Here is a 95,468-nt window from a genome sequence, read left to right on the forward strand (position 1 = left end):
GTTGCAGCCGCAGCTTCGGTGGTATGTTTAGCCCCGTTACATCTTCCGCGCAGGCCGACTCGACTAGTGAGCTATTACGCTTTCTTTAAAGGGTGGCTGCTTCTAAGCCAACCTCCTAGCTGTTTTAGCCTTCCCACATCGTTTCCCACTTAACATACACTTTGGGACCTTAGCTGGCGGTCTGGGTTGTTTCCCTCTCCACGATGGACGTTAGCACCCACCGTGTGTCTCCCGGATAGTACTCATTGGTATTCGGAGTTTGCATGGGGTTGGTAAGTCGGGATGACCCCCTAGCCCAAACAGTGCTCTACCCCCAATGGTATTCGTCCGAGGCTCTACCTAAATAGATTTCGGGGAGAACCAGCTATCTCCCGGTTTGATTAGCCTTTCACTCCAAGCCACAGGTCATCCCCTAACTTTTCAACGTTAGTGGGTTCGGTCCTCCAATTGATGTTACTCAATCTTCAACCTGCCCATGGCTAGATCACCGGGTTTCGGGTCTATACCTTGCAACTCAACGCGCAGTTAACGCTCGCTTTCACTACGGCTACCCTATGCGGTTAACCTCGCTACAAAATATAAGTCGCTGACCCATTATACAAAAGGTACGCAGTCACCCTCGAGGGGCTCCTACTGCTTGTACGTACACGGTTTCAGGTTCTATTTCACTCCCCTCACAGGGGTTCTTTTCGCCTTTCCCTCACGGTACTGGTTCACTATCGGTCAGTTGGGAGTATTTAGCCTTGGAGGATGGTCCCCCCATATTCAGTCAAAGTTTCACGTGCTCCGACCTACTCGATTTCACTTATTAGACATTGTCGTGTACGGGACTATCACCCTGTATCGTGGCACTTTCCAGAGCCTTCCACTAACATCAAATAAGCTTAAGGGCTGCTCCGATTTCGCTCGCCGCTACTTTCGGAATCTCGGTTGATTTCTTTTCCTACGGGTACTTAGATGTTTCAGTTCTCCGCGTTCGCCTCTTACACCTATGTATTCAGTGCAAGATACCTGCAAGCAGGTGGGTTTCCCCATTCGGAAATCCTGGCCTCAAGCGCTTTTTACTAGCTTGACCAGGCTTATCGCAAGTTAATACGTCCTTCATCGCCTCCAACTGCCAAGGCATCCACCGTGTACGCTTAGTCACTTAACCATACAACCCAAAGTAGTTTGAGAATCACTTTCGTGATTCAAAGTTTTTATCAGCTTTCCAAATTGTTAAAGAGCAAGAGAATAACTTCTCAGAGTTAAAAACTCTCAGCATTACCGCTTAGGTAAGAGTGTTTATCTATGAGAAGGGGTAGTAAAGTGGTGGAGCTAAGCAGGATCGAACTGCTGACCTCCTGCGTGCAAGGCAGGCGCTCTCCCAGCTGAGCTATAGCCCCACATTACTAGGATACATGAATTGTTTTTAACCGGTCTTTGCGTTGAGGCAAAGTGGTGGGTCTGAGTAGACTTGAACTACCGACCTCACGCTTATCAGGCGTGCGCTCTAACCAGCTGAGCTACAGACCCAAACAATCATGTTTGTTCTCTAATTTCTAATCAGCAATCATCTGTGTGGACACTGCGAACAAATCAGTTCTAAATCGTATAAGGAGGTGATCCAGCCCCAGGTTCCCCTAGGGCTACCTTGTTACGACTTCACCCCAGTCATGAATCACTCCGTGGTGATCGCCCCGATTCCGACTTCATGGAGTCGAGTTGCAGACTCCAATCCGGACTACGACGCACTTTAAGTGATTCGCTCACCTTCGCAGGCTCGCAGCACTCTGTATGCGCCATTGTAGCACGTGTGTAGCCCTACACGTAAGGGCCATGATGACTTGACGTCGTCCCCACCTTCCTCCGGTTTATCACCGGCAGTCTCCTTAGAGTTCCCGACCGAATCGCTGGCAACTAAGGATAGGGGTTGCGCTCGTTGCGGGACTTAACCCAACATCTCACAACACGAGCTGACGACAGCCATGCAGCACCTGTCTCAGAGTTCCCGAAGGCACCAATCTATCTCTAGAAAGTTCTCTGGATGTCAAGTGTAGGTAAGGTTCTTCGCGTTGCATCGAATTAAACCACATGCTCCACCGCTTGTGCGGGCCCCCGTCAATTCATTTGAGTTTTAACCTTGCGGCCGTACTCCCCAGGCGGTCTACTTAATGCGTTTGCTTTGGAAAACAGCTCCGAAAAGCCGAGCTCCTAGTAGACATCGTTTACGGCGTGGACTACCAGGGTATCTAATCCTGTTTGCTCCCCACGCTTTCGTACATGAGCGTCAGTGTTGACCCAGGTGGCTGCCTTCGCCATCGGTATTCCTTCAGATCTCTACGCATTTCACCGCTACACCTGAAATTCTACCACCCTCTATCACACTCTAGCCTGCCAGTTCGAAATGCAGTTCCCAGGTTAAGCCCGGGGCTTTCACATCTCGCTTAACAAACCGCCTGCGTACGCTTTACGCCCAGTAATTCCGATTAACGCTCGCACCCTCCGTATTACCGCGGCTGCTGGCACGGAGTTAGCCGGTGCTTCTTCTGCAAGTAACGTCACAGATGTAAGGTATTAACTTACACCCTTTCCTCCTTGCTGAAAGTGCTTTACAACCCGAAGGCCTTCTTCACACACGCGGCATGGCTGCATCAGGCTTGCGCCCATTGTGCAATATTCCCCACTGCTGCCTCCCGTAGGAGTCTGGGCCGTGTCTCAGTCCCAGTGTGGCTGATCATCCTCTCAAACCAGCTAGGGATCGTCGCCTTGGTGAGCCATTACCTCACCAACTAGCTAATCCCACTTGGGCCAATCTAAAGGCGAGAGCCGAAGCCCCCTTTGGTCCGTAGACATTATGCGGTATTAGCCGTCGTTTCCAACGGTTGTCCCCCACCTCAAGGCATGTTCCCAAGCATTACTCACCCGTCCGCCGCTCGACGCCAGAGGTGCAAGCACCTCTTCGTTTCCGCTCGACTTGCATGTGTTAGGCCTGCCGCCAGCGTTCAATCTGAGCCATGATCAAACTCTTCAATTAAAAGTTTTTTNNNGTTATTATTTTTACTTTTAAAAAAGTAAAATCAAAACAGCTCAAGGCTGAATCTTTTAATAACTTATGGTCACTCAGCTCAATTGAGACTCTAAATTTGCTTGCGTCATCTAGCTAACTAGAATCGGCTGTTAGAACTCAATCTGCACGAGTGCCCACACAGATGATTGCTTCATATTTTTAAAGAACGTTTTAGGCTTTCGCCTCGGAAGCTTTGCTCCCGTTCAGGGCTGCGCATTATACGATTTCCTGATTTTGTGTCAACACTTAATTTCAAGTTTTTTAATTCACTTTAAACTAAGTTTTATCTGACTCTCTAACACCGCGTTTAGCTCGTTATCCGTTGCTGTCTGCCGTGTCAGTGGGAGCGCATTATAGGGAGAAACAAAATCAACGCAACCCCTTTTTTACTAAAAACCGCAAAAAAACGTTAACCCAAGCTCAAGCGTTCAAAATACCAACAAAACAAAGGTAAACGAACATCGATTAGGCTGTTTTTTGTGCTCTTTCCTTAAGGCGGCCTATAAGTATCGAACAACTACACTAAAGATCAAGGTAAGGCTTATAAAAAAGTGCACCTAGCGTGCACTCCTTTATTTCGATTGCAGCGTATTCATTTCTTAATACAAGATACTATATAGTTTACGGCGGTATTGAGCTGCTAGGGCGTCGCCCTCAGGTAGGCTAGCAATGATATCAAGGTAGGACTTCTTCGCATCGCCAAAATTAAGATCTTTGTTAAGCACTTTAAACAGTGTCGCTAGCGCGTCTTCTTTTTTACCCGCTTCATTGAGTGCCACAGCCAAATTTACTTTTGCCTCAAGGTTTTCAGGTTCGTTATCGACGGTCTGTTGCAAAGCTTGGATCTCTGGTGAGTCCTGCGCTTGTTCAGCAAGCTCTAGCTTAGCTTTAATATTGTTATAATATGCATCCTGCTCGACTAGGCCTATGGTTTCCAATAACGCTTTGGCGTCATCAAGCTTATGTATTTGGATGCAAATATCAGCCAACACCAGTTTGATACGACTATTATTGCTGTCTATATCATACGCCTGTTTCGCCAGTTTAAAGGCCTCGTTATGATTTTGGACCATCAATGCATCTTTGGCTTGTTGCAGCAACATATCTTGTGGTTGTGGTAAGTGCTTTTGCAGTGCTTCTTTAATTTGCACCTCGCTTTGTGGCCCTGGGAGCATATCTACTGGTGCTCCTTCTTTTAATAACACCAAAGTAGGCAGCGCTTGTAAGCCAATTTGCTGCGCTAATTGACCCGCCAATGCTTGCTGTGTGTCACAATCTAAAGTTGCCACGACAAGATGCTGCTGATATTGCTGCGCTATGCCTTGTAAAATACTGGCCTGTTCCTGACATTCCGGGCTTTGGGCGGAGTAAAAGCTCAACGCCACCAACTTTTCTTGCGAAGTGTCGCCTAATACTTGCTGGATATTCTCTGCCGTCAATTGAATTTGATTCGTCATGCTTATGTTGCCATCTCACTATAATTACGCTTTGATATGGTGACTAACATAACAATTACAAGAGCAAGGATCACCCATGCAATTGCCCACTTCTTTCACCGCTCTCAGTGCTGCTTTACTACTTGCATGCACATCAACAGCAGCACACAGTATAGATGTTAAAGATAGACTCCCTGAGCTTGAAGCCTTCTATGTTGATTTACACCAATCACCAGAGCTGTCTTTACACGAACAGCAAACCGGTGAAAAACTGGCCAGCAAACTGCAAACTTTAGGGTTTGATGTGACCAAAGAAGTAGGTGGCTACGGCGTCGTTGGTCTATATAAAAATGGCTCTGGGCCGACCGTTATGATCCGCACCGACACCGACGGTTTGCCAATCGTCGAACAAACCGGTGTGAGCTACGCATCTAAAGTGACGGTGACAAAAGATGATGGCTCCAAAGTTGGAGTGATGCATGGCTGTGGTCACGATATTCATATGAGCAGTTTCATTGGCACTGCTGAACACCTCATGGCCCATAAAGATCAATGGCAAGGTACGCTGATGATGGTAGCTCAACCTGCTGAGGAAATTGGCGCGGGTGCCAAAGCAATGCTCAATGAGGGCTTATTTAGTCGCTTCGCTAAACCAGATCATGTTTTAGCCTTGCATGTCAGTGCCAGTGTGCCTGCGGGCAAGGTTGCCTTAAAGCCGGAATATACCATGGCCAGTGTAGACTCGGTGGACATCATTGTGAAAGGTAAAGGTGGACATGGTGCCTACCCGCACACCACCATCGACCCTGTGGTCATTGCCTCACGTTTGGTGTTGGCGCTACAAACGATCACCAGCCGTGAGCTCTCACCTTTAGAACCTTCCGTTGTGACTGTCGGGTCTATTCATGGCGGCAGCAAACATAATGTCATCTCTAACGAAGTGACTCTGCAACTCACGCTACGCAGCTATAACCCGCAGGTACGTAATCAACAAATTGCCGCCATTAAACGCATAAGCGCAGGTATTGCTGCCAGTGCGGGGTTAGAGCAAGCCCTTTACCCTGAAGTGATTGTCCACGAACAAGAATCGATTCCTTCTACTTACAACGATCCAACGCAAACTGCCTTAGTCACAAACGCCATTAAAAACGCAATCGGTGAGAATAATGTAGAATTAACCAAGCCGGTTATGGCCGGGGAAGATTTTGGCTTGTACGGACGCACCGACGACGACTTGCCTATTACCCTGTTTTGGCTCGGCGGAGTAAACCCAGAAACATATAACGCCGCTCAACAATCTGGGGCGCAACTGCCATCGCTGCACTCTAGTAAGTTTGCACCTGACTATAAAAAGGCCATTCCAACGGGTGTCAAAGCGATGACCCACGCGGCGCTCAAGCTATTCAATACACCTTAAGCTTGCGCTTTAGACGCGCCCTTAGCTTTATAACTGCGAGCGCGCTTTTTTTTACCACCTCTCAAGGCTCGCTTGGCGGGCCCTTTAATATTGCTAAATACACCAGCATCACAGTTCTTTGCTTGATTGACCAAATCGCTCAACTGTGTGGTTAATGGCTGCATGAAATCTTGATATTTGAGCTCTTGCTCGGCAATTCTTGCTAATGCCATTTCCCAGTGCGCCGTCATATCCGGTGTTGCTAATTGCTCGGGCAACGCGCTGATCAGAGCGCTTCCCGCCTCGCTAGCACAAATGGATTTGCCTTTACGAGTAAGAAAACCGCGTGAGAAAAGCAATTCGATGATGCTTGCTCTGGTTGCCTCAGTGCCTAAGCCATCGGTATCGCGCAGCACTTTACGTAGTTGTGTATCCTTGACGTAACGGCCAATGGATGTCATTGCGCTTAATAGTGTGGCATCACTAAAGTGCGCCGGGGGTGTGGTCTGCTTATCGTCAATACGTGCATCATCACACTGTAGCAGTTGCCCTAAGGTCAATGGTGGTAAACGTTGCTCATCTTGCTTCGCCTTTTTGCCCATGAGCTCTTTAAAACCCAGCTCAATGTCTTCTCGGGCTTTTGTTGTAAACTTGCCTCCGGCTATGGTCACCTCGACATCACTTTGGTAATAGCGATATGCAGGCATAAATTGAATGAGGTATTGGCGACAGATCAGTTCATACACTTTGCGCTCATTATCATTCAACTGCGCTGCGGTGTGCTTGGCTGTAGGTACGATGGCATGGTGCGCTGCCACTTTGCTATCGTTAAAGCAACGGCTCTTTTTATTGCTATCTACAGCTGTGAGCTGCTGGGCGGTGAAAACGCCATTATTAAGCACTGCGTTAATAATATTGCTGGCGTCAGCAAAATGCTCTTTAGGCAAATAGCGGTTATCTGAGCGTGGGTAGGTAATTAACCTATGCTTCTCATACAAGCTTTGACAACTATCTAATACCGCCTTCGCAGAGAGAGAAAAGCGCTTCGCTGCATCTATTTGCAGTGCCGATAGGTTATAAGGCAGAGGAGCTTGCTCTTGCTTTTGCTCTTTGCTTAAGTCGGTCACACTTGCCGGTTGGCCGACAATCCGCCCGACTACATTTTCTGCAAGCTTACGCAGCAATACTCGGCCCTGTTCATCTTGATAGGCCCGGCACGCTTCGCTTGGTTGCCACTTCAGCCAAAATGACTCGCCTTGTGCTGTCGTCACTTGCGCGTGCACTTCATAAAACGGCTTACTAACGAACTCGGCTATTTCTTTATCTCTTGCGACCACCAGACCCAGCACCGGAGTTTGTACCCTTCCCACTGAGAGCACCCCTCGATAACCGCTTTTTTGCCCCGCCAAGGTATAGGCTCGTGTTAGGTTCATGCCAAACAACCAATCGGCGCGCGAGCGGGCGAGTGCTGAAACACTCAAAGGCACAAACCGAGTATTGGGCTGGAGCTGGTTCAAGGCTTTTTTCACTGCAGGCAAGTTCAAATCACTGATCAGTAAACGCTCAACCGCTTGCTTTTTATGTTGCGACAAAGATACCTGATTAATCATTTCATCAACCAGCAACTGCCCTTCTCTATCGGGGTCGCCGGCATGCACTAAGGTGTGAGCTTGCTTTATCAGCTTCTTAACTAAAGTGAGTTGTTTACGAGTTTTGCTTTTCGCTTTTAGCTGCCACTGCTTCGGAATAATAGGCAAGTGTGCTAATTGCCACTTTTTAAAAGCGGGGTCGTAGTCATCGGGCTCAGCTTGCTCAAGCAAGTGACCGATACACCAGGTGACACAATCGCCATTGCCGACTTCTATATAGCCTTCTTTTTTTTGCTGAGGTTTGGGCAAGGCTGCGGCTATGGCACGGCCAAGAGAGGGTTTTTCGGCAATATAAAGCTTCATGATAAAAACTGGTTATTTATACAGTTATTACAGTGTAGAGTATAATTACGAGCTAGGAAAGAGTGCGCGCGGCTGTTTTGTTTCGTCTTGCCTGCAACCAAAACAGTATCGGTAAATAGCACAATATTAAAGTGGCGCTGTTTATGATTGGTAATAGGGTTTTATAAAGGTACGCGCTATTAAATGTTAAATCCCATAAATGGCGATCGGCGACACGCCAAAGCTGTAAAAAAGGCGCGGCCACAACAATAAGCTGACCAGCAATACTTTGCCACATATGCACTTTGCCACGAATGCCCCAGTAAGCAATTATTGCCATCCAGATAATATCGTTGCTTGCCCATACGACATAACGCCAAACTTTTTCGGTATCATGGTCGAGCAACATGTCGTGGATAAGAGTGCCGAAAAGAAAAAAGCCTGTGGTTAATAACGCGAACCGTAGAGCCTTGCGTTCTTTACTAAGCCAAAAAAACACAATGGCTGGCACCAAAACAGCTGCCGAACCATTGTTCATTAAAATTAAAAACTCTCCCAACCAAGAAGGCAAAATTTTTTCCTATTTCTTGATCTGTTGGAGCTTCTCGGTCTTGTCGTCGTCGCCATTGCCATTGCCTGGCATATCATTGAATTTATAAAGATATAACATATTCGTTCCCTGTCTATTCAGCTTTAATTCAGTTGCTAAATTACCGTATTTTTGGCACAAAGCCAATAGTTACTGCACAACTTCAATGGGGTCAGATTCTTTTGCTTTACCCTGCATGATTGAAATCTCGACGCGGCGATTACGCTTACGATCTTCATCAGTTTCATTGGGGACTAACGGCCGTGTGTCTGCGCGCCCCACCACGACCATTCTACTTTTATCAAAGTCATCAACCTTTTGCATTTCACTGGCAACCGCGACTGCGCGCATCGCACTCAGGTCCCAGTTGTTGGTATAGAGCTCATTGGAGACTTGGAAGTCATCGGTGTGCCCCGAGACGGTGATTTCCCCGGGTACATCTTTTAGTAATTCAGCAATATCTTGAATAATCGGCTTAAATTTTGGCTGTAAGAAAGCGCTGCCCGAGGGAAAAGAGCCGTTTTCACGAATGCGAATAATTATTTGCTGCCCTAAAGATTCCAGTTCTATGGCGCCGTCAATAATTTGCTGTTCTAGCTGTTGGGCAATTTTCTTCACCAGCTCATTGGTGCGCTCTTGGTCTGCTGCGGCGATAGCTTGCTGTTGTGACTGCTCATCGGCGGTACTGGCAGACTCCCCGCCGCGTTGGTCCCCACGTTGCTCTTTACGACCGCCTGCGGAGTCTTCTTCCCCAGCTTGGAACTCCAGCATTTGCTGTGTCATTTCAACAGTCTGCTGTTGAATTGTCTCAATGGGCGTGGGATCTGGGCGCCCCGGTTTAAATTCCATGGCGATGACACTAGTTCCTTTAGGTATGTCTTTTACTTCCAGTTTATTTTGCACACCAAAAGCAAACTTCATGGAACCAGCAATTTGCTTAAACTTGAGCACATCCATCTCGGAGAACGCTAATAGCAATACGAAGAAACACATCAGTAGCGACATCAAGTCTGCGAACGTGCCCATCCAAGCCGGTAATCCGGGAGGGGGGCATTTGCAGGGTTTTTCATCCGACATACTTACTCCTCGGTATCAACTTGGCGCTTGGACTCTGCCAGATAATTTTTCAGAATGCCTTCGATAACTTTGGGGTTTTGTCCGTCTTGAATACCTAAGATAGCGTCTAAGATCAGCCGTTGATTGAGCTCTTCTTCATCTTTTCGCAGTTCTAACTTGGATTGGATAGGAATAGCTATCACATTGGCGAGAAACGCACCGTACAATGTGGTTAGTAGCGCCACCGCCATCGCGGGGCCAATCGCTTTGGGGTCATCCATGTTAGAGAGCATCGCCACCAAACCGATCAAGGTCCCGATCATACCCATTGCTGGGGCTATATCACCCAAGGCCTTGAACAGTCCGGCGCCTTGCTCATGGCGAGCGGTGGTCAACAAAATATCTTTTTGCAAAGTAGCACGAACCACATCGGCGTCATGGCCATCAACCAGCATATCAATGCCTTTACGCATAAACTTGTTGTTAATCTCTGCCTCTTCTAGCGCTAAAAAGCCCCCTTTACGAGCAGAGTCTGCCAGCTCTACAGCCTTCTCAATAAGCTCATCGGGTGATTCAATTTTAAACATGAAGGCTTTGCCGGCTACTTTTCCTATGGTGAAAAATTGCCCCATGGTGTAGTTAGCAAGCACGATAAAAAGAGAACCACCAAATACAATTAGCACCGAAGGAGTGTTATAGAACATGCCCACATCACCACCAAGCACCATAGACATGACAACGAAACCAATCGCGCCGAGAATACCTATTATGGTTGCTAAATCCACATGTCCTCCACCCACTTTACTATTCAGCGCCTTCCCACTAAAGCCCTATATATGGCCAGGGAATATCAGACGTTATTATAATTACTCTTGAGATATCGGCAACTTGCTGAATTACTTGAATCATTTTTTTAAAATCGCGAAGCGACAATATTAAAACTAGCATGCCTACACAGCTTTGCCGTGAAAATCGCATCCATCTTTGACCTAGTCCACGATTCCCCCTAAAATTGGCGCTCTTATTAGGTGTAGTGAGTGACAAGGCCATGGCCCAAAAAAAACCAGAAAACCTAAGCTTTGAAGAAGCCATTAATGAATTAGGGCAAATTGTAACTGATATGGAGCAAGGTGAATTGTCTTTAGAGCAATCTTTAAAGCAATTTGAACGCGGTATTGGTCTGGCAAATGCATCGGCTCAAAAGCTTGATAACGCCCAGCAGAAAGTAAGCATGTTAATGAGCAACGACCTAAACGCTGAGCTCACCCCAATGGATGATCAAGAGTAGTCGCCCCTGTGAATTTAAAACATGCCTTAGCACAGGCACAACAGGATGTGCTACACACCCTACAGCGTTATTTTCAAACACAGCAACAAACACAGCCTCAATTATTGGCGGCAACGCAGTACTGTATCGAAAATGGTGGCAAGCGCTTGCGACCATTTTTAGTCTATGCTGTAGGTAATATGCTTGCAGCACATCAAGACGATCTTCACAAAGCCGCTGCAGCCATTGAGTGTATTCATAGTTACTCTCTGGTGCATGATGATTTACCGGCCATGGACGATGATGAATTACGGCGCGGTCGACCCACCTGCCATATCGCATTTGGCGAGGCCCACGCTATTTTAGCTGGCGATACCTTGCAAACCATTGCCTTTGAGCTGCTCAGTAGCACTGATTTTGATATCGGCGCTAGCCAACAGTTAGCACTGATACGAAGTTTAAGCCAAGCTTCAGGGCTATTGGGTATGGTAGGCGGCCAAGCGCTAGATATCGCAGCCACCGATAAAGCGATTTCCTTAAGTGAACTTGAGCATATTCATCGCCTAAAAACAGGGGCATTGCTAAGCTGCGCCATTGAGCTGGGCTATTTGTGCTCCCCGAACGTAGAAAACAGCACACGTGCTGCATTAGACGATTACGGCCGTGCCATCGGCCTGGCTTTTCAAGTGCAAGATGATATTTTGGATGTTGAAGGAGATACCGCCACGTTAGGAAAGCCGCAAGGCTCTGATGTGGCTGCAAATAAATCTACTTATCCTGCGCTTATGGGCCTTGATGGTGCCAAAGATAAGATGCAGCATTTGTATCAACAAGCTATTGATGCGGTGTGCCCGCTCCCATATGACACCCGTGTTCTCGAGCAACTCGCAGGCTATATCATCGCCAGAGATCATTAAAAATGACTACTGATGTGAAGGGCTGGTTTGATATACTTCAGCCATCGCAGTAAAGGATAAAACGACGCATGAATTTGGATAGTAGCAAGTATCCCTTATTACAACAGGTCAGCAAGCCTGAACAACTTCGCGAGCTACCGCAAGAGCGGTTAGGCGCGTTTAGCCACGAACTGCGGGACTACTTACTAAACTCCGTATCGCAAAGTAGCGGTCACTTTGCCTCCGGGCTCGGCACGGTTGAACTGACTGTTGCGCTGCACTATGTGTATAACACCCCGTTTGATCGCCTGATTTGGGATGTAGGCCACCAAGCCTATCCGCACAAACTGATCACCGGCCGCCGTGAGCAAATGCACACTATTCGCCAAAAAGATGGATTACATCCGTTCCCTTATCGCGGTGAGAGCGAGTACGACACCTTTAGTGTCGGTCATTCGAGTACCTCCATCTCTGCCGCTTTAGGTATGGCTATTGCTGCGCAAAAAGAAGGCCAAGGCCGTAAAACCGTGGCCGTCATCGGCGATGGTGCTATCACTGCGGGCATGGCCTTTGAGGCGATGAACCACGCTGGCGATATTAATTCCGACATGTTAGTCATTTTAAATGACAACGAGATGTCTATTTCAGAAAATGTCGGCGCGCTAAATAATCATTTTGCGCGTATTCTCTCCGGTAGCTTTTACGCCAATATTCGTGAGGGCAGCAAAAAGCTCTTATCAGGGTTACCGCCAGTGAAAGAACTGGCTAGCCGTATGGAAGAGCACCTTAAAGGCATGGTTATACCGGGCACCTTCTTCGAAGAGCTTGGCTTTAATTATATCGGCCCAATCGATGGCCATGATGTCAACATGCTGGTCGACACCCTGCGCAATATGCGCAACCTCAAGGGTCCTCAGCTACTGCATATAAAAACCCAAAAGGGCAAAGGTTATAAGCCTGCTGAAGCCGATCCTATTGGTTACCATGCGGTACCCAAGTTTGACCCGACCGTGACTAAATTACCCAAATCTAAGCCAGGCGCACCGACCTTTTCAAAAGTGTTCGGCGATTGGTTGTGTGATATGGCCAGCGTTGATGACAAACTGATGGCCATCACGCCGGCAATGCGCGAAGGCTCGGGCATGGTGCGCTTCTCTAAAGAGTATCCACAACAGTATTTTGATGTTGCCATTGCAGAGCAGCATGCGGTCACACTCGGTGCAGGGTTTGCGTGTGAAGGCCTGAATCCCGTAGTGGCAATTTATTCAACCTTCTTACAACGTGCCTACGATCAACTTATTCATGATGTAGCGTTACAGGAATTGCCTGTGCTCTTTGCCATTGATCGCGCTGGCGTGGTTGGCGCCGACGGGGAAACTCATCAGGGCACGTATGACTTAAGTTATTTACGCTGTATTCCTAATATGGTCATTATGGCGCCAGCTAACGCCAATGAATGCCGTAATATGCTTTATACCGGGCACCAACTTAATAAACCCGCCGCTGTGCGTTATCCACGTGGCAGTGCTGGCGACGGTGAGCTTGATAGCGAAATGCAACAATTACCCATTGGCAAGGGACGTGTTATTCGCAACGGCGAGAAAGTCGCAATACTGTCGTTTGGTACCTTGCTGGAGAATGCCCAACGAGCGGCAGAGCAGCTCAATGCCACCCTAGTTGATATGCGTTTTGTTAAACCTCTCGATCACCAGCTGATAGATAAGTTGGCAAGTGAACATAATGCGCTTGTCACCTTGGAGGACAATGTTATCGCCGGTGGTGCAGGCTCAGCAGTAAGCGAGTACTTAGCGCAAAGCAAGCAGCTTAAGCCAGTTTTGCACCTTGGCCTACCGGATGTATTTATTAAGCATGGCACGCAGCAAGAAATGCATGCTGAGCTTGGCCTTGACGGCGATGGTATCACTCGCCAGATAAGTACGTGGTTAGATTAACACGCTAGCGAGTTGGATATTCGGTAATAAAAAAGGAGCCAAAGGCTCCTTTTTTATTTATTCACTTTCTTAACGCATCCAAATTTTAATGTCTGCTAAGCCGGTGCTTTGTAAGGTGGCTATTTGCGCATCTAAGTTTTCACTTTGCTCAAACTCAAACGCATCCAACTGATCATCAAACTCAATATGCGCACAGCCATCGCCGCCGCGCTTTTTCACCTGATGAAGGGCGATATCCGCTAAGTTCACCGATGTTTCCCAGCCGATCACTTGGCCGCCGAGCAAGGGCATCGGATAACAAGACCAGCCCAGCGACGCGCTAAGATTAATCTTTTTACCATTGGGTAGTTGAAAACTTTTCTCTGCGATGGATTTGCATAACTGGCGCGCAAACTGATTGACCTGATCAAGCTCGAAATCGCGCAGCAGCAACAAGAACTCATCGCCGCTCCAGCGGGCCACATAGTCAGAGCCCTGGGTGCAGGAATTCAATAGAGTCGCCATTTGTTGTAAGCAACTATCGCCGCTCAACGGTCCGTAGGCATCATTAATACGCGAGAATTTGTCGATATTCACTATCAACAGCACCAGAGCCCTGCCCTGCTCTTGTAATGAAGACGAATTACGCTGGTAATGTTCAATATCTTTAGGCAGCTGATCGAATAAGAAACGCCGGCTACGCAGTCCTGTAAGCTCGTCAGAGTGACTCACTAACTTCAGCTGTGAGTTCACCTGGTTAAGCTTATCATTGGCATCACGCAGCTCCATCGTGCGCTCTTCTACCAAGCTCTCCAAGGCTGCTTGTTTGCGGCGTTCCTGGGCTCTAAACACCCACAGCAATAAATAGATAATAAAAAATAACCCGGAAACAATCAGCAACCGGAAATACACCGTTTCATCGAAGCGTTTCGGTACCTGAAACGCATAATACGTGCTTGTCGCCTCTTCCCAGCTGTCACTGGTGCGCTTGGCTTCAAGCTTAAAAGTAAATGGGCCAGGAGGTAAGTTAGTATAAATGGCTTCACGACGATTTTTAGCATAGCGCCAGTCGGTATCCAAGCCACTTAGCTGGTAACGAAACTCCACCTCAGCCGGGGCATAAAAGTCAATCGCCGTATAATTAATCGTTAAGTCGCGCTCATCGGTATCGAGCTCAGGGTTCACACCCAAGCCACCGGTATACAAAGTACGTCTGGGGGTGGCAATACTCTCCACTTGGGGCGCTAACTGGTCTTGGCCAAAGAGCTGCACATTTTTAGGGATTTCCACCACCCCTTGCAAACTCGGATACCAAATAGAGTCACCACTGTCAGCCACCGCGTCATGGCCTAAACCAGCACAACATTGACTGGCTTTACCATCGAGCTGGCGATCATACGAGGAAATCACTTGCTCTACTTGTAAGTTTCCAATTTCATCTGAGAATTGCTCCACCGGCATGCGGTAGACGCCTTTCATGGTGCTGACCCACACCCGCTGCAGGGCTTCATCATGATGCAGACTAAAAATGGAGCCATAGGGTAAGCCATTGGATACATCAAGCTGGTGCCAGCGCCCTTGGGTACTACGATAGAATAAGCCGTCATTTAACGAACCAACTAACGTCCCAACATCATCAATTTCTAAAATACTGGTGACGTAAGCGCTTTCCAGCGCTGTAGAGTCGCCGATGCGCTCAATGCCTTTATCTGAGAATAAGTAACCGCCTTGGCTGGTACCAATTAAGCCGTATTTGCCTTTGTCCAGCACGTAAGTAATAAACTTACTATCGAGTACAGCATTGTAGGTAAAGGGCGTTAACCCTCGATATCCCATGCGATACATACCCCGGCCAGTACCAAACCACAGTCCGCCAGCACTTGACTCACTGATAGCAAACACCGGGTTTTGCCGTAATTCTCGCGCATCGATGTTATATAGCTGCTCGTCTTCGAAGTACAACACACCGCGATCCGTGGCGATATACAACCGCTCACCAACAAAATGTAAATCGTGCACCGCACTGCGGCGTAATTTCGCTCGAGGCACGCGATTAATAAAATTATTATCTTGATCGAAATAACCAACGCCACTGCGATTAGCCACCCATAGCTGACCACTCGGTGATAAGGTAATGGCCATCACCGCTTCGGTCATACTCGAGAGCGCATTATGGCGCTCAACCCGACCGGCGTGGGCAAGCCAAAGGCCCTCGCTGAAGCTCGCCAACCAAATATTGTTTTGTTCATCGCGGTAAATATCAGAAAACCAGATGCTTTGATCCAGTGCTGCTGGCTCAACCCATTGCCACTCCTTAGAATTGTCGCGATACAATAATCGCCCATAGGTTGAGATCCACAATGCGCCATCGGAGTCACTCATAAACTTATACACCGCCGCATTACTGGCGTTGGGTAAAGTAAATGGCCGTAGCTCATCATCTATGTCTAAAAAGTAAGCCCCTAACTCTGAGGCCAGGTATAAAGTGCCTTCTAGCCAGGCTAAGTCGTGGATAATGGTTTGTGCTAAACGATCAGGCAGGGTCACCCGCGCAGTTATTTTCAAACGCAAGCGCGATGACGACGATGACATATTGGTTAAGCGCAGTAAGTAGTTTTCACTGACTAACCACACGCCTTGCGGTGCCAGTGCCATTTTACTGACCGAAATTTGGTTGATGGCAGTCAGGCGTCCCTGAATACGACCGCTGCGTCGACGCTCGCTCTCGGGCAAATGAAAAGCGACCTGATTGCGCTCGATATAAAACAGTTCGTTGGCTGCCACCCAAATATTGCCTTTATCATCTTGCAATATATCGCGCACCGGGCCGCCAATACCAAACTCAAAGTAGTTCATTGAATCAGGGTCAAGTACGGAAATACCGCGCTTGGTGCCTATCCACAATAATCCTTCTTTATCAATCAATAACTTATTAATTGCATTACTATTGAGGAAGTTACTATTTTGCTGGGTGAAGTTAGTGAAGTGGTCGCCATCAAAGCGACTTAAACCAAATTGAGTGCCTACCCAAATATAGCCTTTGTTATCTTGGGTGACACTTTTGAGAGATTGTGAAGGCAGACCATTTCGGGTATTCCATTGCTTAACCACATAATCCGTGATTGATGCCGACGCCAAGTGCGAAGCAAAAACTGCCCACACCAATACTAGTGACTGAAAAAACCGCTGCAATGTCACACCCAGACTCAAATCTTATATTCCTGGCAAATAACCTACTTTAATTAACGCTTGGAGGCAAATTAGCGAGCATATGCCGGCAAGAATATCATCTGCCATAATCCCAAGCCCACCATGCAGACGTTTATCAAGCAGACGGATTGGTCCAGGCTTGGCAATATCAAAAAAACGAAACAGGGCAAAGCCCACCACTAAGGTCTGCCAATTAATCGCCGCTCCTATCATGGTAATATAAAACCCTGCCACTTCGTCCCAAACAATAGCGGGATGGTCATGCACACCCAAGTCATCAGCGGTTTTACCACAGGCCCACACACCCACAGTGCATAGCATGAGCGCCATTGCTGCTTGCACCCACAGTGGCATACCCCAGGTCATAAAAATAAAAGGAATTGCCGCAAAGGTGCCCACTGTACCTGGGGCTTTGGGGCTTAAACCTAAGCCAAAGCCTAGGCCTAAAAACTGATGACCGCGACGTAGATTAAATAAGCTTGTAGTGATCACGCGTCACCCTGTATAAAATGTTCAAAGCCCACTTGGGCGACATCGAGTTTATCTTCACCGTTAAGTACCTCGACCTTTCCCTCGCCACCACGAATTTGGCCAATGCACACAGCCTCAATGCCATACTGACTCAAACGATTATCCAGCATCGCTTTGTGGTTCTCTGGTACCGTGTAAAGCAACTCGTAGTCATCGCCATAGCCAAGCACATAAGGCCATTTCGCCTCGCCTTCAATGCTTTGACGAAAGGCTTCTGACGTTGGAATTTTATCGGCATGAATGGTGGCACTGACCAAAGACATATCTAAGATATGCTGTAAATCGGCCAACAGCCCATCGGAGATATCAATGGCAGAACTGGCGTAGCCACGCAAAACCTGTCCCGCTGCTACCCGGGGCGTCGGATACTCCAATTTAGTGGTCAGCTTCTTCAGCCATTCAGGGGCAATATCTAAGTGTTGTTTGCGCGCTTCAATAGCCAGGCCCGCATCACCCAACGGTCCAGTAACATAAATCCAATCGCCGGGTTTAGCACCGCCGCGTGTTAACGCTTTGCCGGTAGGCACCGTGCCTTTGGCGCATACGGTAACAGTAAGTGGGCCTTGCGTAGTATCACCACCAATGATTTGCACGTTGAAATATTCTGCTATTTCATGCATGCCTGCGGTGAACTCTTCTAACCATTCTACTTCGGCTTTCGGTAAGGTAAGCGCCACAGAAACCCACGCAGGCTCGGCGCCCATTGCAGCAAGGTCACTGAGGTTAACGGCGATAGCCCGGTGTCCCAAAGCTCGCGGTGACATATCTTCAAAAAAGTGCACACCAGCTACCATGGTGTCTGTGGTAATGGCTAATTGGCTGTTTTCCGGAATACTCACCAACGCGCAGTCATCACCTATGCCAAGATTAACATCCCGGCGTGTGATCCCTCGGCCTTTAAAGTATCGGTTTATTAATTCAAATTCTTGCATACACAAAAAAGCCGGCCTCAGCCGGCTCTCCTTGTTAAAGGTGCTTAGCTATTACGTAGCTGCTTAATGGCTTTATCAAGCACACCATTAACGAATTTATGACTGTCATCGGCACCAAACATTTTCGCCAGCTCAATGCCTTCATTGATGGCCACTTTGTATGGCACATCATCGCGGAATTTAAGCTCATACGCACAAAGTCGTAAAATGGCTTTTTCTACCATATCGATTTCTTCGTACGGACGCGTCAAATGCGGAGCTAAGACTTCGTCTAGCTGTTTTGAGTTAACGGCAACACCGCGCGCTAGGTCTTTAAAATACTCTACATCGACCTTAGTCACGTCATTCTCGATTAACATGTTTTGTTCGATATCAGCAATAGCGTTACCGCTCATTTGCCAAGAGTAAACGGCCTGTAAGGCCAATATGCGCGCTTTGCGTCTCGCTGCTGGTTTCACTGTGAACCCTTAAATTTTGTCTAAAACATTAACCATTTCTAGGGCACCTAATGCAGCTTCGCCGCCTTTGTTGCCCATTTTTGTACCGGCACGCTCAATCGCCTGCTCTATGCTTTCAGTCGTTAATACGCCAAAAGCAACCGGCACATCATACTCAAGCGATACCTGCGCCAAGCCTTTATTCGACTCACCGGCAACTAAATCAAAGTGCGGAGTGCCGCCACGAATGATCACGCCCAAGGCGATGATAGCATCGAACTCACCTTTGGCGGCAATGCGCTTGGCAGCAAGAGGTAACTCAACCGCACCCGGCACATACACCACGGTAATATCATCATCGCTGACGTTACCTGTGCGCTTTAGCTCATCGACTGCGCCGTCCAATAAACTGCGACCAATGTAGTCGTTAAAACGCGAAATCACGATGGCAAATTTTTTGCCCGGTGCAAACTTGTTACCTTCAATAATTTTCATCTGTAAACCTTAATTGATTCTGCCAAGGCGTGATGCCGGCGAAATGCGGGTATCGCAAAATTGCCGCGCATCATAGCATAATTGAAAAAAAATAGCTGCTTATTCTGGCTGTACGTAGTCAACCACCTCAAGGTGGAAACCTGACAGCGCATGATACTTCTTCGGCATGCTCATTAAGCGCATTTTGGTGATGCCTAAATCCGCTAAGATTTGCGAGCCGATGCCCACGGTGCGCGATGTCCCCTGGATTTTACGGTGGTTGGCACTTTCGCCAGCATCTTCCAAAGCAAAGGCCTTAACCATGGCTTCGATATCTTCACTGCGCTCTTGCTTACCAAGGATAACCAACACACCATCATGTTCGGCGATATAGGCCATGGCGTTAGACAATGTCCAACTGCGATCCGCGCCTCGATCGGAAAGTAAAATATCGTTAAAAGTGCTTTGTAAATGCACCCGTACTAAGGTTGGGTCGCTGATATCACCTTTGATCATCGCATAGTGCAGCTGACCATCAATGGTGTCTTTGTAGGTAACTAGATCAAACTCACCGTACTGTGTTGGTAGTTTACACTTCGCCACTTGCTCGATGGTGGTTTCATTGAGGTTACGGTACTCGATTAAATCGGCAATAGTGCCCATTTTTATGCCATGCTCTTTAGCAAAGACTTCGAGTTGCGGACGACGCGCCATGGTGCCATCGGGGTTCAGGATTTCGACGATAACCGAGGACGGCTCAAGGCCCGCAAGGCGTGCTAAATCGCAGCCAGCTTCAGTGTGCCCTGCACGCGTCAGTACGCCGCCTGGCTGCGCCATGATGGGGAAAATATGCCCCGGCTGGACGATGTCTTCTGGCACTGCCCCTTTGGCGACGGCGGCTTGTACCGTGCGGGCACGATCTGCGGCCGAAATACCGGTTGTCACCCCTTTTGCCGCTTCAATGGACAAGGTAAAGTTGGTTGAGAATTGCGCGCCATTATTACTGACCATCAACGGCAGTGCCAATTGTTCACAACGCGCTTGGGTAAGCGTCAAGCAAATAAGGCCTCGGCCATAGGTGGCCATGAAATTAATGGCATCGGCGCTGATGTGTTCGGCGGCGATAATGAGATCGCCTTCGTTTTCACGATCTTCATCATCCATGAGGATAACCATCTTGCCATTTTTAATGTCGTCGATGATCTCCGCTGCGGTGTTTAAACTCATATCTTGCCCATTATCGTTTATTTTATAAATCCAGCTTGCGCCAGCAAGCTCTCGGAAACTGAGGATTGAGGCTGCTCAGCCTTGGCACCATTAATTAGGCGCTCTAAATAGCGAGCTATTTGGTCAACCTCAAGGTTAACCTGGGTGCCCACTTGAAAATCTGCAATCGTGGTTTGCTCTAAAGTATGCGGCACAATGGTCAACTTAAAGCGGCTACCATGAACCTCGTTGACGGTCAGACTGGCACCATCAATACACACCGAACCTTTATAGGGAATATACTTCATCAGTTCGGCGTCGGTTTGCAGCCAATATTCAATTGCGCGGGCGTTGCTACGCACATCAACCACTTCGGCAATGCCGTCTACGTGCCCAGAAACCAAATGACCCCCTAACCTTGATAATGGCTGCAGCGCCTTTTCAAGATTAACACGTTGGCCTTGCTGGTAATGCGCAAAGCGTGTAAGTGATAAGGTTTCGCGCGATACATCGGCACTGAACCCATCACTGAATTTTTGTGTCACCGTAAGGCAAACGCCATTCGTGGCAATGCTGTCACCCAAGGCCACATCGTCCATGTTGAGGCTATCGCTGCTGACGCGCACTTTTAAATCGCCATCAACAAGAGTGAGTGAACTTAAGGTTCCGGTTGCTTCTATAATGCCTGTAAACATGGCTATTCCACTGCTCTTTTATCTAGGGTAAGGCGCACATCTTCGCCTATGGGGCGCATATCGCTAAATTGCATCTGTTCAATGTCGTTCATATCGGCAAATGGGCCTATGTTCACCAGCCCTTTGGCACCTTGGCCCATGAGTTTAGGGGCCAAATAAACCACATAACGATCAACAAGCTGCTGCTTCGCAAAGGCCCCCGCTAGGGTCGCGCCTCCTTCAAGCCACAGCGAGTTAATATCATCTGCAGCCAGTTGCGTGAGTAACGCGTCTAAATCTACATGGCCATCGTTATCCCCGGCAACATACAACTCGGTTACATTGTTGGGCCATTGCTGCACTTTATCAAGCGCAGGTGCTGTGCGTGAGCGCACGATAATAATCTTACCGGGTGTCTGCATTAACGCTAAATCGGGTGTGAGCCGGTAGCGACTGTCGATAATCACCCGCACCGGTTGGCGCACTTGCGCCAGCGGGTAATCGGCAAGTTGCTGTTCGCTTAGGCGCACATTTAATTGCGCATTGTCGCTTATTACCGTATCGGCTCCCGAGACAATGGCGCAATGTTGCGCTCGCAGGCTATGCACATCAGCACGGGCGTCACTGCAAGTAATCCATTTACTTTGGCCATTGGCGAGCGCCGTTTTGCCATCAATGCTGGCTGCTAGTTTGCAGGTGACAAACGGGCGCTGAGTACGCATACGTTTTAAAAAGCCGGTATTAAGCGCTTCGGCTTGGGCACCGAGCAAACCATACTCAACGTCGATGCCAGCGGCCTCAAGCATCGCCATGCCCCGGCCACTGACTTGCGGATTAGGGTCTTGCATAGCACACACTACTTTAGCAACTTTGGCGGCTATCAAGGCGCCAGCACAAGGGCCGGTGCGGCCGGTATGGCTGCACGGCTCTAAGGTCACATATGCGGTGGCTCCCTCGGCATTTTCTGCAGCGGCATTTAAGGCATGAATTTCTGCGTGCGGCGTCCCCGCCTGAATGTGAAAGCCTTCGCCAATCACCTTATCATCTTTAACCAACACGCAGCCCACATTCGGATTGGGGGTGGTGGTAAAACGCCCCTGCCAGGCTAAGGCAATAGCGCGGCGCATAAAGTGCTCATCTTGTGCACTGAAGCTCATATTAATCCCCTAGGCGGGCGATTTCTTCGCCAAATTCACGGATATCTTCAAACGAGCGGTACACCGATGCAAAGCGCACATAGGCCACTTTATCCAGCCCTTTCAGCGCTTCCATAATACACTCGCCAATAAGCAAAGAGCTGACCTCTCGCTCACCGGTCGCTCGAATTTGCGATTTGATTTGATGCACCACCTCATCAACCTGCTCGGTTTTCACCGGCCGCCTTTCTAAGGCACGATGTAAGCCGTTTAGGAGCTTATCTTCGTTGAATGGTTCACGTGAGCCGTCCCGTTTAATCACGCGCGGCATCACCAACTCGGCGCCTTCAAAAGTAGTGAAACGTTCATGGCAATCAATGCATTCGCGACGGCGTCGAACCTGATGGCCGCCGCCCACTAATCGGGAGTCGATAACCTTGGTATCTTTGGCGCTGCAAAAAGGACAATGCATAGTGACTGGGGTTCCTGTAGAAAACAAAAAGGCCGCTATTTTTGCGGCCTTTATCATACACAAATGTTTGCCTAATGGCTATTTAGTGCAGCTTAGGCATACACTGGAAACTTAGCACAGATCGCTTTCACTTGCTCTTTCACTTTTGCCTGAACATCAGTGCTTTCGATGTTATCAAGTACATCGCAGATCCAGCCAGCAAGCTCTTTCGCTTCTGCTTCTTTAAAGCCACGGCGAGTAATCGCTGGTGAACCAAGACGTAAACCAGAAGTGACAAAGGGTGAACGTGGGTCATTCGGTACTGAGTTCTTATTCACCGTGATATTGGCGTTACCGAGTGCTGCATCAGCATCTTTACCGGTAATGTCTTTATCGATTAAATCAAGCAGGAATAGGTGGTTGTCTGTTTTTCCTGATACCACTTTATAACCGCGCTCTTGTAACACTGATACCATTGCTTGTGCGTTAGCCACAACCTGTTGCTGGTATGCTTTAAATTCTGGCTGTAGTGCTTCTTTGAAAGCCACCGCTTTGGCTGCAATAACGTGACACAGTGGGCCACCTTGACCGCCTGGGAAAACCGCGCTGTTAAGCTTCTTATAAATATCTTCATCACCACAATTAGAGATGATCAAACCGCCGCGTGGGCCCGCTAGCGTTTTGTGTGTGGTGGTGGTGATCACATGTGCGTAAGGCACTGGACTTGGGTACACACCGGCAGCGATAAGGCCGGCTACGTGTGCCATATCTACGAATAAGTAAGCACCGACTTTATCGGCAATCTCGCGGAAACGCTGCCAATCAACGATACCAGAATAAGCTGAGAAACCACCAATGATCATCTTTGGCTTGTGCTCAAGGGCAAGGGCTTCAACTTGATCGTAATCGATCTCACCGGTTTGCTCATTCAAACCATATTGAATGGCATTGTAGGTTTTGCCTGAGAAGTTTACATGTGCACCATGAGTTAAGTGACCGCCATGAGCTAAGCTCATGCCTAGTACAGTGTCGTGTGGCTGAAGTAGCGCTTGAAACACTGCGGCATTAGCTTGCGAGCCGGCATGCGGTTGCACGTTTGCATACTCAGTGCCAAACAGCTCGTTAGCACGGTCAATCGCCAATTGCTCAACAACGTCGACGTGCTCACAACCACCGTAGTAGCGTTTGCCCGGATAGCCTTCGGCATATTTATTGGTAAGCTGTGAGCCCTGCGCTTCAAGTACGCGTGGACTACAGTAGTTTTCCGAGGCAATAAGCTCAATATGCTCTTCTTGACGAGAAACCTCATCGCCCATCGCTTTGGCAAGTTCTGGATCAAAGTCTGCAATGTTCATGCTACGTTCTAACATGCTGTCTCCTAGGTGCAACGTAATTGTCGATTTGAAAGGTGTTATTGTACGCGCAAACCGCGCATTTGCCTATCAAGGATGTGTGAGCTTATTTAAACAAGGATTGAATTTTTTTCACAGCCCTAAAAGAATGATATTTTTAAATCCAAAACATAATAAAAACAAATAAAAAATAACTGTTTTATTTTTATTGCTAATGAAAAAATCGGCTTTTCAGTATCAATGCCGGTAACTTGTCACTATGATCAATAAGCCGCCCAGCAATCACATGGATCACCCCTTGGTGGTTTTCTATTACCCCTTTCACTTCCAATAAACGTGCGGTTAGAAAGGCTTGTTGCTGGGCCTTCGCCGTTGCCTGCCACACCACGACATTGGTGTTGCCGGTTTCATCTTCCAAGGTTAGAAATGTCACCCCGGCGGCACTGCCTGGTGATTGCCGTCCAGTGACCAAGCCAGCAATAGTGACACTGGCGCCACTGCGACAAAGACGCAATTGCTGGGCGGTTTTTGCGTGCTGTAATCCCCCTTCGGCGCGTAAATAACACAGTGGATGCGCGCCCATATTGACCCCCATACTGGCATAATCTTCTAGGGTATCCTGTAACTTACTTGGCGGTGCTAATGGCAATGCATCGCTCTGTTCACCAAAGAGCGGTAACCGCTGTTGTTTGTCGATAATCTGCCAGCGGCTATTAAAGCGATCTTGCGCTATGCTCGCGAGTGCATTGCTGCTCGCTAACGCTTCTAATTCCACCTCGCGTAAGCCGCTTTGATACAGCTCACTGACGCTGCTGTATCCGGCTATTGGCCGTTGTTTAACGAGCTGTTGCGCACTTTGCTGACGAAACCCTTTAACGCAACGCAGCCCTAAGCGTATCGCGAAACTTTGCCCTTGGCGTACCAGCTGGTGCTCCCACACTGAGGTGTTGATATCAACGGGCAACACCGTAACCTGGTGACGTCGAGCGTCCTGCATGAGCTGGTCTAATGAATAAAAGCCCATGGGTAAGCTGTTTGCTAAGGCACAGAAAAACGCACTCGGGTAATAATATTTTAAGTAAGCAGAGACATAGGCCAGCACCGCAAAGCTCGCCGAATGCGACTCGGGAAAGCCATATTCGCCAAAACCACAAATTTGTTGATAGATACGCTCAGCAAATTGCTGCTCGTACCCGCGCGCTAACATGCCAGTGATGAGTTTACGTTTAAACTGAGTCAGCTCGCCATCACGTTTCCATTTAGCCATGGCCCGACGTAGCTGGTCGGCTTCACCACCACTGAAGCCCGCAGCGACCATGGCAATTTTTATCACTTGCTCTTGAAATATCGGCACCCCTAAAGTGCGCTTAAGGACTTGCTCAACTTCTTTAGAGGGGTAAGCAATGGTCTCTGTACCATCACGGCGTTTTAGAAATGGGTGTACCATATCCCCCTGAATGGGCCCAGGGCGTACAATGGCAATTTGAATCACTAAGTCGTAGTAACACCGTGGTTTAAGCCTTGGCAACATGCTCATTTGTGCGCGCGATTCAATTTGGAATACCCCGACGGTATCGGCGCGTTGTAACATCGCAAACACCTGAGGATCATCGCCAAGGCGGGTAATATCGGCAATGCTGATACAGTGTTGGTAATGTTGCGCCAGTAACTTGAAGCAGCGGTGTATAGCACTGAGCATACCCAAGGCAAGTACATCGACTTTTAATAAGGCGAGGCTTTCAAGGTCATCTTTATCCCACTGAATCACGGTGCGCTCGGCCATTGCCGCATTTTCCACTGGCACTAGCTCATGCAGCGGACCTTGCGAGATCACAAAGCCACCCACATGCTGGGATAAATGCCGAGGAAAGCCGCGAATTTCATCCACTAAGCGGAAAAAATGTTGGTTAATGGCCACATCCGGGTCAAGGCCAAGCTTGATCAGTTGCGCCTGCCATTGCTCGCTGCCATGGCGATGATTTAGCTGCTTAATATAGTAATCCAGTTGTGTTTCACTAAACCCTAACGCCTTGCCAACATCACGAATGGCACTTTTCAAACGATAGGTGATCACCGTTGCAGCTAAAGCAGCTCGCTGCCGCCCATATTTGCGGTAAATATATTGAAACACTTCTTCTCGGCGCTGATGTTCGAAGTCGACGTCAATATCCGGGGGCTCATTGCGCTCCTTGGAAATAAAGCGTTCAAACAATACATCAATTTGTCGAGGGTCTACCGCCGTGATCTCCAAGCAATAGCACACCACGGAGTTGGCCGCTGAGCCTCGCCCTTGATAAAGAATATCGCGACTTTTGGCAAAGCACACAATATCGTAGATAGTTAAAAAAAAGGGCTCATATTGCTGCTCGCTAATCAATTTGAGCTCTTTATCTATTTGCGCTTGCAGGTGTGCCGGTGGGGGCCCGCCAAAACGTTTGTTCGCGCCTTCGGATACCAAGGCACGCAAGTGCTCACTAGCACTTAATCCCTTAGGTACTAGCTCATGTGGGTATTGATAGCTGAGCTCATCGAGATTGAAAGTACAGGCTTGGCTAATATGCACTGTTGCTGCGAGTTGCGCTGGCGAAAACAGCTTGGCTAACTTAGCTTTTGGTCGCAGTGCGCGCTCCGCGTTGGTGAGTAAGGCTGCGCCTAGCTCGGGGACCGATTTACCGGCGGCAATGGCGCTGAGCACATGCTGCAACGGCAAACGTTCGGGGCTATGCATTAATGCCCCACCAACGGCTACAGTCGTTAACTGATGGTGTTGCGCTAAGGCCTCGGTATAAGTCAAATACTCGGGGTCAAAACTGCTTAGATGTCGCTGTACACCAATGTAAAGGTGGTTGTTATAGTGGCGCTTAAGCCACTTTCCCCAGTGCAGGTCATGCTCACTTAACACCTGCCCTTGACCTTGGGGCAGCCAAATGAGTATACATCCTTGCAGAGTTTTCAAATCCCATTCACTAAGCTGATAATGACCTTTGGCTGTGCGCCGGCGGGCATTAGTGATCACGCGACATAGTTGGCTGTAGGCTTTTTTGGTTGGGCACAGGGCAATAAAATGTAAGTGTTGATAATGAAAAGAGCTGCCCACGATTAAACGCAGCGGCAGTTGCTGCTCTTTAATATGACTATGCGCCCGCACCACTGCGGCAACCGAGCACTCATCACACAAAGCCAAAGCCTGGTACCCCAGCTCACATGCTTGCGCCACCAGCTCCTCGGGGTGCGAAGCACCACTGAGAAAGCTAAAGTTACTTTGACAAAAGAGTTCACTGTATTGCACGGCACTCATTAGGCGAAGTACCCCTGTACAAACCAACCCTGATGCTTGTCTTTGAACAACCAACATAATTGCCCTTGGGCATTTTCACCAATGTAATAGTCACGTTCAATTAATTGCTGTTGCCACCAATGGCTTTGTATCCGCTCTGGGCCGCGTAATAAACAAACCTGCTCGCTAAGTACTTGTGGTTCCAGTAAAAAATTAGGCCGCAGAGGGGCTGTTTTTTTACTGGAGCTAGAGGTGCTATAGCTGTGTAAAGGGCTTTCCTTCACTTGCGTATACTCAGGGATATGCGCATTGGTGCAATGCAAGTGATAACAATGTTGCGCCCCTAAGCGCGCGTGTAATACCCCTAGCAACTGCTGTTTTGCCAGCCCTTGCTGGCGCTTATCAAATAAATTTTGGCTTTCACCTAAGGCATCACTGAATTGCTCACAGGTTAATTGCACGGCAATAACGGGGGCATCCAAGCTGAGGGTCTCAAGCTTAACTTGAACTAAAGTTAACCAAGGCACTAACTGCCCTTGTGGTGCCACACTATGAACCGTAAACAGCTGTGTGGGTAATTCGCGAAAATAAAAGCTAAACTGCAGCTTCTGGGTGTGTAATTGCATTTGCCGTAAATAAGCACATAAATGCTCACATAGGGTGGTCATCACCGGGAGTAAACGCACGCTCTCGTCTATTTCAAAATTCAGCTCTTGCAAGCGCTGAAAGTACTGACTAGGTTGGTAAAAGCGATAGCAGCGCCCTTTTTTTGGTAAACGCACATGCCCTAGCTGGCCCTGCAAACGAGTTATGTAGTCCAATAATTCATAGGGAAAGCGTTGGCGTAGCTCGGCCTTAGGCAGCGCTAATAGCTGCCCAATCGTATTCAAGCCTAAGCGCGCCAATTGATGGTGGTATTGGCTACTTATACGCAACGCACTCACTGGCAACTGTTCCAAGCGGTGCTGTGCCGTAGCGGGGCTGTCAGTGATCATCTCAGTACCCGCTCGCGCTAACACTTCCGCCGCTTCAATACTCGGTGCACAACCATAGCGATAGAGCTGCAACCACTGCCTAAATACCCCTTGCAGCGCCTCAAATAGCTGCTCAATGTCAGGATAGAGCACCCGCATACTGTGGGTCGCAAAAATTAAGCAGTCACTCCCACATAGAATAATATCGCCAGTACGCTGGTAACAATGCTGCGCTATTTGTTGTAATAGCTGGCGCTCAAGCTGTTCATCATAGGCAAACACAGCCAATGTATTGCACAGGGCCGCCGCACTAGCGAGCCCCATCCCCGGCTTAATACCGGCCTGTTGCGCTGGCGGGTTACTTTGCACCACCTTATCTTTGCACGCGAGAATAGCCGGCTCAGTCAGTGCCCGACATTGCAATTGCAAATCACAAAAGTGCACAGCCAAGAACATCAGCCTACCTCAACATGCTGTAACGGCTCATTATCGCCTCCCTTGAAAGCCTGATGAAGGTCACTGTAATGTAAAAAAGGCCATAGCTGAGCGCGCCTTAGGTGTACTTCGCCACTGGCAAAACGCCCTTGTTGGCGCAATAAGCGCACGGTTAAACCGATGTCAGAGGGCAAGATATGCACACTCAGCTGTACCGGCAGTGAGCAAGGCTGGGTACTATAACTGAGCAAGACCAGCACCGCTTGCGATTGCTGACAGGCTAAGTTAAAACGCCGAACTTGGGTAAAGGATAGGCCTTCCTGCCATAACCATATTAAGGCACAACTGCTGCTACGAGCACATTGCTCTGCCGCCCACAGCGCCTCACTGTCACTTTTTGGTCGTAAAATAACGACGCGCTCGCTGGCTATCTGCAACTGGGCAAGCCAGTGGGCACAAGGTTCTGCCGGGGGGTTAATAAGGATAATTAAACCCGATTGCTGCGCGCTTAGTAGCGCTTGCAGTAACCTAAATTCACCGATTGCCGGCTGGCTAAAAACACTGATCACCCCAGCATCAGGCCAACCGCCTTGCAATAAAGCATCAAGCTCAGAAAACCCTGTTGGTGTGTATGTTAACGGGCACGACTCTGTCTGTTCGCTCTGTGCTTTTGCATTGAAAATTAACCCTTGATGCTGCATTGAGGCTAATGTTGAATTCATAACCACCACCCAAAATACTGTTTATTTATACAGTATATACGATTTAAAAACAGCTCCCCAAGTTGTTTTCAATAAGTATTTATAACGGCTTGTAATAACGGAGTTTTTAGTTCAGTTTCTAAGCGGGAAATGGCATAGTAGCTATTTACACGAAGGGCCATGCTCTCCATGATTGACAACAGCTCGACAGCAATAGCAGTGAGTTCTGCTATCACCCTAGACTTACTGCGTGGCAGTGATGCAGCAGCGCTCTACCATGCGGTAGAGCAGAGCCGCGAACATCTATCGCGCTCAATGCCGTGGGAGCGCAATATCGTTGATAATGCCAGTGCCAAACACTACATTACGCAGCGCCTTAACAGCCCGTTGCCAGGCGCCAAATGGTTCGCTATTTACTTTCATAGTGAATTTGCTGGGGTATTCGCTATCAAGCATATAGACCCTCATACCCAAGTCTGTGAATTAGGTTACTGGTTAGCGAATATAGCGCGCGGACACAGAGTCATAGACAGTATCTTGGCTTACATCATTCCCTACTTGAGGGCGCGAGAAGATGTACACTTCGTACACTTTCACTGCTTGGAAGACAACCTCGCCAGCATCAACATTGCGCAGCGCGCAGGGGCGGTGTTAAAGACGAAAATAGCCAATCAACTGGGTGTCGCTAAGGACACCCAGTATATGTGCATTTATCAGCTCGCGATAAAGGTTCACACCTAATGTACTGCGTCACCTTGGCGGCTATGTGCTTGCTGTTCACTGTTATTCACCACAGTACAGAGCTGCTCGATGCCATCGAGCAGGCGCAAGCTATAACGGTGCAGTAAATCAGCATTAATGCTATTGATATGATTATGTTTCACGGCGGGGATCGTGGTCCATTGCTGCCAATTAATGGCGCTGTTATCAGCCCCTTTTTCATCGGCCATAACAATGACATCCGGTGCACTTAATAATACATTTTCAACACTGATTTGCGGATAATCAGCGCGGCTATCGGCAAATACATTGTCACCACCACACAGCTCGATTGCTTTACCGATCAGCGTATTATTATTCACCGTCATCATGGGTTTTGGCCACAACTGATAAAACACCTTTTTACGCTGTTGTGAAGCACTTTGGTATTGCTCTTTTAGGCGTTGATAACGCTGCTCAAATTGAGCAGCAACTTGCTCTGCTTCTATTGCGTGGCCGGTAAGTTCGCCAATCGCACGGATCTCTTTGGCGATATCTAATGGCCCTTCCACTTGACTGACTAGCAGCGGCACACCTAGGCGCTTCAATGCTTCGATGTCTTTGGCTTTGTTACCACTTTGCCACACCACCACTAAGGTTGGTTGTAGTGCCAATACCTTTTCAATTTGAATGCCATAATAACCACCAATACGGGGGATATCCTGAGCCGCCTGCGGGTAGTCTGCGTGCTCAACGGTCGCGACGATGTGTTCGCCGGCGCCAATAGCATAAAGGTTTTCCACAATATGAGGAGCAAGAGCAATAATGCGCTGTTCACTGTGGCCATAGCTATTAAGGCTGGTACACAGCATCAATAGCAACATCAAGATACGCATTAGTAATCAAACCCCGCACGCGCTTTAATGCCGGCCTCAAACGCATGTTTTACATTACGAACCTCACTGACGGTATCAGCCAGTTCAGTTAAACGTCGATGAGCACCTCGCCCAGTAATAATCACTGATTGCATGGGTGGGCGGTTTTGTAGTGCAACGAGCACCTCATCAAGATCTAAATAATCATAGGTGATCATATAGGTAAGCTCGTCGAGCAACACCAAGTCAATGCTGCTATCTTGTAAATAAATCTTAGCTTGCTGCCAAGTTTGCTGTGCTGCCTGGGTATCCGCTTCACGGTTTTGCGTCTCCCACGTAAAGCCTGTTTCCATCACCGCAAAAGGCACGCCTACCTGAGCTAATAAGTTGCGCTCACCGCACTCCCATAAGCCTTTAATAAATTGTACCACCGCCGCTTTTTGGCCATGACCAACACAGCGGGCAACGGTACCAAAGCCAGATGTTGACTTCCCCTTCCCGTTGCCAGTGATCACTTGTAACACTCCCTGTTCGGTTTGCGCTTCGGCAATACGTGCATCCACTTCACTTTTCACTTTTTGCTGACGTTTTTTATGTTGTTCGTTTTTATCCGCCATTTACAACTCCATGATTGTATTAACCTTTATGGTCAAATACGCGTTACTGAACACAGCCTCTAAGAGAGCGATATACTCAGTCTGTTACACTATTCGTCGGCGCTTATGACCTATAACACAGCTTCTTGTTTACACCCTTTTGAGCCAAAAGCAGGTGAAATATATCACTGTATTACAAAAACGAGTAATCACTCATGCTCAGTATACGCTAGTGGTAGGGTAATAAAACAGGGACTTCGGTCATGCACGCTTTTGCACATCAACCACATACACCTAGCTGTAGCGATGACTCCGCTATGGATGGCAGTGTAGCTGGGCTATTTGCACACCAACAACAAAAAAGTTTACTCAAACAACAACTTATAACGTCACCCATCCACCTAGAGCGTGATGCACTTTACGCCTTAGTCGTCGATACAGCACGCCAAATTATCACTCCACATAGTTTTGACCGAGATGCTGTTAGTAAGCAGTTAAACTCGTTATTTACACACTTTGGCGCTTTATACGAGCAAGCGGAACTTACCGCCAATGAACGCCGGCAGCAGTTTATCCATCAGCATGGACTGGTAATGGCACCTAACTATTGTATTCATACTATCAAAGATACGTTGCGTGTTAGTCGCTATTTGCGTGCCATAGATAAAGCGGTAACCGCGCTTTTAGATGACGAGCAAGGACAACTGCATATCGCTTACCCTGCTTGCGGTCCTTTTGCTCCTTTATTAGTGCCCTTATTGAGTTATTACCAAAGCCAGGGTATTGATGGTCGTCGATTGCGCGTTACTTTTATCGATATACAACCAGGCGCGATCAAAGCTCTGCATCACCTACTTGCCCAGTTAGGGCTACAAGAATACGTGCACCAGCTATATTGCGGCGATGCCTGTCAATACAACGCGCCTATGTTATTTGATCTTGTGGTGGTTGAGGCGATGCAGCATGGCTTTAGCCGCGAGGGTCATCTAGCGATTGCTCGCCATTTTGCCAAGCAGCTGAGCCACACTGGCTACCTTATCCCCGAACGAATAGATATTCATGCCATGCTCAATGTGGCTCAACGGGAATATGTAGAGCAGTGGCAGCAGCACGGTTTAACGCCACAGGAACAGCATCAATTGCAAGCCGAGGTTGCCAGTGAGCGCACCGAGCTGGGAAAAATCATGAGCCTAACCGCTGACAGTTTAAAAGCGATGGCCCCCCAACATATTAATGAGCAGCAACAACTCATTGAAGGAGCAACGCTGCGCATCCCTCATCTGCCTGATAAGGCCGATAAGCAAACCCTTAGTTTATACACCGATATCTCCCTATTCGCTGGAGAAACACTGAATTTGTATGAGTCTGGGATCACTCACCCACTGCCTGACTTATCTGTTTGTATTAACTTTGAACCTCAAGACCGTCATCCCGATGATACCGTGGCGCAATCAGGCGATGAGCTCAAATTTTATTATTGCCTCAATGGCTTACCTGGATTCCTGGTGACTAAGGTACATCACCATGACTAAGCCACGCATTGTCATCTACGCCAGCTCCTTGTTCGCTTGGCCTTGTATTGAGAAACTACAGCAAACGGGGCAACTGATGGGTGTGATAACCCCAGATCCGAGTCAATATCAGCAAGGCAAAGAAGCGCTTTTGTTATTGTTAAATACCCTAGCAACTAACAACATTGCGTTTGAAGCGGTTTGTAAAGAAAAGCTCCACCTGATCCCCAGCCATCTCACGCATTTTACGGCAGACTTAGCGCTGGTGATGGGTTTTCGCTATCGCTTACCTTCTTCCGTGTTGGGCCATTATCCCCGTGGCATCATCAACTGCCACGCCTCCAAACTTCCAGAGTACGCTGGACGCGACCCTATCTATTGGCAAATACGTAATCAAGAAACACACAGCGCACTGACTTGGCACCACATGAGTGAACAGCTTGATAGTGGTCAAGTAGTACTGCAAGAGCCCGTGATGATTTCTGCTGAAGACACCTATGCCAGCCTAACCCAACGATTCGCATATTTAGCGTTACATTCATTAGACGCTCTTCTCAATGAGCTCGGAAATAGCCAGCAGCAGCATGTCACCTCAGTGTCGGCATTAGCGCTCCCCCCGCCTCATATTGACCTTGATTTTAGCCAGTTTGGTGCGGGTCAAATTGATGCGCTTACGCGAGCAAGCAATGGTCATTTTGGTCGTGTGCTATGCAAAGCTAAAGGAATGCATATTGAAGTTATTCAAGCCACGGCTGTCGATTACCCAGATTACGGTGTAGCTCCTAGCACTGTGGTGATGATATCTCAAGAACATGGACTCGTAGTAAGCAGTCAAAGTGGCTGTGTACGTTTGGATATTCTCGCCTGCGAGCTTGGCGTCCTCAGCGGCGAACGTCTCGCGCACCTTATTCATTTAGATGCTGGTGAGCGCCTAAACAACTCAGAATTCTTACAACAGCAAGCATAAGGAATACCACAATGGAAGCATTTTTAGGACAAATTCAACCTTTTGGCTTTAATTTTGCCCCTCGCGGCTGGGCACTGTGTGCTGGGCAGCTCCTCGCTATCAGTTCAAACACCGCGTTATTTTCGTTACTCGGCACTAACTACGGTGGTGACGGCCGTACCACCTATGGTTTGCCTGATTTACGTGGGCGCACGGCAGTGGGCGAAGGCAATCACCCTGGAAGCCAGTTTAACTGGAGAATGGGCGAAACTCATGGAGCCGAACGTCATACACTGAATGTCACTGAACTTCCTCAACACAGCTTCACTGCAGCGCTTACCAATGTAACCGGAACGCTGATGGCTACCACAGCTGACGGTACAACTGAAACACCACAAGATGGGTATATCCTCGCGAAAACAATTCCCGGTGAATCTCGTGGCGATGACCCTGAAAAGATCTACGCTCCGGCTAACAGCGGCAGTAATGTTAACTTAGCAGGTGTATCTGTTAGCGGAACAGCCAGTATAACAAGTCCAGGCGGCAATCAGAGCTTTAGTATTCTGCAACCTACTTTAGGGGTGAATTACTCTATCGCTGAAGTAGGTATTTTCCCATCTAGGAACTAAGCTAACTCTATATTAGGAACAAACTCGGTGGTGCTTCAGCACCACACTGCAAATTAAGGAAGGTCATGCAGCAGTATCACTTTATCTCAGGGCTGCCCCGCTCAGGTTCTACTTTATTAGCTGGTTTACTCAGGCAAAACCCGCGATTCCATGCCGCCATGAGTAGCCCTATTGCTCCTCTGATGGGCAGTTGCTTAGAGCAAATAGGCGCTGGGAGTGAATTTTCCCCGTTTTTCAATGAATCTAAACGCCGTGACCTTTGCCTAAGCCTAGCCAACAGTTATTACAGTGAGCACAGAGATAAAGACGTTGTCTTTGATACTAACCGTATCTGGACTGCGCGTATGCACCAACTGATAGAACTATTTGGTGATTTCAAGGTTATTTGTTGTGTACGCAACCCGGCTTGGGTGATGGATAGTTTCGAGTGTATTTACCGTAAAAACCCCTTCGACTATAGCCGTATGTATTCACCTCAGAGTCGGCAAACGGTTTATACCCGCTGCGAATCTTTAGCCCACCATCAGGGTGCATTAGGCAGCGCGTGGACGGCTCTTAAAGAAGCTTACTACGGCGAGTTTTCAGAGCGTTTATTACTGCTGGATTACGATTTACTCACTCAGCATCCAGCTCGCTCTATGGAACTTGTTTATCAATTTCTTGCTCTGCCCACATTCGACCATGACTTTAATCAGGTGGAATATGACGAGGGAGAGTTCGATGCCAACATCGGCGTGAAAGGCCTCCATACCGTGAAAAAGCAAGTGCAGTTCACCCCAAGACGCAGCATTTTACCACCAGAATTATTTAAGAAGTACAGCGAGATGGCCTTTTGGCAAGACACAACTGGCACACAAGCCAGCTTGATCTGCGCCACACCGAGCCAAGGAGACAACCATGATTCAATTTAAAGCCAACAAACTAGCTGGAATGCTTGTACCACTGGGTTTAAGTGCTCTTCCTACTTTGGCGGGCGCCTATAGCGGTTATATACGCAATGAGACGACGCGCAGCACATCACAGACAGTTACTTTGCAGACAAGTAGCGCAACAGCAGCCCATTTGCCACTAAAAGCAAAGCAATTTAAAAGCTCAGAGTTAGCGATTACCCAGGGCGCCCCCTCTGCACAGGCTAACAATTTCACCTTGGCAGAGCCTAATCTTGTAAGCGGACAGAACATCCATGAAATCATGGTCATTGACGCAACGCTGAAAGATAAATCTACCTTTTATAAGGCACTAAAACCAGGTGTCGATATCATTGAAGTTGATGATAACAGCCCGATAATGACGCAACTGAATAAAAAACTACAAAGCTACCGCGATATCTCTGCGATTCATTGGGTAAGCCACGGCTCCAGTGGCCAAATACATATTGGTCAACAGCGAATAGATTCTCAACAGTTGCAACAGTCCCTTGTAGAGCTTAAAAGCCTGGGCAACAAACTACACGCCGATGCAGATATTCACTTTTACAACTGTAATTTAGCTAAGGGCAAGAAAGGTGAAGAGTTTATTAAGCTATTTTCCGCTTATACTGGAGCGGATGTTGCCGCCTCAGATGATTTAACAGGTGCAGCTAGCAAGCAAGGTGATTGGCAGCTAGAGATAGTCCAAGGCTCTGTTGAAAGCGCATCGCCTTTTTCGGCAGCCGCCCTTCAGGACTTCTCTGGTGTTTTAGCAAGTTATAATGCAGGGTCATTTTGCCCTCTTAGCGCTCCAGATAATGGCGAATGTGCGAATTCGGTCATCTCTAGCAATGGCAACCTGAGTGCGACTGCGCCACCTAGCTCCTACGTACAGCATTATAGTACAACCAATGCGCTCTATGCGTTTAATAACTCCTTCCCCGACAACGCATATTTAAACTTTGCAAAAAATGGTGCATACGGAAACTTCGACTTAGATAGCCTAGTCATTGACGTTGACGGCACCTGCGATATTACTGTCACAAATAACTCAGGAGCCACAATTTACTCTCAATCTGACATGAGCGGTGGTACCCAGACCCTTTCACTGTCAGGCAATAATACCAATATCTCCTCTTTCAAAGTAACGGGTACTAATTGTTCTCCAAACGCCACCTACTTTGGCGTAGTCAGTTTTGACACTTCTGTTGCTGTCACCAACACGCCCCCGTCAATTGGCAACCTCAATGGCGATATTGTCAGCCTGTTCCCTGGTGCGCAAACAATGCTTGACCAAGGCACAGCAGCGACCATAACCGATGGCGATAGCGCTGACTTTAATGGCGGTGCACTAACAGTAACAGTTACCTCAGGAGAAGATGTCGCTGAAGATTTACTTTCTGTGAATACTTCTGGAGCCGTATCCTTGGCTGGTATTACAGCGGGGAGTAATATCTCGGTATCCGGCACAGCAATTGGCACCTTAGTGAATAATATTGCCACGGGGAATGACTTTGTCGTCAACCTCAACGCCAACGCCACTGTGGCGCGTGTGCAAACCCTGTTACAACAGCTCAGCTTTGAAAATACCGATACCGCCAACCCAACCACTGGCACACGCAACGTGCGTGTCACTGTCAATGACGGCGATGGTGGCACCTCAACGAATCAAGATATCAGCGTTACTGTGCAAGCGCCGCTGAATAACGGCGATCTCATTCCTGCTGCGGGTGTCAGTGAGCCGGTGTTGAGGCCAACAACCTCGAATAGCCCGGCAACAGCCGTGGATGTGCTGGATTTTACGCTTGTTGATGGCGGTGGCGATGGTCTGCCGATGAATATCTCAAGCATTCAAGTGCAGGTAAATGGCACGGCCACCGAGTATGAGCGTGATAGTACCACTTGGCGTCTCAATGGCCCTGATGCCAATAATATAGTCGGTAATTACCTTGCAGGTACGTTGACCTTTTCTGGATTAAACATCAGTATTGCCGATGGCACCCAAGAGGACTATATAATCAATGCCTACTACCATGTAAATACTTTTATGGTAGATAACCGTACCTTTAGATTAAGCGTTAACGGTGAAACCCAGGTTACAGAGTCTTCAGGAACAACCATGGGCACTACTACTCAGGTAAATAATGGCACTGGCTCAGTGCTAGACATTACCGCTACAGGGCTAAGCTTTACGACTCAGCCTGCAGGCAGTATCTCTGGCAATGTACTCACCACTCCCCCAGAAGTAAGAGCCGTAGATGACTTCGGTAACACCGATAAAGATTTTACTGAAGTAGTGACCTTAACTGAGGCATCAGCAGGCTCACTCAGTAATGCCAGTGTGAGCGCAACCCAAGGTGTTGCAAGCTTTAGCAGCCTGATTTACACCGCCACTGCCGACCAACAAAGCTTCACGTTAACCGCTGATGACGAGGCGACAGGTGCTGACTTTGCTAGTGTCGATGCTAATAGCATTACTTCTGATGTGGTTGCCACACGTTTGCGCTTTGATACAGAACCAGCGCCAACAGCCATTCCAGCAGGACAAAACACTAGCTTCACGACCGTGCCACAAGTATCAGCAGTGGATGCTGCAGGCGTTGTCGATACTGGCTACAGCACAGATATACTATTAGCTGAGGTTAATGGCGCTGGTAGCGTCACCATGACGGCCACAGGTGACAACGATGGCAATGGCGCAACCGTGACAGTTACCCCCTCTTCAGGCATGGCAACCTTTACCAATTTAGCCCTAAATTACACCCTTTCCGGTGCCTCTGCTGAATCGTTCAACTTGCGAGCGTCATCTGGCGCATTGACCGCAGCCGACAGTGCTCAGTTGACTGCTGCAGATAATGTTCCTCCAAGTGTGACGAGTATTGCCCTTGCGGGAACCCCCGCAGCAAATGATAGCAGTATCACCTATACCATCACTTTCAGTAAAAATGCCAATAATATCAGCACCGATGATTTCACACTCACTACGGTGTCTGGGACCGCAAGTGGTGACATAGCTTCAGCGTCTGCATCCAGTGGCTCAAGCGTCAATATCACCGTCAACAACATCGCTGGTACCGGCAGCATCCGCCTAGATTTAAATGCTAATACCGACATCGTTGATGACTCTGGCAACGGCAATAATAACAATGGCTATGTGCCTGCGTTTAACTCCGGCGAAACACATAATGTAGATGTAGTTGCACCACAAATCTCCAGCATATCTGTTCCTGCTGATGGCACATATAAAACAGGTGATACTTTAGACTTCACTCTAAATAGTAATGAAAACTTAACCGTCAATACAGCTGGCGGAACGCCAGGTTTAACTATCGATATTGGTGGTTCTGCTGTCACTGCAAATTACCTGTCCGGCTCAGGAACAGCTGCGTTGAGCTTTAGAACTGGCGCACTAGCAGCCGGCCTTGAAGATACTAATGGTATTGGTTTAAGTGCACTTACCCTCGCAGGGGGAACCATCAATGATAATGCAGGTAATGCCTTAGATGTGACCTTGAATAACGTTGGCGCTTTATCTGGAGTATTGGTAGATAGCATAGCCCCGAGCGTTACCTCAGTCAGTGCAACAACAAGTGATGGCGCTTACGGTGCTGGCGAAGTAATTAATGTCGGAGTCACCTTTAGCGAAGCCATTGATGTCACTGGCGGAGTACCTAGCCTAACATTGGAAACCGGTGCCACGGATAGAACAGTTGCTTATAGTTCTGGCTCTGGCACAACTACCTTAATGTTCACCTATACAGTGCAAGCTGGCGATACCAGTGCCGACCTTGATTACACAACGACTTCAGCGTTGGCACTTAACGGGGCTCAGGTGAGTGATAGCGCTGGAAATAATGCTAACTTAACCTTAGCAACTCCAGGCGCAGCGGGCAGCTTAGGCGCTAATAAAGCGTTGGTGATAGATACCACAGCTCCAGCAAGCCCAACTGTAACCACCCCAAGCGCACCTGAGAGCACCACCAGCACTCAATTAGCAGTAGCTGGTACGCATAGCGAGAACGGTGTCAATATCGCGCTTTACGCTGATGCTAATGATGATGGTACTGCTGATTCAACCAGTGTACTGGCTTCATCTGCAGTATCTGGGAATGCCTGGTCGCTGTCGGCACCGCTGTCACTGGGCGATAATAACTTTGTGGTCGCTGCACTTGATGCTGCGGGCAATATCTCCACATACGTTGATGTAGCTACTATTACAAGAAACAGCCCACCCAATGGCTCTCCTGTTATTTCTGGCACACCTGCTGCTAATGCAAACGTAGGTAGTAATTATTCATTTACGCCGAGTGCAACTGATGCAGACAACGATCCACTAACATTTAGCATCTCTAATTTACCAGCCTGGGCCAGCTTTAACTCCAATAATGGTCAGCTACAGGGGACGCCAACCGATGCTGATATTGGTGATTACTCAAATATCATTATTTCTGTCTCGGATGGCTCAGCCACAGATTCTTTGCCCGCATTTTCTATTTCGGTAACGGCAGCAAATCAAGCACCAACTATTAGCGGCACTCCTGATGCAAAGGTTGCGATTGAGCAGAACTATAGTTTCACCCCAACTGCATCAGATCCCGATGAGGATGCCCTCACCTTTTCGATCGTCAACCAGCCTAGCTGGGCAACCTTCGATACCGCAACTGGGCAACTGCAAGGTACACCCAGTGAGAGCGATATTGGCACCGTTAGCAATATCCAAATTACCGTCAGTGACGGTGACTTGAGTGCGCAACTCCCGGCGTTTGCTATCGAAGTCACTGCGGCTAATCAGGCTCCTCGTATTATCACTCGCACGTTCAGTGTTGAAGAAGATACGTCAAAAACGGTGACCCTAGAAGTAGACGATGAACAGGCAGAACAAGTCACTATTACAGTCGTTTCTGCGCCTGTGCAGGGTGAGCTACTCGTCAATGGCTTAAGCCTCACTTACACACCGAATACTGACTTTCAAGGCACTGATAGTGCAACTTTGATAGCAAGTGACGGTGACTTACAAAGTGAACCTGTCGCTATTGAAATTACTGTCACCGGAGTCAATGACCAACCAATAGCCAATGATGATACTTTGAGCCTTACGCGCAATGACAGCGGCACATACATTCTTGAGGTACTTAGCAATGACAGCGATCCAGATCAAGGTGATACCTTACGCATAACAACAGCTAGCGCAGAGTTAGGTGATGTCACTATCGACAATGGCGCGCTGCTATATACGCCTCCGGGTGGTCTTAATGAAACCACGACACTGCGCTATCGCATCGCCGACGAGCAAGATTTAGCAGATACAGCAACGGTCAGATTCTCCCTTGATGGCCCTATGGCCGACGATATCCCGGTACTCTCACTGCCTGCGGATGTCAGTGTTGATGCCACAGGCTTGTACACTAAAGTAAATCTTGGTGTTGCCACTGCTGTCGATGCAACGGGTAAAGCCATTGCGGTTAGAATCCTAGACAATCCGGTGTATTTCAAACCAGGCGTGCATAAAATTTACTGGCAAGCTACAGATGATCAAGGTCGCAGTGCCTTGCAATCACAGCGTGTGGAGGTCAACCCACAGGTAAGCTTGAGTGCACAAAGTATTATCACTGAGGGGCGTAGTCATAGCATTACCGCTTACTTAAACGGCCCTGCGCCAAGCTACCCACTTATTGTGCCTTTTACCGTCAGTGGCAGTAGCAGCAGTGATGACCATTCACTTACCAATGCAGAACTACGCTTCACCTCTGAGCAAGCAACCATCGACTTTGATGTGTTCGCTGATGCCCTTGATGAAGAGGATGAAACCATCACCATAACACTGGCCGAAAGTATCAATAGAGGCCCAACGTGGCAGCACCAGGTAACGATTACACAGCGTAACCTTGCCCCACAAGTGAAGGTAACAGCACAGCAAAACGCGCAAGCGATGACGTTATTTGTTGCCGACCAGGATATTGAACTTGTTGCCCAAGTAACCGATGCGAATATCAATGACTCTCATACTTATCAGTGGCAAATAAACCCGACACTACCTTTGAACCAATCGAGTAGTGAACGCGCTATTATTGAGGCCAATGATCTAACTCCGGGTATCTATAATGTCAGTCTCGAAGTCACTGATAGCGGCACTCCAGCGGCCAGTCAAAGTGTCAAACTACAGTTAGATGTGCGCAGTACGCTACCGCCTTTGAGCGATAATGATAGTGACGGCGATCTGATCCCTGATGATAGTGAAGGTTACCGTGATAGTGACGGTGACGGCGTTGCTGATTATTTGGACGCCATCGGCGTATGTCACTTACTTGCAGCGACACCAGCGCAAGAAGACAACTTTATCGTCGAGACTGAATATGGCAACTGTCTGCAAACCAGCATATTTGCTGATGCTGCGAATGCAGGGGCTGAGCTGATGCCAGAGCAGGTCGCAAGTGATGAAGACACACGTCATGTTGGCACACTTTACGGTGTGGTAGTCAGTGCCCTACCGGTGCCTGGTGCTGCCGTTGATTTTGTACTTCCGCAGCGTCAGCCGTTGCCGCAAAATGCACTCTATCGCAAGTATATCAATGATCAATGGCAAGATTTGGATACCCAAGGCGATGACGCTGTTGCTTCAGCGTTAGGTAGTAAAGGTTACTGCCCAGCACCAGGCAGTGGGCTTTGGCAACCCGGGCTGACAGCCGGTCACTGGTGCGTACAATTAACTTTGACAGATGGCGGCGCCAACGATGCTGATGGCATCATCAATGGCAGCATTGTTGACCCTGGTGTGGTGGCTATAGCTCTTGATGCGAACCAGCCACCGGTTGCAAACGATGATGTGTATACGGTAGCAGAGAACGCCATGCCGATGCTCGATGTGCTAAGTAATGATACTGATGCCGAGAGTGATGAAATCATGCTTACTGGCGTCGAGGCGGAGCTGGGTGATGCCAGTATTATTGATGGCAAAATTCAATACCAAACACCTAGCCAGTTCATTGGTAACGACCGTTTGATCTACAGTATTCGCGACGCTGCTGGCAATAGCCACAGTGCCGAGGTAAGTATTAACATTGTCGCTAACCAAGCGCCGGTTGCAGTTGCAGATAGCGCATCAGTGGCCTACCAAGGTACGGTTACAGTGGATGTACTCGCCAATGATAGCGACCCAGAAGGACAAGCGTTAACAGTAACCCAAGTAAGCAGCGAACATGGGGAGGTAGTAATTAACAGTGACTTCTCATTACGCTTTAGCGCCGCTGATGGCTTTAGCGGTAATGCGTTAGTGCGCTACACCCTAAGCGATGAACTCGGAGCCACCGCACAAGGCGAGCTTAATATAGAGGTTGCTGCTGAGGTAGATAACTCACAGCCGCCAAAGCGTAAGCAAAGTAGCGGTACTCTAGCATGGCTAGTTATGTTACTTGCGTTAGTGGCTATTCGCCGACAAGCCAAGCAACTGAAATAACCGCAACGTCATTAAGTTAATGCATAAAAGCCTCGCAGAGCGGGGCTTTTTTATTGTGTGCGATAACGGGAAAATAATAACAGTAAAAAGAATATGCTTCCGATAGCTGAGGTGATCACCCCAACTGGCAGTTCTTGATTATCTAACACTGTGCGTGCGGCCAAATCTACCCACACCATAAATAGCCCGCCGCTAAAAAAGCTCGCGGGATATAAATAACTACCTGCACGAGGGGCTAATATTCGCACCAAATGGGGGAGCATCAGCCCGACAAAACCTATACCACCGCACACACTCACAAGCACTGCAGTGATCAGCGCACTTAATAGCAGCATAGCTAAACGTAGTCGCTGCACATGAATACCCAGAGTATGGGCACTCTCATCCCCAAGCAGCAGGGCATTTAATGGCGCCCGTAACAGCCATACAATTGCGAGGCTGACGCCCATAAGCACACTCACCGGTAGCAGCATAGCCATGGAAGCACCGGAAAAGCTGCCCAAAGTCCAAAATACCACCGCGCTTACAGCCTGGGGCTCGCCAAAATACAGCAACAAGCTAGTCAGCGCACTGAAACCAAAAGATAAGGCCACCCCTGCCAACACCAAAATGGAGTTTTGCATATAGCGAACACTGTAGGCCACAATCAGCAACAACACCACGGCCAGCATCGCACCTGCAAAGGCACTGATGCTCAGCAGCACAGGGGCGCTAACCCCAAAAAGCACCATGGTCACGACCACGCCCAGAGCTGCCCCCGAGGAAATACCAAACAAGTAAGGATCCGCTAACGGGTTGCGTGTGACCGTTTGTAAAATCCCCCCCGCTAAAGCCAATCCACCACCCGCCAAAAAAGCAATGCCTACACGAGGGCTGCGCAATTGCCAAATAATTTGCTGCCACAGCGAATCACTGTCCTCGCCACTGAGTACTGCCAACAGTTGCGGCCAACTTAAACTCACGGCGCCTTGCTTAAGTGCAAACAACCCACTAAGCACAAAAACCAAAAGTACTGCAATCAGAGATAAAACATATTTAACCGTCATGCTGATGCCTTTGATAGCCGTAAAAATATTGTACCAGCGGCCACTTATCGGGCTGCTGCGGATGACCACTGACTTTTGCGCAAACGCCAAAAACATCACTGAGCAGTTGCTCGGTCACCACCTTTTTTGGCGTACCATCCGCAACCAGTTGACCGTGCTTAAGAATCAACAATCGGTCACACAGCGCACAGGCTAAGTTAAGGTCATGAAATGACGCCAACACCGTTAGCTTTAACGAACGCACCAGCTCCATCAATTCTATTTGATATTTAATATCTAAATGGCTGGTGGGCTCATCCATGATCAGTAACTGCGGTTGTTGCACTAAGGCCCGAGCAATATGAGCGCGCTGCTGCTCTCCTCCCGATAACTGAGCTAAGGGTTTATGCTGCAAGTTACACAGCCCTACATCCACCAAAGCCTGATGGACTCGCTGCTTTTGCTCCTGCGTTAATGCACGCCACATGCCCCCTTGGGGCAATAAGCCAAGAGTCACCACCTCATAAACAGTGAGTGACATATCGCTTTCTGGCTGTTGCAGCACCACGGCTACGTTTTGTGCCAATGTGCGCTGTGGCAGAGCCTGTAAACACTGACCATTAAGGGCAATAGTCTCAGCCGAAGTGCGGTAATAACGATAAATGCAGCGCAGCAGTGAGGATTTCCCAGCCCCGTTAGGTCCCAACAGGCCCACAAACTCCCCTTGCTCAAGCGAGAAACTAAGGCGTTCAAGTACCCGATGTTCGCCAAGCTGGTGCGATAAATTTTGAACCTGTAATAACGGGCGTTGCAACACGGTACTCACTTAGCGAGGTCAGAAAAGAGCTATTATGAAAGCATTATCGCGCAAAGTAAATTTTGTCTATCCAGACGTCTGTGAAGCCATGGCAACATGGCGTGATAGTACGCATAACCTACTAGGGCAACTAAACGCACGTAGACAACAAACCGCGTCACATTCTACTTTTTACTTTATTGGTGGCCTGCGCGGTACTCGGATCATCGGGCCAAAAGTGCTTTGGATAGCGACCCTTCATCTCTTTTTGCACTTCGCGGTAACTACTTTGCCAGAAATGCGCAAGATCTTGGGTTATTTGCAACGGTCGCCGCGCCGGCGAGAGTAATTCGAGTTGCAGCGGCAGCTTGCCTTGCGCCAACTCCGGGCTCGACTGCCAACCATAAACCTCTTGCATACGGACGCTGAGTTTGGCCGGACCATCGAGTTGATAATGAATGCGATGACTGGCACCCGAAGGCAGAGTCATTGACTTTGGTAAGAGCTGCTCCAGGCGCTGTTGGCTCGCATAATCTAACAGGCTGAGCAAAGCAATCCGATAGTCAAACTGCTGTAATTGCGATAATGACCCCACATGCTCTAAAAACGGCGCGAGCCATTGCTCTGCTTGGCGCAATAGCTGCGCCTCATCGGCGAGAGTAAACTCGCCACCAAGCAATTGGCTAGCCAGTAACATACGCACTCGTAGTTGCTGCGACTGTGGATGCTGAAACAGCTCCCAGCCCCGCTGTTGTATTAACTCCAGCCATGCCTGTACTTTCATTTGGGCATCGATTTTTTTGCCACTGGGCTTAGTGGCAATAACGATTGCACCCAATTGCTGGCGCTGCTCATTAATGAAACGCCCTGCTTTGATATCAAATTCGCACACTTGACGCTCACTAAACAAATGTGGTAAATGGGTTTGCAGCATGGCCGGGGAAAAGGCGGTGGCGCTAAAAATATGCTGGCCATCTTTGCCACCAACATCGGCGATGGCCACATACTGCTCATCCAACCACAACTGCGGATGCGCACTCACCCCCGCACCATTACTGAGCAACATACCCGAGCCACGCCGTTTGGCTAGACGGTCAGGATAGGCCAACGCCACGACCACTGGCAGCAAGTGCATAGGTAAGTCTTTGTTCGCCGGCAAGGATAAACGCTGGCGCCAGTACTTCAGTTGTTGCGTAAATGCTGGGTGAGGACGATGCTGTTGCGCGCTGATAGCGGTAGCAAGCTCAGCATCAATGCGCACCCGTGCCTCCATCAAGGCGACAAAATGCACCGCCAGGTGCACAAAACCAGGATGCTGAGATTCACGTTGCTGAGCTTGGTACAGCAAATGGGCAAAACGTAAATCGCTGCCCATAGCATGTATTTCTCTTGCCTTTGCGGTGAGTTTGCCATCGGCAATCAGCTCTAACATCTGTAACAGTTCGCAGGCTTTGTGCTGCTGCGCCGCAGAAGGCGGGTCAAGCAGCTGTAATTGCTCGATATCGGCCCCCCACAGCTTCGCCTCTAGCATTAAAGGACTAATATCACTGGTTAATATTTCCGGTGCATCATGTTGCGCCCGTCGCTCTAATTGCTCTTTACTGCCTAAACGATAGACCACTCCAGGCTCTATACGCCCCGCTCGCCCAGCCCGTTGCAGCGCCGAGGAGCGTGAGATATTCACGGTTTTCAGCTCACTCACACCGGTTTTTAGATTGAACTGCGCGGCGCGGCGTTTACCGCTGTCGATAACAATGCGAATGCCCTCAATAGTCAGGCTGGTCTCGGCCACATTGGTGGTTAATACCACCTTGCGCTGACCTTGCGCTGCGGGTGCTATCGCTCGTTGCTGGGCGGCTTTGTCTTGCTCGCCATATAAGGTGTGGACTTCAATATCGCTGGGCAGCCCGCTGAGCTGCGCGGCGACATAGTTTATTTCTTTTTGTCCTGGCAAAAACACCAAGGCGCTACCGCTTTGCTCTTGCAGCGCTGTGATTACGGTGGGTGCAATAGCCTCAAGCCACTGCGTTGGCTGCGCTAAGGGGCGGTAGATTTCCTCTATTGGGTAGCTGCGACCTGCTGAACTAATGAGTGGGCAATCAAAAAAGCGTTGGTAGCGCTCGCCATCAAGGGTGGCGGACATCAATAAGATCTTTAAATCATCACGCAACATCTGGCTTTCTAACGCAAAAGCTAATGCCGTATCAGCAGCCATCGAGCGTTCATGAAATTCATCAAAAATAACTAAGTCGACACCACTGAGCTCGGGGTCTTGCTGCAACATGCGCGTTAATACCCCTTCAGTGACAATTTCTAGGCGCGTCTCAGCGCTTACCTTGGTCTCTTGGCGCAATCTCAAGCCCACGCTTTGTCCTACTGCTTCTTGTTGCTGAGCAGCCAAAAAGCGCGCTATGTTGCGCGCAGCTAAGCGCCGGGGCTCAAGCATGATAATGCGGCGAAAATGGCCTTCACGAAGCAACTGCAAGGGCAACCACGTTGACTTCCCTGCGCCAGGTGGGGCTTGCAGTAGGCACATAGGCACACGATGTAATTGCTCAACAAGTTGCGGGTAACTTTGCTCTATTGGTAAGGCCATAATCCCAAGGTATTCATACTCTTTGCCACTATTGTACGTTATTCATTTTGCCTGTGCAGCTTGCCAAGCAACTGTCGGTTCATTTCCATAACTTGCTGTGGGCATAGTAATGCGGGGCAGCACTGTAGTAGCCGAGATTCAAAACTAGCCAGATCAGGGGCATTAAATAAGTGTGCAAACCATATATCTAAGGGAATACCTAACGCCTGCGTTAAAAACAGCTCCCCCTGCCAATCGCGCGGTGAAAGCGATCTAGGTTGCTGGTTTTGCTTTGCCCATAAACACTGCGCAAACGCCCTCTTTATATAAATGAGCCCGAGATCTGCACAGTCATTAATGCTGGGTAAGGTGTGTGCGGCTAGGCGTTTATCGTGTGGAAAATCGAATATGAAATCGGCCTGCCTGGGGTTGGCATAGTGAAAAGGAACGTGTGCGCCCGCAAAAAGGCAAGTTGCCTGCGGCGGTACTGAAAATGGCACGGTTAAGCTCGATTGCCCTTCGCTTAAAACGCAGTGATTATAAACTTGGATATCCGTGGTCAGCGTAAAATGATCGTCACTTTGATGCTGCGCTGGAATAACAAGCTCACCACGTATATCGGTAATATCATCACGCGCTAAGCGCTGTGCTGCCGCTTTATCGAGGCGAAAGTACTCATCAATCAAAACCCGCTCTTTAGCGCGCTCTAGCCAAGCTCGCAAAGAAACCACTTGAGGAATTAACACTCCCTGTGCTTGCAGATAACGCACGAGGTTTTTAAATATCCATACCTGGGGCTCACGACGAAGCAGTGCTGTCATCGTTTCAGAAATAACGATATCGAATCGACTTTGCGCGTCAGGTTGCCAGCAGGTCGCATCAGCAACCACATATTCGCTGACTAAGTGCCCAATATGCCAGCATGCAACCAATTTTTTGACCGCCTCAATATTCTCCTGGTGAATATCCATCAATGTCACCCGCACCGGTAATTCGGGGTGGCATGCGAGGTAGGGCAATAATAAGGTGGCAAAAGGGCCGGTGCCCGCATAGAGGATGTGGACTACTTTATCACCGTGGACTTTATCGTTAATAGCCGCCGCAACCCCTTGCATAAACACTTGGGTGCGCAGTGGCTCCAAGGAGCAGCGTGCAGCTTGTACCGGAGAAATTGCCACCCCATGCTCGGTATATGTTCCGTGCGATGTATTCATATCCGCTCGCGACGAAACACCACTTTCTTGCTCTAACGCGTTAACCAAAGCATGAATAGGTTGCTTAACAACACCAGCGTCCACTGGCGCTGCAATAATGGTTGCGACTAGCTGTTGTAACTGCTTGAGGGTCATTAATCAGGCTCAAAGGGAAACATGCACTATTGTTAGCAAATCCCCTCTTGGTGTGTCATTACAGCGCATTACACTGTGCTCAGCTAATGAGGGTTTTGCAACAAGCTGACAATTCAATAAAATTTCATATAAGACATGAGCTTAGCGATTGACTGTTCTGCGGCCTTGTATGAGAATAGCGATAAAAGGAACATAGCATGGAGGCCTCAATGCTCATCAATGCAAGAGAAGAATTAAGAAATAAGCAGCGAGATCAGCAACTCGCTCATCTATTAAAGTCTAACCAGCATAACTTTATCCATCTTAATGACAGGGAGTTTTTTGATTACGCTGTGAACGTAAAACGCACCCAAGGTCATTCTAATGAGCGAATCGCCGCCTGGTTCGAATCAATTATGGAACGCGCCAATATTGTACCTGAGCTTTGGCGAGCGCATCGCGATTGGGTTAAAAATGGTTCAGGGCTCGTCCCTTTAGGGCTGGATGTGGCCGCCTTGACAGCGATTGCGCTAGAGATGCAGCGTAGCGGTTCAGTCTTTGATAAATTCAAAGTGAAGTCATATTCTGGGAAAAACTACATTATTTTCAAAGGCTACTCAGGCCTGAGAAGACACCTGACGGGAACCCGGTACTTAGCCAATAACCCTAAGCTAGTATCTTTCGGTATCGGTAAGCTGGGAGCGCAAAGCTCTATTAAGCAAGGGTTTGTGTTAACGATTCTTATCTCTGCAGGATTTCATGCCTTGGAGCAACTGATTGATGATAGTAAAACATGGCACGACTTTATTGGTGGTTTATCTGTTGATGTTGCCATCGCAGCAGCATCATCAGGTATTGCCTGGGGAGCGGTAACTGCCGTTGTGGGAACGGCTGCAACCGTCGCCGTTGGCCCTATGATTGCCGTTGTTGTGGTGGGTGCAGCTCTGGCTGGTTTGGCCTATACATTCATTGATACTGATGCGATAGCAGAAAAAATAGCAGCTAGTCTAAGAGCGGTTGAAAACGATTTAAAACAAAGCTTTCAGCAAGCACGTAGAGAGATAGACCGGGCGCAGCGGTGGTACGAACAAGACCCCATCGGGTTTATGCACCGTTTATTTGGGCTTCCTTACTCTGGCGGATATAGATAGCACAATGGATGACGTGCAAAGTACAACGATGGACAGAGTAAAGCTATTCTGCTTTTTTGCTTTATTCTGTGTACTTACTTTACTGCTCCCTTATGCAATGTTCAGTGAAGTGAGCCAAGTAAGTACAGCCCTAGGAGAGCATGTTCTGGCTTTTCGGGAGCGCAGTTTTTCTCCTTCTTTGGTATTGGCCACCCCCGTTTTTGCCGTATTAACCTACTTACTGTGGTTACGAGCAACTCATACCCAAGTAAGTGATAGGCTACTTAGCGGTTGGTTTAAGCTGTGCGGCGTGACCTTGGTATTGATGTTAATTGCCACGCCAGTCTACACCTATCTCATTGAACACCATATTAGTGCTCAGGGTTACACCCTATGCAGCGCCTACGGCCGGGGCACGATTGGCTCAGCCGATATCTGGCTAGCAAATGAGAGTCATTGTATAAAAGAAGGTTTCCCCGTACGCAACGAACTCGTTGACTGGCTATCTCAGCAACCATCTGATACCAGCGCGCAACAAGTAAAGCAGAAGTTGGCAGAGTTACTTGAAGCAGACTCCAAGCGTTAATGCACCGCAAACACTTTTAATAACGATTTTTCATAACTATCGGGATGAGTAAACAATGCAACAATTTCGTTGCGAATAGGGTTTACCCTAATTTCAGTAGGCTCATCTAATATCGCAACCTGCTCACATTGGCCTTCAATAATTTTGAATATTCTTGCGTATGAAGTATTCGATTGAAAAACCTCTAACACCAATAAATCTGCATTTGCGTATACTGAATTCACATAAATATTTTCATCAGCTAGTGGGCACTCAAAACCACGAGTTATTTTTTTATCGCTGACGCGAATTTCACTAACTTTATCTGAACTCACCTCAAGTAAAGTATTTTTCATCTGGTAAAGCCGATGACCTTTATAATCGCTCTGCTTATCTAAAATTTCATCTTCTTTAAAGTCCCATAAAAAGAGCGAGTCTATATTATTCACTAATAACAAAGCGTTTTTCTCATCAACAAAGTGAGGGGCAAAAATACGTCCACTGAACTCCTTTTTAGCAATTGATTTGCCACTAGGTAAATCCCATAATTGCAGCTCTGAACTGTCAAAAAACATCCCTTGCTTATAAGCAACTGTTGCTGCTGTTTTTTCGCCTAAGCTATTATCTTTTCTGATACTAAAAGGCGCAGGTAACTCTTTCATCTTAAGTGAGGGCTTCCGTTTCTCTTTATAATAAGTGCCAGCCATCAGATAATGATCATTAACCAATAACTTATCCCCTAGGAAGCTAAGCTCATAGCCCGATGCAACTTCAGACACTTCATTTTTTGCATCGATTTTTACAACTTTTTCGTCGACTATCGCATACAGGTTCTCTCCATCTTCGGCTAGTTGACTAACCTGATGGGAAAAACTTAAGCTATCTATATCGCCTGTTTTTGTGTTTAGAAGAAAGGTAATATCCGCTGACAAAGTAAATACCAGTTGCTCCCCTGAAGGATGATACTCAACAGACTCATAATGATTTCCATCGAGCTCATATTGAGAAAGCAAGCTTACGCTGGCATTAACTTCGCTTTGAATTAAAAAAGCTATTAATAAATATACAATACGCATTATTTTGCAGAGATGTAACCATAAAAATAATTCAGAAAGTCTTTTACTGTAAGCTTATTACCTGCCCCCATTCCTCGAGGATAGAGCTGATGCACAGGTAGCTTCCCTTCCCTATATCCCCACGTAGCTAGAGTGAATTGCAGCTCTTCTTCCAATAATTCATCATAAGCCATATCAATTAGGTCGATAGATTTTCCCGCGACCGTTATGCCTGAGCTCAAAATAGCCCAATGGTTTGCTAGTGCATTCACTTTCGCGGCTTTAGGTTGCACTTTCATACCCCAAATTCGGGCCTAGCCACTTTTCGGCTTCCTCCAGCGTCATTCCTTGGCGGTTGGCATAGTCCTCAACTTGGTCTTGTTGAATCCCTGCCACGGCAAAGTATTTCGAATCAGGGTGTGAGAAATACCAACCCGAGACGGCGGCACCCGGCCACATCGCATAGGAGCTCGTCAGTTTCATGCCGATGCGCTCTTCAACACTCAGTAATTCCCAAATCTTAGCCTTTTCAGTGTGCTCTGGGCACGCTGGATAGCCTGGCGCAGGGCGAATACCCTGATAGTTCTCACGAATGAGCTGATCATTGTTTAACGCTTCGTCTGCGGCATAACCCCAGTACACTTTACGCACTTGCTCATGCAGGTATTCTGCGAAGGCCTCTGCAAGGCGGTCAGCCACCGCTTTGACCATGATTTTATTATAATCATCACCTTGGTCATCAAAGGCCTGGGCTAAGTCATCTTCTTCTAACCCGCCGGTCACGGCAAAGGCGCCAAAGTAGTCGGCAACACCTTTAGGCGCGATATAGTCGGCTAAACAATAATTAGCAAAGCCCTTTTTGTGCGTTTGCTGGCGTAACTGACACGAACGTAAAATCACTTCGTCACGCTGCTCGTCGCGGTATATTTCTATGTCATCGCCCACGCGGTTTGCTGGGAATAAGCCAATCACCCCTTTTGGTTGAATGCTGCCTTGGCGCGCAAACTCATCCAACATTGCATTTGCATCGGCAAACAATGAGCGCGCTTGCTCACCCACCACCTCGTCATTCATGATACGCGGGTATTTGCCGGCCAAAGACCAGGTCATAAGAAATGGCGTCCAGTCGATATATTGCCGTAAGGTGCTCACTGGCACCGAGTGAAACTCTTGGACTCCTAGCTGTTTAGGCACAGGCGGAGTGTAGTTTTGCCAATCAAGCTGGGCATGATTAGCGCGTGCTTGTTGCAAACCTATGGGCTTGGAGCGGGGTTTCTTGCGTGCTTGTTGCTCTCGCACTCGCTCGTACTCTGCTTTAGTTTTGCTCAAAAACTCACTTTTCGCGGTTTTACTTAGCAAACTAGATGCCACGCCCACCGCACGGCTGGCGTTATTAACATAAACCACACCGTTGTCATATTGGGGCTCAATTTTTACAGCGGTATGTGCCTTTGACGTCGTCGCGCCACCAATCAGCAACGGAATGGTAAAATCGCGGCGTTTCATTTCTTTGGCGACATGCACCATTTCATCTAAAGAGGGAGTGATAAGCCCCGACAAGCCTATAATATCGGCGTGTTCGTCTATCGCGGTTTGTAGGATTTTTTCAGCGGGCACCATCACCCCTAAATCAATCACCTCGTAATTATTACACTGTAACACCACGCCAACAATATTCTTACCAATATCATGAACGTCGCCTTTTACTGTGGCCATGACAATTTTACCGTTGGTTTCACCCTCTTGTTTCTCGGCTTCGATGTAAGGGTCTAAATAGGCCACCGCGCGTTTCATCACGCGCGCTGATTTCACCACCTGCGGCAAAAACATTTTCCCGGCCCCAAACAGATCACCCACCACATTCATGCCATCCATCAACGGCCCTTCAATGACCTCGATGGGTTTAGCAAACTGCTGTCGGCACTGCTCGGTGTCCTCATCAATATAATCTGTAATGCCTTTAACTAGGGCATGTTCTAAGCGCTTTGCCACCGGCCAACTGCGCCACTGTAAATCCTCAACTTTCTCAGCTTGCGCCATGCCCGAATACTTAGGCGCTAATTCCACCAACCGCTCTCCGGCGCCGGCATCTTTATTTAAAATCACATCCTCAACGGCGTCTCTCAGCTCAGAGGGAATATCGTCATACACCGCTAATTGACCAGCATTGACGATGCCCATATCCATTCCGGCTTGAATGGCGTGATACAAGAACACAGAGTGAATAGCCTCACGCACCGGATTGTTGCCTCGAAACGAGAAAGAGACGTTAGACACACCACCGGATACCTTGCAGTGCGGAAGGTTCTCCTTGATGCGGCGAGTTCCTTCGATAAACTCCACGGCATAGTTGTCATGCTCTTCTATGCCGGTGGCCACGGCAAAGATATTGGGGTCAAAAATAATATCTTCTGGCGGGAAGCCCAATTCATCGACCAAGATGCGATAAGAGCGCGCGCAAATAGCAAACTTCCGCTCGGCGGTTTCTGCTTGGCCACTTTCATCAAAGGCCATCACCACCACAGCGGCGCCGAAGCGCTTTAATACCTTGGCTTGGTGACGAAACGGCTGCTCTCCCTCCTTGAGGGAAATAGAGTTCACTATCGCCTTGCCTTGAATGCATTTTAGTCCCGCCTCGATTACTTCCCATTTCGACGAGTCCACCATAATGGGCACTTTCGAAATATCGGGCTCTGAGGCGATAAGGTTCAAAAAGGTGACCATGGCCGCTTTAGAGTCCAACATGGCTTCATCCATGTTGATATCGATAATCTGCGCGCCATTTTCAACTTGCTCACGTGCCACCTCTAACGCGGTTTCGTAATCTTCCTCGAGGATCAGCCGTTTAAAGCGCGCCGAGCCGGTCACATTGGTGCGCTCGCCGACATTGGTAAAAGTTGCAGTATTATTCATGTTATTGGCCCCTTAATTGAGATTACAGGCTTCAAGGCCACTTAAACGCATGCGCACCGGCAGCTCGGGCAAAGTACGTGGAGCGATGTTTTTTAGCCCATCACTAAAGGCTTTAATGTGCTCGGGCGTGGTCCCACAACAGCCACCAACAATATTGATAAACCCTTGCTCCCCCCAGTCGATGATTTCTTGTGCCATTTCCTCGGCTTCTAAATCATATTCGCCAAATTCATTCGGCAGCCCAGCATTGGGGTGCACCGAGGTGTAGGTTTCACAAATACTAGCCAACTCTTCCACATACTGACGCAGCAAATCTGGCCCTAACGCACAGTTCAAGCCAATGGAGAGCGGTTTAATATGGCGAATGGAATTATAAAACGCCTCGGTGGTTTGCCCTGACAAGGTTCGACCCGAAACATCGGTGATGGTGCCGGAGATCATCACCGGCAGAGTCACTCCAGCCTGTTCGAACGCTTCTTCTACCGCAAAGGAAGCGGCTTTGGCATTGAGGGTATCGAAAATGGTTTCAATTAAAATCAGATCGGCACCACCTTCTATCAGCGCCAGGGTCGATTCGATATACGCGGCCACCAGCTTATCGAAGGTGATATTGCGATAGCCCGGATCATTAACATCCGGCGAAATCGAGCAGGTTTTTGATGTTGGCCCCAGTACGCCGGCCACGTAGCGCGGTTTGTGTGGCTCGCGAGCGGTGAACTCATCGGCCACTGCGCGTGCCAGCCGGGCCGATTCGAGGTTAATCTCACGGCTTAGGCTCGCCATGTCATAATCTTCCATGGAAATGGTCGTGGCGTTAAAGGTATTGGTCTCAATAATATCGGCGCCCGCTGCCAAATATTCACGGTGAATTTGTGCTATCAACTGCGGTTGAGTGAGGCTCAATAAATCGTTGTTGCCCTTGACCAACACATGCCAATCTTGAAACCGCTCACCACGATAATCATGCTCTTCGAGCTTATGCTGTTGGATCATCGTACCCATGGCGCCATCTAAAATTAAAATGCGCTCGTTGAGGGCCAGTGTTAATGCATCACGTTTATTCGGCATAGTTGTTAGTCCTTACATCCTGGCTAACCAGATTAATATCATAGGGAGTGGTTTGGTAAACGTAGTAATTAAGCCAATTCGAAAATAGCAAAAAGGCATGGCTTTGCCAGGTTTTCGAGGGCTCTTGCGCTGGGTCGCCATTAGGGAAGTAGTTTTCTGGCATCGGTGCGTCAGCGCCTTTATCGCAATCACGTAAATACTCTTTTTTCAGGGTATCGGCATCATATTCAGGGTGTCCGGTGATATACACCTGCGAACCGCTCTGGTTCTTAAGTAAGTAAGCACCCACCCTTGGCGAGCCTGCTACCACGACTAACTCTTTACAGGCGTTTATCGCAGCAATATCAATATGGCCATAACGCGAATGCGGGACTAAGAAGCGATCGTCAAAGCCCCGGGTTAACGCCGCGTGGTCAAAATAACACTGATGCTCAAACACTCCGCACAACTTATTTTTCTGCAATTGACGCTTAAGTCCATGGTGATGGAAAAGCCCAGCGTGCGCCGCCCAACAACTAAATAGCGTCGAGGTCACATGGTGCTCCGCCCAATCAAAGAACGCTTGTAGCTCCGACCAATAACCTACTTCATCATATTCTAAGTGAGCCAAGGGCGCGCCGGTAACAATCAAGGCATCGTAATTATTGTCTTTAACATCTGAGAAATACTGATAAAACATATCCAGATGCTGCTCTGAGTTGGCGCTAGAGCGGTGCGTATCTAAACGCAGTAAGTCAACATTGACCTGCAATGGCGTATTCGCCAGCAAACGAATAAATTGCACTTCGGTTTCCACCTTATTCGGCATCAGGTTCAAAATAGCCAAGCGCATGGGCCGGATTTCTTGAGTCCGAGCGCGACTTTTTGGCATCACGAATACGTTTTCTTGGCGCAGCTCCATAATGGCTGGCAAAGCGTCTTGAACCGTAATGGGCATGGCGGTACTCCGAATTAGAAGATAAGAGGCTATTATGAACGCCACACTGGAAATTTCAACCTCTAGATGTTTAGACGTCCAAAATAAAGTTGCAGTGAATGAGTTAGCTGCAATAATGCCCGCGATTAATTAACTAAGAGTCGATGATGGGTATAGGTGAAATTGCAGCAATCAGTGCAGCCGTGGTTTGGGCCTTTTCTACCTTATTGTACAAAGGCTTCAGTCATCATCTTTCACCGCTGCAATTAAATGTAAGTAAAGGCTTACTCGCTTCTTTAATGATGGTGATTGCCATGGCGCTGCTTGGCGATGGGGCCATGCCAGTGCAGCTCACCTCATGGGGCTGGCTTATCGCCGGTGGGGTTATCGGTATCGCCATTGGCGATAGCGCCTACTTTGGCGCCCTGCGCAGTATTGGCCCAGCACGAACCTTAATAATCGAATCTCTCGCCCCAGCCTTGACTGGCATACTCAATATTGTGCTGTTAGGTGTGTACTTACCGCTACTGGCCTGGTTGGGCATCGCCATCACTTCGGTGGGGGTGATCCTCGCGGTATTACCTCAACGCCACTTGCCCCCAGTTGATAAGAAGTTTTACTTTCAAGGCGTGGCTTTCGCATTACTTGCGGCTTTGTGCCAAGCCAGTGGCATGGTGATGTCAAAAGGGGCTATGAATACTGAGTCGATGAGTAGCCTATGGGCCGCCCTTATTCGCCTCCTTGCCGGCACATTGAGCGTGGCTTTACTGGTAATGATTATAAAACGCAGCGACCTATACCAAGCCATTCGACTGCACGGTATTGATAACAAACGCTGGCTGCTCGTGGCTGTTTTTTTCGGCACCTTTGTTGGCTTGTGGCTGCAATTGGCGGCGGTGCAGCATACCGACCCGGCTATTGCACAAACTATTTTTGCCACCGCCCCGCTGATGGTCATGACGATTGGCTTTTTTAAACGCGAGCCGGTGACTTGGCGTATGATAGTGGGCGGTTTACTGGCGCTGGCTGGAGTGGCCATATTATTGGCAAATTAACGGGCCATTCGTTGACGCTTTCACCATAGAAACTCTACAATAACGGCAGTTTAAATTAGTCACATTGTAAAGGCTCCTTTCATGGTTTTACCTGATAAGTTTATTTTCTCGATGAGTCGCGTGTCAAAGGTGGTGCCACCTAAACGCACTATCTTAAAAGACATCTCTCTGCACTTTTTCCCTGGCGCTAAAATTGGTGTACTTGGCCTAAATGGCGCAGGTAAATCGACCTTACTACGCATTATGGCCGGCGTGGATAAAGATTTTGAGGGTGAGGCACACCCTCAACCAGGCATTAAAATTGGTTATCTTCCTCAGGAGCCTGAGCTTGATGAAAGCAAAACGGTGCGAGAAGTTGTAGAAGAAGCGGTCAGTGAAGTTAAAAATGCTCTTGATCGCCTTGACCAAGTATACGCTGAGTATGCCATGGAAGATGCCGATTTCGATGCGCTTGCCAAAGAGCAAGGCGAACTTGAAGCCATTATTCAAGCCCACGATGGCCACAACCTTGATAACGCCCTAGAGCGCGCCGCAGATGCATTACGACTGCCAGCTTGGGATGCCAAGATTGAGCATTTATCAGGGGGTGAGCGTCGCCGTGTAGCAATCTGCCGCTTATTGCTTGAAAAGCCAGATATGCTTATTCTCGATGAGCCTACCAACCACTTAGATGCCGAATCTGTCGCTTGGTTAGAGCGCTTCCTACATGATTATGAAGGCACTGTAGTGGCGGTAACCCACGACCGTTATTTCCTTGATAACGTGGCTGGCTGGATCCTCGAATTGGACCGTGGCGAAGGTATTCCGTGGGAAGGCAACTACTCTTCTTGGCTTGAGCAAAAAGACGCACGTCTGCAACAAGAGCAAAAAGCTGAGAAAGCAAGACAAAAATCCATCGCTCAAGAGCTTGAGTGGGTACGTTCAAACCCGAAAGGTCGCCAAGCAAAATCAAAAGCGCGTATGGCGCAATTTGCTGAACTACAACAAGGCGATTATCAAAAGCGTAACGAAACCAATGAGCTGTTTATTCCACCTGGCCCGCGCCTAGGTGATCAGGTCATTGATGTACAGGGATTAAACAAGAGCTTTGGCGACCGTGTGCTTATTGATAACCTTGATTTTAGCGTTCCCAAGGGAGCGATTGTCGGCATTATTGGTGCCAACGGTGCTGGTAAATCGACCTTATTCAAAATGCTCAGCGGCGAGGAAAAGCCTGATAGTGGTGAAATCACCCTAGGTGAAACCGTTGAACTCGCCACCGTTGACCAATTCCGTGGCAACATGGACGAGAGCAAAACCGTATTTGATGAAATCGCAGACGGTCAAGATGTGTTGAAAGTGGGCAACTTCGAGTTCCCAAGCCGTGCTTATGTGGGGCGCTTTAACTTTAAAGGCAATGATCAGCAAAAATACGTCAAAGACCTTTCCGGCGGTGAGCGCAACCGTTTGCACTTAGCCAAACTACTAAAAGCGGGCGGCAACGTATTGCTTCTCGATGAGCCAACCAACGACTTAGACGTTGAAACCTTGCGGGCGTTAGAGAATGCAATTCTCGAGTTCCCCGGCTGTGTCATGGTGATCTCGCACGACCGCTGGTTCTTAGACCGTATCGCCACTCATATTCTTGATTATCGCGACGAAGGCCAAATTAACTTCTTCGATGGTAACTACACCGAATACGAACATTGGTTGAAGAAAACCTTAGGTGCCGAGGCTGCACAACCGAAGCGCATTAAGTATAAAAAGATTGGTTAATTAACCACATAAAAAGGCCCCATCTCGATGGGGCTTTTTTGTGCCTTTGGCATCCACCGAAGTATGGCACTGTGATTGCGCTAACGCGCCACTACTTGATGACCATTGTGATATTTTTAGCTTATTGAAATAGCGAAAAAAGTCACTCACAGCCAAGGACAACCTCAAGGCTGGCTACTACACTGGAGGGAGACGCGCCAATACAGGAACTGTTATGGAAAACCGCAGAAACTTCACTCGTGTTATTTTTCAACGCCCCGCCCTCGTGGTATTTAATAACCAGCACCATGGCTGTCATTTACTTGATCTTTCCTTAAATGGCGCTTTGGTAAGCCATCCTGATGACTTCAACCCACAGTTAGGTCAAAGCGTAGAGCTTATTTTCCACCTATCTGGCAGTGATGTTGATATTGATATGCTTGCTGAAGTAGCTCACATTGAGCCGCAACACATTGGCTTACATTGTGTAAAAATGGATATTGACAGTGCCACTCATTTAAAACGCCTTATTGAACTTAACGTGGGTGATGATAAGCTACTGCACAGGGAGTTAGCGCAGCTTGCTGCGCCCGAACAATAATAACGATTGCAGTGAGAGCACAATAATGATCATGGAATCCATCCAGGGCTTTGTCCCTTTTATCATGTACTTTGGTTTAGGCTACCTACTTATCCTAGCCTTTCTATTCATCTACACCCTCATCACCCCGCATTGCGAATGGACCTTGATGAAGGAAAACAATGCCGCCGCTGCCACCGCATTTAGTGGTGCGTTCATTGGCTTCACCCTTCCGGTTGCCAGTGCAGCGGTGAATTCGGTCTCGTTGCTAGACTTTGCCATCTGGGGCGTTATCGCTGGCATCATGCAATTAGTGACCTTTTTCTTAGTGCGCTTATACATGCCCAAGCTGTCTGAAAAAATTGCCCAGGGCCATATGAGCGCAGGGGCATTTTTAGGGGTTGCTTCACTGGCCACCGGTATTCTCAACGCTGCCTGTATCACCTACTAAGGAGGCGGCAATGAAACGTACTAACAAACTTAAACTGACACTTATGCTCGGTGCCAGTGCCGGACTGAGTGGCTGCACCGACCCTGAAGAACCAGCACTATTATTTACCGATGTAGATGATTGCACCGACTTTGGCGTCGAACGCGATGTATGCCAAGCACAATACCAACAGGCCTTGGCTAATCACGATATTGAAGCGCCAAAGTACGCCAATGAAAACCTCTGTGAAAATGACTTCGGGTTTGAGCGCTGTGAGCAAGAAGGCAGTATTTGGCGACCCATTATGGCAGGCTTTATGATCGCCGCCGTCGCTGAGGCGGTGGATGAAGGTTTAGACCTTATGAAGAAGAAGAAAAAACGCAAAAAATACGCGTTTTTAGGGGGGAATTACTACTCAGGTGCGAAGCCCCTTTATCGCTCACGCGATGACTTTTTCAGCTTCCGCAATGCCAACAATGATTACATTGGCTCAGTCAACAATCGCGGCACCACTATGGTGAAAAAGTCTAAGGTTAAATATGCTTCTAAGCCCAAGCGCGTTACTCGCAGCCGAGGAGGCTTTGGCCGCCGCGCTTCATCACGTAGCTTTGGCGGTTAGATGTTTCGCCACCCTATTACTGAGCGGCCGGATTTAGCCGCTCAGGCCGATTATTTCGGCTTTGATTTTTGCCGCATTGATGGTGAGAAGTACTGGGATGAAAGCGCTTATTACCAATTCACTCTAGAGCAAATTGAGAACGACTTAGAGCAACCGACCAATGAACTGGAGCAAATGTGCTTGCAGTTGGTCGACAAAGTTGTGCGTGACGAGTATTGGCTGCGCAAGTTCGCTTTGCCCGAGCAGTATTGGGACTTTATCGCCACCAGTTGGCACAACAAAGAGCCTAGCCTATATGGCCGCATGGACTTTAGTTACCACGGCAACGGCCCTGCGAAATTACTGGAGTACAACGCCGATACCCCCACCTCCATCTATGAAGCGGGTTTTTTCCAATGGCTGTGGCTGGAACAGCAAGTAGATAGAGGCAAATTGCCACGGCAAAGTGATCAATTCAATAGTATTCAAGAGGCGCTCATTGAGCGTTTTAACTTCTTCTCTAATCGCGAATTGCTGCACTTTGTCCACAGTCGCGACTCAATTGAAGATAAAGGCACCGTCAGTTATTTACAGGACTGTGCCTATCAAGCAGGTATACCCACGGCACGCATGGCCATTGAAGATATTGGCGTTGATGAGCACGGCCAGCTCACTGACCTAGAACATGCTCCTATCGCGCAACTCTTTAAACTTTACCCTTGGGAAGAGTTGCTGCATGACGACTTTGCTCCCCATGTGCTCAGCACCGGCACCCTGTTTGTCGAGCCGCCTTGGAAGGCAGTGTTATCGAATAAAGCCATATTACCGCTGCTGTGGCAAATGTTTCCCGGCCACCCGAATCTCCTAGCCGCCTACTTTAGCGGTGAAGAAGGCGATGGGCTGGAGCAAGGCTTTGTGAATAAACCCCTGTTTAGCCGCGAAGGCGAGAACATCACTTGGGTGCATCCAGACAAGGGCCGAGTGCACCAAAGCGGTAGTTACGGTAGCGAAGGCTTTATTACTCAAGCGTTAGCACCCTTACCCGTGTTTGCCGGTAATCACACCTTGATCGGCTCTTGGGTCGTCGGACACCAAAGTTGCGGCCTCACTATTCGCGAAGATGACGGCCCCATCACCAAAGATACCTCTCGGTTCGTCCCTCATACTATTTTAGGGTAATTACTCTTCACTTTATTTCATATGTCGGTACAATCGGTGCCGATTTTATGAATACCAGATTAATGAAGGACATATCTTATGTACTCTCGAAAGGGAATTTTTGCTGCGGCTGCAGCGCTTACCCTATTTGGCTGCGGCGGCAGCGACGATAAACAGCCTGACACTCCCACACCACCGGCTCCCCAAAACCAGGCCCCTATCATCGACCTTGTCACAAAAGTGGATGTAAAAGAACGTGATATGGTAGAAATTGAGGCGACGCTCTCAGACGATGGTGAAATTGCCAACATTGAGTGGCAACAAATTGCGGGCAATACGCTGCAATTAGAGACCACCAATACAGCAACCCTTAGTGTCCAAATTCCTAATATTGGACAGACGCAAACCTACACATTTAGTATCACCGTTACCGATGATGAAGGAAGCACAACCACTCAACAAGTGGATGTAAATGCACAAGCATATGCGCCATTACAGACAGAAATGATCGCTGATAATGCTTTAATGCAGTGCTTAGAAGATAACAACGTTGATACCGCTTTTACCTCAGTCTCATGTGATGGCTATACAATTAATAATATCGCTGGTCTAGAGCAGCTCTCTGAGCTTAGCGCATTAACGCTGACTAATGCTGGCTTAACAACTATCCCTGATTTGCAAGCGCTTACAGCGCTAGAAAAGGTGAACTTCAATGGCAACCCTATTAGCAATATCGCGAATCTTGTACCTTTAAACCAACTTACCTCATTATCACTCGACTCCTTAGCAGCAATAGAGCCGTCACTAAGCTCAGTTAACCTTTCAGCTGTAAAAAGCCTCACTTTAGGGTGTACATTAGGATGCTACAATGCTTCGCTAGACTTAAGTCAACTCAACAAAGAATCGATGATAGCGCTTGATGTGTCTGGAATAAGGGTAGCCAACTTGAGTGAGCTTAAGTATTTTACATCTCTTGAGGCGCTGTCTTTAAGTGCCCTAAGTTATGATACTTACGGCTTAACAAGCCTAAGCTTCCTTCAGCACATGCCTGAGCTTAAAACTCTGAAACTGAACAACCATTATATTACCGATGTATCGGCGTTGTTCCATACGCCCAAGTTAACTACTCTAAGGCTAGAAGGTAAGGCTATAGATAGCTTTAGCGCTCTCTCTCACCTAACCGAGTTACAGTCATTGCATATTGAAAGCAACTACGGGCAGCAACTAGCCTCAGATGATATCGAAACAATCGCTGCACTAAATAACCTTACATCATTAACGATTAGCGGCTATCGCTTTGATGGCGCACGCTCGTTCAAGCAGCTAACCGCGTTGGAAGAGCTTGCCCTGATTAAAACAAACACATCCTCGATTGGCTTTATTCGTGAGTTCTCGAACCTAAAGACGCTGACGTTGGATAGTAACGGTGACCTTAATGATATTAGTGCTATTGAGGGCTTGAACTTAACCACGCTTACATTGCATAATTTATACGGCCTAAGTTACTTCGACTATATTGAGTCACTAACACACTTGCGTAAGCTCAATATAAGTGGGAATTCGTCAATGTCATTTGACTTAGTAATTCTAAAGGAATTAAGCAACCTTGAAGAGCTCAGTTTATCTGATATTGGTTTAGAAAATACAGGTGCTTTGAACCAATTAGTTAGCTTGCAAAGCTTACAACTAAGTAGAACAGGCCTTGAGGTTATACCTCCACTTTATAATTTAGAGCAATTGCAGAGCTTCACAGTTCAAGATAACTATGAGCTAGCAGATGTTACTGCACTCGATGGCTTGGTAAACCTAGAAAACTTAGTTATTTATAATAGCAAGTATATAAACGACGTATCATTTTTAACTTCTCTTACCAAGTTGAAAACACTGCACCTTACTCGACTTCCACAGTTAGTTTATTTTCTTGATGCTGTAAGTGAATTAAGTGCATTAGAAAAACTAAACTTAAGCGAGAGTGAAAACCTCAAGTGCTCTGAGTTAGAAATCTTAGAACAGCAATACAATATAAACAGTATAGAGCGCTCTAGCTCATGTCTTGAAAAAGAAGTAAACATGGATGCTTTTTCAGATCCCGGGTTATATCAATGTATTGCCAACCACAAACAGAATTACCCGAATTTGCTTGATAGCAATAAATTTATTGGCTTAAATTGTCATGGTAACTATGAAGTGCAAAGCTTAGATGGTTTAGAGCAATTTGAAAATCTAAGACATCTTAATGCAAGTACTTTCGCCCGCTCTTTAAGCGGTTTAGACAAGCTTACCAAACTTACCCAGCTAACACATGTTGACTTTTCAGATTCAAATAACGCACTGCCTTTGGCGCAGGTATTTAACGCACTGCCAAACTCTGTTGTTGGAATAGATATTGGTAATTCAAGTATTGCTGATTTCAATGCACTTAAGCATATAAAGGAAAATGTAGAATCCTTAGATGTTAGCAGAACTAACCTCAGCACAGTTGAACCTTTAATGGGTCTAGTGCACCTAGATAACCTTGATTTATATTTTAATGATATATCATGCTCAGACATGGAATCACTTAAAGCTGCATTGCCAGACACATATATTGGCTATTTTGATTGTCAGCAATAATTGAAAATAATAGGGCTATTCACCAGCATCGAATAGCCCTATTGCTCAGTCATTAGTAAGCGCCACATAGACTTTCAAGCAAATCGTTACTCTGTTTTTTAGCTCCTCTCCAGACGATTTAAAGCGCAGCAAATCACTCATTTATCAGCATAGCCGACCTTCGCTTTCACGTACTAATCGAGATAACTGCGAAAATCGCATTCCTAAAACGCCGTCCTCGTTCGTTAATAGATTTACAAAGCCAAAAACCATTGGTTTTGCTCATAATAACAACGAAGGGGCCAAAATGAACCAGCACACACTTCAGTATAAAAAACACCTTATTGCGCTTGCTATAAGCAGTGTACTTTTCAGTAGCCAAGCGTTCGCCGCTACAGAATCACAACAACAATCCGATAAAAAGCAGTTGCTCGACCTTGAGCGCATAGTGCTCACAGGGAGCGGCGGGCGTGGGCAAACTAAGCTTGAATCATCGGTATCTATCACCACCTTGGGCGCCGAAGATCTCGCCCGCGAAGCACCGCTGGGCACGGCAGACTTACTGGAAACCGTTCCCGGGTTTTGGGTTGAGGACTCCGGCGGTGAAACCAACAATAACGTTGCTCCACGGGGTCTTCGCGGCGGCGAAGTTGATTACGGTGAACCTATTCGTCTCACGCTTAGTGAGGTAGGTTTGCGATACCAAACAGCCCACTCACACTTCAGTGGCGCGTTATTTACTATTCATTTTGATCCACTGCCATTCACCGTGTATCGCGGTGCAACGAGCCCGCAGCACGCCATTTTAATCAATACGCAAACAACCGGGGTCGAATTTGAATATGAATACCGCTACAACGCGAGCTGGCAGTTAAAAGTGATTGGGGTGTAGCAGGATGCAGGCTTTTACGGCATTCCTGCATCTTTGCCGCAAAGCCAATTTAACGGCAATCAAATTACCCGAACGCCAGAGTTACAACTGCGACTAACCCCTCAGTATAGTCAAGGGCCTATCACCGCTGCACTGACCTTTTCGTACATTGGCGAGCGCTATTCTGATGTCGCCAACCGTTTTGCTCTGCCTGCTTATCATACTTGGGATCTGTTTTCAGAAGTCGCTCTGAATGAGCACCTAAAGGTGCAATTAGAGATTAAAAACCTAACCAACACGCTAGGCCTTACCGAGGGCAACCCCCGCGATGATTTAAGCCATCAAGAAGCACTATTTTACGCCAGACCCATTTTTGGCCGCACAATCACACTGTCGATGAGTTATGAGTTCTGAATTTCAAGAAATACTGTGGTTATACTTTTTTTAATATCATTGGTATAATCTAATTGTAAAGGTGTTGCCATGTGGACAATAATGGATAATATTAAAGCCCTTTAGGGTTTAATGAAAACAAGGATGTATTTAGAATGGAAGTCTTGAACTTTAGGCGTAGAGAGCAAGAAGCGCTAAAATCACGTTTAGCATTGACTCTGAACGAAAAAAAGCTTTTCAGTGAGATCGACAAAATACCTGAGCTTTCTGGAGCCGGTGTCAAATATATAGATAGTAATTTAACAACGGTAGAGCTTCGGCCTTTCAAACCCATTTGTCGTATAGATCCCGTTTACATTGTGTTACGCGAGCCACTCAAAGGAATGAGACCTGTTGAGTTTACATCGTATTTAAGACAAAACCAGAGCAACCCTCGTGAGAGTAAGCTTGTAGGCGAGCTTTCAGGTGCGGCTCTCAGTTGCGGTGCGGCAGTAATAGGTTGGTTTGTTGTTTTATTTTCAGGAGCTTCGATTCCCTTAACAGGCGGGACAAGCTCCGCTGTAACTTACCTTTCTACCACTGCGGCTCTTGCTAGTAGCGCTCAATGCGGAATTGGCCTTTATCGGAGTTACAACGAGGCTTTCGATAATGGTAAACGTAACGACGAATTAGACTCCAAAGAATGGTTTCAAACCGTTATCAATGCTTTAGATATCGTTTCATTAGCTGGAGCTGGGGCTTCTGCAGCAATAACGGTTAAGGCAGTAAAGGTAATGAAAGTAAATACAGGGAAGAGCTATGGACAAATTCTCAAGGGGTTATCTAGGCATGAAAGAAAAAGAATAACGGAAGAACTTATTCGCCTTAATCAACCCGGAATAAGCCGTAGAATGTTAAAGCAATATGTAAGATCTGGAAAGTACCCAAAAAGGTATAGTTCTAGTTCACTGCAAAGAGCCTACGCAAATCAACTAACAGAGGCGGTTGGAGCGAGTTTATCTTTCTCTGGAAGCGCACTTTCAGGTGTGATTAATGGCGTTGCCGTTGGAGTTTGGGAAAAAGTTAGTGATGCAAGATTCTGATTTTATATTTCCATTACCTCCTTGGCCAGCAACAGCTACATTTTTCTTTGGAGCTTTAATGTCCCCTATCGCTACTGCTATGCAAGTATCTCTACTACAGGGAGTTTTGCACACAGGCTTAGTGATACTGTTAGGCTGTGTAACGTTCATAACTTCTTTTGTTATAAATTTTAAACTGGCTCACGGCTGCTACAAAACTTTATTAGTCTCTGCTATCTTTTGGGCATTTCAAGGAATCATTTTTCTAGGTTGCACTGCGTATATATTAATAGTTGGATCAGAGTTTGGAAAATTAATAATAACTTCTTTTCTTACGCTGTTTAGCCTCTTGCTTATGTATTTAAGTTTGACTTGGCCATATAAAGTTTTCGTTCACTACAGAAAGGAGCATTTAAAGCTAATGGTTAAAATAGCCAAAGGGAGAAGCTCTAAATAAACCTTTGATACTTATTTCTAAAAAACAAAAAAGCGAGCTAATAAGCTCGCTTTTTGGCCATTATAGAAGAACACTCGTTTAGATAATTTGGTTCTCTTTCCAGGCTTGCTCTTTGGCCATACGTTTTTTACGTTTATCACACGGGTCGTCACAGTCACAGGCTTTGTCGATGCCGACAGAGCCAAGACCTCCGCAACTACTGGCCATGGCTTTACGTTGTACAATAACGCCAACGGCCATCGCCGCGACGACTAAGACGAGTAGGCCAAATGTAAGAAGAAATAGTTGCATTGTCTGTGCCCCTTTAAGTTGACAAGTTAAGGCGCAAAACGCCTTACCCGCTATTATACGCCGAGCAAAAACTAACTACAAATATGGCTTAAAAGCTGTGCTTGCATGGGTTTGCAAACCACTGTCAGTCTTGCTTATCAAGTACACCGGTAAATTATGCTGCTCAGCATAGGCTTTGGCCTGCTCTGTGCCCATAACGGTCAGTGCCGTTGCTAGGCCATCAGCAGTCATGGCGCTGGGGTGCAATACCGTTACCGAAACCAAATCATGTTTAATTGGCATGCCCGTTTGCGGGTCAATTAAATGGGTATAGGTTTCGCCATCCATTTCATAAAAAATACGATAATCTCCTGAAGTGGCAACGCCCATACTACCTGGCTCAACTACACGGTGAATTTTGCGCTGCCCCGGCGGTGCATCGGGCTGCTCGATAGCAATGCGCCACGGCTTGTTATCGGGCTTGTGCCCTGAGATACGCATTTCACCACCAATCTCTACCATGTAATTGCTGAGTCCATGGCTTTGCAATAATTCAGCAACCTTATCAATACCATAGCCTTTTGCAGTAGCGGAAAAACTCAGCTCTAAGCCATCCACGGTTTTAGCTAAGCCTTGCTCGCTCAAGACCAGTTTATCTACGCCAATATTCGCCAGCATGGCATCGAGCTCAGCTTGCTCTGGGCGCTGTGTGGGTCGCTTATCGGGGCCGAATCCCCAAAGATCAATAAGCGGTCCCATGGTTACATCCAGCGCCTTGGTTGATTGTCCAAGGCGAATAGATTCGCTCACCACAGCGCGAAAATCGCTGCTGATGGGCATCACGTCACCTGCAGACAAGCGATTAAATTGATTAATCTCGGAGTCTTCAATGTACGTCGACATCGACTGATTCACTTTTTTAAGCTCCTCAGTGACATCAGCGTATAAATTAAGTTGAGGTAACTGTTGCTGTGGCACAAACACCTTAATATTAAAAGTGGTACCCATGGTTTTCCCTTGCAACAACACCTCTTGTTGGTCAGATTCTGGGGCGTTATCACACCCCGATAAGGCAAATAAGGAAAGGATGAATAACAAGCCAAATACGGCTTTTACGCTGCGTAACATTGCTAGCCTCAAGTTGGTGAACAGTAAACGAAAAAAGGCTTCCTAACTGGGTTAGGAAGCCTTTTATAAATCAATGACGAATGCGTGACATTCGTTTAGCCGCCGAAGTCATCCAATAGGATATTTTCATCTTCAACACCTAAGTCTTTTAGCATGTTGATTACGGCTGCGTTCATCATCGGTGGCCCACACATGTAGTACTCACAGTCTTCAGGCGCTTCGTGGTCCTTAAGATAGTTATCGTACAATACGTTGTGGATAAAGCCAGTATAGCCTTCCCAGTTGTCCTCTGGCTGAGGATCAGAAAGCGCTACGTGCCACACGAAGTTATCATTTTCTTCAGCTAGACCGTCAAAGTCTTCAACGTAGAACATCTCACGCTTAGAGCGTGCACCGTACCAGAAGCTCATCTTACGATCTGAGTTCAAACGCTTCAGCTGGTCGAAGATGTGTGAACGCATCGGTGCCATACCTGCACCACCACCGACAAAGACCATCTCTGCGTCAGTTTCTTTAGCGAAGAATTCACCAAATGGACCAGAAATTGTCACCTTATCGCCTTCTTTAAGCGACCAAATGTACGATGACATCTTACCGCAAGGTAGGCTTAGGTTGTTTGGCGGCGGCGTAGCAATACGCACGTTCAACATGATGATGCCAAACTCTTCTGGGTAGTTCGCCATTGAGTAAGCACGAATAGTTTCTTCGTCTACTTTTGACTCCAGGTCAAAGAAGCCGAAACGCTCCCAATCAGGACGATACTCTTCAGGAATATCAAAGTCCTTGTATTTAACGTGGTGAGCAGGTGCTTCAATTTGAATGTAACCACCGGCGCGGAAAGGTACAACCTCACCGTCTGGGATCTTAAGCTTAAGCTCTTTGATGAAGGTTGCTTTGTTATCGTTAGAGATAACTTCACAATCCCACTTCTTGATCCCGAAGATAGACTCTTCTAGCTCAATCTCCATGTCGCTTTTAACAGCAACCTGACACGCAAGACGACAGCCCTGACGTGCTTCACCTTTAGAGATGTGGTCAAGTTCGGTCGGCAGGATATCACCACCGCCCTCTTTAACATCAACACGACACTGGCCACATGAGCCACCGCCACCACATGCAGAAGATACGAAAATACCTGCATCTGCTAGGGCACCCAGTAGCTTGCTACCTGGTGATGTTGTAATTGCTTTGTCAGGATCACCATTGATCCCGATGGTGACGTCACCTGTGGGTACTAGCTTTGATTTGGCCGCAATGATGACCAAAACCAGCATAACCACGATAGCGACGAATACACCTACGCCTAAATATACCTCAAGCATGATTTCTCCTCGCTACCTTATAGTGAAATACCAGAGAATGACATAAAGCCCAGACCCATTAGGCCTACTGTGATAAAGGTGATACCTAAACCACGCAAACCATCAGGAACGTCTGAGTACTTCATCTTCTCGCGAATACCCGCTAGCAACGTGATTGCCAGCGCCCAACCTACACCTGAGCCCAGGCCAAAGACCACTGACTCACCGAAGTTGTAATTACGCTCTACCATGAACGATACCGCACCGAAAATCGCACAGTTTACCGTAATCAATGGTAGGAAGATGCCCAACGCGTTATAAAGCGGTGGGAAGAACTTATCCAATGCCATTTCTAGGATTTGTACTAGGGCAGCAATAACACCGATGAACGTCAAAAAGCGCAAGAAGCTTAAATCAGCGTCAGGGAAACCCAACCACTCCAGTGCGCCTGGCGCTAATACCGCGTGATAAACCAAGTTATTCACAGGTACGGCAATACCCAGTACGAAGATAACCGCTACACCTAGACCAATTGAGGTTTTTACTTTCTTTGATACCGCAAGGAAAGTACACATCCCCAAGAAGAAGGCAAGCGCCAGGTTTTCAATGAAAACCGCTTTAACAAATAAGTTAAGATATTGTTCCACGACTCGCCCCTTATTTCGCTTCTACTTGGTCTTTCTTATAAGTGCGTAGCACCCAAATGAATAGACCGATGATGAAGAATGCACTAGGCGGCAGGATCAATAGACCCATAGGCTGATACCAGCCACCGTCTTGTACTAATGGGATGATTTCTACGTCGAACAGCGACCCTTTACCGAATAGCTCACGAATGAAACCAACAGTCAGTAGTACTACTGAGTAGCCTAAGCCATTACCAATACCGTCTAGGAAAGACATAAACGGCGGTGACTTCATCGCGTACGCTTCAGCACGACCCATTACGATACAGTTGGTGATAATCAAACCAACGAATACCGACAGTTCTTTCGCTGTTGCATACGAGAAGGCTTGCAGTACCTGGTCCACCACGATTACCAACGAGGCAATGATGGTCATCTGTACGATGATCCGCACACTTGATGGGATCTGGTTACGAATCATAGAGATAAACAAGCTTGAGAAGCCCGTTACTAGGGTCAATGCAATTGACATGATCAATGCATTTTTCAAGCTTGATGTTACTGCTAGCGCCGAACAAATACCGAGTACTTGCAGAGCGATAGGGTTATTTGCGAAGACTGGTCCAAATAGAACCGACTTCATTTCTTTAGTATCAGCCATTATTTCAACGCTCCTTCACGTACTTTCGCAAGGAAAGGACCAAAGCCGTTTTCACCTGTCCAATAATCAACCGTGTTATCAACACCGTTTGAGGTCAGGGTTGCGCCAGAGAGACCGTCTACTTCGTGCTCGTTGTCAGCACCGCTTTTCACTAAGTCTACCGGCAGCTCTTTGCCTTGCCACTGAGCCGTCCAAGCTGGGTTTTGGATTTCACCACCTAGACCTGGGGTTTCGTTGTGCTTGTAGAAGATGATGTTTTTAACAGTTTCGCCATCACTTTCAAGAGCTAAGAAGCCATACATAACACCCCAAAGGCCATAACCTTGGATTGGTAAAATGATTGACTTCACTGAACCGTCGTCGGCACGGTTAATGTAAACCGGTGCTTCCGTAGTACGACGTTGAATGCCCGCTTTGTCTTGCTCTTTCGGCAACTTAATGCTCATATCGGCGTCAAACTTACTCTTTTCGAAGTCGTAAGATTTGATCCACTCGCTGCGAGCTTGCTCAGAGTCAAACTCAACTTGTTGGCCGTTATTAACATCAACAACGATGGTTTCAATGTTTTCGTCATACGTAGCTTGCACGTCTTTGACATCATTAAATCCAGCGGCTGAAAGAATATTGCTTTGAATATCCTTTAATTTATTTTCTTGCTGCAGCGGGCGCAATTGCACCGATGCGAACGATACGATAACCGCACACACCAAACATAGCGAAACAACTACACCGAGCGTTTTACCGATTGATTCGTTATTACTGGACACGTGCCAATCTCCTCTTGATGTTTGACTGCGCTACGAAGTGGTCGAATAGCGGTGCAAATAGGTTTGCAAACAAGATAGCGAGCATCATGCCTTCAGGGTATGCCGGGTTAACCACGCGGATCATCACCACCATAAAACCAATCAGTGCACCATAGGCCCACTTACCTCTATCGGTAAATGACGCTGATACCGGGTCGGTTGCCATAAAGAACATACCAAACGCAAAGCCACCAAGGACTAAGTGCCAGTGCCAAGGCATTGCAAACGCGGTGTTGGTGTCTGAACCGATAAAGTTAAGCAGCGTTGCAGTGACTACCATACCCAAGAAGGTACCTAGCACGATACGCCAAGAAGCAATACGCACATAGATTAGGAACAAACCTCCTAATAAGATTGCTAGGGTTGATGTTTCACCCATAGAACCTTGAATGAAACCGTAAAACGCATTCCACCATAGCTCCATGTTGGCATAATCAAGCACACCTGTTGCCGCTTGGCCTAGGTAAGTCGCGCCAGAGAAACCATCAACGGCTGTCCACACTGTGTCACCTGAAATCTGCGCCGGATAGGCGAAGAACAGGAACGCACGGCCAGCAAGCGCAGGGTTCAAGAAGTTACGACCTGTACCACCGAATACCTCTTTGGCGATAACCACACCGAAGGTAATACCTAGGGCAACTTGCCAAAGGGGAATGGTTGCAGGCAGGATCAATGCAAATAACACAGAGGTAACGAAGAAACCTTCGTTTACTTCGTGCTTACGTATTGACGCGAATAGCACTTCCCAGAAGCCACCGACACCAAAGGTAACGGCATAAATTGGCAGGAAGAAACAGGCACCGTAGAACATTTTCGCGCCCCAGCCTGAATCAGCAGTGAGCTCACCGCCTAACAGTTGGAACAATCCTACTTGCCAAGAATCACCCAATGCAAAACCGTTTGCTAACGCTTCTGCCGCTTGGTGGCCAATGTTAAACATGCCAAAGAACATGGCAGGGAACGTTGCCATCCACACTAAAATCATAATACGTTTTAGGTCGATGTTATCGCGAACGTGAGTGCCGCCTTTGTTGACATAGCCAGGGGTATAAAAAATAGTCGCAACTGCTTCATACAGTGCGTACCACTTTTCGTGCTTACCACCCGCTTCAAAATGCGGTTCGATATCTTCTAAAAATTTCTTCAAGCCCATTTTAGCCTTCCTTCTCGATTGTTGTCAGGCAGTCACGAAGGATAGAACCGTATTCGTATTTACCTGGACAAACGAAGGTACACAACGCTAAATCTTCTTCGTCTAGCTCCAACGCGCCGAGTGAAATTGCCCCATCTAGGTCACGCGAGATTAAATCGCGCAGTAATAAGGTAGGCAAAATATCAAGCGGCATCACGCGCTCATAGTTACCGATTGGTACCATCGCACGTTTTGAACCACCGGTTGATGTGGTCATGTTGAACAAACGGCTTGGCGCTAAGTGGCCTAAGAAGGTACGCGTTACAGAGAACTTGTTGCTGCCTGGAGCAATCCAGCCAAACAACTCTTTCTCACGACCCTCTAGCAGCACCGACACTTGCGTGTGATAACGGCCAAGGAACGCATGTGGACCCGTTGCATTGGTACCAGAAAGTACTGAGCCTGAAATGATACGGTTGTCACCGTCTTCCAGTTCACCAGACACTAACTCATCCAAAGCAGCACCGATCTGTGTTTTCACCAAACGTGGGTTCTTAACACGTGGGCCGGCTAAAGAAATCACACGCGGAGTGTAAATTTCACCACTTAGGAAAAGATGACCGTAAGCGATCACATCTTGGTAGCCCAAGTGCCATACCTGCTTCGATGCAGACACTGCATCTAGGTGATGAATGTGAGTACCAACAAGACCTGCAGGGTGCTTACCGCCAAACTCATGAACTTCTACAGAAGCCACAGAAGAGCTAGGCACTTGAGCACCGGCTTGTTTACACACAAACACTTTGCCTTCTGTAAGACGAGAGACAACCGCTAAACCAGCTTCAAATGCTTCCGCATTCTCAGCAATAATTACAGCTGGATCAGCTGCAAGCGGATTAGTGTCCATCGCTGTTACAAAGATAGAACTAGGTTTGGCATCAACAGCGGGTACTTTGCTGAATGGGCGGGTGCGAAGCGCAGTCCATTGACCTGAGTTAACTAACTGGTCAACCACCTTTTGGCGGTCAAGGTTAGCGAGCTCACCCTGGTCGAACTTTGCAAAGGTTTCCTGCTCGTTGCCATCGATTTCGATCACAACAGATTGCAGCACACGTTTTGCACCACGATTGATTTCTTTAACTACCCCGGCGGCCGGTGCAGTGTAGATAACGCCAGGATTCTTTTTGTCTTCAAAAAGAACTTGGCCTTTTTTCACTTGGTCATCCACACGAACTCGCATGGTAGGACGCATGCCGATATATTCTTCACCTAGCACGGCTACTCGTTTGACGGGTTGACCGTCGTGAATAACTTGCTGAGGTGCGCCCTCTATCGGTAGATCCAGACCTTTTTTTATGTTGATCATACGCACTTGCATTACATTAACGGAAAGAAACTTAAAATCTTACCAACCACGCTGCTAAGTTGGCCGAGTTGAGTGATGGCCGCGTAAAAGGCGGTTCGCTTATTGCTCGGTGCGCACTTACGCACTTGTGCAAGCAAAAGTCGTCCACACGATTAATACAAACGGTATAAAAGAGCACCCATTTCGGTTAGTGAGCAAAGCAACGCAGTGAACTTGTCACATATCTGCCGAATTTTAACATCAATCACGGCGACTATGCGAGTTAAAAAGTAAAAATTATCTAAGCAATCCGAGCTAAAATTAGTGAATAAACTTCAATATAGACCAAAGTCTTAATTTCACAGCCTGAGATTGTAAAAACACAAAAAAGCCAGTCTATTGACTGGCTTTCTATGTAAAACAGGGATACTTAAACGAGATTATTGATTTCAACCTCAGGGTTAACATCACTTTCGTAGTCAACACCGTCTAGATCAAAACCGAACAGGTGTAAAAACTCTCGGTGATAACCAACATAATCGGTTAGCTCATCAATACTGTCGGTATCCACCTGATCCCAAATATGCTGCACTCGTTGCTGCACATCGTCTTCAAGCTCTTTGTAGTTCTGGAATAAATGACCGCCTTCGTCAAAGCGCGGCGTTTCGCCGTACAAGTTCTCTATAAACAACGCGGTAATTTGCTCGATAGTCCCCTCATAGGTGCCATCTTCTTTCATCACTTTGAACAGCGCAGAGATATACAAAGGCATAATCGGTATTGCCGAGCTGGCTTGCGTGACCACAGCATTAAGAGAGCTCACATAAGCCTCACCGGAAATATCAGCGGTAGATGCTTTGATTTCCTCAACGGCACGGTCCAAGTCTTCTTTGGCTTTGCCTATTGTGGCGTGACCGTAAATCGGCCAGGTCAGCTCTTTACCGATGTAGGTGTAAGCGGTGGTTTTAAAGTTATCGGCAAGCACGCCCGCTTCGTTTAAAGCATCAATCCACAGCTGCCAATCTTCACCACCCATGACTTTCACGGTATTGGCAATTTCTTCATCACTGGCAGCCTCAACGCTCACCTCATCAATAATACGCTTTGAAGTATTGAGGTTTTTGGTGGTCACGCCTTCACCGATCGGCTTGAGTGTCGAAGAGAAGGTTTCACCGGTTTTTGGATCGGTACGACGGGGCGAAGCAAGGGAATAGATAACTAAATCAATTTTGCCTAATTCATTTTTAATAACATCAATCGTCTTTTCTTTGATTTCATCAGAAAAGGCATCACCATTGATATTTTTTGCCCACAAGCCTGCTTCATCGGCTGCATTTTGAAAAGCAGCGGTGTTGTACCATCCCGCAGAACCTGTTTTCTTTTCTGTACCTGGCTTTTCGAAAAACACGCCCAATGTTTTGGCGCCATGACCAAAGGCTGAAACAATACGTGAGGCCAAGCCATAGCCGGTTGACGAGCCAATGACCAGGACGTTTTTAGGACCCTGCCCTAAATCACCTTGGCGTTTTACGTAATCTATTTGTTGTTGTACGTGCGCTGCACAGCCCGCAGGATGAGCGTTAGTGCAGATAAAACCACGAATTTTAGGCTTAATGACCATGATAAAATTCCATATCGTTGCCGAAAAATTTAGCGCTAGTGTAACGACTAAAGCCCATTACACAGGTCTGATGACTTTACTTAATCGAATTTGGAGCCACCTAAACAATTAGGAGACTGCGGAGCTTGCCCCTGTCGCTCACTGAACTCTTCAGGAGTGTAAGCATGAATCGCAAGGGCATGAATGTGTTCGCGCAACTCATCGGCCAACACCCCATTAATCGCGCGGTGGCGCTGTAATAAGCGTTGGCCGCTGAATTGCTCACTGACCACAGTGACTTTGAAATGAGAATCTTCACCTCGGGCGTGCATATGGCTTTCGTTTTCCACATGTAAATGCTTGCACGCAATGGCGGCAGCGAGTTTTTGCTCTATCTGAGTTTGCATAGACATAAATTACTGACTCGTCAGCGTAAACTGGAGCATTACTATAACAAAGAAGCGTCAATGTGGCGAAACGTTAAGTTAATGCGTCCTTGGGTCACTTTACGCTGCTTCGGTAGACTGTGCTCGAAGTGTTGCTGGCTCTGGCCTTTCATGATCAGCAAACTACCGTGACGCAAAGGCACATCTGTCACCACCCGCGAGTGCTTATGGCGTAACTTGAACTTACGCAGCGCTCCTAAGGATAACGATGCAATGGTCGGCTGCGCTCCAAGCTCAGGTTCATCGTCAGCATGCCACCCCATACTATCGAGACCGTTGCGATAATAATTAACCAGTACCGCATTAAATTTGCACCCTAGCTGATTATTAAGGCGCTCCCGCATGCGCGCCAATGGCTCAGGCCAGGGCATGGGCGAAAACACTTGCTTTGAGTATTCATACGCGCTGTCTGGGTCGCCGATATAGGCCTGTAAACGAGGTATAGGATGCCATTTACCGAAAACGTGTATGCTTGGCTGTTGCCAAGCCAAATTATCACGCAAATAATGATAGAGCTGGGTGGCCTTATCAGCACTCAGCGCCTGCAGCTGATAGTGAAACATGTCTGCTGGTAGCTCATCGGGCAACAGGTTGCCGGTATCAGTGTTAAACACCTTCGAATTCCCATCCATCGTGGTAAACTAGCGCTACTATCCGTTACACATTGACCGTTATGATAACATCCGCCCTACTCGGTGGCACCCACTACACCCTACACCGCTTTCCTCTGGAGCAAAAAAACCGTAGCCTACAGGCGTGGGATGCCGCCGACGAATACTTAATTGATTATGTCAAAGAACATCATCCCAGTGCAAAAAAGCTGCTTATATTAAATGACGACTTTGGTGCCCTCGCCTGCGCTTTGCATCAATTTGATATTAGTGCGCTCAGTGACTCGTACGTGGCCCACCAAGCTTGGCATTATAACCTGGCGCAAAATGCCTTAGATGAAAGTAATTTCACTGCACTTAGCAGCATGGATAAACTGGACGACTATGATTTAGTCATCGGCAGAATTCCTAAAAACAGTGGCTACCTGCAACATCAACTGGCCCAGTTATCACAGACATTAAGCCCAAACACGCCGGTGATCTTAGGGGGCAAAACTAAAGCTGTTCATACCTCAACAATAAATCTCGTATCGCGCTACATAGGCCCAGCAAGCACCACCTTGGCGGTGAAAAAAGCGCGGCTTATCACCGCCTCTATGCATAATAAAGCGCAACAAAGCCCTTTTCCTAAGAGTTGGCCACTTGAGGACACTCCTTACACCCTGCATAATCACGCTAATGTATTTTCTCGCGATTCATTGGATATTGGCGCTCGCTTTTTCAGCAACTACCTACCGCAGTCCAAAAAAGCACTGCGCATTGTAGATTTGGGTTGTGGCAATGGCGTCATTGGTCTGCTTACTTTGGCTCAATGCCCACAAGCACAACTCACTTTCGTTGATGAATCATGCATGGCAGTTGCCTCAGCACGACTTAATGTTGAACAAAACCATGAACATGATTTACACCGTTGCCAATTTGTGCAGTCAGATTGTTTAACAGGGTTTGCCGCTGCCAGCCAAGACCTGATCTTATGTAACCCGCCGTTTCATCAACAAAACGCGATTACCGACCATATTGCTTGGCAAATGTTTAATGACGCGAAAAAAGTATTGCGCCCCGGCGGCGAGCTTCGTATCGTAGGCAACCGACATTTACAATACCATGAGAAACTTAACCGTTTATTCGGTGGTCATAAGCTGCTGGGTTCGAATAAAAAGTTCGTCGTGTTAAGTGCAAAAAATAGGTAGGATCATGAGCAACACAGTTATTCGTCTTTTTCTCTTGAGCGCCGCACTGGTTACTGTGAGCGGGTGTGCTAACCGCGCAGCCGAGGCTATTCTTGACCCACAATACCAAGGCGGTCAATATCATCAATTTAATCAAACAGTATCACTGCAAGTGAATGACCAGCGTGCCAATAAAGCCACTGTGATAGTAAGCGATGGCGAGCATTCACAACAGCAGCTCACTCAAGGGCTTAATAGCAAACTCACACGGGTGTTTGAGCAAGGTTTACAACGCAATGGGGCTCAGGTCAGCGCCATGGGAGCCACCCATATCCGTATTGCTATTCATGATTTACACGCTCATGTTGAACAAAACACCGTCGATCATAACAGTACTGCGAAGATTGCCCTACAGGTGTTCGTGCAGCGTAATGGTAGTCAATTCAATAAAATGTATAATGGCCAAAGCCAGTTCAGCGGTCCATTTGGTTATGATCAAGCCAAAGTAGAAGCGCAGCTTAATAAACAGATTGAGCAACTGGTAATTCGTATAATGAACGACCCTGAACTGAACAATTACATGCAAAAGGGAGCATCATGAACACTCGTTTTCTTGGCACACTTACCGCCGTATTCCTTACTCTCTTTATCAGCCTGCCCACACTCGCGGCTGTACAAGGTCAATTTGTGCAAAAGGACAACCTCTTCCCACGAGTAGAATTCGCCACCAGTGAAGGAAAGATTGTTGTTGAGCTAGACCGCTCACGAGCACCAATTACGGTCAATAATTTCCTGACATACGTACAAGACGGCAGTTATAAAGGGTCGGTGTTTCATCGGGTTGAACGCGACGAAGAAAACGATCGCGACTTTGTCATCCAAGGGGGTGGCTACGACAAGAATTATGACGGCCTGCATGAGAATGACCCTATTTTTAATGAAAGCGGCAGCGGCCTGGAAAACGATATGTATACCATTGCCATGGCTTACCAAGACCGCAAGCCGCATTCTGCAACGCGTCAGTTTTTCTTCAATATGGATAATAATGACCACCTCAATCCCGGCAGTGATTGGGGTTTTGCGGTGTTTGGCTCCGTTGTAGAGGGGTTTGAAACTTTAGATAAAATCATGCGTGTCGAGACCGACTACCAAGAGAAAATAGGCTATTCCTACGTTCCTAAACAACCGGTTATCATTTTCAATATTAAAGTACTTGAAGCGCAACCTTATTAGTTTTCAGCTATGGGCGGTCGTCATCGCCCATATCCTCCCAAAATCTCAAGTAAGCCGTCATCATGAGCCATAACCCCGTATCACTTCAGACTTTTATCAATTACTTTCGTGATCGCCGCTTACTCACTATTTTTATTTTTGGCATCAGCAGCGGCTTTCCTTGGGTGTTGATCGGCTCTGTGATGAGTGCGTGGCTTAAAGATGAGGGCTTAAGCCGCAGTATGATTGGCTTATTTGGCATGGTATTTGGTGCCTACTCTATTAACTTCCTGTGGTCACCTTTGGTTGATCGGGTCAAAATTCCTTATGTGACGGCCTGGCTTGGGCAACGCCGAAGCTGGTTGCTTTGCTGTCAGTGCGTGATATTGCTGGGCACGCTGGCTATGGCTTTTGTTGATATAGGCGCACAGCTGTATCTAGTGGCGCTGCTTGCCCTGGTAATTGCCACTGCTTCTGCCACTCAAGATATTGCAATTGATGCTTATCGTATTGATATTTTGGATGAAAATGAAAGTGAAAAGATGTCGGCGGCGGCGGCAATGGCAACCTGTGGTTGGTGGACAGGTTATGCTCTACTCGGTGCCATGCCTTTTTTCGCCGCTGATATCCCCGGCATTGAATGGCCAGATGTCTACCTCGCATTGGCGCTGATAGTCGCCGCTCTCATTGCCTATGTATTTGTTGCTAACGAACCACTGTCAAACCGTGAGCATATTCATGAACAGTTGGAACATCAGTATCAGCAAAAGTTACAACAACATTCTAACGCTCTTCCGTTAGTATTGAAAAAAACCTTGGCTTGGTTAGGGGTCACCATCATCGAGCCGCTACGCAGCTTTTTTGCTAAAAATGGCGTGAAAACCGCTATTGCTCTGCTAGCGTTTATTTTCTTATTCAAAATTGGTGAGGCATTTTTAGCGCGAATGTCCATCGTTTTCTACAAAGAAGTGGGCTTTAGCAATTCCGATATTGCCACCTTTTCGAAACTCGGTACGGCGGTACTAACGATTATTTTCGCGTTCCTAGGGAGTTTATTCAATGCCCGCTTTGGTATTGTAAAAGGGCTATTTATCAGTGGCATAGCAATGGCCGCATCGAATTTAATGTTTTCTTGGATAGCCGTTGCTGGCCCTAAGCTGCATTTATATGCGTTAGCCATCATTTTAGACGGTTTTACTCAAGCTTGGTCACTGGTTGCTATGGTTGCGTTTATTTCCATGCTGTGCGATCGCGCTTTCAGCGCTACGCACTACGCGCTGCTGGCTTCATTGGGCAACCTGGGGCGCACTTTGCTCTCTGGATACAGTGGTGTGGTGGTTGATGATTGGCTTCACGGCGACTGGTCCACGTTCTTTATACTGACTGCACTTATGGTGCTGCCATCACTACTATTTTTATATCTAATCAGAAAACGGTTATACCAGCTTGAACAACAGTATCATGCACGTTCAGCGAGGGTTAAAGAATAATTGGTAAGATATAGAGAGAAGAACCTAGAGCCCTTCCTGGGCTCTGGTTTATCGGTATTACGCTTGTTCTTGAAGTAGTGATAGACCTTCATAAGGGTCAACTTCAAGGGCGTCGCAATAACGCATGAACTCAATAACATCTAAACGACGTTCTTGGTTTTCTATTTTACCGATAAAAGAGTGCGGCGTGCCCAAAACTTGAGCCAAGCTGCGCATAGTGTGGCCTTTTTCATGGCGTTTGTCTTTTAACCACTTTGTTAGTCTTCCGTTTTCTTCGGAAGAAACGGTTTTACCCATCATAATTACATCTCCTACTAGATGAATTGCTATTCATATCACGGTTGATAAATAGGATTGAATGAAATTTGCCCGTCTCATTCACGCGGTATTAAACCACATGTCCTATTTTAGGTATAGTTTATATACAAAAATTTACCTAATTCCGGCGCGAGAATTTTCACTGCAATTTTCGCAATGAATCACGCACCTGAGTTTAACAAGATATTAATTAATTTCACTCATAAAATCGATAGTTTATTTTTACCTTTAGCGTTAGGTACTTATAAGCTAATATGAAGGAAAACAGGGAATTTAGGGGAAAAAATGCTCAGATTGCTCTTTATCTTGCCAATTCTTTTGTGTTTATTGTGGTGGCTTTTTCTCCATTACAACCGAATACCGCTAAAACAAGGTCGTAAAGGGTTTGTGTATATTGTTGCTTTCTCCACCTTAGTTTTAGGTTTCTTCACCTTGATGCTATTTGTTACCAATACTCCACTAGAATAACGTTCAACCACAAAAAATGCCGCGAATGCGGCATTTTTTTCAATTTCTGATTCAACCTAATGCTTACACGCTAAAGCTAGCACCACAGCCACAGGTTGTAGTGGCATTCGGGTTATTCACAAAAAAGCGTGACCCTTCAAGCCCTTCGGTATAATCGACTTCACCGTCAACTAGGTATTGAATACTCATTGGGTCGACCACTAAGGTGACACCATTTTTTTCTATCTGCATGTCGCCTGGATTGGCCTGCTCCGCAAACGTGAAGCCATACTGAAAGCCTGAACAGCCGCCACCAGTGACATAAACGCGCAGCATCAAGGAAGGATTCTCTTCCTCTTCAATAAGCTGCTTTACACGCGCAGCAGCGGCATCACTGAATTTAATTGGTAATTGCTCGGACATACTATTTCTCTCACTGCTCATTTACTGCGAATTATCTAATACCCGACTAAGTTAATCAAGTATTGCCGCGCGAAAGCATCATAACATGACTTAAGTGCGACACCAGTGCAGCCTGCAACCATTGCTCTGACAAAGTGTGACGTTAAACAAGGATTTATATATAAACCTTTGGTAGACTTAAGCGCACTCCATAGTCATTAAGAACAAAGGAATAGGTATGCAACTAGAGGCGCTAAGACGACGCCTTGCTCGCCCTAAAACCTCAATCCAGCTTTGCCTTCTCGGTATTGCCGCAGGTTTGATTGCAGCGGGATTAATTATTCTATTTCGTTTGACTATTGTGTTAGTACAAAACATCTTTCTAGATAATTTTGATGACTTTACCACCTTATCGGCATTAGAACGGTTTTTACTGCCTGTTGGCGCAGCCTGTATTATCGCACTGTTTGCCTACCTTACTGGCTTTAAGCACTACCGACTTGGTATTCCCTTCGTTATTCACCGTATGAAAATGCACTACGGACAAATGCCTTTTTATAACACAGTAAACCAGTTCTTTGGCGGTGCTCTAGCATTGATTAGTGGTTTTTCGGTAGGTCGTGAAGGCCCCTCCGTTCATATGGGCGCAACAGGCGCAAGCATGCTTGCTAATCAGCTCCACCTGCCCTATAACGCCATGCGGACACTCAGCGGTTGTGGCGTAGCCGCAGGGATTGCAGCCTCCTTTAACACCCCTTTGGCAGCGGTAATTTTCGTTATGGAAGTGGTGCTACGTGAATACAAAGTGCATATCTTTGTTCCTATTATGCTCGCCGCCGTTACCGGGGCTTTAGCCACTCAGTTCGTTTTTGGTGATGACATAGAGTTAGCGCTCATCAGCGTTACTCCACTGAGCTTTTGGCATTATCCCTACTTAGTCATTTGCGGCATGACCTTAGGCGCCATCGCCTATGCCTTTAACAAAAACCTGATGCTCATTATTCGCACCTTTAAACCCTTATCAATGCTGCCACGATTGATTATTGCTGGCATTATTGCCGGGGGCATCGGTTACCTGGTGCCGCAAGCAATGGGCTCGGGAATGAGCGCCATTACTATCGCTACTCATTCACCGGATAATGTACAACTGCTGCTGACCATATTAATCGCTAAACTACTGGCGACATTGTTTGCCATCGGCTTAGGTATACCAGGCGGCCTGATTGGCCCGGTTATTGGTTTGGGGGTTATTATGGGCACCTTAATGTCATTTTTCGCCCACCTTGTTGCCCCGGGCACCGACGTTGCTGGCACTTATGGTGTATTGGGCATGGCCGGATTACTTGCCGCGACTCTGCATGCGCCACTGGCGTCGCTGACAGCGGTGATGGAGCTCACTTCCAGTCCGCAAATTATAGTTCCAGCAATGTTAGTGATTGTGACCGCTTACGTCACCGCCTTACAAGTGTTTGGCAACCGCTCTATTTTCCTACAGCAACTCGACTTTCAGGGGCTGACCTACCAAGTATCTCCAGCCACGGAGGCACTGCAAAAAGTCGGTATCATGGCAGAGATGAATGAGGACTTTAAGCTGCTATACGCCGAGGACAAAGAGCAAATCAAAGAGTCTTTGGATAATCTCGACGGACAAACGCCGCTGATTGTTTATGATGAAGAAAATGGTTACCGACTCGCGGAATATGATCTTAATTTAATGTCTGAGGAAAATATCAATATCCGCTACGTTACGCTCGAAGGGGTGAGCTCACAGGCCACCCTATCAGATGCCTTCGATGTGCTCAAAGACAAGCGTAGCGGCGCCGTGTATGTGTATGATATGCACGATCACAAAGAAATTCTGGGAATTATGCGCTGGGATCAAATCCGCCACATTCTCACTATTCGTAATGCCTTACTCTAACTGGGAAGTACAATGTCACTGATTTTGGTATATAAAGCTCTACACCTATTTTTCATGGTTGCCTGGTTCGCTGGTATTTTTTATTTACCACGCTTGTTTGTTTATCACGCGCTCAACGAAGAGAAATCATGCAGTTCTATGCTAAAAGTTATGGAGCGCCGGTTACTCCTGTTCGTTACCCCGTTTGCGATTTTAACTGCGGTGTTTGGGGTACTGATGATCGTCGAGTATGGCCGCGAGTGGTTTCGCGCTAGCATGTGGCTGCACTACAAACTCACTTTAGTGCTTATTTTGTACGCCTATCATGGCTACTGTTTTAAACTATTAAGTGATTTTAAACACGACAAAAACACCCGTAGTGACCGGTTTTATCGTATTTTCAATGAACTTCCCGTGTTAGTACTGCTGGCAATCATCTTTTTGGCAGTATTAAAGCCGGCACTCTAAAAATTAGAAAAAATCTGCTATAGTGCGCCTCCAAACGCGGTGGCGTACTTGCGGCTTACACTCGATGGCGGTGTTAGGCCCAACGTACCCTCATACTGTCTCACTTTATTGTTTGGGAAGACCTCCATGCTACGCTTCTTAGGTGAAAACATTCTGTCTGTAAATCAACTTGATAGAGAAAGTATCGAGCATATATTTGCAGTGGCTAAACGGATGGAACCTTATGCCAAAAAACAAAAACGCACAAAAGTGCTCGAAGGGGCGATTCTTGCGAATCTATTTTTTGAGCCTAGCACCCGTACACGGGTCAGCTTTGGCACCGCCTTTAACTTGCTAGGCGGATTAGTGCGCGAGACAACAGGCATGCAAAGCTCCGCGTTGGCCAAAGGGGAATCCCTCTACGATACCGCACGCGTCATTTCTGCTTATGCCGATGCTGTCGCTATGCGCCACCCCGATGCCGGCTCCGTAGCCGAGTTTGCCACCGGCTGTAGCGTCCCTGTACTTAATGGCGGTGATGGCCCCAACGAGCATCCCACTCAAGCACTACTCGACTTGTTAACCATCGACCGCGAGTTAAACCGCTTTGGCCAAAAAATTGATGGCATGCATATCGCTCTAGTCGGCGACCTAAAATATGGTCGTACCGTGCATTCGTTATCCAAGTTGCTATGTCATTATAAAGACGTGCGCTTTACCATGGTTGCCCCGGATGGCTTGCAAATGCCACAAACCATTCTAGACAGCGTCAGCGATGCCGGCCACCGTATTGTCCTTGCCGATAAAATGGAAGGTAATCTGGCCGCTGATATTGTCTACCAAACTCGCATTCAAGAAGAGCGCTTTCCAAGCCAAGAAGAAGCCAATAAATACCGTGGTGGTTTTCGTATTTCCCAGTCCATCTACAACGCCCATTGCAAGCCCAGTTCAGTGCTGATGCACCCGTTGCCACGTGATAGTCGCAGCGATGCCAATGAATTAGATAATGATTTAAATGCCAATGATAATTTAGCGATTTTCCGCCAAGTTCAAAATGGTGTGTTAATTCGTATGGCGCTGTTTGCATTAACCCTTGGGGTCGAGAACCAAGTAGAAAAGTATGAAACCACAGTACCGTGGTTCAGCCGTAAACGTGAAGACTAAAACCGACGTGTATGCATATCGCTGAGGGGCCCTGCCCCGTCTGGATACGCAGTTAAACTTACACAGGCTCAGATTCGTAAACATGCCAAGTGAGCTGCTACACACTTAAAAGGTCAACTGACCCGAATTTATAGGAAGCATTATGAGCAAAAGCCAAGACTTATATTCCCGCGCCCAAGCCTCTATTCCCGGTGGCGTTAATTCTCCCGTACGTGCTTTCAATGGTGTAGGTGGTACGCCATTGTTTATCACTCATGCCGAAGGTGCATACACCTATGATGCCGATGGCAAAAAATACATCGACTATGTGGGCTCTTGGGGACCGATGATTTTAGGCCACAACCACCCTGAAATTAAACAAGCAGTACATCAAGCGGTAGAGCGCGGCTTGAGCTATGGCGCACCTACCGAAGCCGAAATTGATATGGCTGAGAAGGTAAAAGAGTTAGTGCCTTCCATTGATTCGGTGCGCATGGTTAACTCTGGTACAGAAGCCACCATGAGCGCGATTCGTTTGGCGCGTGGTTACACCGGTCGCGATAAAATTCTAAAGTTTGAAGGCTGCTATCACGGGCATGCTGACTCTTTGCTGGTTAAAGCAGGCTCTGGGGCATTAACCATGGGTGTGCCAAACTCGCCAGGGATCCCAGAAGATTTTGCCAAACACACCCTCACTGTTTCGTTCAATAACCTTGACGAAGTGAAGGCTATTTTTGCCGAATATCCACAAGACATCGCCTGTATTATTATCGAGCCGGTGGCTGGCAATATGAATTGCATTCCACCGCAACCTGGCTTTTTAGAGGGCCTGCGTGAAATTTGCGATGAACACGGCAGTGTGCTGATCTTCGATGAAGTGATGACCGGATTTCGCGTTGCACTAGGCGGTGCTCAAGCTTATTACAACATTACCCCTGACCTGACCTGTTTAGGTAAAGTGATCGGCGGCGGCATGCCGGTGGGCGCTTTTGGCGGTAAACAAGCAATCATGGACTATATCGCGCCAGTTGGGCCTGTTTATCAAGCCGGTACTCTCTCCGGGAACCCCATCGCCATGGCAGCTGGCTTAAAAGCCTTGCAGCTGCTCAGAGAGCCAGGTTTACATGAGCAGCTGGAAGCGAAGAGTAAGGCGCTGTGTAGCGGTTTCCAAGCGGCCGCTGACAAAGCAGGGATCGCCCTAACAACTAACTATGCAGGCGGTATGTTTGGCTTTTTCTTTACCGACGCCGAGCAGGTAAGCAGCTACCAGCAAGCTACCGAATGTGACCTTGAACGTTTTAAGCGCTTTTTCCACCTAATGCTAGAAGAGGGGGTGTACCTCGCTCCATCAGCGTTTGAGGCTGGGTTTGTATGCGCCGCTCATGGCGATGAGCAAATAGCAGCAACGATTGCCGCCGCTGAGCGTGCATTTGCAAAGCTATAAGGCGGTGAAGCCATAAACCCATGGCTCATTAGCTGACAAAAAGCCGCCCTTGAGGCGGCTTTTTAATGCATATCTATTAACGGCCGTTACTGGCGACACGGAGGGCGTGGATTAAACTCGCGCTCGCGCACCGGGAGCTGGATAACCTTGCCACAACCAGGAGGCGCTTGCTCACCGGTGGCCTCGTTAACGAAAGCCCAACGAATACCTTCAGGACGAGTATCAGCGATAGATTGAGGGTTGAGCTGACGCAGATAACGAATATAGAGTTCCAATGCCCCCACCGAACCGGTTAATCCGGTACTTTGGTTGTCATCTCGGCCCACCCAAGCCACAGTGACGGTACTTTGGTCAAACCCAGCGTACCAGCTATCACGTAAGTTGTTACTGGTGCCTGTTTTGCCAGCCAATTGAATCGTTGGGAAGTGTTTATTTAAACGCTTACCCGTGCCATCTTTAGTCACCCGTTTCATACCATATTTGGTCATGTACATCGCATCTTTAGCAAAACGTTGCTGCGGGGAAAACTGATGGCGATACAGCACCCGGCCACTGTTATCAGTCAATGCCGAAATACTACTTAGCTGGCCATAAGCGCCATCATTCGCCAATGTGGTGTACATTTGCGCCACTTCAAAGCTCGACAGCTCCAATGCCCCCAACAGCAGCGATGGATATTGATTGATACGCGACTGCACACCCAACCCCTGTAAAGTATTGGCAACCTTGTCGACACCCACGTCTAGCCCCAAATTGACCGCTGGAATATTAATACTTTGGCTAAAGGCACGGTATAAAGGCAACATCCCTCGGTGTTGATGATCGAAGTTGTCAGGTTGCCAAACCTCACCCTGCTCGTCAGTCACCTCCAGTGGTCTGTCATCCAACAAAGTCCCTAAGTTATATTGTGGTAACTGCAAGGCTGTTAAATACACCGCAGGTTTCACCAAAGAGCCGATATTCCGCTTAGTATCCAGTACCCGGTTAAAACCGGAATAACGGACATCGCGTCCAGCAACCAAGGCAGATACGCCCCCTACTTCACGATTAACTGACAGCATCGCCGCTTCCAGCTGCTGTGTTTTCGGACGTCGTTCTAAATAGGGGAGCGACTTTTCAATTGACGCTTCCATCGCTTCTTGCTTTTGTAAATCAAGGTAGGTAAATACCCGCACTCCAGCATCCAATGTGGCTTTATTGGGAAGTAACTCTTTGAGCTCGCGATTAACCAGTTCTAAATAGCCTGGGTAGGTTTTATTGATATCACGGCGCATCGCCACGATATCCAGAGGCCGCTTTAGGGCCCGACGATATTCGTTGGTTGTTAGCAAACCATTTTCGGCCATTAACCGCAGTACTAAGTCGCGTCGTTCCATGGCGCGCTCTTCATAGCGTCGCGGATTATAGTACGACGGCCCCTTCACCAAGGCGACCAGTAGCGCAATTTGATCAAACTCCAGCTCATCAACGGGCTTGGAAAAGTAAAACTCCGATGCCAGCCCCATACCATGCACGCCTTTAGTGTATGACTGACCTAGGTAAACCTCATTAAGGTAGGCCTCGAGTATGGCATCTTTGGAATAGCGGTAATCCAAGATCAGCGCGATTAACGCCTCGTTGATCTTGCGGACTAAAGTGCGCTCTCGCGATAAATAAAAGTTCTTCGCAAGCTGCTGTGTTAACGTACTGCCGCCTTGTACCGTGCGCCCAGCTCGAATATTGGCATACAAAGCGCGCATAATTGACCAAAGCGAGACGCCGTGATGCTGATAAAAGTCCTGATCCTCCACCACCAGCAAGGTCTCTTTTAATAATGATGGGAACTTATCTAAGGGCAAAAATTCACGGTCTTGGGTTTTGTCATTACCGATACGAGCGATTTGCACCGGCTCCAGTCGCGCACGCTCTAAGCGCTGGCCTATATTATTTTGTACGCTGGCTAAGCGGTCACCTTTGAAACGCAGCTCAATAATATGTGCTTGCTCTGCGCCATCGGCAAACTCAAAAGCACGACGATAAATGCGTAGCCGAGTTCGACTTTGCTCATATTGCCCAGTATGAGCAAGCTTAGTCACTTGCGTGTAGTTTAGCCGTTGCAGCTCCCACTCTACTTCCTCAAGAGATAGGTATTGCCCAGGATAAAAGTTCATCGCCCGCGCGTATACCTGCGCAGGTAACTGCCACTTATTGCCCTCAAACTGTCTGGTTACCTTGGCATCGAGATAAATCATGTACAAAGCCACACTAATGAATGTGACTAAAGCCAGCTTCCAGGCAATGGAAAATAACCGCTTCATAACCCGCTTAAAGGTTGATGATGGCTGCTTAGAGGCTGCTTTTTTGGAATTGGACTTCTTTTTGCTGGGAGATTTTTTCGACGCCATGTATGTGCAAATGCTAGCTAGGGTGAAATTGTTGAGAAGCTTAGCATACTCGTGATTGAAATTAACCGCCCACGAGCATGCCAAGCAGGGTGCGAGTGAACTCTAGCGTGGTAAAACTTAACTGTGACTGACTTATGCAGCAGCAAATAAGCATAAAAAACGCCAGCACTGGGGCTGGCGTTCTATGAGAACGGGTGAGCTTAACTAGAACGTACAGACACGAACTCCGGATAAGCATCAATACCGCAATCGTGCTGGTCCATACCGTTGAGCTCTTCTTCCTCGCCGACACGGATGCCGATGGTTTTCTTCAAAATCGCCCAAACAATAAATGACGCTACGAACATAAAGCCAAAGATACACAATAAACCAATTAACTGCGTAGCATAACTGGCGTCAGCATTAGACAAGGGCACTAACATTAAGCCAATAGCACCGCACACCCCATGCACCGAGATAGCACCCACCGGGTCATCAATGCGCGCCTTATCCAAAGCGACAATGCTAAAGACAACGGCAATGCCCCCTATCGCGCCAAGCAGAATAGCCAACAAGGGTGAAGGTGACGCCGGCTCGGCGGTGATCACCACTAGTCCAGCAAGAGCACCATTTAATACCATCGTTAAATCGGCTTTACCCCAATAAGTTTTACACACAAGTAAGGAAGCCACGGCACCGGCTGCTGCGGCAGCATTGGTGTTGAGCATGATTTTACCCACTGCGGTGGCATTCTCAGCATCGCTAATAAATAACTGCGAGCCGCCATTGAAACCAAACCAGCCCATCCACAAAATAAAGGTGCCCAGTGTTGCCAGTGGCAAGTTAGAACCAGGAATGGGGTAAATTTCACCGTTTTTACCGTATTTACCTCGGCGCGCACCGAGCAGTAACACACCGGCCAGCGCTGCTGATGCACCTGCGCCGTGCACAATGCCTGAGCCGGCAAAATCAATAAAGCCCATTTCCGATAAAAAGCCTCCACCCCATGTCCAGTAGCCTTCAAGTGGGTATAGCACCCCAGTGAGAGCAACACAGAAGATTAAGAACGCCCACAGCTTCATACGCTCTGCGACAGCGCCAGAGACAATCGACATGGCGGTGGCAACAAAGACAACTTGGAAGAAAAAGTCAGACTCTAGCGCATGATCGGCATCACTGGCTTGGGTGCCTATCAAGGCTCCAAAGCTAGGTATAAAGCCGCCTTCAGCGTTATCCACGTACATGATGTTATACCCAATCAGCAAGTACATGGTGCAAGCGATAGCATACAAAGCGATGTTTTTCGTCAGGATCTCGGTGGTGTTTTTAGAGCGCACGAGCCCTGCTTCGAGCATAGCAAAGCCTGCTGCCATCCACATCACCAGCACCCCGGAGATTAAAAAGTAAAAGGTATTGAGTGAAAACTGTAATTCTACAACCGTATTTTCCATGATGGCTCCCCTTAAATCGCTTCTTCGTCGAGCTCACCCGTACGGATGCGCACAATTTGGTCAAGGTCATAAACGAAAATCTTACCGTCGCCAATTTTGCCAGTGGAGGCCACTTGGGTGATGAGTTCAACCACTCTGTCGACGTTGTCGCTTAAGGTTGCGATTTCGATTTTAATTTTGGGAATAAAGTCCACCTGGTATTCGGCGCCGCGATAGAGTTCGGTGTGTCCGCGTTGCCGGCCAAAGCCTTTAACATCAACCACAGTCATCCCCTCTATACCCAGCTCCGCCAAGGCTTCGCGTACTTCATCAAGTTTGAATGGCTTGATGATGGCGCTGATCATTTTCATACGGCCCCCTTAGGCAATATTCATTATTATTGTCTAAGGACCAATCCAACCTTTATGCCAGTTTAAATTCCCTTTATTTAACAGCATATTAACTTATCTAGGCATAAAAAAACGCACCATTGTGGTGCGTTTATCAGTCGCTCTGACCAAAGTTGTGCGTTAACTCATCACAGCGATGATGTTATTCACACACCAGCTGACATTTACCTTGCGCCTTAGCGCGATAAAGGGCTTTATCAGCAGCACTTAAGCAGGCATCAAAGTCATGATGATTCATCGCTGCTAAGCCAATACTGACACTCAGTGTATGCGTGCTATCAGCCAGTTCAATTGGCTCATCGCGCAGCGAGTCGTTTACATTTTCCAGCTGCTGCTGCAATTGTGCACTGTCGTGACAATGTGCCAACACGGCGAACTCTTCGCCACCAAAACGCGCAACAATGTGCTCATCAAGGTGCTGCTGTAGTCGCTGAGCAAGCTGTCGAAGCGCGCTGTCTCCGGCTTGGTGACCATACTGGTCGTTGATCTGTTTGAAGTTATCGGCGTCGATAAGCGCCACCGTGACAGCGTGCTTATCTTTTGCAAATAAGCGCCGACCATGCTCTTGTAAATAGCGACGATTAAACATGCCGGTGAGGTAATCACGCTCTGCCGTGGCTTTAATTTGTTCGATTAAATGCAGCTGCTCTACCGTTTGCAGCACGCGACAATGAAATTCTTCATTCATGAACGGCTTGGTCAGAAAGTCATTGGCGCCGTATTTGATAAACTTAGCCGATAAACCATTGTTGCCCGCGCCGGAAATACCAATAATGGCCAGATCATCACGGCCTCGGTGGTTACGCACCGCTCGTACTAATTCGAAGCCGTCCATTTTCGGCATAGCATAATCACATAGCAGCAGCTTGATACTGGTGTCTTCACGCAATATGGCCAGCGCTTGTTCACCGTCTTCAGCCTCAATAACATGATAAAGCTGACGTTGTAGTAACTGCTTAAGTACTTGTCGGCTTAATTGCGAATCATCAGCCACCAGCACGGGTAGACCTTTATTACGCAGTAGCTGCGTTAATAGACGCACGGCATAAAGGTAGGAGTCACGGTTATCTTTAATAACATAATCAACCACGCCGAGTTCCAGCATCTGTTGGCGCTGAGACTCGTCCATACTCGAGGTTAAAATGACTGAAGCGACATTATGTTCAATCGTAAGGCGTGCAGCATCGCCACTGGCACAGTCTGGCAAGGTCATGTCAACCAATGCCAAATCATATGTGTGCTGCTCAAGTAGCTCTTGGGCTTGCTCATAATTCCAAGCAAAATCAACGTGCTTAATAAATTCACGGGCAAATTTTTGCGTTAGCAAATGGCGCAATACTTGCTGCACAACTTTACTATCTTCAACAATCAATACTCGGGCCATCGCCAACTCCAAGGTGAATATCTTTCATTAAGCGGACCAAATTTAACCACACTTTGGCATTAAAGGACATCTTTGACTTTATAAACTTGTGTCGCTAGGGTGAGTTCCACCAATAGATGACCTTCGTTTTTATTATGTCTACTATCATGCTATCCGGTGCAACCGGGTTACTCGGCCGTGCGCTTTATCAGCGTCTTGCGCCACATCACCAAGTGATTGGGTTAGGTTTTTCCCGTGCTCAGCCACCACTTGTTAAAGTCGACCTGACCGATGCCGAGGTATTGTCCGCGCTTTTTTCAAAGCATCGCCCCGAGGTGTTTATTCATGCAGCCGCTGAGCGCAACCCAGACCAATTTGATACCGACCCGCAACGTAGCATACAACTGAACTGCGAGGTTACCGAACATATCGCCCAGTTATGCACCGAGTACCAATGCCGACTCATCTTTATTAGTACTGATTACGTATTTGATGGCCAGCACCCGCCCTATGAAGAAGGCGCTGCCGTCAACCCACTGAATCTCTATGGTGAATCCAAAGCGCGCAGTGAAACACTATTACAAGCAAACTACCCCGATGCAGCCATCGTTCGTATCCCGGTACTTTACGGTGAAGTTTCTCATTTAAAAGAATCGGCTGTGACCACCATTGCGGCACAACTAAAAGCCGGACAACGGCAGTTTGATGATGAGGCGCAGCGCTTGCCAACAGATGTTAACGATATTGCTGATGTGATCAGTAATGCGCTGTACATGATGAACAACGACCTAAGCGGTATATTCCATATCAGTGCCAGCGAAAAGCTCACTAAGCTGACAATGGCCCAAGCCATGGCACCGCTATTACATATTGACCCTAATAGTCTCAGTGCTGCCAGTGTGGATAGCAACGCTGCACCACGGCCCAAGGATTGTCAATTGCGAGATACCCGACTGGCGCCGATGGGGCTGACCATTGATAGTGATTTTAGTGCTCGTATCGCCACAGTGATTGCTCCCCACTTGTCGCATTAACTTGTACTTGTCACTTTGAACTCCTTTAATGGAGAAAACTACAGGAACTAAGGGTGAATCATGTTCGCAACACAATTAAAGGCATTGAGCCTAACTCTAGCAGTGGCACTTTCGCCACTGGCTGTTGCCGAGGTCGATCAGCACGACGCCTCGCAGCACAGCCGCCAAATTGATATCGATAGTAAAGTTATTACCGAGCACAAAGCGCGCATCAATGGCGATCGCTTATCGTACACCGCCGAGACGGGCACACAGCCGGTGTGGGACGACCAAGGCCATGCTGTGGCCACACTGCACTACACCTACTATAAGCGTGATGGTGTTGATGATGACACCCAGCGTCCGCTGCTTATTTCATTCAATGGTGGGCCTGGCTCGGCATCGGTTTGGATGCACCTAGCTTATACCGGTCCCAAGGTATTAAAAATTGATGACGAGGGTTACCCAGTCCAACCCTACGGTGTTAAAGAAAACCCCTACTCTGTACTGGATGTAGCGGATATTGTCTATGTGAACCCGGTCAATACCGGGTACTCTCGTGTATTGCCGGACGCTGATGGCAAAATGCCTAGCCGCGACAAGCAAAAGGACATGTTCTTTGGCGTTAACGCCGATATTCAATATTTAGCTGAGTGGCTCAATACCTTTGTACACCGTCACAATCGCTGGCGCTCGCCCAAATTCCTAATTGGTGAAAGCTATGGCACGACCCGGGTGTCCGGTTTGGCGTTAGAGTTACAAAACAGCCAATGGATGTACCTCAACGGTGTGGTGCTGGTATCGCCCACGGAGATCGGTATCAAACGTGAAGGCCCGGTGGAAGCCGCTAATCGCCTGCCCTACTTCGCTGCCACAGCGTGGTATCATAAGGCGCTAGATGAGCAGTACCAAAACATGGACCTCGAGCCGTTTTTAAGCGAAGTAGAAACTTTCACTGTCAATGAGCTGATCCCAGCATTGGCCAAAGGGGGCTTTATCTCTGACGATGAAAAACGTCGCATCGTTGCACAAATGGCCCGCTATGCAGGCGTCTCTGAAACCTATATTGAGCGCAACAACCTCGATGTGCCCACCATGTCTTTTTGGAAAGAGCTATTGCGTGAGCGCGGGCAAACAGTAGGACGTTTGGACTCGCGTTATTTAGGTATTGATAAACGTGATACTGGCGAGCGTCCAGATTACTGGGCGGAACTGACTTCTTGGTTGCACTCGTTCACACCCGCTATCAACTACTACCTTAGTGAAGAGCTAAATTACAAAACCGATGTGAAATACAACATGTTTGGCTCGGTGCACCCTTGGGACCGTAGCAATAACAACACCGGTGAAAACCTACGCTTGGCGATGGCACAAAACCCCTACCTCAATGTGCTAATCCAATCAGGCTACTACGATGGTGCGACCAACTATTTTGATGCCAAGTACACGATGTGGCAGCTAGACCCAAGCGGTAAAATGAAAGAGCGCTTGAGCTTTAAAGGTTACCGCAGTGGCCATATGATGTATTTACGCCGAGCTGATTTAGAAAGCTCAAACAACGATTTGCGCGAGTTTATTTTGAACGCTCTGCCAGAACAAGGAGCAGCGGCTAAATACTAAGCTGGGTACTTACTGTGACTAGTCCTGAAATAAGTTGACACTTATTTTGATTAAAACGCCTGATGTACTTCATCGGGCGTTTTGTATTTTAGAGCCAGGTGTGGGCGTCTCTT

Annotated in this window: 80 protein-coding genes, 2 tRNA genes and 2 rRNA genes; 34 read left to right on the top strand and 50 right to left on the bottom strand. The window is 47.6% G+C overall.

Annotation, left to right across the window (positions count from 1 at the left end):
• The 5 genes from MHM93_RS12605 to MHM93_RS12625 all read right to left on the bottom strand — a co-directional run.
• A 23S ribosomal RNA gene (locus MHM93_RS12605) occupies positions 1–1,153 on the bottom strand; the annotation flags it as partial.
• A 156-nt stretch (positions 1,154–1,309) separates the two neighbouring features.
• A tRNA-Ala gene (locus MHM93_RS12610) sits at positions 1,310–1,385 on the bottom strand.
• 53 nt (positions 1,386–1,438) lie between these two features.
• A tRNA-Ile gene (locus tag MHM93_RS12615) sits at positions 1,439–1,515 on the bottom strand.
• Between the two features lie 79 nt (positions 1,516–1,594).
• Positions 1,595–3,016: ribosomal RNA gene (locus MHM93_RS12620) — 16S ribosomal RNA — on the bottom strand.
• A gap of 632 nt (positions 3,017–3,648) precedes the next feature.
• Positions 3,649–4,506, bottom strand: coding sequence for a tetratricopeptide repeat protein (locus MHM93_RS12625; RefSeq protein WP_045980532.1), 858 nt, complete (start codon positions 4,504–4,506; stop codon positions 3,649–3,651).
• Positions 4,507–4,582: 76 nt separating this feature from the next.
• Here MHM93_RS12625 and MHM93_RS12630 point away from each other — a divergent pair, with 76 nt between their 5' ends.
• Complete coding sequence (locus MHM93_RS12630; protein ID WP_239449344.1) at positions 4,583–5,902, top strand: amidohydrolase; 1,320 nt, start codon at positions 4,583–4,585, stop codon at positions 5,900–5,902.
• On the opposite strand, the gene MHM93_RS12635 is transcribed toward MHM93_RS12630, so the two are convergent.
• The 4 genes from MHM93_RS12635 to pomA all read right to left on the bottom strand — a co-directional run bounded on the left by MHM93_RS12635 (position 5,899) and on the right by pomA (position 10,242).
• On the bottom strand, positions 5,899–7,833 hold the full coding sequence (locus MHM93_RS12635) for a DNA topoisomerase III (protein WP_239449345.1): 1,935 nt from the start codon (positions 7,831–7,833) through the stop codon (positions 5,899–5,901). The two genes, MHM93_RS12630 and MHM93_RS12635, sit on opposite strands and share 4 nt — an antisense overlap.
• A 52-nt stretch (positions 7,834–7,885) precedes the next feature.
• The gene (locus tag MHM93_RS12640; protein ID WP_239449346.1) at positions 7,886–8,383 is read right to left on the bottom strand and encodes a hypothetical protein; all 498 of its coding nucleotides are present in this window, start codon (positions 8,381–8,383) and stop codon (positions 7,886–7,888) included.
• A gap of 168 nt (positions 8,384–8,551) precedes the next feature.
• Entirely contained in the window at positions 8,552–9,478 is a 927-nt protein-coding gene (locus tag MHM93_RS12645; RefSeq protein WP_026110915.1) for a flagellar motor protein MotB, read from the bottom strand.
• A gap of 2 nt (positions 9,479–9,480) precedes the next feature.
• Positions 9,481–10,242 (bottom strand): flagellar motor protein PomA, encoded by a 762-nt coding sequence (pomA, locus tag MHM93_RS12650; RefSeq protein ID WP_022943545.1) that lies wholly within the window; start codon positions 10,240–10,242, stop codon positions 9,481–9,483.
• Between the two features lie 263 nt (positions 10,243–10,505).
• On the opposite strand from pomA, the gene MHM93_RS12655 reads away from it, so the two are divergent.
• The 3 genes from MHM93_RS12655 to dxs all read left to right on the top strand — a co-directional run bounded on the left by MHM93_RS12655 (position 10,506) and on the right by dxs (position 13,572).
• On the top strand, positions 10,506–10,745 hold the full coding sequence (locus MHM93_RS12655; RefSeq protein ID WP_022943546.1) for an exodeoxyribonuclease VII small subunit: 240 nt from the start codon (positions 10,506–10,508) through the stop codon (positions 10,743–10,745).
• Between the two features lie 8 nt (positions 10,746–10,753).
• A complete protein-coding gene (gene ispA / locus MHM93_RS12660) occupies positions 10,754–11,641 on the top strand; it encodes a (2E,6E)-farnesyl diphosphate synthase (protein ID WP_239449347.1) in 888 nt (295 codons plus the stop codon).
• A gap of 68 nt (positions 11,642–11,709) precedes the next feature.
• A complete protein-coding gene (dxs, locus tag MHM93_RS12665; protein ID WP_239449348.1) occupies positions 11,710–13,572 on the top strand; it encodes a 1-deoxy-D-xylulose-5-phosphate synthase in 1,863 nt (620 codons plus the stop codon).
• 69 nt (positions 13,573–13,641) lie between these two features.
• On the opposite strand, the gene MHM93_RS12670 is transcribed toward dxs, so the two are convergent.
• The 13 genes from MHM93_RS12670 to MHM93_RS12730 form a co-directional block, all read right to left on the bottom strand.
• Positions 13,642–16,713, bottom strand: a complete 3,072-nt coding sequence (locus MHM93_RS12670) for a diguanylate cyclase (protein WP_239449385.1) — start codon at positions 16,711–16,713, stop codon at positions 13,642–13,644.
• Between the two features lie 51 nt (positions 16,714–16,764).
• Positions 16,765–17,253 (bottom strand): phosphatidylglycerophosphatase A, encoded by a 489-nt coding sequence (locus tag MHM93_RS12675; protein WP_239449349.1) that lies wholly within the window; start codon positions 17,251–17,253, stop codon positions 16,765–16,767.
• Positions 17,250–18,224, bottom strand: a complete 975-nt coding sequence (thiL, locus tag MHM93_RS12680; protein WP_022943551.1) for a thiamine-phosphate kinase — start codon at positions 18,222–18,224, stop codon at positions 17,250–17,252. Before thiL ends, MHM93_RS12675 begins: the two co-directional genes overlap by 4 nt.
• 44 nt (positions 18,225–18,268) lie before the next feature.
• Positions 18,269–18,682 (bottom strand): transcription antitermination factor NusB, encoded by a 414-nt coding sequence (gene nusB, locus MHM93_RS12685; RefSeq protein ID WP_022943552.1) that lies wholly within the window; start codon positions 18,680–18,682, stop codon positions 18,269–18,271.
• Positions 18,683–18,691: 9 nt separating this feature from the next.
• Positions 18,692–19,156 (bottom strand): 6,7-dimethyl-8-ribityllumazine synthase, encoded by a 465-nt coding sequence (gene ribE / locus MHM93_RS12690; RefSeq protein WP_022943553.1) that lies wholly within the window; start codon positions 19,154–19,156, stop codon positions 18,692–18,694.
• A 99-nt stretch (positions 19,157–19,255) separates the two neighbouring features.
• Complete coding sequence (gene ribBA / locus MHM93_RS12695) at positions 19,256–20,362, bottom strand: bifunctional 3,4-dihydroxy-2-butanone-4-phosphate synthase/GTP cyclohydrolase II (protein ID WP_138509829.1); 1,107 nt, start codon at positions 20,360–20,362, stop codon at positions 19,256–19,258.
• Positions 20,363–20,379: 17 nt separating this feature from the next.
• Complete coding sequence (locus tag MHM93_RS12700; RefSeq protein ID WP_022943555.1) at positions 20,380–21,036, bottom strand: riboflavin synthase; 657 nt, start codon at positions 21,034–21,036, stop codon at positions 20,380–20,382.
• A gap of 2 nt (positions 21,037–21,038) precedes the next feature.
• Positions 21,039–22,172, bottom strand: coding sequence for a bifunctional diaminohydroxyphosphoribosylaminopyrimidine deaminase/5-amino-6-(5-phosphoribosylamino)uracil reductase RibD (gene ribD / locus MHM93_RS12705; RefSeq protein ID WP_239449350.1), 1,134 nt, complete (start codon positions 22,170–22,172; stop codon positions 21,039–21,041).
• 1 nt (position 22,173) lies between these two features.
• A complete protein-coding gene (gene nrdR / locus MHM93_RS12710; RefSeq protein WP_026111229.1) occupies positions 22,174–22,623 on the bottom strand; it encodes a transcriptional regulator NrdR in 450 nt (149 codons plus the stop codon).
• Positions 22,624–22,715: 92 nt separating this feature from the next.
• A complete protein-coding gene (gene glyA, locus MHM93_RS12715; protein WP_022945772.1) occupies positions 22,716–23,972 on the bottom strand; it encodes a serine hydroxymethyltransferase in 1,257 nt (418 codons plus the stop codon).
• A gap of 193 nt (positions 23,973–24,165) precedes the next feature.
• Positions 24,166–27,252 carry an error-prone DNA polymerase gene (locus MHM93_RS12720; RefSeq protein ID WP_239449351.1) on the bottom strand — a complete coding sequence of 1,029 codons (3,087 nt, stop codon included), beginning with the start codon at positions 27,250–27,252 and terminating at the stop codon, positions 24,166–24,168.
• Positions 27,252–28,661, bottom strand: a complete 1,410-nt coding sequence (locus MHM93_RS12725) for a DNA polymerase Y family protein (RefSeq protein WP_239449352.1) — start codon at positions 28,659–28,661, stop codon at positions 27,252–27,254. Before MHM93_RS12725 ends, MHM93_RS12720 begins: the two co-directional genes overlap by 1 nt.
• Positions 28,661–29,362, bottom strand: a complete 702-nt coding sequence (locus tag MHM93_RS12730; RefSeq protein ID WP_239449353.1) for a hypothetical protein — start codon at positions 29,360–29,362, stop codon at positions 28,661–28,663. Before MHM93_RS12730 ends, MHM93_RS12725 begins: the two co-directional genes overlap by 1 nt.
• 198 nt (positions 29,363–29,560) lie before the next feature.
• Here MHM93_RS12730 and MHM93_RS12735 point away from each other — a divergent pair, with 198 nt between their 5' ends.
• Positions 29,561–30,082, top strand: a complete 522-nt coding sequence (locus MHM93_RS12735) for a GNAT family N-acetyltransferase (protein WP_202903920.1) — start codon at positions 29,561–29,563, stop codon at positions 30,080–30,082.
• Here MHM93_RS12735 and MHM93_RS12740 read toward each other — a convergent pair.
• Together MHM93_RS12740 and cobO are read right to left on the bottom strand one after the other, a co-directional pair.
• Positions 30,079–30,936, bottom strand: coding sequence for a cobalamin-binding protein (locus tag MHM93_RS12740; RefSeq protein ID WP_239449354.1), 858 nt, complete (start codon positions 30,934–30,936; stop codon positions 30,079–30,081). The two genes, MHM93_RS12735 and MHM93_RS12740, sit on opposite strands and share 4 nt — an antisense overlap.
• Positions 30,936–31,532: a cob(I)yrinic acid a,c-diamide adenosyltransferase gene (gene cobO, locus MHM93_RS12745; protein ID WP_239449355.1), complete on the bottom strand. Its 597-nt coding sequence runs from the start codon at positions 31,530–31,532 to the stop codon at positions 30,936–30,938. The genes MHM93_RS12740 and cobO overlap by 1 nt, the downstream gene beginning before the upstream one ends.
• A 242-nt stretch (positions 31,533–31,774) precedes the next feature.
• On the opposite strand from cobO, the gene MHM93_RS12750 reads away from it, so the two are divergent.
• The 5 genes from MHM93_RS12750 to MHM93_RS12770 all read left to right on the top strand — a co-directional run bounded on the left by MHM93_RS12750 (position 31,775) and on the right by MHM93_RS12770 (position 42,958).
• Positions 31,775–33,043, top strand: coding sequence for a hypothetical protein (locus MHM93_RS12750; RefSeq protein ID WP_239449356.1), 1,269 nt, complete (start codon positions 31,775–31,777; stop codon positions 33,041–33,043).
• Positions 33,036–33,989 (top strand): formyltransferase family protein, encoded by a 954-nt coding sequence (locus MHM93_RS12755; RefSeq protein WP_239449357.1) that lies wholly within the window; start codon positions 33,036–33,038, stop codon positions 33,987–33,989. Before MHM93_RS12750 ends, MHM93_RS12755 begins: the two co-directional genes overlap by 8 nt.
• A gap of 11 nt (positions 33,990–34,000) precedes the next feature.
• The gene (locus tag MHM93_RS12760; protein WP_130144769.1) at positions 34,001–34,597 is read left to right on the top strand and encodes a tail fiber protein; all 597 of its coding nucleotides are present in this window, start codon (positions 34,001–34,003) and stop codon (positions 34,595–34,597) included.
• Between the two features lie 65 nt (positions 34,598–34,662).
• Positions 34,663–35,508 carry a sulfotransferase gene (locus MHM93_RS12765; protein WP_239449358.1) on the top strand — a complete coding sequence of 282 codons (846 nt, stop codon included), beginning with the start codon at positions 34,663–34,665 and terminating at the stop codon, positions 35,506–35,508.
• Positions 35,495–42,958 (top strand): Ig-like domain-containing protein, encoded by a 7,464-nt coding sequence (locus MHM93_RS12770; protein WP_239449359.1) that lies wholly within the window; start codon positions 35,495–35,497, stop codon positions 42,956–42,958. Before MHM93_RS12765 ends, MHM93_RS12770 begins: the two co-directional genes overlap by 14 nt.
• 50 nt (positions 42,959–43,008) lie before the next feature.
• Here MHM93_RS12770 and MHM93_RS12775 read toward each other — a convergent pair whose 3' ends face one another.
• The 4 genes from MHM93_RS12775 to MHM93_RS12790 all read right to left on the bottom strand — a co-directional run bounded on the left by MHM93_RS12775 (position 43,009) and on the right by MHM93_RS12790 (position 48,703).
• The gene (locus MHM93_RS12775) at positions 43,009–44,004 is read right to left on the bottom strand and encodes an iron ABC transporter permease (RefSeq protein WP_239449360.1); all 996 of its coding nucleotides are present in this window, start codon (positions 44,002–44,004) and stop codon (positions 43,009–43,011) included.
• Entirely contained in the window at positions 43,994–44,809 is an 816-nt protein-coding gene (locus tag MHM93_RS12780; RefSeq protein WP_239449361.1) for an ABC transporter ATP-binding protein, read from the bottom strand. Before MHM93_RS12780 ends, MHM93_RS12775 begins: the two co-directional genes overlap by 11 nt.
• 148 nt (positions 44,810–44,957) lie before the next feature.
• The gene (gene hrpB, locus MHM93_RS12785; RefSeq protein ID WP_138589217.1) at positions 44,958–47,375 is read right to left on the bottom strand and encodes an ATP-dependent helicase HrpB; all 2,418 of its coding nucleotides are present in this window, start codon (positions 47,373–47,375) and stop codon (positions 44,958–44,960) included.
• Between the two features lie 38 nt (positions 47,376–47,413).
• Positions 47,414–48,703: a class I SAM-dependent methyltransferase gene (locus tag MHM93_RS12790; RefSeq protein WP_239449362.1), complete on the bottom strand. Its 1,290-nt coding sequence runs from the start codon at positions 48,701–48,703 to the stop codon at positions 47,414–47,416.
• Between the two features lie 209 nt (positions 48,704–48,912).
• Between MHM93_RS12790 and MHM93_RS12795 the strand changes: the two genes are divergently transcribed.
• The gene (locus MHM93_RS12795; RefSeq protein WP_130148415.1) at positions 48,913–49,833 is read left to right on the top strand and encodes a hypothetical protein; all 921 of its coding nucleotides are present in this window, start codon (positions 48,913–48,915) and stop codon (positions 49,831–49,833) included.
• A gap of 4 nt (positions 49,834–49,837) precedes the next feature.
• On the top strand, positions 49,838–50,398 hold the full coding sequence (locus MHM93_RS12800) for a hypothetical protein (RefSeq protein ID WP_239449363.1): 561 nt from the start codon (positions 49,838–49,840) through the stop codon (positions 50,396–50,398).
• Here MHM93_RS12800 and MHM93_RS12805 read toward each other — a convergent pair.
• The 5 genes from MHM93_RS12805 to metA are packed head-to-tail and all read right to left on the bottom strand — an operon-like array spanning position 50,395 to position 56,350.
• A complete protein-coding gene (locus MHM93_RS12805) occupies positions 50,395–51,453 on the bottom strand; it encodes a hypothetical protein (protein WP_239449364.1) in 1,059 nt (352 codons plus the stop codon). The genes MHM93_RS12800 and MHM93_RS12805 overlap by 4 nt on opposite strands.
• Positions 51,453–51,725, bottom strand: coding sequence for a hypothetical protein (locus tag MHM93_RS12810; protein ID WP_239449365.1), 273 nt, complete (start codon positions 51,723–51,725; stop codon positions 51,453–51,455). The genes MHM93_RS12805 and MHM93_RS12810 overlap by 1 nt, the downstream gene beginning before the upstream one ends.
• Complete coding sequence (metH, locus tag MHM93_RS12815) at positions 51,715–54,345, bottom strand: methionine synthase (protein ID WP_239449366.1); 2,631 nt, start codon at positions 54,343–54,345, stop codon at positions 51,715–51,717. Before metH ends, MHM93_RS12810 begins: the two co-directional genes overlap by 11 nt.
• Positions 54,346–54,357: 12 nt before the next feature.
• Positions 54,358–55,413, bottom strand: coding sequence for a homocysteine S-methyltransferase family protein (locus tag MHM93_RS12820; RefSeq protein WP_239449367.1), 1,056 nt, complete (start codon positions 55,411–55,413; stop codon positions 54,358–54,360).
• Positions 55,403–56,350 (bottom strand): homoserine O-succinyltransferase, encoded by a 948-nt coding sequence (gene metA, locus MHM93_RS12825; RefSeq protein WP_138509866.1) that lies wholly within the window; start codon positions 56,348–56,350, stop codon positions 55,403–55,405. The genes MHM93_RS12820 and metA overlap by 11 nt, the downstream gene beginning before the upstream one ends.
• 146 nt (positions 56,351–56,496) lie before the next feature.
• Here metA and MHM93_RS12830 point away from each other — a divergent pair, with 146 nt between their 5' ends.
• The 11 genes from MHM93_RS12830 (at position 56,497) to MHM93_RS12880 (ending at position 67,258) form a co-directional block, all read left to right on the top strand.
• Positions 56,497–57,384, top strand: coding sequence for a DMT family transporter (locus MHM93_RS12830; protein ID WP_235419399.1), 888 nt, complete (start codon positions 56,497–56,499; stop codon positions 57,382–57,384).
• 81 nt (positions 57,385–57,465) lie between these two features.
• Positions 57,466–59,139, top strand: a complete 1,674-nt coding sequence (gene ettA, locus MHM93_RS12835; RefSeq protein WP_239449368.1) for an energy-dependent translational throttle protein EttA — start codon at positions 57,466–57,468, stop codon at positions 59,137–59,139.
• Between the two features lie 214 nt (positions 59,140–59,353).
• Entirely contained in the window at positions 59,354–59,719 is a 366-nt protein-coding gene (locus tag MHM93_RS12840; RefSeq protein ID WP_022945793.1) for a PilZ domain-containing protein, read from the top strand.
• Between the two features lie 25 nt (positions 59,720–59,744).
• Positions 59,745–60,149 (top strand): DUF350 domain-containing protein, encoded by a 405-nt coding sequence (locus MHM93_RS12845; protein WP_022945794.1) that lies wholly within the window; start codon positions 59,745–59,747, stop codon positions 60,147–60,149.
• A gap of 10 nt (positions 60,150–60,159) precedes the next feature.
• The gene (locus MHM93_RS12850) at positions 60,160–60,747 is read left to right on the top strand and encodes a DUF1190 domain-containing protein (RefSeq protein ID WP_022945795.1); all 588 of its coding nucleotides are present in this window, start codon (positions 60,160–60,162) and stop codon (positions 60,745–60,747) included.
• Positions 60,748–61,905 carry a glutathionylspermidine synthase family protein gene (locus MHM93_RS12855; protein WP_239449369.1) on the top strand — a complete coding sequence of 386 codons (1,158 nt, stop codon included), beginning with the start codon at positions 60,748–60,750 and terminating at the stop codon, positions 61,903–61,905.
• 78 nt (positions 61,906–61,983) lie between these two features.
• Entirely contained in the window at positions 61,984–64,497 is a 2,514-nt protein-coding gene (locus MHM93_RS12860) for a hypothetical protein (RefSeq protein WP_239449370.1), read from the top strand.
• 286 nt (positions 64,498–64,783) lie between these two features.
• On the top strand, positions 64,784–65,368 hold the full coding sequence (locus tag MHM93_RS12865; RefSeq protein WP_239449371.1) for a Plug domain-containing protein: 585 nt from the start codon (positions 64,784–64,786) through the stop codon (positions 65,366–65,368).
• Between the two features lie 33 nt (positions 65,369–65,401).
• A complete protein-coding gene (locus tag MHM93_RS12870; protein ID WP_239449372.1) occupies positions 65,402–65,761 on the top strand; it encodes a TonB-dependent receptor in 360 nt (119 codons plus the stop codon).
• A 134-nt stretch (positions 65,762–65,895) separates the two neighbouring features.
• On the top strand, positions 65,896–66,822 hold the full coding sequence (locus tag MHM93_RS12875) for a hypothetical protein (protein WP_239449373.1): 927 nt from the start codon (positions 65,896–65,898) through the stop codon (positions 66,820–66,822).
• A complete protein-coding gene (locus MHM93_RS12880; protein ID WP_239449374.1) occupies positions 66,809–67,258 on the top strand; it encodes a hypothetical protein in 450 nt (149 codons plus the stop codon). Before MHM93_RS12875 ends, MHM93_RS12880 begins: the two co-directional genes overlap by 14 nt.
• 78 nt (positions 67,259–67,336) lie before the next feature.
• On the opposite strand, the gene nqrM is transcribed toward MHM93_RS12880, so the two are convergent.
• From nqrM to MHM93_RS12935, 11 genes are all read right to left on the bottom strand, one after another.
• The gene (gene nqrM, locus MHM93_RS12885) at positions 67,337–67,549 is read right to left on the bottom strand and encodes a (Na+)-NQR maturation NqrM (protein ID WP_022944566.1); all 213 of its coding nucleotides are present in this window, start codon (positions 67,547–67,549) and stop codon (positions 67,337–67,339) included.
• A 75-nt stretch (positions 67,550–67,624) separates the two neighbouring features.
• On the bottom strand, positions 67,625–68,656 hold the full coding sequence (locus MHM93_RS12890) for an FAD:protein FMN transferase (RefSeq protein ID WP_239449375.1): 1,032 nt from the start codon (positions 68,654–68,656) through the stop codon (positions 67,625–67,627).
• Positions 68,657–68,751: 95 nt separating this feature from the next.
• Positions 68,752–69,978 carry an NADH:ubiquinone reductase (Na(+)-transporting) subunit F gene (nqrF, locus tag MHM93_RS12895; protein WP_138548023.1) on the bottom strand — a complete coding sequence of 409 codons (1,227 nt, stop codon included), beginning with the start codon at positions 69,976–69,978 and terminating at the stop codon, positions 68,752–68,754.
• 17 nt (positions 69,979–69,995) lie between these two features.
• Positions 69,996–70,604: an NADH:ubiquinone reductase (Na(+)-transporting) subunit E gene (gene nqrE, locus MHM93_RS12900; RefSeq protein WP_022944569.1), complete on the bottom strand. Its 609-nt coding sequence runs from the start codon at positions 70,602–70,604 to the stop codon at positions 69,996–69,998.
• A 10-nt stretch (positions 70,605–70,614) separates the two neighbouring features.
• The gene (locus MHM93_RS12905; protein WP_022944570.1) at positions 70,615–71,244 is read right to left on the bottom strand and encodes an NADH:ubiquinone reductase (Na(+)-transporting) subunit D; all 630 of its coding nucleotides are present in this window, start codon (positions 71,242–71,244) and stop codon (positions 70,615–70,617) included.
• Entirely contained in the window at positions 71,244–72,011 is a 768-nt protein-coding gene (locus MHM93_RS12910; RefSeq protein WP_022944571.1) for a Na(+)-translocating NADH-quinone reductase subunit C, read from the bottom strand. Before MHM93_RS12910 ends, MHM93_RS12905 begins: the two co-directional genes overlap by 1 nt.
• The gene (locus MHM93_RS12915; RefSeq protein WP_239449376.1) at positions 72,001–73,203 is read right to left on the bottom strand and encodes an NADH:ubiquinone reductase (Na(+)-transporting) subunit B; all 1,203 of its coding nucleotides are present in this window, start codon (positions 73,201–73,203) and stop codon (positions 72,001–72,003) included. The genes MHM93_RS12910 and MHM93_RS12915 overlap by 11 nt, the downstream gene beginning before the upstream one ends.
• Position 73,204: 1 nt before the next feature.
• On the bottom strand, positions 73,205–74,548 hold the full coding sequence (locus tag MHM93_RS12920) for a Na(+)-translocating NADH-quinone reductase subunit A (RefSeq protein ID WP_045980538.1): 1,344 nt from the start codon (positions 74,546–74,548) through the stop codon (positions 73,205–73,207).
• A gap of 409 nt (positions 74,549–74,957) precedes the next feature.
• Positions 74,958–76,148, bottom strand: coding sequence for an enoyl-ACP reductase FabV (gene fabV / locus MHM93_RS12925; RefSeq protein WP_239449377.1), 1,191 nt, complete (start codon positions 76,146–76,148; stop codon positions 74,958–74,960).
• Between the two features lie 80 nt (positions 76,149–76,228).
• The gene (locus MHM93_RS12930) at positions 76,229–76,540 is read right to left on the bottom strand and encodes a BolA/IbaG family iron-sulfur metabolism protein (RefSeq protein WP_239449378.1); all 312 of its coding nucleotides are present in this window, start codon (positions 76,538–76,540) and stop codon (positions 76,229–76,231) included.
• A gap of 35 nt (positions 76,541–76,575) precedes the next feature.
• Positions 76,576–77,187, bottom strand: coding sequence for an alpha-ketoglutarate-dependent dioxygenase AlkB (locus tag MHM93_RS12935; RefSeq protein WP_235419385.1), 612 nt, complete (start codon positions 77,185–77,187; stop codon positions 76,576–76,578).
• A gap of 59 nt (positions 77,188–77,246) precedes the next feature.
• On the opposite strand from MHM93_RS12935, the gene MHM93_RS12940 reads away from it, so the two are divergent.
• The 4 genes from MHM93_RS12940 (at position 77,247) to MHM93_RS12955 (ending at position 81,055) form a co-directional block, all read left to right on the top strand.
• Positions 77,247–78,374 (top strand): methyltransferase, encoded by a 1,128-nt coding sequence (locus tag MHM93_RS12940; protein WP_239449379.1) that lies wholly within the window; start codon positions 77,247–77,249, stop codon positions 78,372–78,374.
• 4 nt (positions 78,375–78,378) lie between these two features.
• Positions 78,379–78,954, top strand: a complete 576-nt coding sequence (locus tag MHM93_RS12945; protein WP_022944578.1) for a YajG family lipoprotein — start codon at positions 78,379–78,381, stop codon at positions 78,952–78,954.
• A complete protein-coding gene (locus MHM93_RS12950) occupies positions 78,951–79,586 on the top strand; it encodes a peptidylprolyl isomerase (RefSeq protein ID WP_239449380.1) in 636 nt (211 codons plus the stop codon). Before MHM93_RS12945 ends, MHM93_RS12950 begins: the two co-directional genes overlap by 4 nt.
• Positions 79,587–79,648: 62 nt before the next feature.
• Positions 79,649–81,055 carry an MFS transporter gene (locus MHM93_RS12955; protein WP_239449381.1) on the top strand — a complete coding sequence of 469 codons (1,407 nt, stop codon included), beginning with the start codon at positions 79,649–79,651 and terminating at the stop codon, positions 81,053–81,055.
• Between the two features lie 57 nt (positions 81,056–81,112).
• Here MHM93_RS12955 and MHM93_RS12960 read toward each other — a convergent pair whose 3' ends face one another.
• Positions 81,113–81,355, bottom strand: coding sequence for a helix-turn-helix transcriptional regulator (locus MHM93_RS12960; protein ID WP_022944581.1), 243 nt, complete (start codon positions 81,353–81,355; stop codon positions 81,113–81,115).
• A 303-nt stretch (positions 81,356–81,658) separates the two neighbouring features.
• Here MHM93_RS12960 and MHM93_RS12965 point away from each other — a divergent pair, with 303 nt between their 5' ends.
• Positions 81,659–81,841 carry a hypothetical protein gene (locus tag MHM93_RS12965; protein ID WP_081604397.1) on the top strand — a complete coding sequence of 61 codons (183 nt, stop codon included), beginning with the start codon at positions 81,659–81,661 and terminating at the stop codon, positions 81,839–81,841.
• 63 nt (positions 81,842–81,904) lie between these two features.
• Here MHM93_RS12965 and erpA read toward each other — a convergent pair whose 3' ends face one another.
• A complete protein-coding gene (gene erpA / locus MHM93_RS12970) occupies positions 81,905–82,243 on the bottom strand; it encodes an iron-sulfur cluster insertion protein ErpA (protein ID WP_022944582.1) in 339 nt (112 codons plus the stop codon).
• Positions 82,244–82,460: 217 nt separating this feature from the next.
• Between erpA and MHM93_RS12975 the strand changes: the two genes are divergently transcribed.
• From MHM93_RS12975 to hemL, 4 genes are all read left to right on the top strand, one after another.
• The gene (locus MHM93_RS12975) at positions 82,461–84,143 is read left to right on the top strand and encodes a chloride channel protein (protein WP_022944583.1); all 1,683 of its coding nucleotides are present in this window, start codon (positions 82,461–82,463) and stop codon (positions 84,141–84,143) included.
• A 12-nt stretch (positions 84,144–84,155) separates the two neighbouring features.
• Positions 84,156–84,590, top strand: a complete 435-nt coding sequence (locus MHM93_RS12980; RefSeq protein ID WP_022944584.1) for a CopD family protein — start codon at positions 84,156–84,158, stop codon at positions 84,588–84,590.
• Between the two features lie 126 nt (positions 84,591–84,716).
• Positions 84,717–85,733 carry an aspartate carbamoyltransferase gene (locus tag MHM93_RS12985; protein ID WP_045980495.1) on the top strand — a complete coding sequence of 339 codons (1,017 nt, stop codon included), beginning with the start codon at positions 84,717–84,719 and terminating at the stop codon, positions 85,731–85,733.
• A 142-nt stretch (positions 85,734–85,875) separates the two neighbouring features.
• Positions 85,876–87,156 carry a glutamate-1-semialdehyde 2,1-aminomutase gene (hemL, locus tag MHM93_RS12990; RefSeq protein ID WP_239449382.1) on the top strand — a complete coding sequence of 427 codons (1,281 nt, stop codon included), beginning with the start codon at positions 85,876–85,878 and terminating at the stop codon, positions 87,154–87,156.
• 86 nt (positions 87,157–87,242) lie between these two features.
• Here the strand turns inward: hemL and mrcB are convergent, their stop codons facing one another.
• From mrcB to MHM93_RS13010, 4 genes are all read right to left on the bottom strand, one after another.
• The gene (mrcB, locus tag MHM93_RS12995; protein WP_239449383.1) at positions 87,243–89,453 is read right to left on the bottom strand and encodes a penicillin-binding protein 1B; all 2,211 of its coding nucleotides are present in this window, start codon (positions 89,451–89,453) and stop codon (positions 87,243–87,245) included.
• Positions 89,454–89,740: 287 nt separating this feature from the next.
• Positions 89,741–90,970, bottom strand: coding sequence for an ammonium transporter (locus MHM93_RS13000; protein WP_022944589.1), 1,230 nt, complete (start codon positions 90,968–90,970; stop codon positions 89,741–89,743).
• 11 nt (positions 90,971–90,981) lie between these two features.
• The gene (locus MHM93_RS13005; RefSeq protein WP_022944590.1) at positions 90,982–91,320 is read right to left on the bottom strand and encodes a P-II family nitrogen regulator; all 339 of its coding nucleotides are present in this window, start codon (positions 91,318–91,320) and stop codon (positions 90,982–90,984) included.
• 181 nt (positions 91,321–91,501) lie between these two features.
• On the bottom strand, positions 91,502–92,743 hold the full coding sequence (locus tag MHM93_RS13010; protein ID WP_045980492.1) for a response regulator: 1,242 nt from the start codon (positions 92,741–92,743) through the stop codon (positions 91,502–91,504).
• Positions 92,744–92,877: 134 nt separating this feature from the next.
• Here MHM93_RS13010 and MHM93_RS13015 point away from each other — a divergent pair, with 134 nt between their 5' ends.
• Together MHM93_RS13015 and MHM93_RS13020 are read left to right on the top strand one after the other, a co-directional pair.
• A complete protein-coding gene (locus tag MHM93_RS13015; protein ID WP_239449384.1) occupies positions 92,878–93,756 on the top strand; it encodes an SDR family oxidoreductase in 879 nt (292 codons plus the stop codon).
• A gap of 60 nt (positions 93,757–93,816) precedes the next feature.
• Positions 93,817–95,355, top strand: a complete 1,539-nt coding sequence (locus MHM93_RS13020) for a carboxypeptidase (RefSeq protein WP_138588445.1) — start codon at positions 93,817–93,819, stop codon at positions 95,353–95,355.
• The last annotated feature ends 113 nt before the right edge of the window (positions 95,356–95,468 follow it).

Source organism: Pseudoalteromonas sp. MM17-2 (assembly GCF_022347945.1).
GTDB lineage: Bacteria > Pseudomonadota > Gammaproteobacteria > Enterobacterales > Alteromonadaceae > Pseudoalteromonas > Pseudoalteromonas ruthenica.

Bases quoted from the DNA above. Each gene is read 5' to 3' on its own strand.
- MHM93_RS12625 (WP_045980532.1), bottom strand. From the start codon at position 4,506: ATGACGAATCAAATTCAATTGACGGCAGAGAATATCCAGCAAGTATTA.
- MHM93_RS12630 (WP_239449344.1), top strand. From the start codon at position 4,583: ATGCAATTGCCCACTTCTTTCACCGCTCTCAGTGCTGCTTTACTACTT.
- MHM93_RS12635 (WP_239449345.1), bottom strand. From the start codon at position 7,833: ATGAAGCTTTATATTGCCGAAAAACCCTCTCTTGGCCGTGCCATAGCC.
- MHM93_RS12645 (WP_026110915.1), bottom strand. From the start codon at position 9,478: ATGTCGGATGAAAAACCCTGCAAATGCCCCCCTCCCGGATTACCGGCT.
- MHM93_RS12655 (WP_022943546.1), top strand. From the start codon at position 10,506: ATGGCCCAAAAAAAACCAGAAAACCTAAGCTTTGAAGAAGCCATTAAT.
- dxs (WP_239449348.1), top strand. From the start codon at position 11,710: ATGAATTTGGATAGTAGCAAGTATCCCTTATTACAACAGGTCAGCAAG.
- thiL (WP_022943551.1), bottom strand. From the start codon at position 18,224: ATGCAAGAATTTGAATTAATAAACCGATACTTTAAAGGCCGAGGGATC.
- ribE (WP_022943553.1), bottom strand. From the start codon at position 19,156: ATGAAAATTATTGAAGGTAACAAGTTTGCACCGGGCAAAAAATTTGCC.
- ribBA (WP_138509829.1), bottom strand. From the start codon at position 20,362: ATGAGTTTAAACACCGCAGCGGAGATCATCGACGACATTAAAAATGGC.
- MHM93_RS12700 (WP_022943555.1), bottom strand. From the start codon at position 21,036: ATGTTTACAGGCATTATAGAAGCAACCGGAACCTTAAGTTCACTCACT.
- ribD (WP_239449350.1), bottom strand. From the start codon at position 22,172: ATGAGCTTCAGTGCACAAGATGAGCACTTTATGCGCCGCGCTATTGCC.
- nrdR (WP_026111229.1), bottom strand. From the start codon at position 22,623: ATGCATTGTCCTTTTTGCAGCGCCAAAGATACCAAGGTTATCGACTCC.
- glyA (WP_022945772.1), bottom strand. From the start codon at position 23,972: ATGTTAGAACGTAGCATGAACATTGCAGACTTTGATCCAGAACTTGCC.
- MHM93_RS12720 (WP_239449351.1), bottom strand. From the start codon at position 27,252: ATGAGTGCCGTGCAATACAGTGAACTCTTTTGTCAAAGTAACTTTAGC.
- MHM93_RS12725 (WP_239449352.1), bottom strand. From the start codon at position 28,661: ATGTTCTTGGCTGTGCACTTTTGTGATTTGCAATTGCAATGTCGGGCA.
- MHM93_RS12730 (WP_239449353.1), bottom strand. From the start codon at position 29,362: ATGAATTCAACATTAGCCTCAATGCAGCATCAAGGGTTAATTTTCAAT.
- MHM93_RS12740 (WP_239449354.1), bottom strand. From the start codon at position 30,936: ATGCGTATCTTGATGTTGCTATTGATGCTGTGTACCAGCCTTAATAGC.
- cobO (WP_239449355.1), bottom strand. From the start codon at position 31,532: ATGGCGGATAAAAACGAACAACATAAAAAACGTCAGCAAAAAGTGAAA.
- MHM93_RS12750 (WP_239449356.1), top strand. From the start codon at position 31,775: ATGCACGCTTTTGCACATCAACCACATACACCTAGCTGTAGCGATGAC.
- MHM93_RS12755 (WP_239449357.1), top strand. From the start codon at position 33,036: ATGACTAAGCCACGCATTGTCATCTACGCCAGCTCCTTGTTCGCTTGG.
- MHM93_RS12760 (WP_130144769.1), top strand. From the start codon at position 34,001: ATGGAAGCATTTTTAGGACAAATTCAACCTTTTGGCTTTAATTTTGCC.
- MHM93_RS12765 (WP_239449358.1), top strand. From the start codon at position 34,663: ATGCAGCAGTATCACTTTATCTCAGGGCTGCCCCGCTCAGGTTCTACT.
- MHM93_RS12770 (WP_239449359.1), top strand. From the start codon at position 35,495: ATGATTCAATTTAAAGCCAACAAACTAGCTGGAATGCTTGTACCACTG.
- MHM93_RS12775 (WP_239449360.1), bottom strand. From the start codon at position 44,004: ATGACGGTTAAATATGTTTTATCTCTGATTGCAGTACTTTTGGTTTTT.
- hrpB (WP_138589217.1), bottom strand. From the start codon at position 47,375: ATGGCCTTACCAATAGAGCAAAGTTACCCGCAACTTGTTGAGCAATTA.
- MHM93_RS12790 (WP_239449362.1), bottom strand. From the start codon at position 48,703: ATGACCCTCAAGCAGTTACAACAGCTAGTCGCAACCATTATTGCAGCG.
- MHM93_RS12795 (WP_130148415.1), top strand. From the start codon at position 48,913: ATGCTCATCAATGCAAGAGAAGAATTAAGAAATAAGCAGCGAGATCAG.
- MHM93_RS12800 (WP_239449363.1), top strand. From the start codon at position 49,838: ATGGATGACGTGCAAAGTACAACGATGGACAGAGTAAAGCTATTCTGC.
- MHM93_RS12805 (WP_239449364.1), bottom strand. From the start codon at position 51,453: ATGCGTATTGTATATTTATTAATAGCTTTTTTAATTCAAAGCGAAGTT.
- metH (WP_239449366.1), bottom strand. From the start codon at position 54,345: ATGAATAATACTGCAACTTTTACCAATGTCGGCGAGCGCACCAATGTG.
- MHM93_RS12820 (WP_239449367.1), bottom strand. From the start codon at position 55,413: ATGCCGAATAAACGTGATGCATTAACACTGGCCCTCAACGAGCGCATT.
- metA (WP_138509866.1), bottom strand. From the start codon at position 56,350: ATGCCCATTACGGTTCAAGACGCTTTGCCAGCCATTATGGAGCTGCGC.
- MHM93_RS12830 (WP_235419399.1), top strand. From the start codon at position 56,497: ATGGGTATAGGTGAAATTGCAGCAATCAGTGCAGCCGTGGTTTGGGCC.
- ettA (WP_239449368.1), top strand. From the start codon at position 57,466: ATGGTTTTACCTGATAAGTTTATTTTCTCGATGAGTCGCGTGTCAAAG.
- MHM93_RS12840 (WP_022945793.1), top strand. From the start codon at position 59,354: ATGGAAAACCGCAGAAACTTCACTCGTGTTATTTTTCAACGCCCCGCC.
- MHM93_RS12845 (WP_022945794.1), top strand. From the start codon at position 59,745: ATGATCATGGAATCCATCCAGGGCTTTGTCCCTTTTATCATGTACTTT.
- MHM93_RS12850 (WP_022945795.1), top strand. From the start codon at position 60,160: ATGAAACGTACTAACAAACTTAAACTGACACTTATGCTCGGTGCCAGT.
- MHM93_RS12855 (WP_239449369.1), top strand. From the start codon at position 60,748: ATGTTTCGCCACCCTATTACTGAGCGGCCGGATTTAGCCGCTCAGGCC.
- MHM93_RS12860 (WP_239449370.1), top strand. From the start codon at position 61,984: ATGTACTCTCGAAAGGGAATTTTTGCTGCGGCTGCAGCGCTTACCCTA.
- MHM93_RS12865 (WP_239449371.1), top strand. From the start codon at position 64,784: ATGAACCAGCACACACTTCAGTATAAAAAACACCTTATTGCGCTTGCT.
- MHM93_RS12875 (WP_239449373.1), top strand. From the start codon at position 65,896: ATGGAAGTCTTGAACTTTAGGCGTAGAGAGCAAGAAGCGCTAAAATCA.
- MHM93_RS12880 (WP_239449374.1), top strand. From the start codon at position 66,809: ATGCAAGATTCTGATTTTATATTTCCATTACCTCCTTGGCCAGCAACA.
- nqrM (WP_022944566.1), bottom strand. From the start codon at position 67,549: ATGCAACTATTTCTTCTTACATTTGGCCTACTCGTCTTAGTCGTCGCG.
- MHM93_RS12890 (WP_239449375.1), bottom strand. From the start codon at position 68,656: ATGTTACGCAGCGTAAAAGCCGTATTTGGCTTGTTATTCATCCTTTCC.
- nqrF (WP_138548023.1), bottom strand. From the start codon at position 69,978: ATGCTTGAGGTATATTTAGGCGTAGGTGTATTCGTCGCTATCGTGGTT.
- MHM93_RS12905 (WP_022944570.1), bottom strand. From the start codon at position 71,244: ATGGCTGATACTAAAGAAATGAAGTCGGTTCTATTTGGACCAGTCTTC.
- MHM93_RS12915 (WP_239449376.1), bottom strand. From the start codon at position 73,203: ATGGGCTTGAAGAAATTTTTAGAAGATATCGAACCGCATTTTGAAGCG.
- MHM93_RS12920 (WP_045980538.1), bottom strand. From the start codon at position 74,548: ATGATCAACATAAAAAAAGGTCTGGATCTACCGATAGAGGGCGCACCT.
- fabV (WP_239449377.1), bottom strand. From the start codon at position 76,148: ATGGTCATTAAGCCTAAAATTCGTGGTTTTATCTGCACTAACGCTCAT.
- MHM93_RS12930 (WP_239449378.1), bottom strand. From the start codon at position 76,540: ATGTCTATGCAAACTCAGATAGAGCAAAAACTCGCTGCCGCCATTGCG.
- MHM93_RS12940 (WP_239449379.1), top strand. From the start codon at position 77,247: ATGATAACATCCGCCCTACTCGGTGGCACCCACTACACCCTACACCGC.
- MHM93_RS12945 (WP_022944578.1), top strand. From the start codon at position 78,379: ATGAGCAACACAGTTATTCGTCTTTTTCTCTTGAGCGCCGCACTGGTT.
- MHM93_RS12950 (WP_239449380.1), top strand. From the start codon at position 78,951: ATGAACACTCGTTTTCTTGGCACACTTACCGCCGTATTCCTTACTCTC.
- MHM93_RS12955 (WP_239449381.1), top strand. From the start codon at position 79,649: ATGAGCCATAACCCCGTATCACTTCAGACTTTTATCAATTACTTTCGT.
- MHM93_RS12960 (WP_022944581.1), bottom strand. From the start codon at position 81,355: ATGATGGGTAAAACCGTTTCTTCCGAAGAAAACGGAAGACTAACAAAG.
- MHM93_RS12965 (WP_081604397.1), top strand. From the start codon at position 81,659: ATGCTCAGATTGCTCTTTATCTTGCCAATTCTTTTGTGTTTATTGTGG.
- erpA (WP_022944582.1), bottom strand. From the start codon at position 82,243: ATGTCCGAGCAATTACCAATTAAATTCAGTGATGCCGCTGCTGCGCGT.
- MHM93_RS12975 (WP_022944583.1), top strand. From the start codon at position 82,461: ATGCAACTAGAGGCGCTAAGACGACGCCTTGCTCGCCCTAAAACCTCA.
- MHM93_RS12980 (WP_022944584.1), top strand. From the start codon at position 84,156: ATGTCACTGATTTTGGTATATAAAGCTCTACACCTATTTTTCATGGTT.
- MHM93_RS12985 (WP_045980495.1), top strand. From the start codon at position 84,717: ATGCTACGCTTCTTAGGTGAAAACATTCTGTCTGTAAATCAACTTGAT.
- hemL (WP_239449382.1), top strand. From the start codon at position 85,876: ATGAGCAAAAGCCAAGACTTATATTCCCGCGCCCAAGCCTCTATTCCC.
- mrcB (WP_239449383.1), bottom strand. From the start codon at position 89,453: ATGAAGCGGTTATTTTCCATTGCCTGGAAGCTGGCTTTAGTCACATTC.
- MHM93_RS13000 (WP_022944589.1), bottom strand. From the start codon at position 90,970: ATGGAAAATACGGTTGTAGAATTACAGTTTTCACTCAATACCTTTTAC.
- MHM93_RS13005 (WP_022944590.1), bottom strand. From the start codon at position 91,320: ATGAAAATGATCAGCGCCATCATCAAGCCATTCAAACTTGATGAAGTA.
- MHM93_RS13010 (WP_045980492.1), bottom strand. From the start codon at position 92,743: ATGGCCCGAGTATTGATTGTTGAAGATAGTAAAGTTGTGCAGCAAGTA.
- MHM93_RS13015 (WP_239449384.1), top strand. From the start codon at position 92,878: ATGTCTACTATCATGCTATCCGGTGCAACCGGGTTACTCGGCCGTGCG.
- MHM93_RS13020 (WP_138588445.1), top strand. From the start codon at position 93,817: ATGTTCGCAACACAATTAAAGGCATTGAGCCTAACTCTAGCAGTGGCA.